The sequence below is a fragment of the Stenotrophomonas maltophilia group sp. Smal13 genome, from assembly GCF_030236855.1.
Lineage (GTDB): Bacteria > Pseudomonadota > Gammaproteobacteria > Xanthomonadales > Xanthomonadaceae > Stenotrophomonas > Stenotrophomonas maltophilia_A.
On the sequence record NZ_JASJSQ010000001.1, the window covers coordinates 155,454 to 259,979 of the forward strand.

96 protein-coding genes, 1 tRNA gene and 2 pseudogenes are annotated in these 104,526 nt (G+C 66.8%); 66 read left to right on the forward strand and 33 right to left on the reverse strand.

Annotation, left to right across the window (positions count from 1 at the left end; genetic code table 11):
• A partial coding sequence (locus tag QRO95_RS00710; RefSeq protein WP_285301485.1) for a RidA family protein occupies nt 1-384 on the reverse strand: 384 nt, incomplete at its 3' end.
• Nucleotides 385-492: 108 nt separating this feature from the next.
• Between QRO95_RS00710 and QRO95_RS00715 the strand changes: the two genes are divergently transcribed.
• The 9 genes from QRO95_RS00715 (at nt 493) to QRO95_RS00755 (ending at nt 9,165) form a co-directional block, all read left to right on the forward strand.
• On the forward strand, nt 493-1,386 hold the full coding sequence (locus QRO95_RS00715) for a LysR family transcriptional regulator (RefSeq protein ID WP_285301486.1): 894 nt from the start codon (nt 493-495) through the stop codon (nt 1,384-1,386).
• A 55-nt stretch (nt 1,387-1,441) separates the two neighbouring features.
• A complete protein-coding gene (dnaQ, locus tag QRO95_RS00720) occupies nt 1,442-1,951 on the forward strand; it encodes a DNA polymerase III subunit epsilon (protein WP_032130518.1) in 510 nt (169 codons plus the stop codon).
• A gap of 247 nt (nt 1,952-2,198) precedes the next feature.
• A complete protein-coding gene (rpmB, locus tag QRO95_RS00725) occupies nt 2,199-2,435 on the forward strand; it encodes a 50S ribosomal protein L28 (protein ID WP_005411638.1) in 237 nt (78 codons plus the stop codon).
• A 10-nt stretch (nt 2,436-2,445) separates the two neighbouring features.
• Nucleotides 2,446-2,613, forward strand: a complete 168-nt coding sequence (gene rpmG / locus QRO95_RS00730) for a 50S ribosomal protein L33 (protein WP_170272460.1) — start codon at nt 2,446-2,448, stop codon at nt 2,611-2,613.
• A gap of 299 nt (nt 2,614-2,912) precedes the next feature.
• Nucleotides 2,913-4,331: a cardiolipin synthase gene (gene cls, locus QRO95_RS00735; RefSeq protein WP_121504115.1), complete on the forward strand. Its 1,419-nt coding sequence runs from the start codon at nt 2,913-2,915 to the stop codon at nt 4,329-4,331.
• Nucleotides 4,332-4,376: 45 nt separating this feature from the next.
• The gene (locus QRO95_RS00740) at nt 4,377-5,798 is read left to right on the forward strand and encodes an FAD/NAD(P)-binding protein (protein ID WP_285301487.1); all 1,422 of its coding nucleotides are present in this window, start codon (nt 4,377-4,379) and stop codon (nt 5,796-5,798) included.
• Nucleotides 5,799-5,807: 9 nt separating this feature from the next.
• Complete coding sequence (gene uvrD / locus QRO95_RS00745; RefSeq protein WP_285301488.1) at nt 5,808-8,000, forward strand: DNA helicase II; 2,193 nt, start codon at nt 5,808-5,810, stop codon at nt 7,998-8,000.
• Nucleotides 8,001-8,177: 177 nt separating this feature from the next.
• Entirely contained in the window at nt 8,178-8,504 is a 327-nt protein-coding gene (locus QRO95_RS00750) for a low molecular weight protein tyrosine phosphatase family protein (protein ID WP_285301489.1), read from the forward strand.
• A gap of 106 nt (nt 8,505-8,610) precedes the next feature.
• A complete protein-coding gene (locus tag QRO95_RS00755; RefSeq protein WP_285301490.1) occupies nt 8,611-9,165 on the forward strand; it encodes a hypothetical protein in 555 nt (184 codons plus the stop codon).
• An 84-nt stretch (nt 9,166-9,249) separates the two neighbouring features.
• Here QRO95_RS00755 and QRO95_RS00760 read toward each other — a convergent pair whose 3' ends face one another.
• On the reverse strand, nt 9,250-9,396 hold the full coding sequence (locus tag QRO95_RS00760) for a hypothetical protein (RefSeq protein WP_183080205.1): 147 nt from the start codon (nt 9,394-9,396) through the stop codon (nt 9,250-9,252).
• Between the two features lie 183 nt (nt 9,397-9,579).
• On the opposite strand from QRO95_RS00760, the gene QRO95_RS00765 reads away from it, so the two are divergent.
• Entirely contained in the window at nt 9,580-10,026 is a 447-nt protein-coding gene (locus QRO95_RS00765; RefSeq protein WP_005411629.1) for a universal stress protein, read from the forward strand.
• Between the two features lie 134 nt (nt 10,027-10,160).
• On the opposite strand, the gene QRO95_RS00770 is transcribed toward QRO95_RS00765, so the two are convergent.
• The gene (locus tag QRO95_RS00770; protein ID WP_182266932.1) at nt 10,161-10,445 is read right to left on the reverse strand and encodes a DUF2782 domain-containing protein; all 285 of its coding nucleotides are present in this window, start codon (nt 10,443-10,445) and stop codon (nt 10,161-10,163) included.
• Between the two features lie 98 nt (nt 10,446-10,543).
• Here QRO95_RS00770 and polA point away from each other — a divergent pair, with 98 nt between their 5' ends.
• Together polA and QRO95_RS00780 are read left to right on the forward strand one after the other, a co-directional pair.
• The gene (polA, locus tag QRO95_RS00775) at nt 10,544-13,318 is read left to right on the forward strand and encodes a DNA polymerase I (protein ID WP_285301491.1); all 2,775 of its coding nucleotides are present in this window, start codon (nt 10,544-10,546) and stop codon (nt 13,316-13,318) included.
• Between the two features lie 328 nt (nt 13,319-13,646).
• A complete protein-coding gene (locus QRO95_RS00780; protein ID WP_032129193.1) occupies nt 13,647-14,126 on the forward strand; it encodes a DUF421 domain-containing protein in 480 nt (159 codons plus the stop codon).
• Nucleotides 14,127-14,175: 49 nt separating this feature from the next.
• Here QRO95_RS00780 and QRO95_RS00785 read toward each other — a convergent pair whose 3' ends face one another.
• The 7 genes from QRO95_RS00785 to QRO95_RS00815 all read right to left on the reverse strand — a co-directional run bounded on the left by QRO95_RS00785 (nt 14,176) and on the right by QRO95_RS00815 (nt 22,928).
• On the reverse strand, nt 14,176-15,696 hold the full coding sequence (locus QRO95_RS00785; RefSeq protein ID WP_285301492.1) for a hypothetical protein: 1,521 nt from the start codon (nt 15,694-15,696) through the stop codon (nt 14,176-14,178).
• 96 nt (nt 15,697-15,792) lie between these two features.
• Nucleotides 15,793-16,689: an oxygen-dependent coproporphyrinogen oxidase gene (gene hemF, locus QRO95_RS00790; RefSeq protein WP_134952110.1), complete on the reverse strand. Its 897-nt coding sequence runs from the start codon at nt 16,687-16,689 to the stop codon at nt 15,793-15,795.
• Between the two features lie 54 nt (nt 16,690-16,743).
• Nucleotides 16,744-18,360 (reverse strand): hypothetical protein, encoded by a 1,617-nt coding sequence (locus QRO95_RS00795; protein ID WP_285301493.1) that lies wholly within the window; start codon nt 18,358-18,360, stop codon nt 16,744-16,746.
• Between the two features lie 37 nt (nt 18,361-18,397).
• The gene (locus tag QRO95_RS00800) at nt 18,398-19,516 is read right to left on the reverse strand and encodes a hypothetical protein (RefSeq protein WP_285301494.1); all 1,119 of its coding nucleotides are present in this window, start codon (nt 19,514-19,516) and stop codon (nt 18,398-18,400) included.
• Between the two features lie 35 nt (nt 19,517-19,551).
• Nucleotides 19,552-20,112, reverse strand: a complete 561-nt coding sequence (locus QRO95_RS00805; protein WP_049398641.1) for a hypothetical protein — start codon at nt 20,110-20,112, stop codon at nt 19,552-19,554.
• Nucleotides 20,113-20,142: 30 nt separating this feature from the next.
• Nucleotides 20,143-20,562, reverse strand: a complete 420-nt coding sequence (locus tag QRO95_RS00810; protein WP_182266927.1) for an NUDIX domain-containing protein — start codon at nt 20,560-20,562, stop codon at nt 20,143-20,145.
• Nucleotides 20,559-22,928, reverse strand: a complete 2,370-nt coding sequence (locus QRO95_RS00815; RefSeq protein ID WP_285301495.1) for a S9 family peptidase — start codon at nt 22,926-22,928, stop codon at nt 20,559-20,561. The genes QRO95_RS00810 and QRO95_RS00815 overlap by 4 nt, the downstream gene beginning before the upstream one ends.
• A gap of 167 nt (nt 22,929-23,095) precedes the next feature.
• Here QRO95_RS00815 and QRO95_RS00820 point away from each other — a divergent pair, with 167 nt between their 5' ends.
• The 31 genes from QRO95_RS00820 to QRO95_RS00970 all read left to right on the forward strand — a co-directional run bounded on the left by QRO95_RS00820 (nt 23,096) and on the right by QRO95_RS00970 (nt 52,929).
• On the forward strand, nt 23,096-23,425 hold the full coding sequence (locus QRO95_RS00820; RefSeq protein ID WP_005414880.1) for a hypothetical protein: 330 nt from the start codon (nt 23,096-23,098) through the stop codon (nt 23,423-23,425).
• Between the two features lie 37 nt (nt 23,426-23,462).
• On the forward strand, nt 23,463-24,116 hold the full coding sequence (locus QRO95_RS00825) for an RNA polymerase sigma factor (protein WP_100435462.1): 654 nt from the start codon (nt 23,463-23,465) through the stop codon (nt 24,114-24,116).
• The gene (locus QRO95_RS00830) at nt 24,113-24,328 is read left to right on the forward strand and encodes a hypothetical protein (protein ID WP_125893349.1); all 216 of its coding nucleotides are present in this window, start codon (nt 24,113-24,115) and stop codon (nt 24,326-24,328) included. The genes QRO95_RS00825 and QRO95_RS00830 overlap by 4 nt, the downstream gene beginning before the upstream one ends.
• A 278-nt stretch (nt 24,329-24,606) precedes the next feature.
• Nucleotides 24,607-24,918: a hypothetical protein gene (locus QRO95_RS00835; protein ID WP_180889480.1), complete on the forward strand. Its 312-nt coding sequence runs from the start codon at nt 24,607-24,609 to the stop codon at nt 24,916-24,918.
• A 51-nt stretch (nt 24,919-24,969) separates the two neighbouring features.
• The gene (locus tag QRO95_RS00840; RefSeq protein ID WP_285301496.1) at nt 24,970-26,181 is read left to right on the forward strand and encodes a hypothetical protein; all 1,212 of its coding nucleotides are present in this window, start codon (nt 24,970-24,972) and stop codon (nt 26,179-26,181) included.
• Nucleotides 26,178-26,996: a hypothetical protein gene (locus QRO95_RS00845; protein ID WP_285301497.1), complete on the forward strand. Its 819-nt coding sequence runs from the start codon at nt 26,178-26,180 to the stop codon at nt 26,994-26,996. Before QRO95_RS00840 ends, QRO95_RS00845 begins: the two co-directional genes overlap by 4 nt.
• A gap of 33 nt (nt 26,997-27,029) precedes the next feature.
• Nucleotides 27,030-28,328, forward strand: a complete 1,299-nt coding sequence (locus tag QRO95_RS00850) for an ABC transporter permease (RefSeq protein ID WP_285301498.1) — start codon at nt 27,030-27,032, stop codon at nt 28,326-28,328.
• A 1-nt stretch (nt 28,329) separates the two neighbouring features.
• Nucleotides 28,330-29,529 carry an ABC transporter permease gene (locus QRO95_RS00855; RefSeq protein ID WP_049462286.1) on the forward strand — a complete coding sequence of 400 codons (1,200 nt, stop codon included), beginning with the start codon at nt 28,330-28,332 and terminating at the stop codon, nt 29,527-29,529.
• Nucleotides 29,530-29,657: 128 nt separating this feature from the next.
• Nucleotides 29,658-31,055 carry a cytochrome ubiquinol oxidase subunit I gene (locus tag QRO95_RS00860; protein WP_032129181.1) on the forward strand — a complete coding sequence of 466 codons (1,398 nt, stop codon included), beginning with the start codon at nt 29,658-29,660 and terminating at the stop codon, nt 31,053-31,055.
• A gap of 1 nt (nt 31,056) precedes the next feature.
• Nucleotides 31,057-32,070 (forward strand): cytochrome d ubiquinol oxidase subunit II, encoded by a 1,014-nt coding sequence (gene cydB / locus QRO95_RS00865; RefSeq protein WP_005414876.1) that lies wholly within the window; start codon nt 31,057-31,059, stop codon nt 32,068-32,070.
• A 217-nt stretch (nt 32,071-32,287) separates the two neighbouring features.
• A complete protein-coding gene (locus tag QRO95_RS00870) occupies nt 32,288-33,031 on the forward strand; it encodes a beta-ketoacyl synthase chain length factor (RefSeq protein ID WP_032129180.1) in 744 nt (247 codons plus the stop codon).
• Nucleotides 33,024-33,821 (forward strand): 1-acyl-sn-glycerol-3-phosphate acyltransferase, encoded by a 798-nt coding sequence (locus tag QRO95_RS00875; protein WP_032129179.1) that lies wholly within the window; start codon nt 33,024-33,026, stop codon nt 33,819-33,821. Before QRO95_RS00870 ends, QRO95_RS00875 begins: the two co-directional genes overlap by 8 nt.
• Nucleotides 33,808-34,065, forward strand: a complete 258-nt coding sequence (locus tag QRO95_RS00880) for a phosphopantetheine-binding protein (RefSeq protein ID WP_005411610.1) — start codon at nt 33,808-33,810, stop codon at nt 34,063-34,065. The genes QRO95_RS00875 and QRO95_RS00880 overlap by 14 nt, the downstream gene beginning before the upstream one ends.
• 17 nt (nt 34,066-34,082) lie before the next feature.
• Nucleotides 34,083-34,340: an acyl carrier protein gene (locus tag QRO95_RS00885; RefSeq protein WP_006402206.1), complete on the forward strand. Its 258-nt coding sequence runs from the start codon at nt 34,083-34,085 to the stop codon at nt 34,338-34,340.
• A 22-nt stretch (nt 34,341-34,362) separates the two neighbouring features.
• Nucleotides 34,363-34,914, forward strand: a complete 552-nt coding sequence (locus tag QRO95_RS00890; RefSeq protein WP_012512473.1) for a membrane protein — start codon at nt 34,363-34,365, stop codon at nt 34,912-34,914.
• Nucleotides 34,907-36,592 carry an AMP-binding protein gene (locus QRO95_RS00895; protein ID WP_164080046.1) on the forward strand — a complete coding sequence of 562 codons (1,686 nt, stop codon included), beginning with the start codon at nt 34,907-34,909 and terminating at the stop codon, nt 36,590-36,592. The genes QRO95_RS00890 and QRO95_RS00895 overlap by 8 nt, the downstream gene beginning before the upstream one ends.
• Nucleotides 36,582-37,352, forward strand: coding sequence for a glycosyltransferase family 2 protein (locus QRO95_RS00900; RefSeq protein WP_180844880.1), 771 nt, complete (start codon nt 36,582-36,584; stop codon nt 37,350-37,352). The genes QRO95_RS00895 and QRO95_RS00900 overlap by 11 nt, the downstream gene beginning before the upstream one ends.
• A gap of 1 nt (nt 37,353) precedes the next feature.
• Complete coding sequence (locus QRO95_RS00905; protein ID WP_285301499.1) at nt 37,354-38,295, forward strand: acyltransferase; 942 nt, start codon at nt 37,354-37,356, stop codon at nt 38,293-38,295.
• Nucleotides 38,285-39,835, forward strand: a complete 1,551-nt coding sequence (gene hutH / locus QRO95_RS00910) for a histidine ammonia-lyase (RefSeq protein WP_164162177.1) — start codon at nt 38,285-38,287, stop codon at nt 39,833-39,835. The genes QRO95_RS00905 and hutH overlap by 11 nt, the downstream gene beginning before the upstream one ends.
• Nucleotides 39,822-40,253: a thioesterase family protein gene (locus QRO95_RS00915; RefSeq protein WP_071228589.1), complete on the forward strand. Its 432-nt coding sequence runs from the start codon at nt 39,822-39,824 to the stop codon at nt 40,251-40,253. The genes hutH and QRO95_RS00915 overlap by 14 nt, the downstream gene beginning before the upstream one ends.
• Nucleotides 40,250-40,879 carry an outer membrane lipoprotein carrier protein LolA gene (locus tag QRO95_RS00920; protein WP_285301500.1) on the forward strand — a complete coding sequence of 210 codons (630 nt, stop codon included), beginning with the start codon at nt 40,250-40,252 and terminating at the stop codon, nt 40,877-40,879. Before QRO95_RS00915 ends, QRO95_RS00920 begins: the two co-directional genes overlap by 4 nt.
• The gene (locus tag QRO95_RS00925; RefSeq protein WP_285301501.1) at nt 40,851-43,226 is read left to right on the forward strand and encodes an MMPL family transporter; all 2,376 of its coding nucleotides are present in this window, start codon (nt 40,851-40,853) and stop codon (nt 43,224-43,226) included. The genes QRO95_RS00920 and QRO95_RS00925 overlap by 29 nt, the downstream gene beginning before the upstream one ends.
• 53 nt (nt 43,227-43,279) lie before the next feature.
• Nucleotides 43,280-44,530, forward strand: coding sequence for an NAD(P)/FAD-dependent oxidoreductase (locus QRO95_RS00930; protein ID WP_032129172.1), 1,251 nt, complete (start codon nt 43,280-43,282; stop codon nt 44,528-44,530).
• A complete protein-coding gene (locus tag QRO95_RS00935) occupies nt 44,518-45,075 on the forward strand; it encodes a DUF3261 domain-containing protein (protein WP_107433485.1) in 558 nt (185 codons plus the stop codon). Before QRO95_RS00930 ends, QRO95_RS00935 begins: the two co-directional genes overlap by 13 nt.
• Nucleotides 45,072-46,256, forward strand: coding sequence for a beta-ketoacyl-ACP synthase (locus tag QRO95_RS00940; protein ID WP_012512463.1), 1,185 nt, complete (start codon nt 45,072-45,074; stop codon nt 46,254-46,256). The genes QRO95_RS00935 and QRO95_RS00940 overlap by 4 nt, the downstream gene beginning before the upstream one ends.
• Nucleotides 46,253-46,708, forward strand: coding sequence for a dehydratase (locus tag QRO95_RS00945; RefSeq protein WP_032129169.1), 456 nt, complete (start codon nt 46,253-46,255; stop codon nt 46,706-46,708). The genes QRO95_RS00940 and QRO95_RS00945 overlap by 4 nt, the downstream gene beginning before the upstream one ends.
• The gene (locus QRO95_RS00950; protein WP_285301502.1) at nt 46,705-47,436 is read left to right on the forward strand and encodes a 3-ketoacyl-ACP reductase FabG2; all 732 of its coding nucleotides are present in this window, start codon (nt 46,705-46,707) and stop codon (nt 47,434-47,436) included. Before QRO95_RS00945 ends, QRO95_RS00950 begins: the two co-directional genes overlap by 4 nt.
• The gene (locus tag QRO95_RS00955; RefSeq protein WP_032129167.1) at nt 47,436-48,674 is read left to right on the forward strand and encodes a beta-ketoacyl-ACP synthase; all 1,239 of its coding nucleotides are present in this window, start codon (nt 47,436-47,438) and stop codon (nt 48,672-48,674) included. Before QRO95_RS00950 ends, QRO95_RS00955 begins: the two co-directional genes overlap by 1 nt.
• A gap of 62 nt (nt 48,675-48,736) precedes the next feature.
• On the forward strand, nt 48,737-49,177 hold the full coding sequence (locus QRO95_RS00960) for a hypothetical protein (RefSeq protein ID WP_049398675.1): 441 nt from the start codon (nt 48,737-48,739) through the stop codon (nt 49,175-49,177).
• 160 nt (nt 49,178-49,337) lie between these two features.
• Nucleotides 49,338-49,598: a YcgL domain-containing protein gene (locus QRO95_RS00965; protein WP_010482302.1), complete on the forward strand. Its 261-nt coding sequence runs from the start codon at nt 49,338-49,340 to the stop codon at nt 49,596-49,598.
• The gene (locus tag QRO95_RS00970) at nt 49,591-52,929 is read left to right on the forward strand and encodes an ankyrin repeat domain-containing protein (protein WP_197615842.1); all 3,339 of its coding nucleotides are present in this window, start codon (nt 49,591-49,593) and stop codon (nt 52,927-52,929) included. The genes QRO95_RS00965 and QRO95_RS00970 overlap by 8 nt, the downstream gene beginning before the upstream one ends.
• A gap of 209 nt (nt 52,930-53,138) precedes the next feature.
• On the opposite strand, the gene QRO95_RS00975 is transcribed toward QRO95_RS00970, so the two are convergent.
• Nucleotides 53,139-54,917: a monovalent cation:proton antiporter-2 (CPA2) family protein gene (locus QRO95_RS00975; RefSeq protein ID WP_285301503.1), complete on the reverse strand. Its 1,779-nt coding sequence runs from the start codon at nt 54,915-54,917 to the stop codon at nt 53,139-53,141.
• 341 nt (nt 54,918-55,258) lie between these two features.
• Between QRO95_RS00975 and mgtE the strand changes: the two genes are divergently transcribed.
• Together mgtE and QRO95_RS00985 are read left to right on the forward strand one after the other, a co-directional pair.
• The gene (gene mgtE, locus QRO95_RS00980; protein ID WP_125893373.1) at nt 55,259-56,629 is read left to right on the forward strand and encodes a magnesium transporter; all 1,371 of its coding nucleotides are present in this window, start codon (nt 55,259-55,261) and stop codon (nt 56,627-56,629) included.
• Between the two features lie 143 nt (nt 56,630-56,772).
• A complete protein-coding gene (locus QRO95_RS00985; RefSeq protein ID WP_154264788.1) occupies nt 56,773-59,493 on the forward strand; it encodes a bifunctional acetate--CoA ligase family protein/GNAT family N-acetyltransferase in 2,721 nt (906 codons plus the stop codon).
• Nucleotides 59,494-59,556: 63 nt separating this feature from the next.
• Here the strand turns inward: QRO95_RS00985 and QRO95_RS00990 are convergent.
• Nucleotides 59,557-59,664 (reverse strand): annotated as a pseudogene (locus QRO95_RS00990) (YbjQ family protein); the annotation flags it as partial.
• A 972-nt stretch (nt 59,665-60,636) separates the two neighbouring features.
• Between QRO95_RS00990 and QRO95_RS01000 the strand changes: the two are divergent.
• From QRO95_RS01000 to QRO95_RS01015, 3 genes and pseudogenes are all read left to right on the forward strand, one after another.
• Nucleotides 60,637-61,014: a hypothetical protein gene (locus tag QRO95_RS01000; RefSeq protein ID WP_285301504.1), complete on the forward strand. Its 378-nt coding sequence runs from the start codon at nt 60,637-60,639 to the stop codon at nt 61,012-61,014.
• Between the two features lie 362 nt (nt 61,015-61,376).
• Nucleotides 61,377-61,667, forward strand: a pseudogene (locus tag QRO95_RS01010) (ATP-binding cassette domain-containing protein); the annotation flags it as partial.
• 40 nt (nt 61,668-61,707) lie between these two features.
• Nucleotides 61,708-62,415, forward strand: a complete 708-nt coding sequence (locus QRO95_RS01015) for an alpha/beta fold hydrolase (protein WP_285301505.1) — start codon at nt 61,708-61,710, stop codon at nt 62,413-62,415.
• Nucleotides 62,416-62,528: 113 nt separating this feature from the next.
• On the opposite strand, the gene dkgB is transcribed toward QRO95_RS01015, so the two are convergent.
• Nucleotides 62,529-63,338 carry a 2,5-didehydrogluconate reductase DkgB gene (gene dkgB / locus QRO95_RS01020; protein ID WP_180845439.1) on the reverse strand — a complete coding sequence of 270 codons (810 nt, stop codon included), beginning with the start codon at nt 63,336-63,338 and terminating at the stop codon, nt 62,529-62,531.
• 88 nt (nt 63,339-63,426) lie between these two features.
• Nucleotides 63,427-64,641: an MFS transporter gene (locus tag QRO95_RS01025; protein ID WP_285301506.1), complete on the reverse strand. Its 1,215-nt coding sequence runs from the start codon at nt 64,639-64,641 to the stop codon at nt 63,427-63,429.
• A 107-nt stretch (nt 64,642-64,748) separates the two neighbouring features.
• Between QRO95_RS01025 and QRO95_RS01030 the strand changes: the two genes are divergently transcribed.
• Nucleotides 64,749-65,651 carry a LysR family transcriptional regulator gene (locus QRO95_RS01030; RefSeq protein ID WP_006401534.1) on the forward strand — a complete coding sequence of 301 codons (903 nt, stop codon included), beginning with the start codon at nt 64,749-64,751 and terminating at the stop codon, nt 65,649-65,651.
• A gap of 197 nt (nt 65,652-65,848) precedes the next feature.
• On the opposite strand, the gene QRO95_RS01035 is transcribed toward QRO95_RS01030, so the two are convergent.
• Entirely contained in the window at nt 65,849-67,969 is a 2,121-nt protein-coding gene (locus QRO95_RS01035; protein WP_285301507.1) for a methyl-accepting chemotaxis protein, read from the reverse strand.
• A 183-nt stretch (nt 67,970-68,152) separates the two neighbouring features.
• Between QRO95_RS01035 and QRO95_RS01040 the strand changes: the two genes are divergently transcribed.
• Nucleotides 68,153-68,608 carry an Rrf2 family transcriptional regulator gene (locus tag QRO95_RS01040; protein WP_253143681.1) on the forward strand — a complete coding sequence of 152 codons (456 nt, stop codon included), beginning with the start codon at nt 68,153-68,155 and terminating at the stop codon, nt 68,606-68,608.
• Complete coding sequence (locus QRO95_RS01045) at nt 68,598-69,503, forward strand: NAD(P)/FAD-dependent oxidoreductase (RefSeq protein WP_049398662.1); 906 nt, start codon at nt 68,598-68,600, stop codon at nt 69,501-69,503. Before QRO95_RS01040 ends, QRO95_RS01045 begins: the two co-directional genes overlap by 11 nt.
• A gap of 164 nt (nt 69,504-69,667) precedes the next feature.
• Here QRO95_RS01045 and QRO95_RS01050 read toward each other — a convergent pair whose 3' ends face one another.
• The 4 genes from QRO95_RS01050 to QRO95_RS01065 all read right to left on the reverse strand — a co-directional run bounded on the left by QRO95_RS01050 (nt 69,668) and on the right by QRO95_RS01065 (nt 74,101).
• On the reverse strand, nt 69,668-70,888 hold the full coding sequence (locus QRO95_RS01050) for an RtcB family protein (RefSeq protein WP_285301508.1): 1,221 nt from the start codon (nt 70,886-70,888) through the stop codon (nt 69,668-69,670).
• Between the two features lie 55 nt (nt 70,889-70,943).
• Nucleotides 70,944-72,068 (reverse strand): slipin family protein, encoded by a 1,125-nt coding sequence (locus QRO95_RS01055; RefSeq protein WP_285301509.1) that lies wholly within the window; start codon nt 72,066-72,068, stop codon nt 70,944-70,946.
• 355 nt (nt 72,069-72,423) lie between these two features.
• A tRNA-Thr gene (locus tag QRO95_RS01060) sits at nt 72,424-72,497 on the reverse strand.
• A gap of 647 nt (nt 72,498-73,144) precedes the next feature.
• Nucleotides 73,145-74,101 carry an aldo/keto reductase gene (locus QRO95_RS01065; protein ID WP_049424161.1) on the reverse strand — a complete coding sequence of 319 codons (957 nt, stop codon included), beginning with the start codon at nt 74,099-74,101 and terminating at the stop codon, nt 73,145-73,147.
• A 169-nt stretch (nt 74,102-74,270) separates the two neighbouring features.
• On the opposite strand from QRO95_RS01065, the gene QRO95_RS01070 reads away from it, so the two are divergent.
• The 4 genes from QRO95_RS01070 to QRO95_RS01085 all read left to right on the forward strand — a co-directional run bounded on the left by QRO95_RS01070 (nt 74,271) and on the right by QRO95_RS01085 (nt 76,581).
• Nucleotides 74,271-75,128 (forward strand): class I SAM-dependent methyltransferase, encoded by an 858-nt coding sequence (locus tag QRO95_RS01070; RefSeq protein ID WP_285301510.1) that lies wholly within the window; start codon nt 74,271-74,273, stop codon nt 75,126-75,128.
• A gap of 76 nt (nt 75,129-75,204) precedes the next feature.
• The gene (locus QRO95_RS01075; RefSeq protein ID WP_236494396.1) at nt 75,205-75,525 is read left to right on the forward strand and encodes a hypothetical protein; all 321 of its coding nucleotides are present in this window, start codon (nt 75,205-75,207) and stop codon (nt 75,523-75,525) included.
• A gap of 135 nt (nt 75,526-75,660) precedes the next feature.
• Nucleotides 75,661-75,912 carry a hypothetical protein gene (locus QRO95_RS01080; RefSeq protein WP_223224685.1) on the forward strand — a complete coding sequence of 84 codons (252 nt, stop codon included), beginning with the start codon at nt 75,661-75,663 and terminating at the stop codon, nt 75,910-75,912.
• Between the two features lie 129 nt (nt 75,913-76,041).
• A complete protein-coding gene (locus QRO95_RS01085; RefSeq protein WP_049398657.1) occupies nt 76,042-76,581 on the forward strand; it encodes a pseudouridine synthase in 540 nt (179 codons plus the stop codon).
• Nucleotides 76,582-76,676: 95 nt separating this feature from the next.
• Here QRO95_RS01085 and QRO95_RS01090 read toward each other — a convergent pair whose 3' ends face one another.
• Together QRO95_RS01090 and hrpB are read right to left on the reverse strand one after the other, a co-directional pair.
• A complete protein-coding gene (locus QRO95_RS01090) occupies nt 76,677-77,051 on the reverse strand; it encodes a hypothetical protein (RefSeq protein ID WP_019336760.1) in 375 nt (124 codons plus the stop codon).
• Between the two features lie 135 nt (nt 77,052-77,186).
• Nucleotides 77,187-79,691, reverse strand: a complete 2,505-nt coding sequence (gene hrpB, locus QRO95_RS01095) for an ATP-dependent helicase HrpB (RefSeq protein ID WP_285301511.1) — start codon at nt 79,689-79,691, stop codon at nt 77,187-77,189.
• Between the two features lie 67 nt (nt 79,692-79,758).
• On the opposite strand from hrpB, the gene QRO95_RS01100 reads away from it, so the two are divergent.
• The gene (locus tag QRO95_RS01100; protein WP_049480116.1) at nt 79,759-80,556 is read left to right on the forward strand and encodes a TatD family hydrolase; all 798 of its coding nucleotides are present in this window, start codon (nt 79,759-79,761) and stop codon (nt 80,554-80,556) included.
• 100 nt (nt 80,557-80,656) lie between these two features.
• Here the strand turns inward: QRO95_RS01100 and QRO95_RS01105 are convergent, their stop codons facing one another.
• The 5 genes from QRO95_RS01105 to QRO95_RS01125 all read right to left on the reverse strand — a co-directional run bounded on the left by QRO95_RS01105 (nt 80,657) and on the right by QRO95_RS01125 (nt 85,669).
• Nucleotides 80,657-81,547, reverse strand: a complete 891-nt coding sequence (locus QRO95_RS01105; RefSeq protein ID WP_343237318.1) for an NAD-dependent epimerase/dehydratase family protein — start codon at nt 81,545-81,547, stop codon at nt 80,657-80,659.
• Nucleotides 81,544-82,482 (reverse strand): 2-dehydropantoate 2-reductase, encoded by a 939-nt coding sequence (panE, locus tag QRO95_RS01110; RefSeq protein WP_285301512.1) that lies wholly within the window; start codon nt 82,480-82,482, stop codon nt 81,544-81,546. The genes QRO95_RS01105 and panE overlap by 4 nt, the downstream gene beginning before the upstream one ends.
• 303 nt (nt 82,483-82,785) lie before the next feature.
• Nucleotides 82,786-83,553, reverse strand: a complete 768-nt coding sequence (locus QRO95_RS01115) for a hypothetical protein (protein WP_285301513.1) — start codon at nt 83,551-83,553, stop codon at nt 82,786-82,788.
• A gap of 359 nt (nt 83,554-83,912) precedes the next feature.
• Nucleotides 83,913-84,704 carry an ABC transporter permease gene (locus tag QRO95_RS01120; RefSeq protein ID WP_010482250.1) on the reverse strand — a complete coding sequence of 264 codons (792 nt, stop codon included), beginning with the start codon at nt 84,702-84,704 and terminating at the stop codon, nt 83,913-83,915.
• Nucleotides 84,701-85,669 carry an ABC transporter ATP-binding protein gene (locus QRO95_RS01125; protein WP_049400895.1) on the reverse strand — a complete coding sequence of 323 codons (969 nt, stop codon included), beginning with the start codon at nt 85,667-85,669 and terminating at the stop codon, nt 84,701-84,703. Before QRO95_RS01125 ends, QRO95_RS01120 begins: the two co-directional genes overlap by 4 nt.
• 84 nt (nt 85,670-85,753) lie before the next feature.
• Between QRO95_RS01125 and QRO95_RS01130 the strand changes: the two genes are divergently transcribed.
• Nucleotides 85,754-86,503 carry a ferredoxin--NADP reductase gene (locus QRO95_RS01130; RefSeq protein WP_285301514.1) on the forward strand — a complete coding sequence of 250 codons (750 nt, stop codon included), beginning with the start codon at nt 85,754-85,756 and terminating at the stop codon, nt 86,501-86,503.
• Nucleotides 86,504-86,616: 113 nt separating this feature from the next.
• Here QRO95_RS01130 and QRO95_RS01135 read toward each other — a convergent pair whose 3' ends face one another.
• The 3 genes from QRO95_RS01135 to QRO95_RS01145 all read right to left on the reverse strand — a co-directional run bounded on the left by QRO95_RS01135 (nt 86,617) and on the right by QRO95_RS01145 (nt 89,862).
• Complete coding sequence (locus tag QRO95_RS01135) at nt 86,617-87,792, reverse strand: lytic polysaccharide monooxygenase (RefSeq protein WP_049400888.1); 1,176 nt, start codon at nt 87,790-87,792, stop codon at nt 86,617-86,619.
• 178 nt (nt 87,793-87,970) lie between these two features.
• A complete protein-coding gene (locus QRO95_RS01140) occupies nt 87,971-89,143 on the reverse strand; it encodes a lytic polysaccharide monooxygenase (protein WP_285301515.1) in 1,173 nt (390 codons plus the stop codon).
• A 191-nt stretch (nt 89,144-89,334) separates the two neighbouring features.
• Complete coding sequence (locus QRO95_RS01145; protein ID WP_049400886.1) at nt 89,335-89,862, reverse strand: DUF1203 domain-containing protein; 528 nt, start codon at nt 89,860-89,862, stop codon at nt 89,335-89,337.
• A 154-nt stretch (nt 89,863-90,016) separates the two neighbouring features.
• Here QRO95_RS01145 and QRO95_RS01150 point away from each other — a divergent pair, with 154 nt between their 5' ends.
• From QRO95_RS01150 to QRO95_RS01165, 4 genes are all read left to right on the forward strand, one after another.
• Nucleotides 90,017-91,219: a GGDEF domain-containing protein gene (locus tag QRO95_RS01150; RefSeq protein ID WP_049400885.1), complete on the forward strand. Its 1,203-nt coding sequence runs from the start codon at nt 90,017-90,019 to the stop codon at nt 91,217-91,219.
• 68 nt (nt 91,220-91,287) lie between these two features.
• Nucleotides 91,288-92,814, forward strand: a complete 1,527-nt coding sequence (locus QRO95_RS01155; protein ID WP_107431518.1) for an alpha/beta hydrolase — start codon at nt 91,288-91,290, stop codon at nt 92,812-92,814.
• Complete coding sequence (locus QRO95_RS01160) at nt 92,811-93,557, forward strand: ATP-binding cassette domain-containing protein (RefSeq protein WP_012512433.1); 747 nt, start codon at nt 92,811-92,813, stop codon at nt 93,555-93,557. Before QRO95_RS01155 ends, QRO95_RS01160 begins: the two co-directional genes overlap by 4 nt.
• On the forward strand, nt 93,554-94,738 hold the full coding sequence (locus tag QRO95_RS01165; protein ID WP_285301516.1) for an ABC transporter permease: 1,185 nt from the start codon (nt 93,554-93,556) through the stop codon (nt 94,736-94,738). Before QRO95_RS01160 ends, QRO95_RS01165 begins: the two co-directional genes overlap by 4 nt.
• A gap of 34 nt (nt 94,739-94,772) precedes the next feature.
• On the opposite strand, the gene QRO95_RS01170 is transcribed toward QRO95_RS01165, so the two are convergent.
• Entirely contained in the window at nt 94,773-95,471 is a 699-nt protein-coding gene (locus QRO95_RS01170; RefSeq protein ID WP_071228553.1) for a transposase, read from the reverse strand.
• A gap of 101 nt (nt 95,472-95,572) precedes the next feature.
• Nucleotides 95,573-96,370 (reverse strand): helix-turn-helix domain-containing protein, encoded by a 798-nt coding sequence (locus tag QRO95_RS01175; RefSeq protein WP_071228552.1) that lies wholly within the window; start codon nt 96,368-96,370, stop codon nt 95,573-95,575.
• A gap of 77 nt (nt 96,371-96,447) precedes the next feature.
• On the opposite strand from QRO95_RS01175, the gene QRO95_RS01180 reads away from it, so the two are divergent.
• Complete coding sequence (locus tag QRO95_RS01180) at nt 96,448-96,702, forward strand: hypothetical protein (RefSeq protein ID WP_049462828.1); 255 nt, start codon at nt 96,448-96,450, stop codon at nt 96,700-96,702.
• Between the two features lie 83 nt (nt 96,703-96,785).
• On the opposite strand, the gene QRO95_RS01185 is transcribed toward QRO95_RS01180, so the two are convergent.
• Both QRO95_RS01185 and QRO95_RS01190 read right to left on the reverse strand, forming a co-directional pair.
• Nucleotides 96,786-97,787: an energy transducer TonB gene (locus tag QRO95_RS01185; protein ID WP_285301517.1), complete on the reverse strand. Its 1,002-nt coding sequence runs from the start codon at nt 97,785-97,787 to the stop codon at nt 96,786-96,788.
• Between the two features lie 201 nt (nt 97,788-97,988).
• Nucleotides 97,989-98,618, reverse strand: coding sequence for a TIGR00645 family protein (locus QRO95_RS01190; protein WP_032129129.1), 630 nt, complete (start codon nt 98,616-98,618; stop codon nt 97,989-97,991).
• A 110-nt stretch (nt 98,619-98,728) separates the two neighbouring features.
• On the opposite strand from QRO95_RS01190, the gene QRO95_RS01195 reads away from it, so the two are divergent.
• From QRO95_RS01195 to QRO95_RS01210, 4 genes are all read left to right on the forward strand, one after another.
• Nucleotides 98,729-99,418, forward strand: coding sequence for a glutathione binding-like protein (locus QRO95_RS01195; RefSeq protein WP_285301518.1), 690 nt, complete (start codon nt 98,729-98,731; stop codon nt 99,416-99,418).
• Nucleotides 99,419-99,562: 144 nt separating this feature from the next.
• Entirely contained in the window at nt 99,563-101,788 is a 2,226-nt protein-coding gene (locus QRO95_RS01200) for a S9 family peptidase (protein ID WP_032129127.1), read from the forward strand.
• A 25-nt stretch (nt 101,789-101,813) separates the two neighbouring features.
• Entirely contained in the window at nt 101,814-102,329 is a 516-nt protein-coding gene (locus QRO95_RS01205) for a cytochrome c oxidase assembly factor Coa1 family protein (protein WP_032129126.1), read from the forward strand.
• A gap of 205 nt (nt 102,330-102,534) precedes the next feature.
• A complete protein-coding gene (locus QRO95_RS01210) occupies nt 102,535-104,334 on the forward strand; it encodes a DUF885 domain-containing protein (protein WP_285301519.1) in 1,800 nt (599 codons plus the stop codon).
• Nucleotides 104,335-104,526 lie beyond the last annotated feature (192 nt).

The following is a 104,526-nucleotide window of genomic DNA, read 5'->3' on the forward strand; positions in this document are numbered from 1 at the left end:
CAGCTTCGCGATCACCTTGATCTCGAACTGGAACCCGTACAGCCAGGTCACGCCGATACCGGTCAGGGTCGGGTGCGGCGCCTCGCCCCAGTACTCGGGCACGATCGCCCAAGCCTTCTCGAAGTTCTTCTCGGGGTCGACCAGGAACACCGTCACATCAACCACGTCTTCGAACGTGCAGCCGGCGGCAGCCAGTACCGCATTGAGATTTTCGAAGGCGCGGCGCACCTGCGCTTCGAAATCCGGTTCGGGCGAGCCGTCCTCGCGGCTGCCGACCTGGCCGGAAACGAACAGGAAGCCGTTGGATCGGATCGCCGGCGAGTAGCGGTTGCGCTCGTACAGGGCCTGGCGGCCGGCGGGGAAAACGACATCACGCTGTGACATGGGGAAGATCCCGTGGGAGAGAACGCCATCCTCCGCGCCAGCGCTGTCTGGATAAACCGCGATGATCGGCCTAGATTGATTGCCAATTCCAAACAATCATGACCCACCATGGACCGTTTCGAGGCGATGCGGGCCTTTGCCCGGGTAGTGGAAACCGGCAGCTTCACCCGCGCCGCGCAGACCCTGCAGATCAGCCGCACCACGGCCACCCAGCTGGTGCAGCAGCTGGAGGCGCACCTGCGGCTGCGCCTGCTCAACCGCACCACGCGCCGGGTCAGCGTCACCGCCGATGGCGCGGCCTATTACCCGCGCATCGCCCGCCTGCTGGCCGAGCTGGAAGAGGTGGAGGGCGGGCTGGGAGACGCGGCCACCCAACCGCGCGGACGCCTGCGCGTGGATGTGCCCGGGCCGTACGCGCGCTTGCGGCTGGTACCGGCGCTGCCGGATTTCCAGGCGCGCTACCCGGAGATCCAGCTGGACATCGGCGTGAGTGACCGCGAGGTGGACGTCATCGCCGACAACGTCGATTGCGTGATCCGTGGTGGCACTCCAGCCGACCCGGCGCTGGTGGCGCGGCCGCTTGCTGCGCTGCCGATCGGCTTCCACGCCAGCCCGGGCTATGTGCAGCGTTTCGGGTTGCCTGCCGACCCGCGCGCGCTGGAAGGGCCCGATCACCACATGGTCGGCTTCCTCAGCCCGCGCAGTGGCCGGGCCCGCGTGTTCAGCGCCCAGCGCGGCGATGAGCGCATCGAGGTGCAGGGCCGCTATGCGGTCGGCTTCGACGACGGCAACGCCTATCTGGCCGCGGCGTTGGCGGGGCTGGGCGTGGTCGCGTTGCCCAGCTACATGGCCGAACCGCACGTGGCGCGTGGCGAGCTGCTGCCGGTGCTGCAGGACTGGCAGCTGCCACCCATGCCGATGCATGTGATGTTCCCGCCCAACCGGCACATGAGCCAGCGGCTGCGGGTGTTCATTGATTGGGTGGTGGAAGCGTTGGGGTGAGTGCATCGGTCGCGTGCGAAAATCCGGCTGCACGTACTGGAGAACGCACACCCTGATGAGCCGCATCGTCGCACTGGATACCGAAACCACCGGCATCTCCCACCGCCTGGGGCACCGGGTGATCGAAATCGGTGCCGTCGAACTGATCGATGGCCAGCTCACCGGCCGCCAGTTCCACACCTACCTGCAGCCGCAGCGCAAGGTGGACTGGGGCGCGCAGCGCGTGCACGGCATCAGCGACGCGATGCTGGTGGGCAAGCCACTGTTCTCCAGCAAGGCCGCCGAGCTGCTGGAGTTCCTGCGTGGCAGCGAGATGGTCGCGCACAACGCCACCTTCGATGTGGGCTTCCTGGACAACGAGCTGCGCCTGGCTGGCATCCCCGGCACGCTGGCCCAGCATTGCCGCATCACCTGCAGCCTGAAGCTGGCGCGCGGGCGCTGGCCGGGCCAAGGCAATAAGCTGGATGATGTGCTGCAGCGCCTTCGCATTCCCGGGAACCGGGGCCTGCATGGCGCATTGAAGGATGCGCACCTGCTGGCCCAGGTGATTCCGCATCTGCGTTGAGCTGGTTCTACAGGGAGCGACCGTCGCATTCAGCCCCAGCCTGTGGGTAACTTGCGCAAGTGCTTGAACCCGTGCATAATGCGCGGCTCGCTGTGTCCGGTTTTCTACCGGGCGGCGCCTCCGGGAGCACGTCCCCGGCCGCCCAACGCCAGCGTAACCCTTTGATTCTCTTGACGTGTGGTGGGCAACCATCGAGGCCGCCGTCTCCCGGGCTACGGGCTGACACAACTTACTATCGAGGTGCGCAATGTCCCGCGTATGCCAGGTTTCCGGCAAGCGAGTGCAGACGGGTAACAACGTCTCGCACGCCAACAACAAGACCCGTCGTCGTTTCCTGCCGAATCTGCACGAGCGCCGCTTCTGGGTTGCCAGCGAAAACCGCTGGGTGAAGCTTCGTGTTTCCGCGCATGCACTGCGCACCATCGACAAGAACGGCATCGATTCCGTTCTGGCTGAGCTGCGTGCGCGCGGCGAAAAGGTCTGAGGAGTAGACGATCATGGCAGGCAAGCGCGATAAGGTCCGTATGATTTCGACCGCTGGTACCGGTCACTTCTACACGACCGACAAGAACAAGAAGAACACCCCGGGGAAGATGGAATTCTCCAAGTACGATCCGGTCGTGCGTAAGCACGTCCCGTACAAGGAAGGCAAGATCAAGTAATCCGCAAGGATTGCTGATCCCCGCGAAGAAACCCGCCCTTGTGGCGGGTTTTTTCATGCCTGGCATCCAGAGGGTGGGTGCCAACCTTGGTTGGCAACTTGTCCCGCCCCCGGTAGGTGTCGACCTTGGTCGACACGCTGTCCCTTCACCCGGTAGGTGCCAACCTTGGTTGGCACGCCGTCCCCACCCCCGGTAGGTGCCAACCTTGGTTGGCACACGGCTTCAAAGCAGTCGAGCGCGGCTCGACTCTACACACCCCGCTGGGCAGAATGACCCATCACCTCCCGACGGGCGACGCGATGCTGTTCGAGTGGTTGCTGGGTTCGTACCTGCTGCTGATCGACTGGCTGATCCGGCTGGTCGCGCTGTGCTGGATCCCCACCCGCACCACGCCGGGGGCGGCGCGCAGCTGGCTGCTGCTGGTCGGCTTCGTGCCGCTGCTGGGCCTGCCGCTGTACCTGCTGTTCGGCCATCCGTGGCTGTCACGCGAGCGTATCCGCCGACAGGCCGAGGCCTCGCAGGTCATCCGCGAGGAACAGGCGCTGCAGCATCGCCTGCGCTGGACCCCGCAGCCGGACACCGCCTGCGCCGAGATCGTGCCGCTGGTGCAGCGGCAGGGTGATTTCATGCCGGTGCACGGCAACGCGGTGGACCTGCTGACCGACTACGACGAATCGCTGCACACGCTGATCGCCGACATCGACCAGGCCGAGGACCGCGTGCACCTGCTGTACTACCTGATGTTTGACGACGCGGTGGGCGAGGCGGTGGTCGAGGCACTGCAGCGAGCAGCGGCGCGTGGCGTGCAATGCCGCGTGCTGCTCGACGCGGTGGGTGCCAAGCGCGGTCTGCGCGCCTATCGCAAGCGCCTGCAGGCGCGCGACATCGAAGTGCGCGCGATGCTGCCCGGTGGCCTGCGCTGGCGCCGCAGCGGGCGCATGGACCTGCGCAACCACCGCAAGATCGCGGTGATCGACAACGAAGTGGCCTATGTCGGTTCGCAGAACCTGGCGGGCCCGCAGTTCGTGCCCGGCCACCCGAACCGCGAACTGGTGGCGCGCGTGCGTGGCCCGGCGGTGGCGCATCTGGAAGCGGTGTTCGCCAGCGACTGGTACATGGAAACCGGCCAGCGTCTGGACGTGATCGCCGATGTGCCCGAGTGCAGCGATGACATCGCCACCCAGCTGCTGCCCAGCGGCCCGGCCTACCCGTACAGCAACGCGCGTGATGCGGTGGCCGCGCTGATCCACCTGGCGCGGCGGCGGCTGGTGATGGTCACGCCGTACTTCGTGCCCGACGAGGCCACGTTGAGCGCGCTGCGCATTGCGGCATTGTCCGGTGTGCAGGTGCAGCTGATCCTCTCCGCCAGCAACAACCAGCGGCTGACCTCGTGGGCGCAGGAGGCGTACTACGACGAGCTGCTGCGCTGTGGCGTGCGCATCGCCCTGTACGAACCGCAGTTCCTGCACGCCAAGCACATGAGCGTGGACGAGGACATCGCCGTGCTCGGCTCGATCAACATGGATATCCGCTCGTTCGCGCTGAATGCCGAGATCGGCCTGATCTGCTACGACCGCGCGCTGGTGCAGCAGTTGTGCGAGATCGAGGATGGCTATCTGCGTGAGTCGCGGCAGCTGGACCTGCAGCAGTGGCGCAGCCGCCCCACGTGGCGGCGCAGCCGCGAAGGCATCGCACGGCTGGCCGATGCGTTGATGTAAGGCAATGCCGGCCGCCCGCTTCGGCAATCCGGCCTGTCATCGCCGATGGCCTACAATCGGCACATGACTGATTCACCGCGTAATGGCGAACTGGACCTGGCAATCATCGGTGGTGGTGCGGCCGGGGTGCTGGTGGCGATCCAGGTACTGCGCCAGGCCAAGGCGCCGCTGGCGCTGGCCATTTTCGAACCCGCCTCGCAGCTGGCGCAGGGCATCGCCTATGCCACGCCGTGGCCGGAGCATCTGCTGAACGTGCCGGCGGCGAAGATGAGTGCGTTTGCCGACCAGCCCGGCGATTTCCTCGACTACCTGATGGCCGCCAACGCCTACCCGGGCGAGGCGCGCGAGGTGCTGGGCGAGCGTTACGTGTGCCGCCACTACTTCGCGGCCTACCTGCAGCAGCGCCTGCAGGACGCTGCCGCAGCCAGCCCGGCGCAGCTGCAGGTGATCGCGCAGCCGGTACTGGGCCTGCAGCCGGATGACCACGGCTACCAGCTGACGCTCGGCGATGGCCACACGCTGCACGCCGCGCAGGCGGTGCTCGCCACCGGCAACAGCATGCGCCCGCTGCCGGTGGCCGGTGCCGAGGCGCTGCCTGCCGATGATGTGATCGAGGCCTGGGACTACGACGGCGTACGCACCCTGGCCGGCGAACAGGCTGTAGCCATTGTCGGCTCCGGCCTGAGCATGGCCGACACCGTGCTGGCGCTGGTCGCCGCCGGCCACACCGGACCGCTGCACGTGATCTCGCGCCATGGCCTGCTGCCGTTGCCGCACGCGCATGGTGGCCTGCCCACGTTCGACCCGGCCACGCTGCTGCCGATGAACCTGCGCCAGCGCCTGCGCGCGTTGCGCGGGTTCGCACGCCAGTCACAGGCCGACGGCCTGCCGTGGCAGGGCGTGATGGACCGCATCCGTCCGCACGGGCAGGCGCTGTGGTGCAGCCTCGATGAGGCGGACCAGCGTCGCTTCCTGCGCCATGTGGTGCGCTATTGGGACGTGCATCGCCACCGCATCGCCGAAGAAGTGGATGCGCAGCTGCAGTCCCTGCAGGACAGCGGCCAGCTGCGTATCCACCGGTCCCGCCTGCAACGCGTCTGGCGCGACGGCGATGCGCTGCAGCTGTCCGGCCGCGATGCCTCGGGCAATGAACAGCAGTGGACGATCAGCGGGGTGATCAACGCCACCGGCGTGGAGACCCGCGCCAGCGCGCTGCGCAATCCGTTGCTGCAGCAGCTGCAGGCCGATGGGCTGGCGCGCCCCGGCCCGCACGGGCTGGGCCTGGACAGCACGGTGCCGGGCGATCGCCTGTGTGCCGCCGGTGGCCAGCCGCAGGCACGGCTGGGCGTGCTCGGCAGCCTGCGCATCGGCAGCCTGTGGGAAAGCCTGGCGGTGCCTGAACTGCGTCAGCAGGCGCAGGCACTGGCAACCCAGGTGGTCGCAGGAGCCGCGACGGCGATGCCGTAAAATGGGGGCATGGATGTCTCCCACCTGCTTGATGGCCTGAACCCGGCCCAGCGCGAAGCCGTCTCCGCTCCCCCCGGCCACCACCTGGTGCTGGCCGGTGCCGGTTCCGGCAAGACCCGCGTACTCACCCACCGCATCGCCTGGCTGCATGAAGTCGATGGCGTGCCGACCCACGGCATTTTCGCGGTGACCTTCACCAACAAGGCGGCCGGCGAAATGCGCCACCGCATCGACGCACAGCTGCCCAATGGCAGCCGTGGCATGTGGATCGGCACCTTCCACGGCCTGGCCAATCGCCTGCTGCGCCTGCACTGGCAGGACGCGAAGCTGCCCGAAGGCTTCCAGGTGATGGACTCGGACGACCAGCTGCGGCTGGTCAAGCGGGTGGTGCAGGCGCTGGAACTGGACGACGGCAAGTACCCGGCCAAGCAGATCGCGTGGTGGATCAACGCGCAGAAGGACGAAGGCCGCCGCCCGCAGCACATCCAGCCCGAGCCGCACGACGCCTGGCTGGAAACCATGCGCCAGGCCTACATCGAGTACCAGGCACGCTGCGACCGCGCCGGCCTGGTCGACTTCGCCGAGCTGCTGCTGCGCGCGCACGAACTGCTGCGCGACAACCCGGCCCTGCTATCGCACTACCGCGCGCGCTTCCGCGAGATCCTGGTAGACGAGTTCCAGGACACCAACGCCATCCAGTACGCCTTCGTGCGCGTGCTGGCGGGCGATTCCGGCCACGTGTTCGTGGTCGGCGACGATGACCAGGCCATCTACGGCTGGCGCGGTGCCAAGGTCGAGAACGTGCAGGGCTTCCTGCGCGACTTCCCCGGCGCGCAGACCATCCGCCTGGAACAGAACTACCGCTCCACCGCCAACATCCTCGGTGCCGCCAATGCGGTGATCGCGCACAACCCCGACCGCATCGGCAAGCAGCTGTGGACCGACAGCGGCGACGGCGAGCCGATCGACTTGTACGCGGCGTACAACGAGATGGACGAGGCGCGCTACATCGTCGAGCGCGCGCGCCAGTGGGTGCGAGACGGTGGCAGCTATACCGAAGTGGCCGTGCTCTACCGCAGCAACGCGCAGTCGCGCGCGCTGGAAGAGGCGCTGCTGAGCGAACAGGTGCCGTACCGCGTGTACGGCGGCATGCGCTTCTTCGAGCGTGCCGAAATCAAGGACACGCTGGCCTACCTGCGCCTGCTGTCCAACCGCAACGATGACGCGGCGTTCGAGCGCGCGGTCAACACGCCCACCCGTGGCATCGGCGACCGCACGCTGGACGAAGTGCGCCGCGAGGCGCGCGCGCAGGGTATTTCGCTGTGGGAAGCGACCATGCTGGTCACCCAGGGCAGCGCGCTGGCCGCACGTGCGCGCAATGCACTGGCCGGCTTCCTGGTGCTGGTCAACGAGCTGCAGGCGCAGACCCTGCACATGACCCTGGCCGAGCGCGTGGACCACGTGCTGGCCCGCTCGCAGCTGCGCGAGCACTGGAGCAAGGAAAGCCGCAACGCGCTGGACTCGGAATCGCGCACCGACAACCTCGACGAACTGGTCTCGGTGGCCTCTCGCTTCGTGCGCCGTGCCGATGACATCGAGGAAGTGGGCGAGGACATGGACGAGCTGGTCGCGTTCCTGGCCTATGCCGCGCTGGAGGCCGGTGAGGGCCAGGCGCAGGCGGGCGAGGACGGCGTGCAGCTGATGACCCTGCACTCGGCCAAGGGCCTGGAGTTTCCGCTGGTGTTCCTGGCCGGCCTGGAAGAAGGCCTGTTCCCCAGCGCACGTTCGCTGGAGGAAAGCGGGCGGCTGGAAGAAGAGCGCCGCCTGGCCTACGTCGGCATCACCCGCGCGCGCCAGAAACTGGTGCTGAGCTACGCCGAATCGCGCCGCATCCATGGCCAGGACAACTACAGCCTGCCGTCGCGCTTCCTGCGCGAGATTCCGCGCGAGCTGCTGCACGAAGTGCGCCCGAAGGTGCAGGTCTCGCGGCCGGCCTCGATGGGCGCCAGCCGGGTGATGGGCCATGCCTCGATCGAGGCGCCGCCGCTGAAGCTCGGCGCGCTGGTCACCCATCCCAAGTTCGGCGAAGGCATGGTGACCGACTACGAAGGCAACGGTGCCCACGCCCGCGTGCAGGTCGAATTCGCCGATGCCGGCAGCAAGTGGCTGGTGATGGCGTATGCCAACCTGACGGTGATCTGATCACTGTCGGGGGGGCGGGAATTCCTGTAGAGCCGAAGGTAGCGGCAGGAGCCGCTGCCAACGTCGCTTGAGACGGCCCGAAGGGTGCCGGTCAGGACGACCGGCATAGCCATGCTCGGCTGCTTGCAGCGGGAAAAGTCAGTCGAGCACGGCTCGACTCTACAAAAGCGAGTATCCATGACCCGCAATGTGCTCTTCCTCTGCAGCCAGAACCGCCTGCGCAGTCCCACGGCTGAGCAGGTGTTCGCCGATTGGCCGGGCATTGAGACCGCTTCGGCCGGCCTGCTGGCCGACGCCGAGGAAGTACTCAGCCCCGAGTTGCTGCAGTGGGCCGACCTGGTGTTCGTGATGGAGAAGGCGCACCGCAACCGGTTGTCCAGCCGCTACAAGGCATGGCTGGACGGCAAGCGGGTGATCTGCCTGGATATCCCGGACGACTACGAGTACATGGACCCGGTGCTGGTGGAGCTGCTCAAGCGCAAGGTGGCGCCGTTCCTGCGTTGACGGGCTGTTGTAGAGCCGAGCCCATGCTCGGCTGCTTCTGGCTGGAAGAACAGCCGAGCATGGGCTCGGCTCTACAATAGAAGCCACATCTTCCAGGAACGCCCCGATGACCGAACCCACGCTGCACGTCACCGTGAAGTTGAACGCCAAGCTGCAGCCCGAGCATCGCCACGAACTGTTCGAGGATCCGCTCGATGCGCTGCTGCAGGCGGCCCAGGTGGGCGAGCTGACCGGCGGCGGCACCGCGATGTCCGACCTCGGCGAGGTCGAATACGGCGATATCGAAGTGGCGCTGGTCGATGCGGCCGGCGTGCCGAAGCTGATCGACCTGCTGGAGCAGCTGGGCGCGCCGAAGGGTTCGCAGCTGCAGGGTGCGGGCGAGGCCGACCGCAGCTTCGGCGTGACCGAAGGCCTGGGCATCTACCTGGATGGCCTGACCCTGCCGGACGAGGTCTACGAGCAGTGCGATTCCAACCACGTGTTCGAGCAGCTGTCGGAGAACATCGACGGCCTGGGCGAGATCTGCAGCTGGTGGCAGGGCCCGACCGAGACCGCGCTGTACATGTACGGCGAATCGTTCGAAGCGATGCGTGATGCGATTGCCGAATTCGTGGCCAGTTATCCGCTGTGCCAGAACGCACGCGTGGTGCAGATCGCCTGAGGGCAGAAAATGTAGAGCCGAGCCATGCTCGGCTGCTTCTGGCGGGAAAAACAGCCGAGCATGGCTCGGCTCTACAGAAGAGCGTTATCGGCCGGCTGACTGCCGGGCGTTGTCACGCAGCGCCATGTCCTTGCCCAGATGATAGCCGCCGTAGAACAGCACGAAGGCGGCGATGAGGCTCCACAGGATGATCCTGAGGGGGCTTCGTGATGTCGGCTTGCGGTCCTGCATGCGGGTTCTCCCAAGGCGGCGCGCCGCCGCCCACCCAGCTTGCGCTGCAGTGTCCGGGTACGCAAGCTGGCGATGCGCACACGCCGCTGCGCCGCGCCGGATTGATCCTGCTCAAGGCGCGCCCTGCACATCCGGTGTGCAATGGTGTTGTTCCCATCTGGCAGACCGCCACGGAGCCCCACCATGTACAAGCGCATCCTGATTGCCACCGACGGATCCGAGCTGGCCGACAAGGGCCTGGCCAAGGGCCTGGAGCTGGCCAAGGACCTCAACGCCGAGGTCGATATCGTGACCGTTTCCGAGCCGTGGGCCGTCGGCATGTACGACGCCATGGGCTGGAGCGTGGGCTACATGAACAGCCCTGAATACAAGGCCGACCGCGAGGAAGGTGCGCAGAAGGTGCTGCAGCCGGCGCTGGCCAAGGCGGCCGAGCAGGGCATCACCGCCAATCCGGTGCACGTGCTGGACCGCTACGCGGCTGACGGCATCATCGAGACCGCCGGCGAGCGCAACAGCGACCTGATCGTGATGACCTCGCACGGCCGCCGTGGCGTGACCCGCGTGCTGCTGGGCAGCCAGACCGCCGAAGTGCTGGCACGCAGCACGCTGCCGGTGCTGGTCATCCGCTGATACAAGCGTTCCCGGGGAGGGGACCCGACGCCGGCCGCAGGATGCGCGCCGGCGTCATCTTTTGTAGGGCCGGCAGGGGCCCATCCACGCATGGCGTGGATCTACTGAATCGCAGGGATCCGACCCCGGTCACATCACCAGCTGTACAGCTTCCAGTACACCGGCGACACGCCGTCCTTGTCGTTGTCGAAACGGCCATCGCCGTTCTTGTCGTACATATAGAACGGGGCACCGCGCGACGGGGTCACCTTGACCATGCGCAGCTGGCCGGACACGCGGTATTCCTCGATGACATCGCCGTTGTCCATGGTGCGCTTGGACACATCCGCGCCCTTGACGTCCACCGGGGGAGCGCCGGCGCCGCCCAGGCTGGCGCAGCCAGCAAGCAGGAGCACGGAAGCCAGCATCAGGGTCTTCATCGGCGGGGGCCTTTGCCTGGAAAGAGCCTTGATTATGCCCCATCGCCGCGGCTGTGCCGTGTCGTCGCAGTGCAGGCACGGGCGCGTAGAATCGACCCATGAGCAGATTAGTCCTGATCGACGGGTCCAGTTACCTGTACCGCGCGTTCCACGCGCTGCCGCCCCTGTCCAATGCACAGGGCGAACCCACCGGCGCGCTGTTCGGCGTGGTCAACATGCTGCGCTCGACACTGAAGGAGCGCCCGGCCTACGTGGCGTTCGTGGTCGATGCGCCGGGCAAGACCTTCCGCGATGACCTGTATGACCAGTACAAGGCCAACCGCCCGCCGATGCCCGACGAGCTGCGCAGCCAGGTTGAACCGATGTGCCGCATCGTCGAAGCCTTGGGCATCAGCATCCTGCGCATTCCCGGCGTGGAGGCCGATGATGTGATCGGCACGCTGGCCCTGCAGGGCGTGGCACAGGACCTGAAGGTGACCATCTCCACCGGCGACAAGGACTTTGCCCAGCTGGTGCGCCCGGGCATCGAGCTGGTCAACACCATGACCGGCAGCCGCATGGATTCCGATGCCGCGGTGATGGAGAAGTTCGGCGTGCGCGCCGATCAGATCATCGACCTGCTGGCGTTGATGGGCGATACCGTCGACAACGTGCCGGGCGTGGAGAAATGCGGGCCGAAGACCGCCGCCAAGTGGCTGGCCGAGTACCAGCACCTGGACGGGGTGATGGCGGCCGCGCCGACCATGAAGGGCAAGATCGGCGAGAACCTGCGCGCCGCGCTGGAGCGCCTGCCGCTGAACCGCGAGCTGGTGACCATCCGCACCGACGTGGAGCTGGACGCCAGCCCGACCACGCTGGCCCTGCGCGAGCAGGACGTGCCGGAGCTGACCGAGCTGTATGCGCGCTACGGCTTCACCCAGGCGCTGAAGGAACTGGGTGCACCGCTGCCGGCGCCGACGGCCGCCAGCGAAGCAACGCCGAGCCTGCGTGGCACCGCCGCCGGCTTCGCCCGTGGCAGCGCCGAGGCACCGGCCGCCGGCACGCTGGATCCGGCGCTGGCCGCACCGGGTGAATACGAGACCGTGCTGACCGCCGAGCAGCTGCAGGCCTGGGTCGAGCGCCTGCAGCAGGCGGACCTGATCAGTTTCGATACCGAAACCGATGCGCTGGACGCGATGCGTGCGCGCCTGGTGGGCATCAGCCTGGCGGTCGAGCCGGGCAAGGCCGCCTATATTCCGGTCGGCCACGATTACCCGGGCGCGCCGGCGCAGCTGTCGATGCAGCAGGTGCTGGACGCACTGCGCCCGGTGCTGCAGGACCCGGCGAAGAAGAAGCTGGGCCAGCATGGCAAGTACGACCTGCATGTGCTGCGCCGCCACGGCGTGGAGGTGCAGGGCTACCACGACGACACCATGCTCGAGAGCTTCGTGCTCAATTCCACCGCCACCCGCCACGACATGGATTCGCTGGCCCTGCGTTACCTGGGCTACAACACCATCAAGTTCGAGGATGTGGCCGGCAAGGGCGCCAAGCAGATTCCGTTCTCGCAGGTGGGCATCGACGAAGCCAGCCGCTATGCGGCCGAGGACGCCGACATCACCCTGCGCCTGCACCGCGCGCTGCAGCCGCAGCTGCTGGCCGAGCCGGCGCTGGACAGCGTGTACCGCGACATCGAGATGCCACTGGTACCGGTGCTGACCACGATCGAAGCCAATGGCGTGCGGATCGACACCGATGAACTGCGCCGGCAGAGCCAGGACCTGTCCTCGCGCATGCTGGCCGCGCAGCAGAAGGCCACCGAGCTGGCCGGCCGCAGCTTCAACCTGGATTCGCCCAAGCAGCTGCAGGCGGTGCTGTTCGATGAGCTGAAGCTGCCGGCGGTGGTGAAGACCCCGAAGGGCCAGCCCAGCACCAATGAAGAGGCGCTGGAGGCGATCGCCGACCAGCACGAGCTGCCGCGGGTGATCCTGGACTACCGGGGCCTGGCCAAGCTGCGCAGCACCTACACCGACAAGCTGCCGGAGATGGTCAACCCGGACACCGGCCGCGTGCACACCAGCTACCACCAGTCCGGCGCCGCCACCGGCCGCCTGTCCTCGTCAGACCCGAACCTGCAGAACATCCCGATCCGCACCGAGGATGGCCGCCGTATCCGCCGCGCATTCATCGCGCCGGAGGGCTTCCAGCTGCTGGCGGCCGACTATTCGCAGATCGAGCTGCGGATCATGGCCCACCTGTCCGAGGACCCGGGCCTGGTGCGTGCCTTCGAGCAGGGCGCCGACGTGCACCGCGCCACTGCCGCCGAGGTGTTCGGGCGCACGCTGGAGGAAGTGACCCCGAACGAGCGCCGCGCGGCCAAGGCGATCAACTTCGGGCTGATGTACGGCATGAGCGCCTTCGGCCTGGCGCGCAACCTGGGCATCGACCGTGGCCAGGCGCAGGACTACGTGGCGCTGTACTTCAGCCGCTACCCGGGCGTGCGTGATTTCATGGAGCGGATGCGCCAGCAGGCCCGCGACCAGGGCTATGTGGAAACCCTGTTCGGCCGCCGCCTGTACCTGAACGACATTCATGCACGTAACCAGGGCCTGCGCGCCGGTGCCGAGCGCGCCGCGATCAACGCGCCGATGCAGGGCACCGCCGCCGACATCATCAAGCGTGCGATGGTGGACGTGGACCAGTGGCTGCGTGACAGCGGCGCGCCGGCACGGATGATCCTGCAGGTGCACGATGAACTGGTGTTCGAAACCGAAAGCAGTTTCGTCGAGGAGTTGCGTTTGCAGGTAGTCGAGCGCATGTCGCAAGCGGCCAAACTGCGGGTGCCGCTGGTGGTCGATACCGGCATCGGCAACAACTGGGACGAAGCACACTGAGGGTGTTTCAGGCCGAAAACGACGTGAATTCGTTCATTCGTCAGAGGTTTCTGACTCGATCATGAATGTTGCCCTGATGAAGGTTCATTAAATTGGGCCCCTTCACGAACCGTTAGTGTTCGGAGTGCTTCTATAACTCTCGACAGGCGCAACGCCTGTTGTGGATCTCTCCCATCCCCTGGAGCAGATCTCGGAACGGGGACTCCTCCCCAAGTGCCCGTTCCCCGGCCCCGTTGACCTCCCCCTGGTCAGCGGGGCTTTTTATTTGTGCCGTTGCCAGATGCCGTGGCCTGCGCCACGCTGGGCCACCGCTCCGCAGGGGAAGACAATGCCCGATCTGTTCGCACTGGCGATGCCATGGTGGGAGTTCATCCTGCGCGCGGTGGTGGTCTATGTCGTGGTGCTGGGCATGGTCCGGCTCAGTGGCAAACGTCCGCTGGGGCAGATCACCCCGTTCGACGTGCTGCTGGTGGTGCTGCTGGGCAATGCCGTGCAGAACGCACTGCTCGGCACCGATACCTCGCTGGGCGGTGGCTTGTTGCTGGCCGCGACCCTGATCCTGCTCAACTACGGGGTGGGCTGGGTGAGCACCCGCAGCCGTCGCATCGAGCGCCTGGTGGAAGGAGAACCGGTAGTGATCGCGCGTGATGGGCGCCTGTTCGACGCCGTTCTGCGCCGTGAGCAGGTCACCCGTGCCGATTTCGAGGCCGCCATGCGCCAGCAGGGCTGCCTGGGCGTGGAGGATGTCGAGCTGGCCCTGCTGGAGATCAACGGGCACATCACCATCATTCCCAGGAAGAGCACCTGACGTGTAGCGTCGAGCAAGCTCGACGCTACGGGTACCCCTTCCCGCGCCCTCAGAGCGCGGCTTCGGCCTTCAGTGCCGGCCAGTTGCGGGTGGCGTCCACATCGCAGGCTACATGTGTGCCCTCGCCATCCTTCGCGCAGATCGCTGCCATGGCCTGCGGGATCTTCGGGTCGGCGGTGTGCGAATACACCGCTGCCAATGCCAGGCACCCTTCGCGGACACCGGCGCCGCACAGCGTCTCGAAATAGGGCAGCGACGCGGCCCATTTCTCGGCCTCGAACAGCGCTTCGCCGGCAACCTTGCAGCCCAGCAGCTTGCCATCGGCGCAGCAGGCCTTGGCACCATCCTTGCGGCCCAGGGTCGGGCAATCCAGTGGCAGTGGAATTTCCACGAACGCCACCGGCGGCGTGCAGCTGGCATTGCCTGCGGCGAGCTTGCGCTCGTAGTAGGCGAAGCGGTTGCCGCCGTCGACGCTGGCGAGGTTTCCGTTCTTCAGCGGTTGCAGCACGAAGTCGCTGCCGACATCGGGACGGATGAGGATGCGGCCGTCCTGCAGGCGCGCGCGCAGGCGCTGGTCGCGGCCCTCGGCCTCAACCAGGCCGCCATCGAGGAAGCGCAGCTGCGAGAGCACACCGTACTCGGCTTCATAACTCCCACACGGCAGCGCAGTGGCCGGCACCGGAGCCAGTGAAGCGACCGGCGCAGCGGCCAGGCTGGCAAGCGCCTTGGCGCGGCCGCAGGCCACGCCGTCCGCGCGCTGCACGCACGACAGCTGCAGCGCTTCGTGGGCCTGCAACAGGCGCCCGCCACTCCACAGCACCTCGGCAACGTCGGCGCAGAAGGTCTCGCCGTGCTGCTGCCGGCACAGTGCGGCCAGCTCATCGAGCTGCGCGGACGGCAACACGGGATCAACCGAATGCTGCAGCCCGAGCAGGGACTTGCCGATCATCTCCAGCCCGACCACCTCGGCGATCGCCCTGCAGCCCTCGGCGTTGAAGGACGCGGAATCCTCCTTGCAGATCTCCGGCTTCGGCGGCTCGGCCCGTGCAGGCGCCGGGGCAGCGTCCTTGGCCTGCTGCTGGTAGGTCTCCAACAGCTGGGAGCAGGCCGCGCCCACGCCCTCGGCACACCAGGCGTGCAGCTTCACCGGTGCGGCCTCGGGCAGCGCCTCCAGGCACTCGGAGGTGTTCATCACGCAACCATCTTCGATGGGCTCGGGCATCGTCTTGCAGGCGGCGGCGTGCTCACGGGTGAACTCGCGATAGGGCGTGTTGATCGTGCGGTCGTTGTCCGAGAAGAACCAGTTTTCCAGGCGTCCCGTGGACAGGTTGCCGGTGCCGAGCACGTCTTCCTGGCGGGCGATGCGCAGCTCCTCGGTGGCCTGGTAGGGGCCGGACAGGAAGGCGTGGCCTTCGCTCTCGATGGTCAGCGTGATAGTGCCGCCGCTGTCCTTGTAGGTGCCGCAGGCCATCGACTGCGCGGCAGCCGGCAGACTGGCCGAGGCCAGCGCGAGCAACAGCAGGGAGCGCCAGCCCGCAGCGCGGGGGCGGAGGGAAACAGCAGCAGGCATGGGGTCATCCTTGAAGGAGGCAAAGCAGGACCTGTCCGGTGCAGGGCGCACCACAGGCAGGAGAAGATGCCACGCGTCAGGCGTGGCGCCGGAAGGTCAGAGCCAGTCGCGCGGCACCAGGTAATCGGCCAGGCATGCCTCGGCGCTACCCGCTTCCGGGGTGAAGCCGTACTCCCAGCGCACCCGCGGCGGCAGGCTCATCAGGATGCTTTCGCTGCGGCCACCACTCTGCAGGCCAAACAGCGTGCCGCGGTCGTAGACCAGGTTGAATTCCACATAGCGGCCGCGTCGGTACAGCTGGAACTCGCGTTCGCGCTCGCCGTAGGCGGTGTCCTTGCGCTGCTGCACGATCGGCAGGTAGGCATCCAGGAAGCCATCGCCGACCGCACGCAGATAGTCGAAATCGCGCTCGAAGTCGCCGTGCAGGTCGTCGAAGAACAGGCCGCCGACGCCGCGCGTTTCATTGCGGTGGCGCAGGAAGAAGTACTCGTCGCACCAGCGCTTGTGCGCGGCATAGCGTTCTTCGCCGAACGGGGCGCACAGGTCGCGCGCGACGCGGTGCCAGTGCTGCACGTCCTCGTCGAACGGATAGAACGGGGTCAGGTCGAAGCCACCGCCGAACCAGCTGGCCACCACTTCGCCGTCGCGCTGCGCCTGGAAGAAGCGCACGTTGGCATGCGTGGTCGGCACGTAGGGGTTGAGCGGGTGGAACACCAGCGACACGCCGGTGGCACGCCAGGAGGCGCCAGCCAGTTCCGGACGGTTGGCCGAGGCCGATGGCGGCAGGCGGCTGCCAGCCACGTCGGAGAAGCCGATGCCGGCCTGCTCGAACACCGCACCGTCGCGCAGCACGCGGGTACGCCCGCCACCGCCCTCGGCACGCTGCCACAGGTCTTCCTGGAAGCGGGCCTGGCCATCGACGGCCTCGATCGCCGCACAGATGCGGTCCTGCAGGTCGGTGAGATAGGCGCGCACGCGCTCGAATTCGTTCATGGCGCGTACTTTACCGCAGGGCCCGCCCGAAGCTGCGGGCAGGCCCTGGCCGGCTCAGCGCTTGCGGTTGGAGTTGCGCGGCGCCGGAGCGTCGTCCACGGCCGCCTCGTCAACCGCCTTCTGCAGGGCACCACCCAGCGTGATCAGCTCCCAGTTCTGGGTGCCGAGCACGTCGCAGGCCACATGCAGGCCGCTGCGGTCGGCCTTGCACAGCTGCTCCAGGGTTGCCCGTGCGTCCAGTTCCGCGCCGTTGCCCTGCGCGGTCACCAGGTTCTCGCACCCTTCGCGCACGCCGGCGCGGCAGACCGTGGTGTAGTGCCCGGCGGCCTGCAGCCAGTTCCCGGACAGCGCAAGGCGGTTGCCGAGAATGTTGCAGCCCTGCAGCTTGCCCTGCGCGCAGCAGGCTTCGGCACCGCCCTCGTTGGCCAGCGCCAGCGGGCAATCCTGCGGCAGTGGCAGCACCTTGAACTGCTTCGGTGCACTGCACCGGGTCGGGCCCTCGCCGGTGGGGACGAACACCTGGAAGCGGGTCCAGTTATCCAGGCCCAGCAACTGGCCGCCGGGCAGCGGGCGCAGCACGAAGTCGCCGTCCCGGTCGTGGTGGATGCGGATGTCGCCCGCTTCGACGCGTGCGCGAAGATGGCTGCTCCAGCCCACACCGACCAGGCCGGCATCGCCGAAATCCAGCGTGTCCATCAGGCCGCCGTCGGACCGGTAGTTGCCGCAGGGCAATGCAGTTGCGGGCTGCGGTCGCAGCGATGCGCCCACCGCCTGCAACGCCGGCAGGCGCTCACAAGTGGCGGTGTCATTGCCGGGGGTGCAGGCCGCAGCCAGGGCCTGCACCGCCTGCTGGGGATCTCCCGCGTCCCAGGACAGCTCAGCCACGCGGGTGCAGAAGCCGCCGTGCGGTACCTCGCGGCACAACCGCAACAACTGTTGCCGCCGCTCAGCTGGAATGATCACCGGCACGGTCGGTGCCGTCATCGTCACCATGGCTTCGGTCATGGCGGCCGTCATCGCGGCCTTGACCAGCTGCTCCTGCACTGCCGGGTCGGCCTCGAGTGCGGCGGCACACGCCGGGGTTCCCTGTTCGAAGCCACCGTTGTCACAGGCGGCGGGGAGTTTGATACCGGACAAGGCGGCGTCGAGCGCTGCCTTTGCCAGGGCGGGATCGGCCTCGACCGTGGGTTTGGCTTCCTCGTGCCAGCGATCGGCCAGTTGCAGGCACATGCCGGGCACGCCTTCCCGACACCCCGCTTCCAGGGCGGCCGGGGTCGCTTCGCGACGGTTGTCCAGGCACGCCGCCGCATCAGCCAGGCAGCTGCCTGCAGCCGGCGTGGCGGCTGCGGCGCACTGTGCGGGCGCCTGCAGGAGGTAGACCGTGCCATCCACCTCGACCGTGCGGCCACGATCGCGCACCTGCAGCGCGCTGGGCAGGCCGTACTCCAGGTTCACCAGCTGCAGCTTTCCGTCGATCTGCTGGAACGCGACCGGAGACGGCGCACTGCCGAAGTGCTTCTGCTCGCCGCGGTTCGGTGAGCTGATGCGCAGCGTGCCGCTGCCTTCGTCGGCCTTGAACAGGCCGCATTGTGGTGACTGTGCGGCAGCCATCGGCGCGGCCAGCAGCAGGACCCAGGCCAGCCAGCGGCGGCGCGGTGCGGGTGAATGCATATCGTCTCCTTGACGATCGAACGGGAAGCTCCTGGCGCTACGGCGAACCCTGGCCCTCGCGCGGGGGCGTGCATTGTGCCGTGCCGGGCACGAGCTGGTAACGCTGGTAGGCCGTCTGGTTGTCCATGCCGAGCAGGTCGCCGTTGCCGAGCTGGCGCAGCACAAGGGTTTCGCCGTTCTGCTGCAGCTGGACGGCGCCTTCATGCAGGCGGGCATGCGCGCCATCACCGAAGTCGAGCATGTCGATCACGCCACCGTCGGCCTGGTAACGGCCGCACGGCACCTGCTGCAGCGGAACCAGGCGCAGGTCGGTGCCGAGTTCACGCAGCGGTGCAGTACGTTCGCAGGCACTGACGCGGCCCGCATCGCAGACCACCTGCAGGGCCTGCACTGCCAACGCAGGTTCCAGCGCGTTCAATTGCTGCGCGGCCACTTCCACGCAGAAGCGGCCACTGCGGTGCTGCAGGCACCGCTGCTGCAGCTGATCGCGTGCAGCGGCCGGAAGCGGCGAACCCAGCGTGTCTTCGTCTTCCTGCTGCAGGCGTTGATTCACCCGCTGCATGGCGGCAGCCAATGCATCATTGGTCAGCGGCTCGCAGGCCTGCGGGTCATGCCCGGGCGTGTGTTCGCGGCAGGCAGGCGGGCGTTCAAAGCCCGTGGCACCGACGTCGTCGGTGGCCTTTGCTGGGCTGCCATCCCGCAGTTGTCGCAGCAGCGCCGAGCAGCCCGCGCCAACGCCTTCGTCGCACGCGCGCTGGATCTGGCCGGGCGAAGCCGCGGGCAGCTGCGCAATGCAGTGGCTGCCGGCGGCGCGGCAGCTGCCGGCAATCGCGGCGGGTTCGCTGGCGCAATCCCGGGACTGGCGCAGCGTGTAGACCACCACGTCGTCTTCGATGCGCTGCCCATCGGCGCTGATCCGGACCGGCAGTGCCACGCCATCGTCGAGCATGACCAGTCGGGCCTGCGCCGCACTGCGATCGACCCACAGCGGCTCCGGCTCGCTGCCGTCGTCGTGGCGGTAGCCGGTGCTGGGCGATGTGAATATCAGCGCCATGCCACCGTTGGTGCTGCGGTATTCGCCACAGCGCAGCGCATCGGCGGCGGCAGGCAGCGCGGCGAACAGCAGCAGCGCGGGGAGAAGGGTCAGCAAGCGCATGCGACGGTCCTTGTCGTGCGGAAAAGGGGTGTGGCTCAGTGGAAGCGCGAGCGGATGTCTGGTCGCAGCAGTCGCCAGGCCAGCCAACCCTGCAGGCCGAGGAGTACGAATGACATGGCCACCATGGTCAGCGTGATCAACCAGCGCTTCAGATGGAGTTCCTGTTGCAGGACGGCGTCGTCGGAGAGAAACGGGATGACGTCGCGCATGAACACGTCCAGCCACCCGGCGATCGCAAAGTTGGTCAATGCACTCATCAGCAGGATCGCCACAAAGCTCCACAGGCCCCAGCTGCGCTCGCGCAGCAGTCCCCAGCTGGCCAGTGTCGAGGCAAGGCACAGCAGTGCGACGATCATCGACGCGGCCACCGGATGCGCCAGAAGCCAGATCAGGCTGTGCAGGTGCTGGAGTTGTACTTCCCTCTCAACCAGGTGCCAGATCGGAAGGTTGTGCAGCGGCCACAGCAGCAGTCCCTGCATCACGAAGTAGACCGTGAGCAGCAGTGACAGCCAGAACGAGGCGTGTGCGATCGGGCGCACCCAAGCGTGATAGGTCGGTTGGACCAGCGAAGGAATCGGCGGGATCGACATTGACATCCGGTGTCCTTGCAATCGGTGCCCGCGCGCTCAGCGGGCCGTCACCCGGGTGGCGACGGCCGGCAGGATATGGTGTTCGCTCAGCGGTGCCAAGGGCAGGCCGTGCGGTGGCTGCAGCGGCACCCAGGCCAGTTCGGCGATCTCCGCGCGTGCCTGTGGCATGCCGTCCACCTGCACCCACCAGGCCTGGGCCTGCACGCGGTGGCCAGGCTCGTTCACCGCCCAGTCCTGGAACGTACCCAGCGCGATGGCGGTTTCGGCGTGCAGCTGCGCACCGAGTTCCTCGTCCAGCTCGCGGGCCAGCGCCTGCAGCGGTGCTTCGCCGGCTTCGGGTTTGCCGCCCGGCTGGATGAAACGGTCAGCGCCGTGCTTGCGCACCACCAGCGCCCGGCCGCGGTCATCCAGGATGACCGCGGCCACGATGTGGATCGTGGCCGCGGCGCTGCTCACTTCAGGTTCTGCTCGAACAGCTTGAGGATGCGCTTGTACTGGTCCAGCCAGGAATCGGCGCGGACGTAGCCGTGGCGCTCCAGCGGGTACGGTGCGATCGACCAGTTGTCCTTGTGCAGTTCGATCAGGCGCTGGGTGAGGTTCACCGAGTCCTGGAAGAACACGTTGTCATCCATCATGCCGTGGGCAATCAGCAGGTTGTCCTGCAGGTTCTGCGCGTACTCGATCGGCGAGGACACGCGGTACGCCTCCGGATCGATGTCCGGGGTGTTGAGGATGTTGCTGGTGTAGCCGTGGTTGTACTGGTGCCAGTCGACCACCGGGCGCAGCGCGGCGCCGGCCTTGAACGTGCCCGGCGAGCGGAACAGCGCCATGAAGGTCATGAAGCCGCCGTAGGAACCACCGTAGATGCCGGCATGGTCACGGTCACCCTGCTGGGTATCGACCAGCCAGTCCAGGCCGTCCTTGTAGTCTTCCAGTTCCGGGTGGCCCATGTTGCGGTAGATCGCAGTACGCCAGTCGCGGCCGTAGCCCTCGCTGCCGCGGTAATCCATGTCCAGCACGATGTAGCCCTTCTGCACCAGCAGGTTGTGGAACATCTGCTCGCGGAAGTAGGCCGGGTAGCGCTGGTGCACGTTCTGCAGGTAGCCGGCGCCGTGCACGAACATCACGATCGGGTACTTCTTCCCCGGTTCCTTGTTTTCCGGTTCGTAGTACTTGGCCCAGACCACGCCGGCGCCATGCTTGGACGGCACTGCCACCAGCTTCGGCTGGATCCACTGGCGCGCCTTGTAGTCGGCGGTGCGGGTGTCGGTCAGCACGCGGGCCTGGCCACCGGTGCTCGGCAGCACGGCCAACTGCGGCGGCAGGTAGGCACCGGAATAGCGCACCAGCAACTGCTGGCCGTCCGGCGACAGCGAGAAGTCTTCCACGCCGTTGAGGCTGGTCAGCTCGCGCACCTGGCGGCTGCCGGTATCGACCGCGCAGACTTCGTAGTCATGCGGTGCCTGCTGGTTGCACAGGAAGTAGAAGCCCTTGCCATCGGCCGACGGCACCGGCGCCGAGGTTTCCCACTTGCCGCTGGTCAGCGCCTGCGGCTTGGCGGTGCCGGCCTGGGTGTACAGGTGCGAGAAGCCCGATTCCTCCGACAGCAGCCACAGCGTGCGGCCATCGGCCATCCAGCCGAAATCATTGAAGCCCCAGTTGATCCAGCCGTTGTCGGTCAGGCGATGGCGGTTCTGCACGCGGCCATCGGCAGCGTTGACGCTGATGATCCAGCGGTCCTTGTTGTCGTTGGCACGCAGCATTACTGCGGCCTGCTGGCCATCGGCGCTCCAGCGGATGCCACCGCCCATGAAGTCGCTCATCACCTGCAGGCTGCGCTCGCCCTTCAGTGCGTCCTTGCCGGCCTTGCGGCGCAGCTCGGCCAGCGGATCGGTGCTGATGCCAGGCAGGCCGGCCAGCGAGACCTTCTCGGCTTTGCCGGTGCGCACGTCCACGTACCACAGGGTGTGCGGCTCGAAGCCGTTACGGCCGACGCGGGTGCGGGTGTCTTCGGTTTCCTCGTAGCCCGACTCGGTCACGTACAGCGGCATCTTGCCGCCACGGCCGTCGTCGAAGTCCTTCGGCTTGGTCACCACGATCAGGTGGGTCAGGTCCGGCGACAGCACGCTGTCGGCGATCTCCACGTCGGTGCCCAGGTACACCGGGCCCGGCGCGCGGGTCGGGTCGGCCTGGCGCCAACGCTGGTCCTGGTCCTTCAGTGCTTCGCGCTGGTCACGGTCGCGGCGCAGGGTTTCCAGCGTGCGCAGCTGCTGGTCACGCAGCACGTCGGCCTTCGGCGGCGTGCGCGGATCCTTCTCGGCCTTCAGGCTGGCCACCTGCTGCACACCGCTGGCGGCGGTCCAGTGGAACCAGTTCTGGCCAACGCGCCAGATCACGCCATTGTCGGCAGCAAAGTTCACGTTGCCCGCGCGCTCGTTGCTGCGGGTCAGCTGGGTCAGCGCGCCGCTGCGCAGGTCGCGCACGAACACGTCGCCATTGCGGACGAAGGCGCTGCGGCTGCGGCTGCGGTCGTAGACCGGCTCGGCCACGTCCAGGGTGCCACGCTGGTCATCGGCCACCTGTGCGGCCACGCCACCCGCCACCGGCTGGCGGAAGGTATCGCGCACCGGGCTGCCGTTGCGCTTGAGCTGGTATTCCACCTGCTGGCTGTTCCACGACCACCAGGCCTTCTCGACCGGCGGACCGATCCAGTCCGGGTCGGCCATGGCCTGTTCGATGGTGATCGGCGTCGGCGCGGCATGCGCAGCCGGTGCGGCCAGCACGGCCGACAGCAGGAGGGACAGGGGCAGCACTCGGGACATGGGCGGACGGCACCAGAAGAGGAAACCGGCCAAGCGTAGCAGCCGCAAGGGCCCGGGGCAGGGGCCACAGGTCATGGCAGCGGGATTGGCAAAGTGGTGCAACCGGTAACCGGCCTCGCGCATCCATTCTCCTGAACCCGCATCATCCACCGAACAGGAGCCCGACCATGCAGGAACTGATCCCGATCACTCTCTTCATCTGCATCGCCTACGCGATCCACGCCATTGCCGATGCCCGCGCCCGCAGCAAGCTGGTGGCCCCGCACGTGCCGGAGGAAGTGATCCGCTCGCTGGCCGTGCTGGAAGAAGAACGCCGCCGCCAGGGGGCGCTGCGCTGGGGCATCAGCCTGGTCTGCCTGGCGTTGGCCATGGCCCTGCTGGAAGCCATCGGTGCCCGTGACCTGACCTTCGGTGCCGCCGCCGCGCTGGTCGGCAGTGCTGGCCTGGGCCAGCTGCTGGCCTGGCACTTCACCCGCCCCGCCGCGCGCAAGGGCTGAGCCGGCCCATGTCACGGGCACAGGGGGCGCCCCGCAGATGAGCCTGCTCGGCGAAGCATTGTCGGCACTGCGGGGCCGTCGCCGCCACGATGCAGCGGAGACGGCGGCACCCGCCGCACCGCTGGATGCGGACCAGGCCCTGGTGCGGGCCATCATCGATGGCTCGCAGGCGGCGTTTTCGCAACTGGTCGAGACACATCAGCGCACCTGCGCACATGTGATCGGGCGCATGGTGGGCGATCGCGATCAGGTGGCCGACCTGCTGCAGGAGACCTTCCTGGCCGTGTTCCGCCAGCTGCACCGCTTTCGTTTTGAATCCTCGCTGCGCACCTGGGTTTCCCGGGTGGCCTACACCACCGCGCTGCAGCACCTGCGCCGGCGACGGCTGGAGGCGCAATGGATGGTGGCGGTGGAGGTGCCGGAGGAACTGGGAATCGGCGATGAAGGACCGGGGCCGGCTGAACTGAGCGAGGCGCTGCAGGCGGGGCGCCATCTTGGCGTGGCGCTGGAGCGGCTGAGTGCACCGCAGCGCCTGATCGTCGGCCTGCACTACCTGGAGGACTTCGACCTGGTCGAGATCGAGCAGGTGACCGGGCTGGCACGCGGTACCATCAAGAGCCACCTGCACCGCGCGCGCCAGGTCCTGAAGCAGGAACTGACGCGGCATGCCGCCGCCGGAGAACTGCTGTGAGCCCATCGACCGACCCTCGCGATGCGGAAGAACGCGCGCTGGCGCAGGCGTTGCGTGAGCAGACGCAGCAGGAAGAAACGCCGGATGTGAGCGAGGCGCTGCAGAAGCGCATTGCCGCTGAATCGCGCGATAGTGGCGTGGGCTATGTGGTGGTGCAGGTGGTGTTGTTGGGGGCGTTGGTGGCGGCGGCTGTCTGGTATTTCTGGCATTAAGCGATTTATAGACCGACACCAGTCGCATACGGCGTGAACCTTCCTATGCCATTCCCGAGGTCGCTGACTCGGACAATCCCCCACACCCGACGGATTGCGTCAGCTCCAGACGCTACGTGACGGTCCTCGCACTGAGGATAGTTGCAAAGAAATCTGCTGCTATTGATGTCGATGACCCTGCTGGAAAAATCTAAATCGTCAGCAACCGCTGACGTTGGCCAGGAGCCGCGCAAGCTCACGGTCATATCCAGCAGTATCAACTTCAAAGGAGCGGAACAATGTCGAAGATCTGCAAATCCGTGCTTCTCCCACCGGCACTCATTGCAATGCTTGGTCTATCCGGAATCGCATCTGCTGCGCAGGAAAGTGCGACCAATGATCTCACGCAGATCCAGAACGTCTCTGTGCTGGACATCAACCTCGTCAGCGGGGCGGAGCTGCAAGAAGGAATCAGCGATAGCGAGATCGCGGGTGTGCAATGTACCAACTACTCAAGCGGTGGAACCCACTGCGGTCACTACTCGTCGGGTGACGCAGAAGAGCTCCAGTTCGCGCATGTCGTTCCTGAAGTACAGAAGTTCAACGTCTAAGAACGCGGACGGCCGCCCTTGGGGCGGCCGTCCGCCACCAAGGAGAGGTTGATGAGAACTTCCATAGAGGAAATCAGGAGAGCGATTGAGGATCCGCGTAGAACGGTTGACGTTTGCTCGGTACTTCTGGATGCATGGTTTGAAGCTGCTCCGCGTCGTTTGGGCGAAGCTCTTTCGAAATTCAGAGCGAAGAAACTCGAGAACCACGAATGTGTGGAGAAATTTGAAAGAACGTTCAAGAACCTGGATCCTGCGGCAAGAAGAAGATTGCTTGGATCCCCGTGGGTTTCTGGATTCATGGATGATCCAGATGGAGTCTCTCATGAAGATCCAGATGGAAGGCCCGTCTCGACCATCGAAGCACTTCATCTCGCCGCAAGGGCGGAATGTCAAATTTCTCCAAACCATGAAGAAGCGGGAGGGTTGCACCATGGGAAGGAAGTCGAAAGCCCACTAGGGGAGTGGGTGGTAAGGCAGCGTGATTTCGGATTTGAAAAGGTTGAGCGCGCAAAAGTGGGGGGCGTGATCGCTCTGGACGTGGATAGTGGACTGGCACGCCGGAACGAACCTGAGAGCGGAACGTTCTGCAATCCATTCATGAGTATTTCACCAGAAGAGCTTGGGGTAATCCAGGAGAAGCTGGAAGCCGCCATAGAACTCGTGGATAAAGCCACTCCACATCTGGGTCTGCTGATTCGAATATTCACAAGGCGTGTGTTTGTGAGGAAGTCGATCCAGTTGGGTGATCAGGTTTCACCACTCAATCTTGGATCCGAGTATCGGCCGATTCATGTTGGTTGCATCCGAATTCTCAATGTTCACAGGCCAGAAATGACCGTGGATCTTTGCGCAGAGGCAATTCTGCATGAGTCCGTACACTCGTATCTCTCCGCCTATGAAGAGGTGCACGGGAAGTTCATGTCAGGTGCAATCAGGGTGCGCCCGGTTTCACCATGGTCAGGAAATTTCATTCCCAACCATTCGCTGGCACACGCGGTTTTTGTTTACTACGCCATCCATCAGCTTCTCGGGAGATTGGTTGGTGTCGGCGGCGAGATTGGAGAAGAAGCCGGGAGGAGAATGAAGCGACGACTGATGCACGTAGCGGGCGGATTCTTCATCGAACGGAAGATCTCGACGCTATTCGTACTGGAGTCACCCGCCTCATTGCAGCTGATGGCGGTCGTGGATGAAATTCAGGAGGAGATCAGGGCCCAGTACGGCCGAAAAGTGCAAAGGGAGATGCTGGAGAGCGTGGCATGAAGATTCCAACCATTGTCATCCACTCCGACCCGGAAGACGTTGTCGCAACCGTGCTGAGAGATGTCGAGGGTGTGAGTGTGATCCATCTGGACGAGCTGACTCAAAGTTGGTGCGTTCAGGAGGCTGAGATCATTGAACCCATAGTGGAAACGTCGATTCCTAACATGTGGTCCGCCTACATCATCAACAGAGTCTTCGATCTCTCTTGCACCGAGATTGGCAAGCGTCTTCGTGCATTCGGATTGCATGAGAACTGGGCACACACAGCTTTGGGTTCGGTTCTATCGCGAGCGCACACACTGACGTATGGAATTGGTCCTCGCGGAGTGAGTAGATCGCTTCTCCCCTTGAATGTGCAGTGGAAGCTTCTTTCCGAGCGTATTCCAGGCATTAGAACGCCACGTTTTGCTTTTGGGTTCGGTCATCGAATGGCTGATATGTCGCATCTGGACAAATTCGTACAGAAGTCAGTCTGGTCCTACTTCCGTTGGGACGGTGATTCTGATGTCGCAGAAGGGGAGCGGCAGTGGCATCCATTCTTCGTCGAACAGCCGCAAGGCATCCCAATCATATGTAGCTACCACGGAGAGGCGTTTGCACTGAGTTTCCCTAGGGGGCGACCCAAGGCGGATCTCGGGGCCTTTCCCGCTCTCATATGCGCATGCCGGGAACTTTTCGACAGCAGGATGGGCGAGATTCTGGTGTACCAAGAGAACGAAATTCTGACCTTCTGCGCCTGCAGCCCATACATGGCTGGAATAGGTGAGCTGGGAGAAAGGGAGCAACTTCTTCTACAGGGAGTTCCTTCGAGTTGAAGTTGAGGGCTCTGCAAAGGCCAAGGAGGGTACGTGCACGGTTACTACATCAAGATGTCGTTGATTCGATTCAAGCAGAGAGTCGGCACTCATCTGTCAATCGCTCTCATGCTGGGTGCGGGGGTAGGGATCACCACCGTGATGCTTTCCATTGTTCTCCAGGCATCGTCGGATCCCGCTCCAGGCCGGAGCTCGGCATTGTTCCGCCCCTACCTTGACGCGCGTCCAGATGCACTGCGCAGTGGCTCTCCGGATCCTGGTCAGTCACTGACCTGGCCAGACGCGAAGGTGCTTCTGAACCAAGGCCGGACGTGGAAGCAGGCAGCAATGGCAGGGGGCGCGGTGACGCTCTCCCGGCCGGGAGAGCCCAGCGCAAGATTGCGCGCCAGGTTCGCCACGTCCGAAGTCTTCAGTGTCCTCGGCATTGCCGTTGTTCAAGGGCGCGCATGGACCGCCGAGGAGGGGCATGCTGCGAGTCGAATCGTGGTTCTGTCGCGTGTGCTCGCAGAGCGCGAGTGTGCACAGGGCTGTGTTGGTCATCAGTTGGACCTGGGCAGACGCACCTATACCGTAGTGGGTGTCGCGGAGGATTGGCATCCGGTGCCTATGTTTCAGGGAGACCTCACGCGCAGGCCGTTTGTGGAGCCTGACGAGATCTACCTGCCGCTTGAAACCGCAATCGCAGACAAGCTGACTGTTTTGGACGGGACTGCGATCTGGGGTGGTGACCAGGACACGGATCCTGCAGGGGCCAACGTTTCCTGGCTTCAATTGTGGGCGTGGCTGCCCACCGCAGACGATGTCGCCGCTTACCGCGCGAGTCTGAACGCCTATGCGCATGAAAAGGGGCTTCGGATCGAGCCAGGCGCCCAGCAGGTGGCACTCTGGCCGTTGATGGATTGGCTGGACAGGCTGGGATTGGTTCCGGAGCAGGCGAGGATGCAGCTTCGGTTGTCGCTGATCCTGCTCGGCGTTTGCATCGTCAACGCGGCGGCGCTGCTGAGCTTCAGTCTGGGGCGCCGTCGGCGGGAGTTCGCGATACGACGTGCACTGGGAGCACGACGCCGAGACGTGTTCATCCAGCTCATGTGGGAATCCATCGCGGCGGGCGTCGCAAGCGGTGCGCTCGCTGTCGTCACCTATACGCTGGGAATCCGGGTGGTTGCTGCGGGAGACGTTCTGCCCAGCGCGATAACAGCGATGCATGCCGGGGCAATGCTGATGGCGGCTGGTCTGGGAGTCGTCACGACGTTGCTCTGTTCATTGGTCACATCGTTTGAAATCTGCAGGGTCAGCTCACTGTCGAGTGCCTTCGCGAAGGGGGCTGCCTGAAATGTTCGAATCAATGAGGGAGACTCGACGACATCTGGGAAGCGCCGCACTGCTTGCAGTGCAGGCTGCGCTTGCAAGCCTGGCATGTGCGTTCGCACTGCAATCTGTGCTGGACAGCTTCGCCAGATTGAACACCCGCAGCATCCGGGACGCAGTATCGATTGGTGTGGTCAGGGTCTCGGATGTCGAAGAAGGCGCTGATGCTGCAGTGCTGCGGGCAGACCTGTCCGCGATCCGGCTGCCCGGTGTTCAGGACACGGTTGTGAGCGACGCTGTTCCGTTCGGGGGAAGAGCCCATCGATACGGCGTGTGCACCAGCGAGTCGGCCATGGCGTACTCGATGAACGCGGGTACGACAGACGTTGCTGGATGTGATCGCATTCCCGTGGCAACTGCCAGTTCTGGCTTGCTGGCGATGCTGGGCGCGGGAATCGTCCTGGGACGGGATGCCACAGAGGACGACATGGCTGAAGGTGCTCCGGTAGTGCTGATCAGTGAAGCGCTGGCTGCCCGTCTGTTCGGAACGGAGAGTGCTGTTGGCCGCCACCTGTATTTCGGCCCCGGCAGCAGCCGGGTCATCGTGGGCGTATTTGCGTCTGTTGCTGGACCGGCACCAGGAGGCAATGAGCGGGACTCGCAATGGGCGCTGCTTCCGGGCCTTCCCACGGGCGCCAGTCGCTATTATCTGGCGAAGTGGAAGTCGGAGGTTGATCGTTCATCGCTTGATCGCACTGTCGATGCGCTACAGCGGCCCTATCGGATCGTGAATTCGACCGGTGTCGAGACGCTGGCGGGATATCGCGACGCCTACGTCAAAGCTGATCGCTTCGCTACGACCGTGCTCGCGGTCATGACGGCCATCGTTCTCGGTGTGCTGATGGCCGGGGTTTCCGGAGTCGTAGGCGCCTGGCTTGATCGGCGCCGGCACTCCATTGGGGTTCGACGGACACTCGGTGCTCGCGGCTCAGTGATCTTTGCCGAAATCATGTTCGAAGTTTCACTGTTCACCACACTGGGCGCCCTGCTCGGCGCGTTGTCGTTGCAGTGGATAGGGCCGCCACAGGATGGCATCACAGGTTCACTGTGGTTATCGATATCGAGCGCTGTCGTGCTGGTGATGGCGGCCTGCTTGACTGCACTGGTACCCCGGGCCCTGCGAATCGCCAAGGAGCCGCCCTTGACCCTGCTGAAGCCCCTGTAGCCCGTTCATCCTGTCATCCAGCTTCCCTGCGACAAAGTGAAGCAGCGCGTCACCCGGTCGCATCCCACCTTAACGAAATCCTCCTAAAGTGGTCCGGTATCCCACCGGTCACAGGCAGGAGGCGTCCCTTGGACGCGTTGTTGTTGTCCCGGATCCAGTTCGGATTCGTCATCAGTTTCCACGTGCTGTTCCCCGCCTTCACCATCGGTACGGCCAGCTGGCTGGCCTTCATCGAATGGCGGTGGCTGCGCACGAAGTTGCCCGTGTGGCGCGAGCTGTATTTCTTCTGGCAGAAGATCTTCGCCGTGTCGTTCGGCATGGGCGTGGTCAGCGGCATCGTCATGGCCTTCCAGTTCGGCACCAACTGGCCACGGCTGAGCGAGGTGGCCGGCACGGTCATCGGACCGCTGCTGACCTACGAGGTGCTGACCGCGTTCTTCCTGGAAGCCAGCTTCCTCGGCGTGATGATGTTCGGCTGGGGCCGGGTCTCGCCGCGCCTGCATTTCTTCTCCACCTGCATGGTGGCGCTGGGCACGCTGTTCTCCACGTTCTGGATCCTGTCGTCCAACAGCTGGCTGCATACACCGGCCGGCTACGAGATGGTCAACGGCATCGTGCATCCGGTGGACTGGTGGCAGGTGGTGTTCAACCCCTCGTTCCCCTATCGCCTGGCCCACATGGCGCTGGGCTCGTTCATCACCACCTGTTTCGTGATCGGTGGCGTCGGCGCGTGGTACCTGCGCAAGGGCACACATGTCGAGGCCGGACGGCGCATGCTGATCGCGGCGGTGGCGTTCGCGGCGCTGACGGTGCCGGTACAGATCTTCGTCGGCGACATGCATGGCCTGAACACGCTCAAGCATCAGCCGATGAAGATCGCGGCGATGGAAGCGCACTGGCATGAAACCCAGGAAGGCGAGGGCGTGCCGCTGGTGGTGTTCGCGCTGCCGAACGAGAAGGAAGAGCGCAACGACTTCGAAATCGCCATCCCGAAGCTGGGCAGCGTGATCCTCACCCACAGCCTGGACGGCACCTTCGATCCGCTCACCTCGGTGCCGGCCAGCGAGCGGCCGCCGGTGACGCCGGTGTTCTTCGCCTTCCGCATCATGGTTGGGCTGGGCACGCTGATGCTGCTGCTGGCCTGGGTGTCGGCTTTCCAGCTGTGGCGCAGGAGGCTGCTGGATTCGCCGTGGCTGCTGCGCGGCTGGAACTGGATGCTGCCCAGCGGTTTCATCGCACTGCTGTCGGGTTGGTTCGTCACCGAGATGGGGCGCCAGCCGTGGGTGGTGTATGGCGTGCTGCGCACCGCTGATGCGGTCGGCCCGCAGAGTGCGTGGATGACCGCGTTGTCGCTGGGTGTCTATGTGGTTGGCTATGCCTTCGTGTTCGGCTGGGGCATCTGGTACCTGGTGAAGATCCTGCGCCACGGGCCGCAGCCGTATGCCGAGGGGCCGTCGCTGGACCATGGCAGCCATACCCCGGCACGTCCGTTGTCGGCCGCCGATGAACCGCTGGAGGAGCGCTGACATGGACCTGATGACCTGGCTGCCGGTGGCGTGGTTCGCGGTGATCGGCTTCGGCGTGCTGATGTACGTGGTGCTGGACGGCTTCGTGCTCGGCATCGGCATCCTTGCCCCGTTCGCCGAGGACGAGGAACAACTGGACCTGATGATGAACACCGCCGCGCCGATCTGGGACGGCAACGAGACCTGGCTGGTGCTCGGTGGCGCTGGCCTGCTGGCGGCCTTCCCCAAGGCCTATGCGGTGCTGCTGTCGGCGCTGTATCTGCCGGTGCTGCTGCTGGTGGTGGCGCTGGTGTTCCGCGGCGTGGCCTTCGAGTTCCGCTTCAAGGCGCATCGATCGCGCCGGTTGTGGAGCGTGGCGTTCGGCCTCGGTTCGCTGCTGGCCACGTTTGCCCAGGGCGTGATCCTCGGCACCCTGGTGCAGGGCATCCCGCTGGTGGACGGTGTCTATCAGGGCGGGCCGTTTGCCTGGTTCAGCCCGTTCGCGATGCTGACCGGTGCCGCACTGGTGGCCGGCTATGCGCTGCTGGGCAGCACCTGGCTGATCCTGAAGACCGAAGGTCGCGTGCAGGCGCTGGCGCGGCAGATGACCCGGCCACTGGTGGTGGCGGTGATCGCGGCGATGGGCCTGGTCAGCAGTTGGCTGCCGTTCCTCGATTCGCGCCTGATGGCGCGCTGGTTCAGCGACGGCAACTTCTGGTGGCTGTCGCCGGTGCCGCTGCTGACCCTGGCGGTAGCCGCCGCGCTGTGGCGCAGTGCCACCCACCCGCGCCGCGACCTGCCGCCGTTCCTGCTCAGCCTGGCCCTGTTCGTGCTCGGCTTCCTCGGCCTGGTGCTGGGCATGTGGCCTTATCTGTTGCCACCGTCGATGACCCTGTGGCAGGCCGCCGCGCCGGCGTCGTCGCTGGGCTTCACGCTGGTCGGGCTGGTCATATTGCTGCCGGTCATCCTCGGCTATACGGCGTGGTCCTACCGGGTATTCCGCGGCAAGGTGCACGCCGACACCGGTTACCACTGATCGATTGAACACGGGGCCTGCCGGTGCCGGGCCCCGTGTTGGGAAATGTGAAACCTGCACACCCTGCGCGGGACGTGCTAGCGTGCGCTCCTTTCCGGCGGCCAGGGGGGCAGCCGGCGACGTCCTGGACGGACGCACGGCTGCAGGAACGGGGGGCCGCCGCGCGTCGCCGTAATGGCTCGTGCCTATCGTTCTCCCGTTGAAGCACCATCGCTAAATGATCGAATTCTCCATCGTCGACTGGGCTGCCTGGGCGCCCGGCCTGAGTGAGCGTAGCCAGTGGCTGGGCTGGGCCGATGCGCCGTACCTGCCGCACGGCGCGGACACGCCGGCGCTGGCCGAGGTGCCGGCGATGCAGCGCCGCCGCATCGAGCGGCTGGGCCGGATGGCGATCCAGGCCGCGTGCTGGTGCGAGGACGGGCAGGGCGCCGACAGTGACGTGCCGCTGGTGTTCGCCAGCCGCCACGGCGACGTGGCCCGTTCGATGGACCTGCTGGGCGCGCTGGTCGGCGACCAGCCGTTGTCGCCGACCGGATTCGGCCTGTCCGTGCACAACGCGATTGCCGCGCTGTATTCCATCGCCCGCGGCCACCGCGGCAACTACCTGGCGCTGGCGGCGGGCCAGGCCACGGTGGAGACGGCTTGCCTGGAGGCCGTCGGCCTGCTGGCCGACGGTGCCCGCGAGGTGCGGGTGGTGGTCTATGAGTCGCCACTTCCGGAAATTTACGCGACGTTCGCCGACGAACCCGACCCGTTCTTTGCCTGGTGCTGGCGCCTGACCGCCCCGACAGAGGGCCGACCGACGCTGTCGCTGCAGTGGCAGCCGGCCGACGCCCAGGCCAGCACTGCGCCCGGCCTGCTGCCGCATGCGCTGGACCTGCACCGGTTCCTGTTGTCCGGCGCGCCGGCGCTGGAACACGTGGCCCACGGCCAGCGCTGGCGCTGGAGCCGCCGTGGCTGAGCTGCTGCGCCGCCTCGACCATGCCTGGCGGGTGTTTGGCACCGGCCTGAGCTTTGTCGCATTTGGCCTGGGCGGCCTGTTGCTCGGCGTGCTGGTGATGCCGGTACTGCTGCTGATGCGTGACCCGGTGGCACGCCGCCGCCGCGCCCGGCGCGTGGTCCAGGTCGCGTTCGCCAGCCACCTGCGGCTGATGCGCGGGCTGGGGGTGATGACGTACGAGATCGAGGGCGGTGAACGCCTGCAGCGCGACGGCCTGCTGGTACTGGCCAATCACCCGACCCTGATCGACGTGGTCTGCCTGATCTCGCTGCTGCCCAACGCCGACTGCGTGGTCAAGCGGGCCGTGGCCTGCAACCCGTTCATGCGCGGTCCGGTACGGGCCGCCGGCTACATCTCCAATGACGATGGCGCCGGCCTGGTCGATGACTGCGTGGCCGCGGTGCATGCCGGCGGCACCCTGGTGATCTTCCCGGAGGGCACCCGCAGCGTGCCCGGGCAGCCGCCGCGGCTGCAGCGTGGGGCCGCCAACATCGCCGTCCGCGGCCGGCTGGACATCACCCCGGTGCGGATCACCTGCAGCCCGCCAACGCTGACCAAGGGGCAGAAGTGGTATCGTGTCCCCTCACGTCGCTTTCACGTTCGGCTGCAGATCGGCGAAGATATCCCGATCGCGCCATTTCTGGCCGAAGACGACTCGCCAAGGGGGGATGCCTTGGCAGCCCGTCGCGTCACCGAGCACCTTTCTCGTTATTTCGACCTGTCTGGAGATCCGAACCGTGCAAGCACTTGAGCACGAGATCAAGGAATTGATCATTTCCTCCCTTTCGCTGGAGGACATCACGCCGGAGGACATCGATCCGACCGCCCCACTGTTCGTCGAGGGCCTTGGCCTGGATTCGATCGACGCGCTGGAGCTGGGCCTGGCGCTGCAGAAGAAGTACGGTGTGAGCCTCTCGGCCGATTCGGAAGAAACCCGTCGCCATTTCTCCAGCGTGCGCGCGCTCGGCGAGTTCGTCGCCGCCCGCCAGTCGTAACGGTGCCAGGACCTGCCATGACCAAGAATGAACTGTTCGAACGCATCGTCAGCATCCTGACCGACAGCTTCGAGATCGAAACCGCCCGGATCACCCCCGAGGCCCGCCTGTACGACGACCTGGACATCGACAGCATCGACGCGGTCGACCTGATCGTTCAGCTGAAGCCGTTGCTCGGCCGCAACCTGCAGCCGGAAGCGTTCAAGGCCGTGCGCACCGTGCAGGACATCGTCGATGTGGTGCACAGGCTGCTGCCGGACCAGGCAGCCGCCTGACCGCAGCGCCGGCGGCTCCACCATGGCACGCGCACGCACGGTCGTGGTGGCTGCGATCTCGCTGGCCTACCCGGTGCTGGTGTACCTGGCGATGGGCCGCTTCGAGCCACGCTGGTTGTCGCTGCTGCTGTTCACCCTGGCCCTGCTGCGCGCGCTGAGTACGCGCCAGCCGCTGTGGTGGGCTGCGGCCGCCGGCACCGGCCTGCTGGCGGTGCTGGCCACTGTGCTCAACCAGGCCCTGCCGCTGAAGCTGTACCCGGCGCTGGTCAACGCAGTGATGCTGGCGGTATTCGGCACCAGCCTGCGTTTCGGCCCGCCGCTGGTGGAACGCCTGGCACGGCTGCAGGAACCGGACCTGCCCCCGTTCGCGGTGGCCTATACCCGCCGCGTCACCCAGGTGTGGTGCGGCTTCTTCGTTCTCAACGGCAGCCTGGCCCTGCTGACCGCGCTGTACGCGTCGGACCGGGTCTGGATGCTCTACAACGGATTGTTGGCGTACGTGATGATGGGCGTGTTGTTCGCAGGTGAGTGGCTGGTGCGGCGGCGGGTGAAGGCGGCGCACGCGCATGGCTGAGTGGATTGCCCTGGACCGGCTGCTGCTGGAGGCGCGGCCGCATCGAAGCGTTGGCGTCTGCGATGGCGAGGTGATCGACCACGCCCGCTTCCGCCAGCGCGTACTGGCCTGGCGCGCCGCGTTTGCGGCGGCCGAAGGCCGTGACTGGGCCCTGTATTTCGATGATGCGGTGGCCTTTGCCGCTGCGTTGTTCGGTGCCTGGCATGCCGGCAAGCGGGTGTTCCTGGCTGCCGACAATCTGCCGGCCACGCTGCAGGCGCTGCAGCCGCAGGTGAGTGGTTTCGCAGGCGATGTGTCCGCCGATTATCGTCCGCTGGCGGCGCTGGACGCCGCACCGGACGAGGGTCTTCAGGCGCTGGACGAGCGCGCCTGCGAGCTGTGCGTGTTCACCTCCGGCAGCACCGGACAACCCAGTGCGATCAACAAGCGCATGGACCAGCTGACGCGCGAGGTGGACGCACTGCAGGCTGCGTTCGGCACGCAGCTGGAAGGCGTGCAGGTGCATGGCACGGTGTCGCACCAGCACATCTATGGCCTGCTGTTCCGCGTGCTGTGGCCGCTGGCTGCCGGCCGCCTGATCCATCCACGCCGGTTCTTCCACGAAGATCTGGTGGGTGCGCTGGCCGGTACCGATACGGTGCTGGTCGCGACCCCGGCCCACCTCAAGCGCCTGCCCGAGCAGCTCGACTGGGCCAGCCTGCATGGCCGCCTGCGCGCGGTATTCTCCTCTGGCGGCCCGCTGCCGGAAGAAGCCGCACGCCAGGTGCGGCAGTGGCTCGGCGTGGCACCGACCGAGGTCTATGGCAGCAGCGAGACCGGCGGCATCGCCTGGCGCCGCTGGGACACCGACCTGCCGCCGTGGCAGCCGCTGCCCGGCGTGCAGTGGCGCATCGAGGAGGGCTGCCTGGCGGTGGCCTCCGCACATCTGGAAACCCCGGATTGGTGGCGTACCCAGGACCGCGTTGAAGCGTTGGCCGATGGCCGCTTCCGCCTGCTGGGCCGCGCCGACCGCATCGTCAAGATTGAAGAGCGCCGCGTTTCGCTGGATGCACTGGAACGTGCGTTGCGCGAAGACGCCGAAGTGGATGACGTGCGCGTGCTGGTGCTGCCCGGGCAGCGCGAGCAGCTGGCCGCGGTGGTGGTACCGGCCGACCCGACGCTGCTGGAGGGCGGTGAGGCCGCGCGCCGCGCGCTGGGCCAGCGCCTTGGCACACGCCTGGCACAGGCTCATGACGCGGTCACCCGGCCGCGCCGCTGGCGGCTGGTGCCGGCGCTGCCGATCAACGCACAGGGCAAGGTCACCCAGGCGGCACTGGCAGCGCTGTTCCAGCCGCTGATGCCGGTGCCGGTCTGGGATCACCGCGATGCGGCCAGCGCCACGCTGCGGATGACCCTGGACCCGGCGCTGCGACCGTTCCAGGGCCACTTCCCGCAGGCGGCGATCCTGCCCGGCGTGGCGCAGCTGGACTGGGCGGTGCGGTTTGGCCGCCAGGTGTTCGCCATGCCGGCAGTGTTCCTGCGCATGGATGCGGTGAAGTTCCAGCACGTGGCCCGCCCGGGCGATGAGCTGACCCTGCAGCTGGACTGGGATGCCGCACGCAACGTGCTGGCCTTCCGTTACACCTCCAGCCACGGCGTGCATGCCAGCGGCAAAGTGGTCTTCGCCGATGCGGACTGATCCGGCCGTTGCCGGTGCCGCGTTCGCGCCACTGGTGGTGATTCCCGTCTACGACCACGAGCACGCCATCGCGGCGGTGGTCGACGGCGTGCAGGCCGCCGGCCTGCCGTGCCTGCTGGTCGACGATGGCTCGCATGAGGCGTGCGCGGCAGCATTGCGTTCGCTGGCACAGCGCCAGGGCGTCGACCTGCTGCGCCTGGACGTCAACCAGGGCAAGGGCGGGGCGATGCTGGCCGGTTTCGCCGAAGCCGGCGCGCGAGGCTACAGCCACGTGCTGCAGATCGATGCCGACGGCCAGCACGATACCCGCGATCTGCCACGCTTCATCGAAGCGGCGCGCGCCCATCCCGAGGCGGTGATCTGTGGCATTCCGGCCTACGACGCCAGCGTTCCCAAGGCGCGCCTGTATGGCCGCTACGCGACCCACATCTGGGTCTGGATCAACACGCTGTCGCTGCATCTGCGCGACACCATGTGCGGCTTCCGCGTGTATCCGCTGCCGCCGGTGCTGCGCCTGATCGGTGAAGAAACCATCGGCCGGCGCATGGATTTCGATACCGAAGTGATGGTGCGCCTGTACTGGCGGCACCTGCCGGTCGAGCACCTGGCCACGCGCGTGACCTATCCATCCGATGGCGTCTCGCACTTCGATGTGTGGCGCGACAACGTGCGCATCAGCCGCATGCACACCCGCTTGTTCTTCGGCATGCTCTGGCGCGCACCGCGCCTGCTGTGGCGCCGCCTGCGGGGGCAGCGCTGAGATGGCGGCCGCGCAGGGGGCCCCGCACTGGGCCGACATCGGCGAATCCACCTCGGTGGCCGGCGTGCTGTTCCTGTGCTGGGTGCACCGCTGGTTCGGGCGCTGGCCGTTCCGCCTGTGCGTGTGGCCGGTGGTGGCCTGCCATTGGCTGGGCAACCGCGTCGGCCGCCAGGCCTCGATGCAGTACCTGCAGCGGCTGCAGGCATACAGCGGCGTGCTCGGCCGCACGCCGACCCGGCGTGACAGCCTGCGCCATTTCTTCGCCTTCGCCGATACGATGCTGGACAAGATCCTCGGCCTGGGCGGGCGCTATCCGGCCGAACGCATCCACCTGCATCGCGACCTGGTGCTGGAGAAGATCGCGCGCCGCGAGGGCGGGCTGATCCTGACCGCGCACATCGGCTGCCTGGAACTGTGCCAGGTGCTGGCCGAACAGGTGCCTGGGTTCCGCATCACCGTGCTGGTGCACACCGCGCATGCGCAGCGCTTCAACCGCCTGCTGCAGCGGTTGGACCCGCTGGCGGCGGTGGAACTGGTGCAGGTAACTGAAATGGGCCCGGTCACGGCGGTGATGCTGGCCGAGCGCGTGGCGGCGGGTGGCTTCGTTGCCATCGTCGGCGACCGCACGCCGGTGCAGGGCGGCCGCAGCGTCACTGCCGATTTCCTTGGCCACCGCGCGCCGTTCCCGATCGGTGCCTACGTGCTCGCCGCCGCGCTGGGCTGCCCGGTCTACACGATGGCCTGCCTGCACCAGGGCGAGGGTTATCGCGTTGCGTTTGAACAGTTCGCCGAACGCATCGTGCTGCCGCGTGGCTCGCGCGATGCCGCACTGGCCGAACAGGCACAGCGCTTCGCGCGCTGGCTGGAACTCCAGGTCATCCAGTCCCCGTTGGACTGGTTCAATTTCTTCCCCTTCTGGGATCAGGCTCCGCATGACGACTGACGCCGTACCCGTGTGCCGCTTTGGCGATGCACCGTTGACCATCGAAGACGTGGTTGCCCTGGCCCAGCGCCAGTGCGAGGCCGCATTGAGTGACGCGCCGGCGTTCCGTGCGCACATCCAGCGCGGTGCCGACTTCCTCGACCGCCTGCTGCGCGAGGACGGCGTGATCTACGGTGTGACCACCGGCTACGGCGACTCGTGCACGGTGAACATCCCGCCGGCGCTGGTGGCGGAACTGCCGCACCACCTGTACACCTACCACGGCTGCGGCCTGGGCCGTTACCTGGACCCGGTCGAGACCCGCGCGGTGCTGGCCGCGCGCCTGGCCTCGCTGGTGCGCGGCATGTCCGGTGTCAGCGTGCCGCTGCTGGAAGGCCTGGCCACGCTGCTGCAGCACGACGTGCTGCCGATGATTCCGGCCGAAGGCTCGGTGGGTGCCAGTGGTGACCTGACGCCGCTGTCGTACGTGGCCGCGGTGCTGTGTGGCGAGCGCGAGGTGCTGCACGACGGCCGCGTTCAGCCTGCGGCCGAGGTGCTGGCGAAGATCGGCATGACCCCGCTGAAGCTGCGGCCGAAGGAAGGCCTGGCGATCATGAACGGTACCGCGGTGATGACCGGCCTGGCCTGCCTGGCCTGGCAGCGCGCCGACTACCTGGCGCGCATGGCCACGCGCCTGACCGCGTTCAACGTGCTGTCCAGCGACGGCAATGCGCACCACTTCGACGAAACCTTGTTCGCGGCCAAGCCGCACCCGGGCCAGGGCCGCATCGCCGCGCGCCTGCGCAGCGACCTGCACAGCGAGCGTCCGCCGCGCAATGAACAGCGCCTGCAGGACCGCTATTCGCTGCGCTGCGCACCGCACGTGATCGGCGTGCTGGAAGACAGCCTGCCGTTCCTGCGCCAGCTGATCGAAACCGAGCTGAACAGCGCCAACGACAACCCGCTGATCGATGCCGACGGCGAGCGTATCCTGCACGGCGGCCACTTCTACGGCGGCCACATCGCGCTGGCGATGGACACCCTGAAGAACACCGTGGCCAACGTCGCCGATCTGCTCGACCGGCAGCTGGCGCTGGTGGTCGACGCCCGCTACAACCACGGCCTGCCGGCCAACCTGTCGGCGGCTACCGGCCCGCGCGCAGCCATCAACCATGGCCTGAAGGCGCTGCAGATCAGCGTTTCGGCCTGGACCGCCGAAGCGCTGAAGCAGACCATGCCGGCCAGCGTGTTCTCGCGCTCCACCGAATGCCACAACCAGGACAAGGTCAGCATGGGCACCATTGCCGCGCGCGATTGCCTGCGCGTGATCGAGCTGACTGAACAGGTAGTGGCCGCGATGCTGATCGCTGCCCGCCAGGGCCTGGCGCTGCGCGAACGGGTTGGCCTGAACGCGCAGCTGCATGGCAGTCTGGCCGACATGTACGCCGACCTGGGGCAGCGCATCGCCCTGGTTGAAGAAGACCGCGCGCTGGATCGCGAACTGCGGGAACTGCTGGTGGAGATCCGCGCGCAACGTTGGGAGCTGTATGCCGGTGAATGAAGCAATCGAACGGGCCGGCGAGATTTCGCTGACCCCGGCCTTCCATGACTGCGATCCGATGAACGTGGTCTGGCATGGCAACTACTTCAAGTACTTCGAGATCGCGCGCTGCGCGCTGCTCGGGCGCTACGACTACGACTACCCGCAGATGCTCGAATCGGGCTACCTGTGGCCGGTGGTCGATGCGCGGGTGAAATATGTGCGCCCGCTGCTGTTCAACCAGGCCTTGCGCGTGATCGCGCGCATCGTGGAATGGGAGAACCGGCTGAAGATCGAGTACGAGATTCTCGATGCGCAGAGCGGCCAGGTGCTGACCCGCGCGATGACCATCCAGGTCGCGGTGGACGCTGCCAGCAAGGAAATGCTGTACCAGTGCCCGCCGGTGCTGTGGGAACGCCTGGGAGTGCCTGCACCATGAACCGAGCGAACCGTTTCGCCCGTGCGCTGCTGTGCGCGCTGCTGCTGGTGGCCGCACCGCTGGTGCAGGCGGCCGACCCCGCCATCGATGCGATCACCCAGGCGGTGGCCCGGCCGGATGTGCTGCGTGGCCAGTTCAGCCAGGAAAAGCAGGTCAGCGGCTTCAAGAACCCGCTGCGTTCTCAGGGCCGGTTCGTGGTCGCGCGCCAGCACGGCGTGATCTGGTCCACGCTCAAGCCGTTCCCCTCCGAGGTGGTGGTCACCGCCGACCGCATCCTCAGCCGCCAGCGCGATGGCAGCACCCGCGTCGAACTCGATGCACGGCAGCAACCGGCGATGCGTTCGGTGAACGCGATCATGTTCGCGCTGATGAGTGGCGACGTGCAGGCGCTGTCCAGCCAGTTCAACGTGGCGGCCAGCCGTGAAGGACAAGGCTGGCGGCTGCGCCTGACGCCGAAGTCGGCGATGCTGGCCAAGGCTTTCGAATCGCTGACCCTGCAGGGCGACCGCTACGTGCGCCAGGTCGAGATCGTGGAGGCCAACAAGGACCGCACGCAGATCCAGTTCAGCGCGTTGAGCGAGACGCCGGCCACGCTCAATGCCGACGAGGCCCGCCGCTTTGAGTGAGGCCGCGGCATCGAACGCACCGGACCGGTTGCGGCGCTGGTGGCACTGGCTGGGCATCGCCTGGCTGCTGGTGCTGGTGGTACTGGGCGCGCAGCAGTGGCACCTGTGGAGCCAGCAATCGCGGATCGACACCGACATCCTCGCCCTGCTGCCGCAGGATGCACACGACCGTCTGTTGAGCGATGTCACCCGGCGCATTGCCGATGGCAGTTCGCGGCAGGTGGTGGTGCTGCTGGGCAGCAAGGACGGCGCTGCCGCCAAGCGTGCGCAGGCCGCGTTTGCTGCAGCCATGGCCAAGGACGCCGATCACGCCCTGCTGGTACCCAGCGGCTCGATCGAAGGCTGGTTCGATGAGGCGCGCGCGTTCTACGCGCCGTACCGTGACCGCCTGCTGACCCCGGCCCAGCGCGAGCAGCTGCAGGACAGCGAGCCGGGCGCGCTGGCCGAACAGGCGTTGGCCGCGCTGTACGGCCCGATGGGCGCGCCGCGCCTGACCGACTGGCGGCAGGACCCGTTGTCGCTGTGGCCGCAATGGTGGCAGCAGCAGGCGCAGGGGTCGGGACTGCGGCTGGGCGATGACGGCCTGCTTGAAGCCGAGGACAAGCATTGGGCCGCGCTGCAGTTCGACACGCCGGGTTCGGCGTTCCAGCTCGACGGCGAACGCCATCTCGATGGCCTGCTGGAACGTGCCGGGCAGGCAGCAAAAGCGGCCGCTCCGGATCTGGAGATCCTGCATGCCGGCGTGCCACTGCACGCCGAAGCGGCCGCGGTGCAGGCCAACCAGGAAATCAACACCATCGGTTGGGGGTCGCTGGCGGCGGTGCTGCTGCTGGTGTGGCTGGCATTCCGCTCGCTGCGGCCGATCCTGCTGGTCGCCGCCTCGCTGCTGATCGGCTGTGGTGTGGCGCTGGCGGTGACCGTGCTGGTGTTTGGCAAGGTGCACGTGCTGACCCTGGTGTTCGGTGCGTCGCTGGTGGGCGTGGCCGAGGACTACGGCATTCACTGGTTCGCCTCGCGCCAGGCCGAGCCGGCCGATCGTCGCTGGAAACTGCTGCGGCATCTGCTGCCTGGCCTGTGGCTGGCCCTGCTGACCAGTGCGCTGGCCTACCTGGCATTGGGCCTGGCCCCGTTCCCGGGCCTGCGCCAGATGGCGCTGTTCTCAGTGGTCGGTCTGGCTGCCGCCTTCCTCACGGTGATCTTCTGGTTCCCGTGGCTGGATGGTGGCGAGATCCGCCAGACCCGCTTCTCGCAGTGGCTGGGCAACACGCTGGAGCGTTTCCCGCGCCTGCATGGCCGCCGCGCGGTGACGATGTTCGTGGTGATCACGCTGGCACTGTCTGCCATCGGCATCGCGCGCCTGCAGAGCAACGACGACCTGCGCAGCCTGCAGTCGTCGCCGCCGGCATTGATGGCGCAGCAGATCCGCCTGAGCCAGTTGCTGGGCATGCCCAGCCCGGCGCAGTTCTACCTGGTGCAGGGCGCCGATGCCGCGCAGCTGCTGCAGCGCGAAGAAGCGCTGACCGAACGCCTGCGTGTATTGGCCAACGACAAGCGCATTGGTGGCTATCGCGCGATCAGCGATTGGCTGCCGTCGCCGTCGCGCCAGCAGGCCGATGCCGCGCTGACCGCGAGGGTGGAACCCGGCGTGCTGTCGGCCGTGTCCGAGGCCGTGGGCGAGCCGCTGCAGCGGCCGCAGTTCGCGGCAGCGCCGCTCAGCGCCGAAGCCTTCCTGGCCTCGCCGGCCTCGCAGCCGTTCCGTCACCTGTGGGTGGGTGAGGTCGGTGGGCAGATGATCAGCGTGGTGATGGTCGATGACCTGTCGCGCGCCGATGCGCTGGCCACCCTGCAGGGTGCGGCCGAAGGCCTGCCGGGCGTGCGCTGGGTGGACCGTACTGCCGACTTCTCCACGCTGCTGGGCCACTACCGCAAGCTGATGGGTGGGCTGCTGCTGGTCGGCATCGCGCTGGTGTTCGGCGCGCTGTGGCTGCGCTACCGCCGCCAGGCCTGGCGCGTGTTCGCGCCGACCCTGATTGCCGGTGCCTTGACCCTGGGCCTGCTGGGCCTGTTCGGCCAGCCGCTGCAGCTGTTCAACGTGCTGGCTTTGATGCTGCTGCTGGGCATGGGCATCGACTACGGCATCTTCCTGATCGAGCACCGTGGCGATGCCAGTGCCTGGCTGGCGGTGTGCGTGGGCGCGGCCAGCACCTGGCTGTCGTTCGGCCTGCTGGGCCTGTCGCAGACCCCGGCGCTGCGCGCGTTCGGCCTGACGCTGCTGTTCGGCATCGGCCTGGTCTGGTTGATCTCGCCGCTGTTCCGGCCGCCGCCACATGACCTGCCGCCAGCTTGAAGCTGTCTTCCGACTTCCTTCTTCCCACCTGATCGAGCAACAAGGACGCACCGATGAATACTGCTGTGGATGCTGTCGAACGTACTGAAATCCTGATCATCGGTGCCGGTCCGGCCGGCTCGGTGGCCGCGGCGATGCTGCGCCAGCAGGGCCGCCAGGTGCTGATGCTGGAGCGCCAGCAGTTCCCGCGCTTCTCCATTGGTGAAAGCCTGCTGCCGCAGAGCATGGAGTACATCGAAGCGGCTGGCCTGCTGCAGGACGTGGTCGAAGCGGGCTTCCAGCACAAGAACGGCGCCGCGTTCGTGCATGGCGAGGCGCGCACCGCGTTCGACTTCAGGAAGAAGTTCTCGCCAGGCTGGGGCACCACCTACCAGGTGCAGCGCGCCGACTTCGACAACGTGCTGGCGCGCGGTGCCGAGCGCATGGGCACCACGCTGCGCTTCGGCGATGAAGTACTTGCGGTCGAGCCGGGCGAGCAGCCGGCGGTGACCGTGCGTCGTCCGGACGGCAGCGAGTACCGCATCGAGGCCGATTTCATCCTCGATGCATCCGGCTTCGCGCGCCTGCTGCCACGCCTGCTGCAGCTGGAATCGCCGTCCAACTTCCCGGTGCGCGGCGCGATCTTCTGCCACGTGCGCGACAACATTCCGGCCGAAGCGGACTTCGATCGCAACAAGATCCTGATCACCACCCATCCCGAGCACATCGACGTCTGGTACTGGACGATCCCGTTCTCCAACGGCTGCTGCTCGCTGGGCGTGGTCGCCGAGCCGTCGTTCTTCGAACGCTACGAAGGCGACGACCTGCAGAAGCTGCAGGCCATCGTCGGCGAGGACCCCAACCTGACCCGGCTGCTGGCCAACGCCGAATGGGCGGTGCTGCCGGTGCGTCGCATCACCGGTTACTCGGCCAATGTCAGCTCGTTGTGGGGCCCGGGCTACGCCCTGCTGGGCAATGCCGGCGAGTTCCTTGACCCGGTGTTCTCCTCCGGCGTCACCATCGCCTTCAAGTCCGCGCAGCTGGCCAGCGAATGCCTGGCGCGCCGCTATGCCGGCGAAACCGTCGACTGGGAAGCTGAATTCTCGATCCCGCTGCGTGCCGGCGTGAAGACCTTCCGCCGCTTCGTGGAAAGCTGGTACGAGGGCGGCTTCCAGAAGATCATCTACCACCCGCAGCAGCAGCCCGAAGTACGCGACATGATCAGTTCCATCCTGGCCGGCTACGCCTGGGACACCAACAACCCGTATGTGGCCGACGAAAGCGGCCGCCGCATGCGCGTGCTGGAGCAGCTGTGCAGCGCCTGATCGCCCGTACCGCGGCCGTGCTGCTGTGCCTGCTGCTGGCCGCCTGTGCCGGCCGCATGCCCAAGCCATTGGTGGAACTGCCGCCGCTGCGCCTGTCGCCGGCCAGCCTGCCGGCGCCGCTGGCATTGCAGCAGCAGCTGCATTTCCGTTTCGGTACGCATGAGCGCGACCTGGATGCTCTGCTGGAAGCCGATGCGCAGCAGGTGCAGCTGGCGGTGCAGGCGATGGGCCAGACCGGCGTGCGCCTGCAGTGGGACGGCCAGCAGCTGACCCAGCAGCGCGCACCGTGGCTGCCGCCGCAGGTGCGTGCCGAGCGCGTGCTGGATGACCTGCAGTTCGCGCTGTGGCCGACCGCGGCCATTGCCGCCGCGTTGCCGGCAGGTTGGCAGGTCAGCGATGACGGCCGGCAGCGCAGCCTGTCGCGCGACGGCACGGTGTGGCTGCAGCTGCAGCGCCTGGACGATGGCAGCGTGCAGTTGGACAACCGCGCCGAAGGCTACGCGCTGCGCATCGAATCGATCGACATGGCCGGGCAGGACCGATGAGTGCACCGATCTACCTGAACGACCTGGGCGTAGTCTGCGCGCTCGGCGATGGCCGCGCCGCGGTCGCGTCGGCGATGTTCGCCGATGTGCCGGGCGGGCTCAGCGACAACGACAGCCTGCTGCCGGGGCGCACCCTGGCGCTGGGAGAGGTGCGCACGCCGCTGCCGGCGCTGGAGGACCTGCCGGTGGCCCTGCGCGGGCGCAACAACGCCCTGCTGGACGTGGCACTGGCGCAGATCGCACCAGCGGTGGCCGCCGCGATCGCCCGCCATGGTGCCGAGCGTGTGGCGGTTGTGCTGGGCACCAGCACCTCGGGCATTGGTGAATCCGAGCAGGCCCTGCGCACCCACGCCGAACAAGGCCAGTGGCCGCAGGGCTTCGATTACGCCCAGCAGGAAATGGGCACCGCCGCGCAGTTCGTGCGCCAGCGCAGTGGTGCACAGGGGCCGGCATGGACCCTGTCCACCGCCTGCTCGTCCAGCGCCAAGGCGCTGATGTCGGCCGCGCGCATGCTGCGCGCCGGCATCGTCGATGCGGTGATTGCCGGCGGTGCCGATTCGCTGTGCCGCTTCACCGTGGCCGGCTTCAGCGCGTTGGAATCGGTGTCGGCCCTGCGCTGCAATCCGTTCTCGCAGCACCGCGCCGGCATCAACATCGGCGAGGGCGCCGCGCTGTTCCTGCTTACCCGCGAGCCGGGTCCGGTGTGCCTGGCCGGGTGGGGCGAATCGGCCGATGCCCATCACATGTCCGCCCCCGATCCGCAGGGGATGGGGGCCATCGACGCCCTGCAGCAGGCGCTGCTGCGCGCCGGCTGGGGCGCCGACGAAGTGGATTACGTGAACCTGCATGGCACCGCCACCGGGCACAACGATGCGATGGAAAGCCTGGCGGTCTCGCAGGTGCTGGGCAATGGCGTGCCGGCCAGTTCGACCAAGCCGCTGACCGGCCATACGCTGGGTGCTTCGGGCGCGATCGAGGCGGCGCTGTGCTGGATCCTGCTGGCCGAGAACCCACAGCAGCAGCTGCCGCCGCACTGGTGGGACGGCGTGCCCGACCCCGCACTGCCGGTGCTGCCGCTGGTCGCGCCGGGCTCCTGCCTGGCGCAGGCGCCGCGGCGGGTGCTGAGCAATTCGTTCGCCTTCGGCGGCAGCAATGCCGTGCTGGCACTGGAGCGTCGATGAACACGCTGTACGCGATCGAGGACGTGGTGCCGCACCGCCAGGACATGTGCCTGCTGGAGCGCATTACGCAGTGGGACCAGGACACCCTCGAGGCTGAACTGGTAGTGCCCGAATCCGGCCTGTTCGTGGAGAACGGCGAAGTGCCGGCGTGGGTCGGCATCGAATACATGGCGCAGGCCATCGCGGCCTGGGCCGGCTGCCGTGCGCGTGCGGCCGGCAAGCCGCCGCAGCTGGGCTTCCTGCTCGGCAGCCGCCGCTACAGCAGCGCGCGCAGCAGCTTCCCCAGCGGTTCGCGGCTGCGCGTACAGGCGCGCTGCGAGCTGTTGGGTGACAATGGATTGGGGATGTTCGCCTGCCGCATCCTGGCGGGCGAGGACGAATGGGCGACAGCCAACGTGTCGGTGTTCGAACCGGCCGACGCGATGGCCTATCTGGAGAGTGGACAGGCATGACAGGGAATCGAAGCGTGCTGGTGACCGGCGCCAGCCGGGGCATCGGCCGGGCCATCGCGCTGCGCATCGCGCGCGATGGCTTCGACGTGGCGGTGCATTGCCGCAGCCGCCTGGAAGAGGCACAGGCCGTGATGGCCGAGATCCAGGCCTTGGGTCAGCAGGCCCGCGTGCTGGCGTTCGACGTAGCCGACCGCGAGGCCGCACGCGCCGCGCTGGAGGCCGATGTCGAAGCGCACGGCGCGTACTACGGCGTGGTCTGCAATGCCGGTATTGCCCGTGATGGCGCCTTCCCGGCGCTGTCGGCGGAGGATTGGGACCAGGTCATCCACGCCAACCTGGATGGCTTCTACAACGTGCTGCATCCGCTGATCATGCCGATGGTGCGGCGGCGCAAGCCGGGCCGCATCGTCACCCTGTCGTCGGTGTCCGGGCTGGCCGGCAACCGCGGCCAGGTCAATTACAGTGCCGCCAAGGCCGGCATCATCGGTGCCACCAAGGCGCTGGCGCTGGAACTGGCCAGCCGCCAGATCACCGTCAACTGCGTGGCCCCGGGCCTGATCGAGACCGAAATGCTCAACGATGAAGTGATCGAACACGCGCTCAAGCTGATTCCCGCCGGCCGCGTCGGTCGTCCCGACGAAGTGGCGGCCACGGTGGCGTTCCTGCTGTCCGAACCGGCTGGCTACATCACCCGCCAGGTGATCTCGGTGAACGGAGGCATGCTCTGATGGCTGCCGATCGTCGCGTGGTGGTCACCGGTGCGGCCGCCATCAGTCCGCTCGGCCACGACTGGCCGACCATCGAAGCGCACCTGCGCAGCTGCCGCAATGCCGTGCGCACGATGCCCGAATGGGATGTCTATGCCGGCCTGAACACCAAGCTGGCCGCGCCGGCGCAGGACTTCGAGCTGCCGCCGAACTACAACCGCAAGACCACCCGCTCGATGGGCAAGGTCGCGATCATGTCGGTGCGCGCCACCGAGGTGGCACTGCGCGAGGCTGGCCTGCACGAGCACCCGGTGCTGCGCAGTGGCCGTACCGGCGTGGCCTACGGTTCGTCCTCGGGCAGCCACGAGGCCACCGGTGAATTCGGCCGCATGCTCAACGAGTTCACCACCGACGGCATCAGTGCCACCACCTACCTGAAGATGATGAGCCACACCGCGCCGGTCAACATCGGTGTGTTCTTTGGTTTGTCCGGGCGCGTCTACACCACCTCCAGTGCCTGCACCTCGGGCAGCCAGGGCGTGGGCGCGGCCTACGAAGCGATCCGCAGCGGCAAGCAGACGGTGATGGTGGCTGGCGGTGCCGAGCAGCTCGATGCCACTGCCGCGGCAGTGTTCGACACCCTGTTCGCCACCAGCGTGCGCAATGATGCGCCGCAGACCACGCCGCGCCCGTTCGATGCCGGCCGCGATGGCCTGGTGCTGGGCGAGGGTGCCTGTACGCTGATCCTGGAAGACCTGGAGCACGCGCAGGCACGTGGTGCCACCATCCTTGCCGAGGTGGTCGGCTACGGCACCAACAGCGATGGCCAGCACGTCACCCAGCCCAGTGCCGACACCATGGCCCAGGCCATGCGCCTGGCGCTGGAGGATGCCGGGCTGGACGCGGCGCAGATCGACTACGTCAACGCCCACGGCACCGCCACCGACCACGGTGACATCGCCGAGACCCAGGCCACCGCGCAGGTGTTCGGCAGCCGCATGCCGATCAGCTCGCTGAAGAGCTACGTCGGCCACATGCTAGGCGCCTGTGGTGCGTTCGAGGCCTGGATGAGCATCGAGATGATGCGCGCCGGCTGGTTCGCGCCCACCCTGAACCTGGCCGAGGTCGATCCACGCTGCGGCCAGCTCGACTTCATCACCGGGCAGGGCCGTGAACTGCAGGCCGAGTACGTGATGAGCAACAACTTCGCCTTCGGTGGCATCAACACCTCGCTGGTGTTCCGCCGCTGGCGCGAGTGATCCACCGCCCCACCGCCGCTGTTCCCGCAACCTACCCGCACCCTCGACAAGGAGATGTTCCGATGCGCCGCACCCTGATGATCGCCACGGCCACCGCACTGCTGGCCCTGGCCTCCACCGCTTCTGCCCGCGATACCCGCGTGGAGCAGTCCCTGCAGGAACTGATCAGCTCGCAGGCTGCCAAGGACGCCGGCATCGACGGCAGCGTCCGCTTCTACCTGGCCGGCCAGCCGGTCAGCGTGCAGCAGCGCCTGGGCGAAGACGTGACCAACAAGAAGACCAACGCCGCCAACAAGAGCGATGCCGAGGCCTGCCGCTGGGTCGCGCTGTCGGCGCTGCGCGCGCTGCAGGACGGTGCCAAGTCGCGTGGCGCCAACGCCGTGGTCGACATCGTCAGCTACTACAAGAAGAACGAGTTCAAGAGCAGCACCAACTACGAATGCTATGCCGGTGCGATCCTCGCCGGTGTCGCGCTGAAGGGCACCTACGCCAAGGTCAAGTAAGCGCCCGTGTGGCGGCGGCGTTGGCTGAACGCCGCCGCCACATTGCTGAATCCCGCCGGGGAAACGCCGCCGATCACGCCGCCATCGTCGGCTGACGGCTTTCCCCGGTGTCGGCTTTCCGACACAATCATGGCTCTTCCCGGGTTATCGTCCCGCGGACATGCACGCCTACGTCTATAAAAGCCAACTCAAGCCGGACACCTACGTCTACGTTCCCCGTCGCGATGATTTCAGCGCGCTGCCTGCGCCGCTGCTTACCTCGCTGGGGACGCTCGCCTTCGTCCTGGACGTGGCCCTGGATGCCCAGCGCCGCCTGGCCCAGGCCGATCCGGAAAAGGTCCGCAGCGAAATGAGCGAGCGCGGGTTCTACCTGCAGGTGCCGCCATCGGTGGCCAGCCTGATGCCGCGCCACTATGACTGACACGTCCCGTCCGCGCGCCCTGTCGATCGCCTTCGCCGGAGGCGCCGTGCTGGCGCTTGGCGCCGCTGTGGGCGGCGTTCCAGGCGCCATCCTTGCGGCACTGGCGCAGCCGGCGTTCGCGCTGGGTGTGTCGTGGTGGCGTCGCAGCCGCGCGCTGCTGCCGCTGAAGATCGTCGCGCGCCAGGACCTGCCGGCGCTGCTGGCGTTGTGGACGGCAGCGCCGCTGTTGCTGGCGCTGCTGCTGGCCTGGCCGCTGGCGGCGCTGCGTGACAGCGGCAGCCTGGCCGCGGTGCTGGGCCTGAGCGTGCTGGTCAGTGCCGGCCTGCTGGCGGCCTGGCGCACCTGGCCGCTGTGGAACGATGTCGAACGCCTGGATGGCAATCTCGCCCAGCATTGGCAGGCGCTGGCCGGACGCGACCTGACCGCCTGGCGCGGTCTCGGTGTCGCCGCGCTGGTGATCGCGCTGGCCGCGCTGGTGGTGCTGCCGGCCTGGCCGGGCCTGTTGCCGGAAGGCGCGCGCTGGCCCGCCGCGCTGGCGGTGGTGCTGCTGTCTCCCGTGCTGCACCTGCTGCTGCAGCGGGTGGCGCCGGCACCCTTGGTGTCGCTGCGCGCGAGCCCGTTGGCCAGCGCCGGTAACGAGCACGAACCGATGTTCGCCGCTGCGGCCGAAACCGCGCCGCTGGAGGCGATGGCGCCGCAGGAGCTGACCCCGGCCCTGTATGAAGCCGCCCGCCATGGCCGCATCGACCGGGGCCTGCAGCTGCTGCAGGCCGGTGCCGATCCGTATGCGCTGCCGGACCCGAACTGGCGCGACCAGCGCAGCCTGGCGGTGCTGGCGGCGGTGCTGCCCGACCTGCGCCTGCTGCGCGAACTGATCGCCCGCGGCGTCGATGTGAATGCGCCGCACCGGGGCATGACCCCGCTGCTGGCCGCCACCCGCGACAGCTGGCACGGCCGTCCCGAAGCGGTGATGACCCTGCTCGCCAACGGTGCCGATTCGCGTGCCATCGACAGCGATGGCAACACCCCGCTGCACCATGCCGCGCGCAGTTCCGACCCGGGCGTGGCCGCGCTGCTGCGCGATGCCGCCGCCGAAGTCGACGCGCTGAACAACGAGGGCTGGTCGCCGCTGGCCGTGGCCTGCCAGGTCGGCAACTGGCGCCTGGCCCGCTTCCTGCTCGAACGCGGTGCGCGCAGCGAACCGGCCGAAGGCACCCCGGTGTTGCTGGCCGCGGCCGCCACCGAAGACGACGATCCGGCCGGCGTGCAGCTGCTGCTCAAGCACAAGGCGCGGGCTGACGCGCGTGATCGCCAGCGCCGCAGCGCGCTGCATGAGGCCGCACTGGCTGGCCACGTCGAGATCATTGGCGTGCTGCTGGGTGCCGGTGCCAATCTGGAAGCGCGCGATGCGCTGGGCCGTACGCCGTGGCTGGAAGCGGCCCGTGCCGGTCGCGCTGCCGTGGTCGAGCATCTGCTGCCGCACAAGCCGGATCTGGTTGCGGTGGACGGCGAAGGCCGCAATGCGGTGCAGCTGGCGGCGATGGCCGAGGATGTCTCGCCATTGCTGATCAAGCGCCTGGTCGAGCTGGGCATCGCCGCCGATGCCACCGATCCGGTTGGCCGCCGTGCGGTGGACTACGCCGCCGAAGCCGGTCGCTGGGCGATTGTGGCGCTGCTGGACCCGTCCTATCCGTTGCCGGCCGCCGTCAGTGATGGCCTGGCCGAGCGCGGCGAAGCCGCCAGCGCCAGTGGCCTGCTGCCGGACCGTCCGCCGTTGACCCTGCTGCGCGAGGCACTGGGCTTCGGCAACACCGATGGCATGGCGGCGCTGGCCAAGCTGTGCCAGCCGGAAGAACTGGGCGGCCTGCTGCTCGATCCGGAGCTGGCGCTGGAACCGCGTGCGGTCGACTGGCTGCTCGGCCACGGCGCCGACCCCTATGTGCGTGACGCCTGCGCCGACACGCCGATGTTCGCGCTGCTGTCGCGCGGCATCGACGCGGTGCCTGCGCTGCAGGTGATGCTGCAGAGGGGCCTGTCACCGGCCGGTCGCGGTGGCCTGGCGCGCTTCCTTGCCGCCTGCGCACAGCACGACCAGGCCGCCCGTGGCCTGGAGCAGCTGGCGCTGGAACTGCTGGAACGTGGTGCCGATCCGTTCGCGGCCTCGCCGGCGGGTGATCCGCCGCTGTCGCTGGCGGTGCGTCTGGGCTGGCTGCGCCTGCAGCAGGCCCTGCTCAAGGCCGGTGTCGATCGCGAAGCACGCGACAGCCACGGCATGACCGCATTGCATCTGGCCACCGCATTGGCCCGCGAAGGCGCGCTGAAGCTGCTGGTGCAGCACGGTGCCTCGCCGGAAGCACGTGCCGCCGATGGGCAGACGCCGCTGGGCGTGGCGCTGTCGATCGGTCGCCGTGACCTGGCCGACTGGCTCGACTGGCGGGTGTGGCCGTTGCCGCGCCGCACCCTGCGCGAGGCCGATCTGCCGGCCGCTGCGATGGCTGGTGACGTCGATGCGGTGCGCCGCCTGATCGATCTGGGATTTGCCGTCGACGCAGTCGACGCACAGGGCTGCACCGCGCTGCTGCGTGCGGCCGGTGGTGGCCATCTGGCAGTAACCGACCTGCTGCTGGCACGCGGCGCCGATCCGCAGCACGCCGCTGCCAGTGGTGCGACGCCGCTGTCGGCGGCGGTCAGCATGCGCCAGGTGGACATCGTTTCGGCCCTGCTCGACGCCGGTGCCAAGCTGGAACACCGCCTGCCGGGCGGCGTGACCGTGCTGATGCTGGCCTCGGCGCTGGGCCTGCCGGACATCGTCGCGCGCCTGCTCACCGCCGGTGCCGACGTGCATGCCGGTGACGCGCAGCAGCTGGGCCCGCTGCACTGTGCCGCGCTGTACGGTTTCAGTGCCCGCGACCGCTCGCGCCTGCTGGCCCTGCTCGACACCCTGCTGCTGGCCGGTGCCGAACCGGACCAGGCCGCTGCCGGTTCGGTCACGCCGCTGCTGCTGCTGCTGGGTGCGCGTGCCGAGCCGGGTACCGCCTGCGACGAGCAGGTGGTGATGGCGGCGGTAGAGCGCCTGCTGGACGAGGACGTGAGCCTGGAGGTGCGTGATCCGCGCGGTTTCGGCCCGCTGCATCTGGCCGCCCTGCACGGCCTGCCACTGCTGGTGCAGCGCCTGCTGCGCGCCGGTGCCGACCCGGAAGTGCGCGACAGCCTCAACCGCAGCCCGCGCGAGATCGCGGTGATGCGTGGCTTCATCGACGTGGCCGGCGAGTTCGAACCGCGCGTGCCGGGCGTTTCGTCGATGGCGCGGTTCCTGCGCGACAACGGCTGATCGGGACCCAGTAGATCCACGCCATGCGTGGATGATCGTGTCCGGAATCCAAAGCATCCACGCATGGCGTGGATCTACTGCCGGAATCCGCAGTGGGTAGTGCCGGCCGCTGGCCGGCAACCTCATGAAACCACCGGAATCCCGAGGCTGCCGGCCAGCGGCCGGCACTACCGCAATCTGTGGTGGGTGCCGACCGTTGGTCGGCACGCCTACTTGCCGTCGCTTTCCGCGTCGGCCTCGAACAGGTGCATCAGGTCGTTGCGTGCATCGCGCGAGGTCTGGATCACCGCCGCCTCGTCGTCGTACACCAGGTACTGGTCGCGCAGCAGCTGCTCGTCATGCTCACGGAAGCGCTGCACGTGGCGTTCGGCCACTTCAGGTGCAACACCCAATGCAGTCAGCACGCGCCCGCTCATTTCCAGGCTGGTGCCGAACACTTCGCGGAACGGCTCGGCCGACATGTCCATCAGGCGCCACGCATGCTGGCGGTTGCGTGCGCGCGCCAGCACCTTCGCGTCCGGGTACAACCGGCGCACCATGCGCACCGCGCGCAGGTTGGTCTCCGGGTCGTCCACGGTGATCACGAACACATCGATGTGCTCGCCGCCGGCCGCGCGCAGCATCTCCGGCCGGGTCGGGTCGCCGTAGTACAGCTGGTTGCCGAAGCGGCGCAGGTCGGCCACGGTATCGGGGTTCGCTTCCAGTGCCACGAACGGCACCTTCTGCGCGGTCAGCAGGCGCGCGATGACCTGGCCGAAGCGGCCCATGCCGGCAATCAGCACCTTCGGCCGGTTGTCCGGCGCCACCTTGTCGGCCTCGGCTGCCTCGCGCGGCGTTGCCTTCTCCTGGCCGAGCAGCTTGAGCAGCGCGATCATCAGCAGTGGCGTGATCGCCATCGACAGGCCGACGATCGCCACCAGACGGTCATGGTTGGCGTTGCCCAGCAGGTGCGCGCGCTGCGCTTCGTTGAACACCACGAAGGCGAACTCGCCGCCCAGCCACAGCACGCTGCCCAGCAGCAGCGAGTGCCGTGAACTGAGCTTTGCGATGCGCCCGATCACGTACAGCAGGCTGAATTTGACCACCAGCAGGATCGCCACGCCGGCGGCGATCAGCCACGGCTCGGCAACGATGCGGTCGAGGTCGATGCCCATGCCCACCGCAATGAAGAACAGGCCCAGCAGCAGGCCCTTGAACGGCTCGATCTGCGCTTCCAGCTCGTGCCGGAACTCCGAATCGGACAGCAGCACGCCGGCCAGGAACGCACCCAAGCTGGGGCTGAGGCCGGCCTCCTGCATGAACCAGGCGGTGCCCAGTACCACCAGCAGCGCGGTGGCGGTGAACACTTCCGGGCTGCGGGTGCGCGCGATGATGCCGAACACCTTGCGCAGCACCGGTCGTCCGCACAGGATCACCACGGCCAGCGCGCCGAGGGCCACGGCGGCGTCTTCCCAGCGCAGGGTCTCGTTCTTTACCCCGCCCAGCAGCGGGATGGCCGCCAGCAGCGGAATCGCGATCAGGTCCTGGAACAGCAGGATGGCGAACCCGAGCCGGCCATGGTCGCTGTTGATCGACTTGTGTTCTGACAGCAGCTGCAGGCCGACCGCGGTGGATGACAGCGCCAGCGCCACGCCCACCACCAGCGCGCTTTTCCACTGGAAATGGTCGAGCAGCAGCAGGCCGCCCAGCACCAGCCCGGACAGCGCCACCTGTGCCGCACCGGCACCAAACACCGAGCGCCGCATCACCTTCAGGCGGGCCGGCGACAGTTCCAGACCGATCACGAACAGCAGCATCACCACGCCGATCTCGGCGGCGCCGAGGATGCGGTCGGCGTCCTGCACGAAGCCCAGCCCGTCCGGGCCCAGCACCACACCGGCCGCCAGGTAGCCCAGCACCGCGCCGAAGCCGAACTTCTTGAACACCGGCACGGCGATGACCGCCGCCAGCAGCAGCACCAGGGCCAGTTCCAGACCACCGCTATGCATGGGAATACCTGGTCATCGGGGAAGCCCGCAGTGCGTCCGTTCGGGTGGGGGAAGGGGAGGCGAGTGCCACCGCGTCATTATGCGCGCCGGCCTGTGTATGCACGAGAACAACTCGCCGGCCGTCGGCGCGGGGTGGCCGGGTTGACCTGCATGGCCCACGGGTCCAGACTGCCCGCCGCTGGCGGCGCGTCCGCCGGCACACGCATCCCGGAGTCCCCAACCCATGTCCAGCGACAGTAGAAGTCGACCTCGTTCGACGCCAGCGATGGCCACCGCCTGACATCGGGACGGTTTGCCTGCGTTGGCGTTGCGCGAGGTCGCACCCCCACAAGGCAAAACCGATGAACCAGAAGCAATTGCTGCGCCCGGTGGCCGATGCCGCCGCACTGGCTGCACCGCTGGCGAACTACAACACCGCCGACGCGGTGGAATTCCTCAATACGCTGGAACTGACCCGCGCCGCGGAAACGCTGGCGGCGCTGCCGTTGCCGCGTGCAGTGAAGATGCTGGAAGCGCCGGAGCTGCACCGCAGTGGCGAACTGGTGGCCGCGCTGCCGCCGGCGCGGGCTGCGGCGCTGCTGGGCCTGATGGCCGATGACCGCGCCACCGACATCGTCCACGAGCTGGATGAGGAAGAACGCGCGCGGCTGATCCCGCTGCTGGGCACCGACGCCCGCCAGGCCATCCAGAAGCTGCTCAGCTACCCACCGAACACTGCCGGTGCGCTGATGACCACCGAGTACGTGGCGGTACCCGCAAGCTGGACCGTTGCGCAGACCCTGCAGCACATCCGCCAGGTCGAGCGCACCCGCGAGACGGTGTACGCGATCTACGTGCTGGACCCAGCCAGCCAGCAGCTGCAGCAGGTAGTGACCATGCGCCGGCTGATCACCGGCCTGCCCGAGGAATCGATCCTGGATGTGGCCCAGGTCAATCCGCCGGTGACCGTGGATGCGCTGATGGACCAGGAGGAAGTGGCGCGGCTGATCCGCCGCCACGACCTGCTGGCGATCCCGGTGGTCGACGCGCAGCAGCAGATGCTTGGCATCGTCACCGTCGACGACGTGCTCGATGCGCTGATCGAGGAATCCACCGAGGACGCGCACAAGTTCGGCGGCATGGAGGCACTGGACAAGCCCTATATGCAGATCGGCTTCTTCGAGATGCTGCGCAAGCGCGCCGGCTGGTTGAGCGTGCTGTTCCTGGGTGAGATGCTGACCGCGAGCGCGATGCAGCACTACGAGGATGAACTGGCGCGCGCCGTAGTGCTGACCCTGTTCATTCCGCTGATCATGAGTTCGGGCGGCAACTCCGGCTCGCAGGCCACCTCGCTGCTGATCCGCAGCCTGGCACTGCGCGAACTGCGCCTGCGTGACTGGTGGAAGGTGGCCCTGCGCGAAGTGCCCACCGGCATGGTGCTGGGCGCGATCCTTGGCTGCCTGGCCATCGTGCGCATCGTGATCTGGCAGCTGGGCGGCCTGCACGACTACGGCGAGCACTGGATCCTGCTGGCGATCACCATCGGCGCCGCGCTGGTCGGCATCGTCACCTTCGGCTCGCTGTCCGGCTCGATGCTGCCCTTCATCCTGAAACGGCTCGGCTTCGACCCGGCCAGCGCTTCGGCGCCGTTCGTGGCCACTCTGGTGGACGTGACCGGCCTGGTGATCTACTTCAGCATCGCCGCGATGATCCTGCACGGCACGCTGCTGTAAGCCGGAACCATCGTGCTCTGGTAGCTGCCGACCTTGGTCGGCATGCAGAACAAAAAGGGGACGGAGGGGATTAAGTCGTTTAAGGCACATGAGGCACAAACGACTTAATCCCCTCCGTCCCCTTTTTTGGGTACCGTAGGCGCATGAGTACCTACCACCTGCAGTCCGTGTTTCGTCCGCAGTCGGTCGCGGTGATCGGCGGCAGTCCACGTGAGCGTTCGGCCGGGCGCGCGGTGATGCGCAACCTGCGTGGCACCGGCTTCCCCGGCAAGGTGGCCTGGATCAACCCGCGGCATGCCGAGATCGATGGCATCCGCACGATCAAGCGGTTGAAGGATCTGGACTGGGTACCGGACCTGGTCGTCATCACCGCACCGGCGGCGATCGTGCCGCAGGTGGTGCGCACCGCCGCCGAACGCGGCGTGCAGGCCGCGATCATCCTCACCGCGCACCTGGGCGAAGGCCCGGGCTCGTTGTCGGAACAGGTGGAAACGGTGGCGCGCAAGCATGGCCTGCGCATCCTGGGCCCGCACTGCCTGGGTGTGATCGCACCACATGCACGGCTCAATGCCAGCATCGCCGCGCACTTCCCGCAGGCCGGTGACCTCGCGCTGATCTCCGAATCCTCGGCCATTGCCGCTGCGCTGGTGGAATGGGGTGTGGCGCGCTCGGTCGGCTTCTCCGCCGTGGTCTCGCTGGGCGACACGATGGACGTCGACTTCGGCGACCTGCTCGATTACTTCGCCACCGACTACCGTACCCGCGCCATCCTGCTCTACGTCGAGCAGATCAAGGATGCGCGCAAGTTCATGTCGGCCGCGCGTGCCGCCGCGCGTGCCAAGCCGGTGGTGGTGGTGAAGTCCGGCCGTGCCGAGCGCGTGCAGCCGGGCAGCCGCGATACCCATGTGCAGGCCCTGGCCCGCGCCGATGATGTGTACGGTGCTGCCTTCAACCGCGCCGGCCTGCTGCGCGTGGGGGCGCTGGACGAGCTGTTCACTGCCGCCGAATCGCTGGGTCGGTTGGGGACGTTCCCCGGTCGCCGCCTGGCCATCCTCAGCAACGGTGGTGGCGTGGGTCGCCTTGCGGTGGACCAGCTGATCGCATTGCGTGGCACGCTGGCCAACCTGTCCGACAGCACCATCGAGAAACTCGACGCGGTGCTGCCGCAGGGCTGGTCGCGCAGCAATCCGGTGGACATCGTGGTCGATGCCGATGGTGACCGCTATGCCGCGGCCATCGAAGCGCTGCTGGCCGACAACGAGAATGATGCGGTGATGGTCGTCAACGTACCGACCGCATTCACGTCATCGGCGGACGCGGCGCAGGCGCTCACCCGCACACTCGGCCTGCGCCCGCGCCATCACCGCGACAAGCCGGTATTCGCGGTGTGGCTGGGCAACGACGATCAGGCCACCGCCACGCTCAACGCGGCACGCGTCCCGACCTACCCGACCGAGGCCGAAGCCGTACGTGGCTTCCAGCACCTGGTGCGCTACCGCGAAGCGCAGAACGCGTTGATGGAAACGCCGCCCAGCCTGCCGCAGGATTTCAGTGTCGACACGGCCGCCGCGCGCGCACTGGTCGATGCCGCGCTGGCCAACGGCCAGCAGTGGCTGGACCCGCTGGCCACCCATGAACTGCTCAAGGCCTATGGCATTCCGTCCGCGCCGGTGATGCATGCGCGCGATGCGCACGAAGCGATGGACCTGGCGCAGCCGCTGCTGGAACGCGGTGCCACGGTCGCACTGAAGATCCTGTCGCCGGACATTCCGCACAAGTCGGAAGTGGATGGCGTGCGCCTGAACCTGTCCACGCTGCCGGCGGTGCAGAGCGCGGCCAACGCGATCCTGTCGCGCGCACGCCAGCTGCGGCCGGATGCACGCATCGATGGCCTGCTGGTACAGCCGACCATCGTCCGCCCGAAGGCGCGCGAACTGATCGTCGGCATCGCCGATGACGCGACGTTCGGTCCGGTGATCGTGGTCGGTCGCGGCGGCACTGCCGTCGAAGTGATCAATGACAAGGCGCTGGCGCTGCCGCCGCTGGACCTGCGCCTGGCCCATGAGCTGATCGGCCAGACCCGCGCCTCGCGCATCCTCAAGGCTTACGGTGACGTGCCGGCGGCTGACGAGCGCGCACTGGCGCTGGCGCTGGTGAAGCTTGCACAACTGGCTGCCGATATCCCCGAGGTGCGCACGCTGGACATCAACCCGCTGCTGGTCGACGGCAAGGGCATCCTCGCCCTCGATGCCCGCGTAGCGGTGGCGCCGTCGCGCATCCTGCACAAGGGCCGCGGCCATCCACGTTTCTCGGTGTTCCCGTACCCGAAGGAGTGGGAGCGCACCATCGAGCTGTCCGATGGCGGCCGTGCCTTCGTGCGCCCGGTGCGGCCGGAGGACGACGCACTGTTCCGTGCGTTCTTCGCCCGCGTCAGTGACGAGGATCTGCGCCTGCGTTTCTTCCAGTCGGTGAAGCACTTCAGCCACGAGTTCATCGCGCGCCTGACCCAGCTCGATTACGCACGCTCGATCGCGCTGGTGGCGATCGAACCGCGCAGCGGCGAAATGCTGGGTGCGGTGCGCCTGCACGCCGATGCCGATTACCACCGTGGCGAGTACGGCATCCTGATCCGTTCGGACCTGAAGGGCCACGGCATCGGCTGGCGGTTGATGGCGATCATGATCGAGTACGCCAAGTGGCTGGGCCTGGACGTGGTCGAAGGCCAGGTGCTGCGCGAGAACAGCACCATGCTGGCGATGTGCCAGAGCCTGGGCTTCAAGACCAGGCTGGATCCAGACGATCCGACGGTGATGATGGTGACCCTGCCGGTGCAGCAGGTCGAGGTGCCGGCACCGGACTTGTAGAGTCGAGCTTGCTCGAATGTCGTCATCGGGAAGCAGTCGAGCAAGCTCGACTCTACGGCCAGGTTAGCGGAGGGGCTCCACCACCACCGCCGTGCCATAGCACAGCACCTCGGTCAGCCCGGTCATCACGTCGGTGGCGTCGTAAAGCAAGCTCATGCTGATGATTGCGCTGCTGTCAGTCGTTCTGACGATTGAATACAGACTACAACGATGGCTTGTACCCTGCGCCAGTGACGTCCGAATGGTCCACGCATGTCGGCGTACCGGGTGCCTGCTGTGTCTCTTGCGTAGGAGTGACTGAATCACCAGAAGGAAAGAAGCGGCTACTGACGCATTTCGCTCTTCAACTCAGCGAAGAAGCAACGCTACCATTGCGCCACTGCGTGGCAGCGACCCTTCGTGACCTTACTGAAAGAAGATGTTTCCCGATGTTGCAGGCATGAGGAAATTTGTGAGGATCCAAGGTATCAGCGAAAAGACCTTCGCCAGCTGCGTGTGCTGCCTAGCTATGGTGGCCGCAACTGCAGGCGGTCGGATCTTGCCGTTCTTGTTCATAGGAGCGGTTGTCATTGTGATAGCCAGGCGTGCCGACGTCAGGCGCGAGCGGATTCGGGAAGAGCACGCGTCGAAATGATCACTTTGCAAGGATGCCGCTTGAGCTGCTCCTGCGGCTGATTCCCGCAAGGGCGCCAAGTCCGTACTGGTTTCAATGCGGCAGCTGATGGACCAGAGCAATCGTCATGACTCTTCTCGACGCTTGGCATGGAGTCCGCGCGAGTCATGCAGGGTATCTTGACCTGAGAACGACTGATGAGCCGGTCGAACAGCCGCATCGAATCAATCTCGTGCAGCGCTTACTACATGCCCGGATCGCTCAATGCACATCACTGCTGCAGCAGGCGGGTCCATCTCGTAAAGGAGAATCTCGCGCCGGGTCTGCTTGGGCTTGCCCAGGCCCTGCGCATCCCCAAATGTCAGTCGTATGATGTATTCCACTATGCGACTTAATAGTGTCCCCCAACGCCGAAATCCGTGGCGGGCACTGCTGCACAGTTCGCAGGGAGCCGTTCAGAACATCCCTAGCTCTGGTAAATCATTAGCTGGATCGCGGCGCTTTCGCCCTGCGATCCTTTGAGGGTCGATATGAAGATTACTGATGGATTTGATGAGCGGCATGGCAGGTTCTATTTCATTTCCCTGGTAGCAATGGCGTTTGCCTCAGCGCTGATGCTGGTGGCGGCGCTTCGGGGTGCTGAGCCTTTGCAGGTTCCTCAGGAGGTCGGAGTTTTTGTTACCGCATTTTCGCTGTTGTGTTCGACGGCAAGTTACCTGTTAATAGGGAAAATTAAGTGCTCGTTCCTGCTGCTTGGAATTTCGGCTGCCGTATTTTCTGCCGCTCTATGGTCGTTCGGTGCGCCTTTGTCGTTCGTGCTGCTTTTGGCACTTCCAGCTCTGCTCTTGTCTTTCATTTCAGTTATTTTTCGGGATAAGGTAGATGTGCAGATCGAGAGGGATGACTAGCGCTCTGTATCTATAGATTGGTTTGTTTCTAGTCCATCGATGACTGATAGCTGTGCGAGATTTGTCGTCCTCATGGCCTGCATCTACGGACGTTCTGAACAACTATTTCGGTAGTACCGTCCGCTGGCCGGCAGCCTGAGAGACAATAGAGGCACACGTTGAGAAGCCATCCATGCAGCTGACATTTGGCGATACGCAGGGTCTGGGCAAGTGCAAGCAGACCCGGCGCGAGATTTTCCTTTACGAGATGGACCCGCCTGCTGCAGCAGTGATGCGCATTGAGCGATTCGCGCATGTAGTTGGCGCTGCACGAGATTGATTCGATGCGGCTTTTCGCCCGGGTCAGCGAGCTTGATGCGATCCCGGATGACCAGTTGTTTGCCGGAAGCATTGCCGACAACATCAGCGGCTTCGATAGCGGCTTCGATAGCGGCTTCGATGAACAGCGCATCGAGGAAACTGCTCGGATGGCAGCCGTGCACGACGATATCGCGGGGCTGCCGATGGCTTATCACGGTCTTATCGGAGACATGGGCAATTCGCTTTCAGGCGGTCAGAAGCAGCGCGTGGTTCTGGCCCGTGCCCTCTACCGCCGGCCTCGGATTCTGTTTCTGCATGAGGCCGCCAGCCATCTTGATGTCATGCGCGGTCGCTGGCATGGCGCCGCCACCGCACCGGCGCGACAATACCCCCATGACCGACCGTATCCCCCTGTTGCTGCTGCCCGGCCTGCTCAACGATGCCGAGCTGTGGCGCGCACAGTTGGCTGACCTGGCCGACATCGCCGATTGCACGGTGGGTGACCAGACCCGCGGCGAAACCCTGCAGGGCGTAGCCGAGGACGTGCTGGCGCAGGCGCCGGAGCGCTTTGCGCTGGCCGGTTTCTCGCTGGGCGGTTTCGTCGCCCAGCAGATCCTGCGCATCGCGCCCGAGCGCGTGCTGAAGCTGGCGTTGATCGATACCTCGATCCATGCCGATTCGCCGGAACGTGCCGAGCAGCGCCGCAGCCAACGTGCCAGCGTGCGCTTGCCGGGAAAATTCCACGGCTTCGGTGACGTGCTGATGCGCAGCTACATCGATGCTTCTCGGCTGGATGACTACGTGCTGGTGCAGCGTGTGCGCGACATGACCGCGCGGTTGGGCGCCGAAGTGTTCCTGCGCCAGAGCGCGCTGGAGCGCCGCGATGGCCACGATGTGCTGGCCGGGTACCGCGATCCGCTGCTGATCGTCTGCGGCGCAAACGACCGCATCACGCCGCTGGCGGTGAGCGAGGAGATGCACGCCCTGGTGCCGCACTCGCAGCTGGTGGTGGTGCCCGATTGCGGGCACCTGGCACCGATGGAAAAGCCGGACGAGGTCAGTGCGGCCATGCGTGGGTGGTTGCTGCAAGGCGAGGGATAGCTCTGCCTTTGGTAGGTGCCGACCTTGGTCGGCACGATGTGTCATCGACTGACCAGAGGCCAGTGCCGACCAAGGTCGGCACCTACGATTCCGATACGTAACCCCAGTTGGGATCAATCCCAGGCCGGGGCAATCCCTTCCGGATTCGCGAGGCGATGGCCGCGATCCAGCTTGGCGATCTGCGCCATGTCTTCGTCGGTCAGGCGTACGGCCGCTGCTTCCAGGTTGGCTGCCAGGTTTTCGCGCTTGGTCGACGACGGAATGACCGAGAAGCCCTGCTGCAGCGCCCACGCCAGCGCAACCTGCGCCGGCGTAGCCTGGTGACGGCCGGCAATGGCCTGGATCACCGGGTCCTTCAGCACTTCGCCATAAGCCAGACTCATGTAGGCGGTGATGTGGATGCCGTTGTCCTGCAGGAACTTCACCAGCAGGCGGTTCTGCAGGTACGGGTGGATCTCGATCTGGTTGGTGGCGATGGCCTCGGCGCCGAGGATCTCGATCGCCTTGCGGGTCTGCGCGATGGTGAAGTTGGAGATGCCGATCGCCTTGGTCAGCCCTTGCGCCTTGGCCTCGGCCAGTGCCGGCAGGTATTCCTCCATCGGCACATCGACCTTGTCATTCGGTGACGGCCAGTGGATCAGCGCCAGGTCGACGCGGTCGGTGCGCAGCTTCTCCAGACTGGCACGCAGGCTGGCCAGCAGCGCATCGCGCTTGAACTCGGTGATCCACACCTTGGTGGTCAAGTACAGATCATCACGCGGCACGCCCGACTCGGCGATGGCCTGGCCGACTTCGGCTTCGTTGCCGTAGATCTGCGCGGTATCGATGGCGCGGTAGCCGACCTCCAGTGCATTGCGCACCGAGTCGATCACGGTCTGGTCTTTGAGGCGGAAGGTGCCGAGACCGAAAGCGGGGACAGTCATGGGAAGCTCCAACGGGGGGAAGGGAGTAGCAGAAGGAAGAGGGTAGGACAGGCACCGTATGCATGCCGGCAACGGTGCATTGCATGGATCAATGCGCGGTGGCGGCAATGCCGTCGGCGCGGTGGTCGACGCCATCACGGCGGTCGAGGCGGCCACTGAGCACGGTCAGCGCGTAGGCCAGTACGACCACCAGCGCGCCCAGCCAGGGCGTATGCATCAGGCCGATGTGCTCCACCACCAGACCGCCCAGCGAGGCGCCCAGGGCGATGCCGACGTTGAACGCGGCAATGTTCAGGCCCGATGCCACGTCGGTGGCCTGCGGTGCATAGCGCTGCGCCTGCTTGACCACGTAGACCTGCAGGCCGGGCACGTTGCCGAATGCCACCGCACCCAGCGCCAGCACCGTCAGCAGCATCAACCAGGTGTTGTAGGCAGTGAACGTGAGGACGAACAGCACCAATGCCAGCAGTCCGAAGATGCGCTTCAGCGCGGGCACCGGACCCATGCGGTCGGCCATGCGCCCGCCCCACAGGTTGCCGATCGCCACCGATACGCCGTACACCAGCAGCACCAGGCTCACGGCGTTGGCCGGAAGGCCGGTGACGTCCTGCAGGATCGGCGCCAGATAGGTGAAGGCCAGGAAGGTGCCACCGTAGCCCAGCGCGGTCATCGCATAGACCAGCAGCAGGCGTGGCTGGCCGAGCACGGCAAGCTGCTGGCGGAGGCTCGCCGGCGCACTCTGCGGCAGGTTGCGCGGTACGAACAGCAGCGCGCCGATCAGGGCGACCACGCCGAGGCCGGCCACCGCCAGGAAGGTCGCGCGCCAGCCCAGATGCTGGCCGATGAAGGTACCCAGCGGCACGCCGGTCACCAGCGCCACGGTCAGGCCGGTGAACATGATGGCGATCGCGCTGGCCGTCTTCTCCTTCGGCACCACGGCGGTGGCGATGATCGCGCCGATCGAGAAGAACACGCCGTGCGCCAGGCCGGTGAGGATGCGGGCGATGATCAGCGAGGTATACCCGGGTGCCATCCAGGCGACGACATTGCCGAGCGTGAACAACACCATCAGCGCCACCAGCAGTTGCTTGCGCGGTACGCGTCCGGTCAGCGCAGTCAGCACCGGCGCACCGATGGCCACACCCAGCGCGTACAGCGAGACCAGCAGGCCGGCCGAGGGCAGGCTGACCTGCAGGTCGCCGGCGATGGTCGGGATCAGGCCGACGATGACGAATTCGGTGGTGCCGATGGCAAAGGCACCGAGGGTCAACGCCAGCAGGGCGAGGGGAATGCCACGGATCATGACAGGGTCCAGCAGGAGGGAGAGGCTGCGCAGTCTGCGCCGCCGACCTTTGCCGAAAAACCGGTCTTCACGCCAATCACTATTGCCGTGCAGTCAATAATAGGGGCATGAAGACCACTCTCGATGAAATGCAGGCGTTCCTTTCGGTGATCGACAGCGGTTCGATCAGTGCTGCCGCCGAGCAGCTGGGGCAGACGCCCTCGGGTGTGAGCCGCGCGCTGGGGCGGCTGGAGGACAAGCTGGGGATCACCCTGCTGACCCGCACCACCCGCCGCCTGCACCTGACTGCCGAGGGCGAGGCGTTCCTGCGCCATGCGCGCGCGATCATCGATGCGGTGGAATCGGCCGAGGAACAGATGGCGGCGCGCCGCGAACGCCCGGCGGGGCGCCTGCGCGTGGATGCGGCGATGCCGTTCGTGCTGCACGTGATCGCGCCGCTGGTGGCCGGCTATCGCGCGCGTTACCCGGAAGTGCAGCTGGAACTGAACAGCTCCGACCGCTACATCGACCTGCTCGAACGGCGCACCGATCTGGCGATCCGGATCGGCCCGCTGGCCGACTCCACCCTGCATGCGCGGCTGCTGGGCCGCTGCCAGCTGCGGCTGGTGGCCAGCCCGGCCTACCTGGCCAGGCACGGCGAACCGGCCAGCGTCGCCGCACTGGGCCAGCACACGCTGCTCAGCTTCAACGAGCCGGAATCACTCAACCGTTGGCCGCTGCCCGGAGAGTCGGATGGGCTGCTGCTGGTGCGGCCGGATATCGCCGTGTCCAGTGGCGAGACGTTGCGCCGGCTGGCGGTGGAAGGTGTGGGCATCACCTGCCTGTCTGACTTCGTCACCGATCGCGACCGCAGCGCCGGCACCCTGGTGCAGGTGCTGGCGGCGCAGACGCTGGATGTGTACCAGCCGATCCATGCGGTGTACTACCGCAACACCGCCGTATCGTCGCGGATCAGCTCGTTCGTGGATTACCTGGCCGACGCGATGGCGCAGAGCGACTACGTGCGCTGAGGTTGCCGGCCAGCGGCCGGCACTACCGCACGCGCCGGTGGGCGCGGCCGCTCTGGTGGGTGCGGACCGTTGGTCCGCACTGATCCTGCCGTCGCCCGACCAACGGTCGGGCGCTACCCATGTGGCGGCGGACGCTGCCGGCCAGCGGCCGGCACATCGCACGGGTGGTACCGCCCGCTGGCCGGCAACCGGATCACTCAGGCCGCACGCGCCAACGCGTCCTTCGCTGCCGCCGTGGTCGACAGATCGAACACATCCACCGCATCGATCAACCGGTTCGCCTGTTGTTCCAGGCTGCGTGCGGCGGCACTGGCTTCCTCCACCAGCGCGGCGTTCTGCTGGGTGGTGCCATCCATCTGGATCACGGTCTGGCTGACCTGCTCGATACCCGCGCTCTGCTCCTGCGAGGCCGCCGAAATCTCGGCCATGATGTCGGTCACGCGCTGCACCGATGCCACGATCTCGGCCATGGTGTCACCGGCCTCGCGCACGCGCTGCGCGCCGTGGCCGACCTGCTCAACCGAGGCTTCGATCAACGCCTTGATCTCCTTCGCGGCCGCCGCCGAGCGCTGCGCCAGCGTGCGCACTTCACTGGCGACCACCGCGAAGCCGCGGCCCTGTTCGCCGGCCCGCGCGGCTTCCACTGCCGCGTTCAGCGCCAGGATGTTGGTCTGGAATGCGATGCCATCGATCACGCTGATGATCTCGGCGATCTGCCGTGACGAGGTCTCGATCGCACCCATCGTCGCCACCACCTGGCCGACCACGCTGCCGCCCTGCGAGGCGACCGTGTGCGCGCCGATCGCCAGCTGGTTGGCCTGGCGTGCATGCTCGGCGTTCTGGCGCACGGTGGAGGTCAGTTCTTCCATCGACGCGGCGGTTTCTTCCAGATTGGCCGCCTGCTGCTCGGTACGGCGCGACAGATCATTGTTGCCGGCGGCGATCTCTGCAGCCGCAGTGTGGATGTTGCCGGAGGCGTGCTTGATGTCGGTGACGATGGTCGCCAGCTGCGCGGCGGTGGTGTTGGCATCGCCGGCGATGCGCGCGAAAACGCCCTGGAAATCGCCATGCATGCGCGCGCCGAGGCGGCCATCGGCAATCGCGCGCAGCATGCTGGAGACCTCGCCGAGGTTCAGTTCGGTCGTCTGCATCAATCGGTTCAAGCCGTCGACCATCGCGCGGAAGTCATGCTCGAAGCGCGCGCTGTCGCCACGCTGGCCGAAGTCACCCCTGGCGGCGGCTTCGGCCAGGCGGCGGATCTCGCCATTGATCATGCCGAGATTGACCTTGGCGGTATCCAGTGCGTCGGTGATCACGGCCTTCTCGCCGGGCAGGCGTTCCATGTCCTGGCTGAGGTCACCGATGGCGTAACGGCCCATGATCGCAATCGCGCGCAGCTTCACCTGGATGTGCGCATCGACCAGCGCGTTGCTGTCGGCCACCATCGTGCCGAATGCGCCGGGGAAGGCACTGGCATCCATGCGGTGGCTGATGGTGCCGGCTTCATGCGCCTGTGCCATCGTGGCCTGCGCATCGAGCACGCCGCGCAGTGTGGACTGCACCGCCTGCATGGCCTGCGCGAGCCGACCGATCTCATCGCGGCTGCGCACCTGCACAACATGCTGCAGATCACCGGCGGCCACTGCACGCGCAGCGGCTTCCACCGCCAGCACCGGCTGCACCACCGCACGCCGCAGCCACCAGCCCAGGCCCATCAGCAGCAGCACGGCGGCCAGCACGGTCAGCGCCGCGCACAGCAGCAGCGTCTGCCGCGCCTGCTGCGAACGGGCCGCTACCGCCGCTTCGGCCACCTGCGTGGCGTGCGTACTCAACGCATCCAGCGCGGTTGCCACCGGGCGGTCCTTGCCCCGCACGAGGTTGTCGCCGGCGGCGGGATCGTAGCTGGCCTCGGCGAACGCCTGCAGCGCAGCGTGATAGTCCTGCTGCAGCTGCGCATGCAGGCCGATGAAGGCCTGCGCCAGTTCGCGCGTGCGTGCATCCGGGCTGCTGACCAGGCCCTTGGCCAGCTGCTCGACCAGACGACCCTCGCTGTCGAAGGCGTCCAGGTGGCGTTGGCGCAACGCGTCGTCGTGGCCGCGCAGCAGCACGTTCTTCCATTCCTGCACCTGGCTGCGGAACTCGCGCTGCAGGCGTTCGGCATCGCGGCTGTGCGCGACTTCGGGTGGAACCTCGGTGGACAACTTCAACCAGGCGGAGGCGAGGCCGGCCAGAGCACACAGCAGGACCACGGCCAGACCAACGGAAACCGCGCCGAGCAGCTTGGACTGCAGGCGCGGAGCACGGACAGACGCATTCATGTGGAAGGACTCTCGGGAAGGGGCACTGCGGTATCGACCCGATGCGCACACCCTGAAGTGAAATGCGCATCACATTCGCGTTTCGTTTAGTGATGTGAAGGAGATGTTTCATAGGACAGATGTGTCCATATGGAACGAAAGCAGACCCTCGACAGAGGAATTAAATGTAACTAATGTTGTTACATGAAATCCGCGAACCCACTCTCCGACGCCCTGCACGTGATGGCGCACCTGGTCGGCCATACCGCCCCGCGCACGTCCGAACAGCTGGCGTCCTGCCTGCCGACCCATCCGGTGGTGATCCGTCGTCTGCTGGCACAGCTGCACAAGGCCGGCCTGGTGCGCAGCACCCGTGGTCACGGCGGCGGCAGTCAGCTGGCACGCGATGCCGCGGCGATCACCCTGCATGACATCTATCTGGCGGTGGGAGCACCGCCGCTGGTCCAGGTCGGCGCTCGCGATTCCGGCGGTGGCTGCCCGATCCAGCAGCTGGTCAACAGCGCCCTGCTCGAAGGCGCACGCGAGGCGCAGCGGCTGCTTGAGCAGCGCCTGCAGGCGACCACGCTGGACCAGCTCGGCGCCGACTTCGCCCGCCATCTTGCCCATCACCGTTCCCTGGAAGGTCACCATGAATCCTGATGTGCTCATCGTCGGCGGCAGCTACGCCGGCATTGCCGCCGGCCTGATCCTGGCCCGTGCCCGTCGCCCGGTCACCGTCATCGATGCCGGTTCACCGCGCAATCGTTTTGCCAGTCATTCGCACGGGGTGCTGGGGCTGGATGGCATCAGTGGCGCCGAGCTGCTGAAGACCGCGCGTCAGCAGCTGCTGGACTACCCCACGGTGCGTTGGGTGCATGCCGAAGTGGAGCACGCCCGCACCACCGCCGAAGGCGTGGAAGTGCGTACCGCCGATGGCCAGGTGCTGGCCGCGCGCAAGCTGCTGCTGGCCAGCGGCATCGCCGACCAGCTGCCGGAACTGCCCGGACTGGCCGAGCGCTGGGGCAGCACCGTGCTGCACTGCCCCTACTGCCACGGCTATGAAGTCGGTGGTGGTGCCATCGGCCTGCTCGGCGGCCATCCGATGTCCGCCAGCAAGGCGCCGCTGTTCGCCGATTGGGGCAATGTCACGTTCTTCAGCATGGGTCTGGAGATCACCGATGAGGAACGCGCCGCCATGCAGCAGCGCGGCGTGCACATCGAGACGTCACCCGTGCTGGGTGTGCAGGGCGATCAGCCGACCTGGCTGGAAGTGGAGCTGGCCGACGGTCGCCGCATCGCACAGCGTGCGCTGTTCGTGCCGGCCACCCAGGCGATGGCCACGCCGCTGGTGCAGCAGCTGGGGTGCACATTGGTCGAGAGCCCGCTGGGGGTGCTGATCGAGGTCGACATGATGAAGCAGACCTCGGTGCCGAACGTGTACGCCGCAGGCGATGCGACCACGGTCGGCAACATCACCCTGGCCACCGCCGAGGGCGTGCGTGCGGGGATCGGCGTGCATCATGCGCTGGTGGCCGAGGACAGCGTGCCGCGCTGACCCCCGACGCGACGTGCTGCTCTGGTAGATGCCGACCTTGGTCGGCGCCGTTTCATCCACGCATGGCGTGGAAGAGCAGTCGAGCAAGCTCGACTCTACGGATCCCGGGCATCCATTCGCCCGTGCCCGTCGAGCAGGTGCCGGCCTTGGCCGGCACCGTTCCATCATCCCTTCACGCACAGCACCTGGCGCAGCGTGTGCACCACGTCGACCAGGTCGAGCTGCGCCGCCATCACGTCGTCGATCGACTTGTACGCGGCCGGCGATTCATCCAGCACGCCGCTGTCCTTGCGGCATTCCACATGCGCGGTGGCCTCGCGGTGCTGGGCCAGCGTGATCTGCTGCCGCGCAGTGCCACGGCTCATCACCCGGCCGGCACCGTGGCTACAGCTGTGGAAGCTGTCCGCGTTGCCCTTGCCACGCACGATGTAGCTGCGCGTGCCCATGCTGCCGGGAATGATGCCCAGCTCGCCCTCGCGCGCACTGACCGCACCCTTGCGCGTCACCAGCAGCTCCTGGTCGTGGTGCGTCTCCTTCTGCACGTAGTTGTGATGGCAGTTCACCGCCATCGTTGCCAGTTGGAACTTCGGCAGGCGATGGCGCATCTCGGCCAGCACCCGCGACATCATTGCCTCGCGGTTGTGCCGGGCGTAGTCCTGCGCCCACGACACTGCTTCGACGTAGTCATCGAACAGCGGCTCGCCTTCCATGAAGAACGCCAGGTCCTTGTCTGGCAGGTGGAAGCCGAGCACACGGCGCGCAAGCTCTTCGCGCGCCTTCTCGATGAAGTAGGTGCCGATCAGGTTGCCGGTGCCGCGAGAACCGCTGTGCAGCATCACCCACACCGTGTCCGTCTCGTCCAGGCACAGTTCGATGAAGTGGTTGCCGCCGCCCAGCGTACCCAGCTGGCGGTCGAGCTTGTCGGTGCGGATCCTGCGGTGCTTGTCCTTGATGTTCTCCAGGCCGGCGGCCAGCCCGGACTGCACCAGCCGCGTATGGATGCTGTCGGGCATGCGGTGGTGCTCGCCGCCACGGCCGTTGCCGACCGGGATGCTGCGCTCGATGCTGTTGCGCAGCTGCCGCAGGTCATCGGGCAGGTCGTTGGCACGCAGCGTGGTACGCACCGCGGCCATGCCGCAGCCGATGTCGACGCCGACCGCGGCCGGGATGATCGCACCGCGGGTCGGGATCACCGAGCCCACGGTCGCGCCCTTGCCCAGGTGCACGTCCGGCATCACGGCCACCCACGGCCCGACGAACGGGATCGCGGCGATGTTGCGCAGCTGCTCATGCGCCTGCGCTTCCAGCGGCACACCGTTGACCCAGCCCTTGATCGGCGTGGTGCCCTCGGCGTGCAGCCATTGATAGTTGTGTTGAGTGTCCATGTCTTCGTGTTTGTCCTTGATGGGCCGGCGGCGCGTCCCTGCGCCGCCGCGACCCCTACCTGATCGTCACCAGCTGCTTCAGCACGCCATCCAGGCCGCCGAACACGGTGAGCTTGTCGATCTTCTCGGTGACCTTCTCCAGTGCCTCCAGCTCCTTCAAGCGCATCAGCACCGGGTTGTCCTCGATCAGCTTTGCGGTGTTGAGCTGAGAACGCGTGGCGTTGGCCTCCTCGCGACGGCGGATCACGCTGGCCTGGGCCTGCTTCTCGGCCAGCACCACACCGTTGAGGATCTCCTTCATCTCACCCGGCAGGATCACGTCCTTGATGCCCACGCCGAGCAGCCGCACGCCGTGGCCCTCGATCGCCGCCTGCACATGGGCGGCAATCTCGCCGTCCAGTGCCGCCTTGTCACCCAGCAGCTCGTCCAGGCTGCGCGCGGCAATCGCCTGGCGCAGGCCGAACTGCAGCTGCCGGTAGACGAACTCGTCGGCATTGCTGAGCGTGCGGTGTGCACGCACCGGGTCGACCACCTGCACGGTCGCGGCCAGGTTCACCCGCAAGGTCACCTTGTCGCGGCTGAGCAGTTCCTGGCCGGACACGTCCAGCGAACGCGCACGCAGCTCCACACGCTCCACCGACACGTTGCCGTTGAAGTTCCAGAACGCGTGCAGGCCGGCGTCCAGCGTCTGTCGCAGCGTGCCATCGATGAACAGCAGGCCGACCGACTCGCTTGGCACGGTGCTGATCACCGCCACACGCGGCAGCACGCCCAACTGGCCCAGGCGCTGCTGCACGTCCGCCGGAATGCGCGGCTCGTCACCCAGCGCCATCACGCGCACCTGGGTGTCGACCGAACCCCGCCAGTACAGACGGCGGCTGCCCGGCGGCAGCACTTCATCGATGCGGCCGTTGCGCACCAACAGGCCGACCTCGCTGGCGCCGACATTGGCCAGCACGAAGTGCGTGTCCAGTCGTGCGCCCAGCGCCTCGATCAGGCTGTCCTGGTCGCTGCCGGTATAGGCCGCGCCCTTCGATGCGGTGTGGATGTCCACGTGCGGGCGGCCGCCGAACGGCGACAGGCGGTGCACGCCCGGCAGCAGGATCTGCTGGAAACGACGGTTGCGATACACCAGGCCGCGCTCGCCGTCGCCGATCACGACCTTGATGGTCCAGAACATGGGAGTCTCTCCTTGTATGGCTCTGGTGGTTCGACCCGATGGAATGAATGCCATGACCCGGGCCGATCAGGTCGTGGCAGGGCTGGCTGCACACCTTGTGCAGCTGGCGGAAGAGGGCGGCCATCGGGGAACGGTCCACGCGCGGAGCCTTCGGTGCACCGGCACTGCTGCCATCGTCGTTCCCGGCAGGCAGCACCGGTGCGGAACGTGGCTGGCAGTGGCGGCGGGCCGGGGCCCGGCGTGCGGTCCGTTGCCTTCCACGTTCCTGCCCGAAGGCGTTGTCCGTGGACGGCGGCGATGGCCGCTGGGGCTTGCGCCCCGGGTGTTGCTTCAAGTCATGACGTGACAGGTCATGTGGTTTGGAGTGGGAATCGAACCCACGACAGACGGATTACGGATCCGTTGCTCTGACCAAGCTGAGCTATCCAGTTGGGGACCGCGCGGAATCGAACCGCGTACCGGCGAACCGATGCCTGCTTCCAGCAGGCGATCCAGGCGATGGCATGTCCGCGACCTCCGGCATACGCCACGGCAACGCCGCGCGCACCAGCCCGTGGTGGAAACGGGACCGTTGGAGAATCGAGGGTGCAGGCCATCGACATTATCGCGAGCGATAATGTTTTGATGCGATGCAGATAATGTCCAGGCGTCGCCACTCGCGCGAAGTAAATCCTTCGGCGGGGCGGAAAAAACCTGTGTCAGTGAGCGGCGGGTTGCCGCGCGGGGTGCAGTTCTGGCATCGCGGGTCCTTGTGCCGACGCAAACGAAAACGCCCCCGGGACTTGCGTTCCGAGGGCGTCGTCAAGCCTCGGAGATCGGGGTGGCCGATCTCCGCAGGGCGGGTATCAGGCCGTTGTCAGCTGGACTTCCTTGCCGAACACGCGCGCCAGCACGTCCATGCGCAGGCATGGCAGCAGTTTGGCGATGGCGACGGAATGCGCGTTCAAGGGAAGTTTCCAGTGGTTGTTGAAACGAGGTGCGCACGATAAACCACGATTTACTCGCGCGCAACCATTTTGTTCAATTATTTTCTTCTTTACCGCGCAATGCCGGCCAGCGGCCGGCACTACCGGGTCTCAGGCTTCCGTGCTGGCGGCATCCAGCTGCGCGACATCCTGCACGCTCAGCGACACGTTGGCTGCGGCCAGCAGATCGTGCAGCTGCTCGACGCTGGTGGCGCTGACGATCGGCGCGGTGATTGACGGCCGTGCGATCTGCCATGCCAGTGCGATCTGCGCGGCACTGGCGTTGTGCTTGCTGGCCACGTCATCCAGTGCCTGCAGGATGCGCAGGCCACGCGGATTCAGATAGCGCTTCACCACGTTCTCGCCACGCGCCGGGCTCTTGGCCGCATCGGCCGGCGTGCGGTATTTGCCGCTGAGGAAGCCGCTGGCCAGGGCGTAGTAGCCGATCACGCCGATCTGTTCGCGCTGCACCAGCGGTTCCAGCTCCTTCTCGTAGCCGGCGCGGTCGTACAGGTTGTACTCGGGCTGCAGGGTTTCGTAACGCGGCAGCTTGTAGTCGGTGGATACCTTCAGCGCATCGGCCAGGCGCGTGGCGCTGTAGTTGGACGCACCGATCGCACGCACCTTGCCGGCTTCGATCAGGCGCCCGAACGCGGCCAGGGTCGCTTCCAGCGGCGTGGATTCATCGTCTTCATGGGCCTGGTACAGATCGATCACGTCGGTCTGCAGGCGGCGCAGCGAATCTTCCACCGCGGCGTTGATGTTGTCCGGGGTCAGGCCGGGGCGCTCGGCCCACTTGGCCACCTTGGTCGCCAGCACCACCTTGTCGCGCTTGCCGCTGCGGGCGAACCACTTGCCGATCAGCGTTTCCGATTCGCCGCCGGCATTGCCCGGCACCCAGGCCGAATACACATCGGCGGTGTCGACCAGGTTGAAGCCGGCATCAACGAAGGCATCGAGCAGGGCGAAGCTGGCCTTCTCATCGGCGCTCCAGCCGAACACGTTGCCACCGAAGGCGAGCGGACGTACATGCAGGCCGGAACGGCCCAGTTCGCGGGTTGCCGTCATGGGCACGGACTCCTTGGGGGAAGTGCTCCAGAATAAAACGCGTTGTGTGACCGTGCTGCGGCGGTGACCACAAAACAGTGTTCCGCGATACGCACGCAGCTAACGTTTTGTGAACACCTGGGACGCCGCGGCTGCTAGTCTCGCCGCATCTTCCGCTGGAGTCGCTCCGATGATGCCTGCTTCGTCCCTGCGTGGTTGCCGCCTGCTGCTTGCTTCGGCCCTGCTTGCCGCTGTTCCCGCGTTCGCCGCACCGGCCACGGTGGCACCGGCGAAGATCCAGGTGTCACCGGCCATCGATGCGGCGGTGAAGGCGTCGACCCGTGATGCCAACAACGTCAAGCGCGATGGCTTCCGTCATCCGGCGCAGACGCTGTCGTTCTTCAAGGTGACGCCGGAAAAGACCGTCATCGAGATCACCCCCGGCAACGGCTGGTACTCGGAGATCCTGGCGCCGCTGCTGCACGACAGGGGCCACTACGTTGCTGCGGTGGTCGATCCGATGGCGGTGCCTGAAGGCCGCGGCCGTGACTACCAGCAGCGCAGCCGCGACAGCCTGGAAAAGAAGTACGCCGGTGCACCGGCACAGTTCGGCAAGACCGCCGTGGTCGCCTACGATCCGGCCAAGCCGGTGTTCGGCCCAGCCAGTTCAGCCGACGTGGTGCTGACCTTCCGCAACGTGCACAACTGGCGCAAGGCCGGCCAGGCGCAGGGCATGTTCCAGGGCTTCTTCAACGTGCTCAAGCCGGGCGGTGTGCTGGGTGTGGTTGAGCACCGCGCCAAGGCCGACGTGGCCGATAACGATGACACCGGCTATGTCGGCCAGCAGCAGGTGATTGCGATGGCCGAAGCCGCCGGCTTCAAGCTGGATGCGCGCAGCGAGGTCAACGCCAACCCGCGCGATACCAAGGACCACCCGAACGGTGTGTGGACGCTGCCGCCGACCAACCAGCACGACAAGGCCGATGATGCGAAGTACCAGGCGATCGGCGAAAGCGACCGCATGACCCTGCGCTTCATCAAGCCGTAAGGGGTGGTGCCGGGCTGGCGCATGTTGACTCTGTAGAGCCGAGCCCATGCTCGGCTCATCGCGCGTAGCGCGGCGCATGGCTGGTCCCAAGACCGGCCATGCGCCGGAATTCGATCGTATGCAAGGACATGAATTGTTGAAGAAGGTCTTTTACATTGCTGTCGCGGTGCTGGTGCTGGGGCGGTTGATCGATTTTGTGTTCTACGGTGGTCATGCCCACGATCTGATGGCGACGGTAGGGTTTGCCGTGCTGTTCGCGGGTGCCCTTCTGGAGGAACGTTCGCGCAAGGCCGACCCGCCGGCCGCAGGCCTGCGGCGGCGGGCCAATGTCATCGCCGCGTGCGGCATCGCACTGGTGCTGGGCTCGTTCCTGCTGGAATGGAAGGTTTTCGGCTGAGCCGGCCGAGATTGGGGCGGCAGGAAAGCGCAGCCGCAACCACGCTCACCGCGCGCAGCGCAACGTATGGCTGGCCCCAGGTCCGGCCATGCGCCGGAGTCCAATCGAATTCAAGGACATGGACCGTTGAAGAAGGTGCTGTATATCGTCATCGCGGTGCTGGTGCTGCCGAGGCTGTATGACTTTGTGTACCACGGTGGGCATGCTTACGACCTGCTGGGAGCGACGGGTTTTGCGGTGCTGTTCTTTGGCGGGGTGCTGGACGAACGCGCCCGCATGACCTGTCCGCCACCCGCGGCCCTGCGTCGCCGGGCCAATGTCGTCACGGCATGCGGTTTCGTGTTGGTGCTGGGGTCGTTCCTGCTGCAGTGGAAGGTATTCGGCTGAGCCCTTCGTGTTCGTGGTCGCAGGAAAGCGCAGCCGGGCATGGGCTATGCCGGCCGACTTGACCGGCACCTTTCGAGCCGCCGCACGCGGCATGGGACAATGCCCCACCCGCCGCCTGCCGTGCCCGCAATGCTGATCGCCTTCAACAAGCCCTTCAACGTGCTCTGCCAGTTCACCGACCGCAGCGTGCCGCCGCGGCCGACCCTGGCCGGGTTCGGCCTGCCGCCGCGCGTGTATGCCGCCGGTCGCCTGGACCATGACAGCGAAGGCCTGCTGCTGCTGACCGACAACGGCACGCTGGCGCACAAGCTGACCGACCCGAAGCACAAGGCTGACAAGACCTATTGGGTGCAGGTGGAAGGCATGCCCAGCGACGAACAGCTGCAACAGCTGCGCGACGGCGTGGTGCTCAATGACGGGCCGACCCTGCCGGCGAAGATCGAGCGCCTCGATCCGGCGCCGTCGCTGTGGACACGCGATCCGCCGGTGCGCTTCCGCAAGACCGTGCCTGACAGCTGGTTGGCGATCACGATCCGGGAAGGCCGCAACCGGCAGGTGCGGCGGATGACCGCGGCGGTGAACCTGCCGACGCTGCGGCTGGTCCGCGTGTCGATGGGGCCTTACCGGCTGGACGACCTGCAGCCGGGACAGTGGCTGCAGATCGGTTGATGCAGAAAGGGCCGGATACCTTCCGGTGTCCGGCCCTCATGTAGTGCCTTGGGGGTCAGCGCCCTTCCTGTGGAAAGGATCCGACCCCGGCAGGCTCAGGCGTCGCTGCCGATATCGCTGTGCTCGTCCACCACGGTGTCGTTGCGGCGGTCACGTGCGTTGATGCGCTGCGCCTGCCCATTCACCACGTGGCCATTGGCGGCCTTCTTCTTCTGCTGCTTGCGGTACAGCGCGTAGCCGAGCAGGCCTACACCGACCGCAGCGGCGGCCACGGCCACTGCCGGATTGCGGCGCACGAACTTGGTTGCGGCCTTGCCGCCGGTCTTCACTGCGCCGATGGCGGCGCCGGTCTTGATCCAGTCCGCATTGCGCAGGCTGCCACCGGCGCTCTTCAGGCCATCGCCGGCGGTGTGGGCCAGCTCCAGGGCGCGCTCCAGAGCGCGGTCGGTGATTACGGTCAGCTTGCTCATGCGGGGGTCCTTTGCCTCGGGTCGAAGTCCAGTGTCGCGTGTTGCCCGTAAACGGTATGTCAGTCGAGGTCACACGTGGCGTGACTTTACCGCAGCCATTCAGGATCAGGCAGGGTCCACAGCCGGCCCCACTGGTCAGGTCCCGCGCGGCTTGGCCCGATGGGTGGCCGTCGCCGTCCACGGGTCATCCGGCCACGGATGGCGCGGGTAGCGGCCCTTCATTTCCTTTTTCACTTCCGCGTAGGTGTTTTCCCAGAAATTGCGCAGGTCCTGGGTGACCTGCAGTGGGCGGCCACCGGGCGAGAGCAGGTGCAGGGTCAGCGGCACGCGGCCGTCGGCGATGCGCGGGGTGTCAGCCAGGCCGAACAGTTCCTGCAGCTTCACCGCCAGCACCGGCGGCAGCGGTTCGCCGCTCTCGCTGTCCAGCGCATAGGTGATCGGCCGCTCCAGCCCGGACGGCACCGTGATGCGGGTCGGCGCATGACGCTCGACCAGCTGACGCTGTGACCACTCCAGAGGCGACTTCAGCGCTTCGCCGAAGCTGGACTCGTCCAGCGCATCCAGGCGGCTCTTGCCGGCGAACGCGGGCTGCAGCCATTGCGCACGCGTGGCCAGCAGGGCGTCGTCGCTGCAGTCGGGCAGGCCGAGTTCGGGCATCCAGCGCCGCAGCGACTCCACGCGTGCCTGCCATTGGCGCAGGCCTTCGGTCCACGGCAGCGCCTGCAGGCCGAGTTCGGCCACCGCGTCGGTCAGCGCCTGTGCGGCGTGCTGCGGATCAACCCGCCCGGCCGAGCGGCTGTCCAGCACGATGCGGTCGAAACGGGTCTCGCGCAGTGCCACCAGGGCGCGACGCTCGCTGTCCCAGCGCACCACATCCTCGGTCACGAAGCGCTCCGGCCACGCCTTGCGCAGCTGGCCCTCGTCCACCGGTGCGGCACGCAGCAGCAGCGCGTCGCGTGCCTCGAAGCGCAGTTCACTGGCTACCAGCCACGGCTCGCCGCGCAGGTCGCTCAGATCGTGCAGGCGTGCGCTGCGACCGTTGGCCAACAGGTAGCGCAGCGGATCGCTGGGATGCTGGACACCGATGCGGTCGGGGAAGGCATGTGCGAGCAGGTCACCGAGTTCATGGGCTTCGATGCTGGCCGGCGGTGCGGCATCGCAGCGCAGGCGGCGACGCCATTGTTTGGCGGCGGCATCGATCGCGGCCAGGCCGCTGCGGTTGGCGTCGCCCGGTGCGCGGCCATTGCGGAACGCCGCCAGCGCACGCCAACGCGCGGCCAGCGCATCACCGCCCTGGCGCAACGGATCGCGCGCCTCCAGCAGGGCGGCCAGATCGGCGGCCAGCGCCTGTGCGCGGGCATCGGGCGCGGCCAGCAGCATCGCCGCCATCCGCGGATGCGTGCCCAGCGCCAGCACACGGCGGCCAAGTGCGGTGATCGCACCGCTGCTGGACAGCGCGCCGAGCCGCTGCAGCAGTTCGCGGGCGGCACCCATCGGGCCGGCTGGTGGCGGATCGAGGAAGCGCAGGTCGCTGCTGCCCCAGGCGGCCAGTTCCAGCGCCAGTCCGGCCAGCTCGACCTGATCGATTTCGGCGCGGCGCTGCGGCTCCAGCCGCTGCGACTGCGGCCACAGCCGCCACGCCACGCCCTCGGCGACACGGCCGGCGCGGCCCGCGCGCTGGTCGGCCGATGCCTGCGCGATGGCCACCACGTCCAGCCGGGTGAAGCCGCTGTTGGGGTCGTAGCGCGGCTCGCGTGCCTGGCCGCTGTCGATCACCACGCGCACGCCCGGCAGCGTCACCGAGGACTCGGCCACGTTGGTGGCCAGCACCACGCGGCGGCGGCCATCACTGGACGCCTGCAATACCCGCGCCTGCTGTTCCACTGGCAGCTCACCGTGCAGAGCCAGCACTTCCACGCCGGCATCCAGCGATTCCTGCAGCCCGGCCTGCACCCGCGCGATCTCGCGTTGGCCGGGCAGGAACACCAGCAGGTCACCGGGATATTCAGCCAGGGCCTGCTGCACCGCGCGGCGCACCTGCAGTTCCAGCGCCTCATCGCGGCGCGCCGGGAAATGGCTGATCGCCACCGGGTAGCTGCGGCCTTCGCTGCTCAGGCGCGGTGCATCGAGGAAGCGGGCCAGGCGCTCACCATCCAGCGTCGCCGACATCACCACCAGGCGCAGGTCATCGCGCAGCTGTGCCTGCACGTCCAACGCCAGCGCCAGGCCCAGATCGCCACTGAGGTGGCGTTCGTGGAATTCGTCGAACAGGATCGCGCCGACCTCTTCCAGCATCGGGTCGTCCTGCAGCATGCGGGTCAGGATGCCTTCGGTAACCACCTCGATGCGGGTGCGCGCCGAGACCTTGTTCTCGAAGCGGATGCGGTAGCCGACCGTGCCGCCGACCTCCTCACCCAGCTGCCGTGCCATGAACAGCGCCGCGCTGCGCGCGGCGACGCGGCGCGGTTCCAGCAGGATGATCTTCCGCCCCTGCAGCCACGGTGCATCGAGCAGCGTCAGCGGCACCTGGGTGGTCTTGCCGGCGCCGGGCGGGGCCTCCAGCACCAGCCTCGGCTGCGTGGCCAGGTGCTGCTGGATCTGCGGCAACAGCGGGGAAATCGGGAAGAGCGGGGCGTTCATGTGCAAAGGATAAAGGGCCACGGCAGCCGCAGGTACAATGCGCGGGCACTTTTCCCCCGCGATGACCATGCACCTGATCGATATCGGCGCCAACCTGACCCACGACTCCTTCGACCGTGACCGCGATGCCGTGCTGGACCGCGCACGGCAGGCCGGCGTGGTGCAGATGGTCATCACCGGTGCCAGCCGCGAGCACTCGCCACTGGCCCTGCAGCTGGCGCAGCAGCACCCGGGCTTCCTGTATGCCACCGCCGGCGTGCACCCGCATCATGCGGTGGAGTACACCGAGGAATGCGACGCCGAGATGCGCGCGCTGCATGCCCACCCGGAAGTGGTGGCAGTGGGCGAGTGCGGGCTGGACTACTTCCGTGACTTCTCGCCGCGCCCGGCCCAGCACCGCGCGTTCGAGCGCCAGCTGCAGCTGGCCGCAGACAACGGCAAGCCGCTGTTCCTGCACCAGCGCGACGCACATGCCGATTTCATGGCACAGATGAAGAACTTCGAGGGTCGCATCGGCCCGGCAGTGGTGCATTGCTTCACTGGTGAGCGTGACGAGCTGTTCGATTACCTGGACCAGGACTGGTACATCGGCATCACCGGCTGGCTGTGCGACGAACGCCGTGGCGCGCACCTGCGCGAGCTGGTGAAGAACATTCCGGCCAACCGCCTGATGATCGAGACCGACGCACCGTACCTGCTGCCGCGCACGCTGAAGCCGATGCCGAAGGACCGCCGCAACGAACCGATGTTCCTCTCGCACATCGTGGAAGAGCTGGCGCGCGACCGTGGTGAAGACGTGGCGGTGACCGCCGCGAATGCAACTGCCGCGACGCGTACGTTCTTCCGCCTGCCGGACGCGGGTTGATTCCCTTCGTCGCGTCGAACGCGGCGACCGTGTGTCGTAGAGTCGAGCTTGCTCGACTGCCGTGCAGAAGCAGTCGAGCAAGCTCGACTCTACAAGCGGGTCAGAGTGCTTCCAGCAGCCCGCGCAGCCCTTCCCGATACGTCGGGAAGCGCGGCTCCCAGCCCAGCGCCTCGCGCGTACCGGTGCTGTCGATGCGCTTGCTGCTCTCGTAGAAGCGCCGCAGTGTCGGGCTCAGCGCGGGATCGTCCCAGGGCATGGCAGGTGGCATCGAAAACCCGCCCAGCTGCGCGGCGAAGGCCAGTACCTGCTGCGGCGGTGCCGGCTCGTCGTCGGCCGGCAGATACAGCCCATCCACACACGGCCGCTGCATCGATGCGGTAACGACCGTTGCCAGGTCATCCACGTGCAGTCGGTTGAATACCAGCCCAGGACGCACTACGTGGCGCGCACGTCCCTGCGCCAGCTGCAGCAGCGCATTGCGCCCCGGCCCGTACAGGCCGGGCAGGCGGAATACCGCCGAGGCGATACCGCGCTGCTCCGCCAGCGCACGCCACTGGTCCTCGGCGCGTCTGCGTTGCATGCCGGTCGTTTCAGTAGCATCGGCCACGCTGGTTTCGTTGATCCAGCCGCCGGCCCGATCGGCATAGACCGACGTGGATGACAGATAGCCCACCCTGCGAAGTGCCGGACTTTCCTGCAGTGCCGGCAGCAGCAGACGCAGTGCCGGGTCACCCTCGGCGTCGGGCGGCACGCTGCACAGCACGGCCTCGGCCTGCGCGATCTCATCGAGCAGGGCGGGCGACGGTGGTATGTCAGCTCGCAGCTGATGGCGCGGCAGGCCATCGTGCGGTGCCGACGCCGGGTCGCGCACCGTGCCGGCCACGTGTACGCCCAACGCCCGCAGATGCGTAGCCAGCACGCACCCGCTCCAGCCCATGCCGAGGATCAGCACCCGCGCCGGCAGCGCGTTGGTCTGCAACGCGGCGCTCACGCGCTGCGCAGCGCCTGGTAGGCCTGCAGGCTGCTGTAGGCGACCTGCAGCAGCAAAGCTTCCTGGTCGGCCTTGCGCGCGCGCGCAAGCATGTCGCCGACGATCTGTTCTGCCTCCACCTGCTGGCCGGCTTCCAGGTCTCGCAGCATCGAAGCCTTCAACGCAGAGCCGGCCTGGGTCAGGGTGCCGCGTGCGGTGTCCTGCGCAGCATCGGGAATCGGCTCACCGGCAGCTTCGGCCACGGCCAGGCATTCGTCGTACAGGCCACGCACGATCGCCTCGCCATCATCGGTGGCGACGATGCTGCCGATATCCGCGCGCAGCAGGCAGGTCGAGGCGGCCAGCGCGGTCAGGAAGGTGTATTTGATCCACTGTTCCTGGCCGATGTGCTCGCTGGCCAGATGATCGAGGTTGGCCTGCACGCAGGCGGCGGCGAAGGCACGCACGCGTTCGGAGATGGCACCGCTGTCGCGCTCGCCGAAGGTGAGCTTGGCCGGCTTGCCCAGGTGCAGCACGGCGCCGTCGGGGGCCTTGGTGGCACTGATGAAGCACAGGCCGCCGAGCACGGCGTCGCGGCCGAAGCGCAGGTCCAGCGCGTTGTAGTGATGCAGGCCGTTGAGGATCGGCAGCACGGTGGTGTTCGCACCGACTGCCGGCGCGATGGCATCGATCGAGCTGTCCAGGTCGTAGGCCTTGCAGCTGAGGATGACCAGGTCGAACGGCTTCTGCGCGGCCAATGCCGGGAGCGCATCGGCGGTGACGTGCTGCACCGGGAAGCTGGCGTCGCCGAGCGGGCTGCGGATGACCAGGCCATCGCGGTCCAGCTGGGCGGCGCGTGCGGGGCGCACCAGGAAGGTCACGTCCACGCCGGCCTGGGCCAGGCGACCGCCGAAGTAACCGCCGGTACCGCCGGCGCCGAGGATCAGGATGCGCATTGCACGTTCACCGTTTTCTGGGGAATCAGGAGTGCGATTGTGCCGGAGATTGCGGCCAACGGCGGAGCCCCTCGTGGTGGTTCGCGCAGTTGGTTTCATGAGCTGGGCCGTGTGCGCTGGGTTCGCGGGGGACGCCGTGAACCCGTCCATGGGGGCTTAGCCGCGCCATCCATGGCGCGGATACCCCCGCGAATCCAGCGCACACGACCCCTGACAGTTTCCGGGCGCGGCCACCACGGAAAGCAGATCAGAAGCGAAGGCGGAAGCGGGTCGCTCGCTGCGCGAGCTCGTGTAGAGCGGTGCTCAGGGTAGTTGTTCGCTGAAGTCTTCGGTGTAGCCCAATAGCAGTGTGGTGCGGTTGGCCAGCGTTGCAGCCAGTTGTGACCACGTGTCGTGCGTTCCGGCCGCGTAGACGCGCTGCAGGTCCGCGACCAACGCGCCCGCCTCTGCAGACGACGGTGCGCGGTCGCGCTGGAAACCGAGCCACGATGCGCCGAGTCCGAACAGGCGGTAGTCGTAGCGCTCCTGCAGATGCCGGATCAGGGCGTGGTTCTGGAAGAGGTCCCAGTCCGCGCTGAAGTAGCCGTTGGGCAGGGCGGCAATCAGCAGGTCGTCACTGGCTACGGGTACCTGCTGCACGCAGACCACGTCATCGATGATGAGATCCGGCTTCGCATTGGCAGCGACCAGCGCCTCGATGTCCTCGTCGCTGCACATCAACGTACCCGCCAGCGCTGTCCACTGCAGCCGATGCGTGGATTGCTCAAGCTGCGCGACGACGTGCGCCAGCAACCGCTCGCGTGCCGCCAACGCATCTTCCAGCGTCGCCGGGTCTTCGTCCTCGTACAGCGCGATGCGCTCGTCGTCGGACGCGTGCATGCTGGTGTAGCGGCACTGGTCGACTTCGTCGAGCGTGCACAGATAACGATGAAGGGGATCAGCCACGTGCAGCGAGGCCAGGCAATCCAGCACCTCGTCCAGCATGGGCGAATCGCTCAGCAGGACATGGCTGAACGCATCGATCGGACCATCCGACACGGCCTTGTCCAACGCAATGGAAGTGATCTTCATCGCTACAGCCTAGCCGTAATCCGAAACGAAAAGAGCCAAGCATCGGCTTGGCTCTACAGGAACGCTTCATCCACGTATGGCGTGGATCCATCGTGTCGACCAAGGTCGACACCTACCAACAGCGACCGGAAACTGTCAGGGGTGGGGCGGTGTGGGGGTGCAGGACCGTTGGCGCCATGGATGGCGCCATCGAGCCCCCACGGACGGGTTTACGGCGTGTCCTGCACCCTCACACCGCCCCGCCCAACTCGTGATGCTTCCGCCTTGGCTGTTGCTGTTGCCGGCCAGCGACCGGCACTACCACTGCAGGTGCAGGTGCAGGTGCAGGGCCGCAGGCCCGCAGGCCCTGCAGGCACCCCTCAGCTTCGCATGCCCACGCCACGGCGCAGCAACCACAGCGCCAGCGCCGTCAGCACCACCACGAATCCGATCATCAGCCCGTAGGCCACCGGCAGCGGCACATCGCTGCTGCCCAGCAGGCCATAGCGGAATGCATTGACCATGTAGAAGATCGGATTCGCGTGCGTGGCGGCCTCGGCCCAGCCCGGCAGCAGCTTCACCGAATAGAACACGCCACCCAGGTAGGTCAGCGGGGTCAGGATGAAGGTCGGCACGATCGCCACGTCATCGAATTTCTTCGCATACACCGCATTGATGAAACCGGCCAGCGAGAAGATCGTCGCACCCAGGATCACCGTGGTCAGCATCACCAACGGGTGCGGGATGCGCACCGGGGTGAAGAACATCGCGATGATCAGCACGATCACGCCCACCATCAGCCCGCGCAGCACCGCGCCGGCCACGTAGCCCCACAGGATCACCCAGTTCGGCATCGGGCTGACCAGCAGCTCTTCCACGTGGCGGCCGAACTTGGCGCCGAAGAACGAGGAGCTGATGTTGCCGTAGCTGTTCTGGATCACGCTCATCATCACCAGGCCCGGCACGATGAACTGCATGTAGGTGTAGCCGCCCATGTCCCCCACGCGCGACCCGATCAGGTTGCCGAAGATCAGGAAGTACAGGGTCATGGTGATCGCCGGCGGCACCAGGGTCTGGCCCCAGATGCGCATGATGCGGGCGACTTCGCGGCGCACGATGGTCATCAGTGCGACGCGGTTGCGCTGGCCGTCGGTCAGCTCGGTGGTGCTCATGCAGGCTTCTCCAGGTTGCCGGTGAGGCGCACGAACAGCTCCTCCAGGCGGTTGCTCTTGGTACGCATCGAACGCACGCGGATACCGGACTCGTTGAGCGTGGCAAACACGCGGTTGAGGTCCATTGCGCGCGGCATGTCGATGTCCAGCGTGTGCGGGTCCGGCGCGGTCAGCGTCGCGCCCTCGATCACCGGCAGCTGCGCCGGCAGGTCACCGTCGATGTCCAGCAGGAAGCCTTCCACGTCCAGCTTGGCCAGCAGGGTGCGCATCGGCCCCTGCTCGACGATCTGGCCATGGTTGATGATCGCCAGGTGGCGGCACAGGTACTCGGCTTCTTCCAGGTAGTGCGTGGTGAGGATGATCGTGGTGCCGGCGGCGTTGATCTCCTTCAGCACGCGCCACATGTCGCGGCGGATCTCGATGTCCACGCCGGCGGTCGGCTCGTCCAGGATCAGCAGGCGCGGGCGGGTCATCATCGCGCGGGCGATCATCAGCCGGCGCTTCATGCCACCGGACAGCGTACGGCTCATCACCTGTGCCTTTTCCCACAGGTGGGCGCGCTTGAGTTCCTCTTCGGCACGCTGCTCGGCTTCCTCGCGCGGCACGCCATAGAAACCGGCGTAGTTCACCAGGATGTCGAAGGGCTTTTCGAACAGGTTGAAGTTGATTTCCTGCGGCACCAGCCCGATCAGGCGCATGGTGGCGCTGCGGTTGCGCACCAGGTCGCTGCCGAACACTTCCACCTGGCCCTCGCTGAGGTTGACCAGGGAGCTGATGATGCCGATCAGGGTGGACTTGCCGGCACCGTTGGGGCCGAGCAGGGCGAAGAAGTCGCCCGGGGCCACTTCCAGGGAAACCCCCTTCAGGGCCTGGGTGCCGTTGTCATAGGTCTTGCGCAGGTCGCGCACGCGCAGGGCGGGCGCCGTATCGTTCTGGGATGCCAAGCTCGAAGCCTTCGCGCCCATGGGCTGGCGCTGGAGAGGGGCGGGGAGGGGCTATTATAGAAGACCCCGAGGGCTTGCCCCGGCTACACACTGTCCCGAAAAGTCGTGCCTGTTCAATTCCCCCTCAAGCTGGTCGGCTGCCGCATGCTGGCCCCGACCGTCGGCCACTACCAGTTCGTGCGTGACGATGGACAGCCGCTGGATTTCCAGCCCGGCCAGTTCATCCAGGTCCATTTCAGCTACGCAGACGGCACCGAAACCAAGCGCAGCTACTCGCTGGCGACCATCCACGACCACGCGCTGGGCCCGGGCGAGGCGGTGGATATCGCGGTCAGTTTCGTACCCGGCGGCGCCGCCACGGCCCTGTTCGAGGCGCTGGAGCAGGGCGGCCAGATCAGTGCGTCCGGCCCCTATGGCCGGTTCTGCCTGAATCCCGGTGATCACAACGCCCGCTACCTGCTGATCGCCACCGGTACTGGCGTTACCCCGTACCGCTCGATGCTGCCGCTGCTGGAAACGGCCATGGCCAAGCGCGGCGTGCAGATCGTGCTGCTGCAGGGCGCGCGCAGCCCGGGCGAGCTGCTGTACAGCGAAGATTTCTACAGCTTCGCCGAAAAACACCCGAACTTCCGCTATGTTCCATGCCTGTCGCGCGAACTGCCGGCTGATCCGCACCCGGACGTGCAGCACGGCTACGTCCAGCAGGCGCTGGCCGGCTTCACCCCGGACCCGGCCACCGACATCGCCTACCTGTGCGGCAACCCGGACATGGTCGATGCCTGTGCCGAACTGCTGAAGGCCGCTGGCCTGGGCAACCCGCAGATCCGCCGCGAGAAGTACGTCAGCAGCAAGTAAGCCTGCGTAGTGCCGGCCGTTGGCCGGCAACCGCGTGGACCCTGGTAGTGCCGGCCGCTGGCCGGCAACCCCATGAAACGGAGGCGGCATCACGCCGCCCCCGGTGTCCTGCCTCAGTACGCGATCCAGGCGTCGCGCCACGCATAGCCGGTGCCCGGACGATAGGCATCGGCATTGATGTTGCACCAGGCGCCTTCCGGGAACGGGCGGCAGGCATACAGCTTGCCATCAGTGCCCTTCACCACGGTCTCGCCCGGCTTGTAGCTGCCGAGGCCGGCCGGATACACGAAGTCGAAGTCGCCGCCCGGCGGATCGACCGGATCGATCGGGCCCGGCCCCGGCACCTGGGTTTCCAGCTGGAAGCGGTTGCCCGGCTTCAGGTACACGCGGTTGTCGGTGGCCGAGGCGACCGGCGTGATCACGCCGTTCTTCATCACGCCCACGCGCGCATGCTGTGCACTGGCATTGACCTTGCGGGCCAGGGCCAGCGGCCACTGCGTCGGGCTGGTCTGGCCAGCGGCCAGCTTGGTTTCCACGCGCTCCAGGTCGTTGCCGTTGGCATTGAACACACGCAGGGTCACGGTGCTGTCCACGTCCAGTGCGCCATTGGCGGTCACCGCGCCGGCATCCTGCCACTGCGGCGGCGGAACCACGCCACCGCCACCTTCGAAGCGCACGTCCATGCAGGTGTAGAAGGCTTCCTGCGAATCCGAGCGCTGCCAGGTGTTGTAGATGATGTGCTGGCCAGTGCGCTTGGGCAGCGGGCAGTCCAGCTTGTAGACACCGCCTTCGGACAGCGGCACGTTGCCCAGGGTGCAGAATTCCTGCAGGTCGGCCCAGCGCAGCGGGCTGCCCGGCTGCCAACCGTCACGGGTGACGTAGAACTTCCACTCGCGGGTGGCGTGCGGCGCCGGCGCCAGGAATTCGAAGGTGTAGCGGCCACGCGAATCGGCGCGCACCGGCGTGGTCGGCCAGTCGCTGCGATTCAGATCGAGGCCGCGGTACTTGGGGATGCTGGCGCTGCACAGCTCGCCATCGCGCACCAGGTCGCGGTGGTTGCCATTGGCGTTGCCGTGGGCGATCGCGCTCCAGTCATAGAACGGCTGCGCGCCGCCGATGGCCTTGGCCGCGGCACAGGCCGGGTTGGTCGGGTTTTCCGGATTGCCTTCGTGGCACTGCTTCACGCGGCTGAGCGGCTTGGACATGGTGCCGTGGGCGAGGGCGCTGCCGGACAGGGCCAGGCCGGCAACGACGGACAGAGCGAGGACTGCCCGGTGGGACAGGTGCATGCAGGAACTCCTTTGCGAAGTGTGGGAAACCTCGCGCAGTCTTCACATGCAGGGCCGTCGGCAACATCGGACAAGTTTGAAATCGATGGCGGCTGTGTTCGATCTGCAACAGGGTGCTCACTGTACCGCCATCCGGGCGAAAGGCGGTGCACTGTGCACCGCCTCCCGCATCACTGCCTCAGTACGCGATCCACGCATCGCGCCATGCTGAACCCACGCCCGGCCGGTAGGCTTCGGCGTTGACGTTGCACCATGCACCTTCCGGGAACGGGCGGCAGGCATAAAGCTTGCCGTCGCCGCCCTTCACCACGGTCTGGCCCGGCACGTAGCTGCCGATACCGGCGGGATACACGTGGTCAAAATCACCGCCCGGTGATGGCGTGCCGGGGTCGGGCACCTGGGTATCGAGCTGGAAGCGGTTGCCATCCTTCAGGTACACGCGGTTGGCTGTGGCCGAGGCCGTCGGTGTGATCACGCCATTGCTGAGCACGCCCACGCGTGCGTGCTGGGCGCTGGTATTGACCTTGCGGGCCAGCGCCAACGGCCACTGCGCGGCCGCAGTCTGGCCACTGGCCAGGGTCGCTTCCACGCGTTCGACATCATTGCCGTTGGCGTTGAACACGCGCAACGCCAGGGTGGTGCCGACCGGCAGCTCGCCGCGTGCGGTGACCGGGCCGGCATCCTGCCATTGCGGTACCGGCGGGGTGCTGCCACCGCCTCCTTCAAAGCGCACGTCCATGCAGGTGTAGAACGCTTCGGTCGAATCCGAGCGCTGCCAGGTGTTGTAGATCACATGCTGGCCGCTGCGCTGTGGCAGCGTGCACTGCAGCTTGTAGGTGCCATCGGCCGACAGCGGCGTGTTGCCCAGCGTGCAGAACTCCTGCAGGTCGGCCCAGCGCAGCGGGCTGCCCGGCTGCCAGCCGTCGCGGGTGACGAAGAAGCGCCAGTCACGCGTGGCGTGCGGCGCGGTTGCCTTGAACACGAAGGTGAACTTGCCGTTGGCATCTGGCTGGATCGGCGTGGTCTGCCAGTCGCTGCGGTTCACATCCAGCCCGCGGAAGGTCGGGTTGTTGCCGCTGCACAGCTTGCCATCGGGCACCACGGCCTGGTGGTTGCCGTTGGCGTTGGCCTGGTTGATGCCGTTCCAGTCGTAGAACGCCTGCGAACCGCCCACCGCTTTCGCGGCGGCGCAGGCCGGGTTGGTCGGGTTCTCCGGATTGCCCTGGAAACAGGCATAGACGCGGCTGACCGGCGTGGTCATGGTGCCGTGGGCGAATGCGTTGCCGGCCAGGCACAGGCCCGCAGCGGCGAACGAGGTGGCCAGCAACAGCGGTGTGGATCGGAATGACATGGCGCTTCCTTGTGGTCGTCGAAAGAGAACGGTGACCGCAGGAGCTGCGCTGCACGGCGGACTTTCGGCGGCACCACAGCGAGTATCGAGTCGCGATGCAGACTGAGGAACCACGGAAGCGCCGATCCGTGACTGGGGGTGTGAAGCCCTTCCCGCAGGCTTCACGCGGGACTGAACGGATGCGTTGGCGATCACGTCTTCGGCGTGGCATCGATCACGTCGTGGAGATCGTGCTGGGCAATCTCGCAGTCGATCCGATCGGCCTGGCACGAGAAGCAGCCGTGGGCCGCGTTGTGCAGTTGCACGAAGGCCACGGCAGGGTCGGCAAACAGCGCGTCCAGCCGGGCGGCAACATCAGTGCCCGCGCTGATCTCTGCGGCCAGCATCAATGCAGCCTGGTCATACGCGCGCAACGAGATTGTACGGCGCTGTACATAGGCGGGTACCTCACCCGGCGGCAGCACGCAGCGCGTTACGCCACGCTGCACGAAGATCGGGCCCGAGGCGTGATAGGGCGAGTGCAGCGGCAGGTGCACATGGGACAACAGCAGCAGCTCGCTGCCGCTGGGCGGATCGCTCAGGCCGATCCGGCAGGGGTGTCCTCCTGTTTCGCCGGCCCAGCGACGCTGGATGCCCAGCGCAGCCAGCGCGGTGTCACTCTTCTCGAACAGGTGCTGGAAGGGGCGGTGGTCGAGGCCACCGAGGTACCACGCATGCATGGGCGTCTCCTTGGTTTTCCCCGGATTCTGCGCATGCACCGGCCGTCATGCTCGCCGTTTTCCGACCCCGCATCACCCCCGGACCGGACAGCGCCATGGGGACTGCACCGCAAGGCGCTAAGATGCGCGCGCCGCCCCGGCCGATGAGCGCCGCATGTCCCTGGATTTCCCCACCATCACCGTGCTTGGCTTCCTGCTCTGCATCGGCATCGCCGTGGGGTTCTCATTGCTGCTGGTGGTGCTGCGCGGGCAACCGGTGCTGCGCCTGTGGACCGCCAGCCTGTGGCTGCTGACCCTGGGCGTGACCCTGCTGGCGCTGCGCCCCTACCTACCGTTGGCGCCGGCCATACTGGCCGGGAATGCGGCGATGGCCGGTTGCGCGGTGCTGATGCTGCGCGGCGTGGCGCTGCATCTGGAACAGCCGCTGCCGCTGTGGCGGCCGTTGTTGATGGCAGCCGCGTTCATGGCCTGCATCTTCGCCTTCCTGGTGCTCTGGCCGGACCTGGGCGTGCGCCTGCAGGTGTTCAGTGTGTTCACGCTGCTGGTCGATGGCTGGATCGCATGGCTGCTGCTGCGGCATGCCCCCGTGCAGCAGCGCACCAGCTGCCGTCTGGCGGCGGCGGTGTTCCTGGCCGAGGCGGCACTGTACATGGTGCGCCTGTTCCTGCCGGTGGCGCCCGATGCCGGTGAGGACATCATGCGCACCGGCACGCCGATGTTCGTCACCTACATTGCCGGGGTGATGCTGGAGCTGGCGCGATGTTTCGCGATGGTACTGCTGCTGGTCGAGCGCATGCTGGTCGATCTGCGGCGTGCGGCACGCACCGATGGCCTGACCGGGCTGCTCAACCGCAGCGCGGTGCTGGCCGATGGCCAGGCGCAGTTGCAGCGGCTGCGTCGGCAGGGCCGGCCGCTGGCCCTGCTGCTGGTCGACGTCGATCACTTCAAGCAGATCAACGACCGCTGGGGCCACCTGGCCGGTGACCAGGTACTGCGTCACTTCGCTGCGCTGCTGCAGCATGGTTTGCAGGGCCACGACACGCTGCTGGGCCGCTACGGTGGCGAGGAGTTCGTGCTGGTGCTGGCCGGCAGCACACAGGGCGAAGCGATGGCGTGGGCCGCCGCGATCCGTACCGCTCTGCAGCAGAAGCCGGCGCGGCTGGGCACCGGGCCGGTGACGGTCACCGCCAGCATCGGCCTGGCCATGGACGACGGCCATGGCGACCTGTCCACGCTGCTGGCAGCGGCGGATGCGGCGCTGTACCGGGCCAAGGCCGCAGGCCGCGACCGCCTGGCCTGCGCCACGCCCGCGGAGATTTCGCGTCTGCCCATCGCCGACGACGCCGTGCCCGTGTAAGTTGAGTCACATCTTCCGCGGCAGCCCGTCGTGGTTGCCAGGAACGTCCTCCAGGGGAAACGAGCACGATGCAAAGACACCACCTCGCGTTGGCCGCGGCGTTGGCCAGCCTGATGCTTGCCGGTTGCAGCCAGTCACCATCACCCGGCGCCGAAAGCGCCAGCGATGCACCCAGCCGCCGTTTCGGCACGATCGACTTCCAGCCATGCACGTTGTCCACCGAAGGCGCCAGCGCCAACGTGGAAGCGCAGTGCGCCACCCTGCAGGTGCCGGAAGACCGGGCCCAGCCCGATGGCCGACGCATTGGCCTGCGCATCGCCTGGCTGGAATCGGGCAGCAGCGGCTCCAGCCAGCCCGACCCGGTGTTCTTCCTGGCCGGTGGTCCCGGCCAGGCGGCCAGCGAAGTGGCGGTCATCGTCGATACCGCGCTGCGCCAGGTGCGCAAGCAGCGCGACATCTTCCTTGTCGACCAGCGGGGTACCGGTGGCTCCAACCCGCTCAGCTGCCTTGGCGCGGACGGCAAGGAACTGGCCATGGACGAGGATGCCGCACCCACTGAAGCGTCGCTGCGCGACTACGCGCAGCGCTGCGCGGCCTCGCTGCAGGGGCGTGCCGATGCCCGCTTCTACACGACCACCGAAGCCATCGCCGACCTGGATGCGGTACGCCAGGCCTTGGGCGTGGACCGCATCAACCTGGTCGGCGGCTCCTACGGTACCCGCGTGGCCCAGCGCTATGCCGGTGCCTATCCGCAGCACACCCGCAGCATCGTCATCGATGGCGTAGTGCCCAATGAACTGGTGGTGGGCGGCGACTTCGCCACGACGTTCGAGGATGCGATCGCCCTGCAGTCGGCGCAGTGCCGCAAGGATGCCGCCTGCAGCAAACGCTTCCCGACCGACACCCGCGCGCAGCTGCGCAGCGTGGTCGAGACCCTGCGCCGTGCGCCGGTCTCGGTGGAGTATCGCGACCCCGGCACCAACCAGACCCGGCAGGATGTGCTGAGTCCGGACAGCGTGATCGGCCTGGCGTTCGCCTTCTCCTATGTGCCGCAGTATTCCTCGCTGCTGCCGCTGGTGCTCGATGAAGCCGCGCACGGCCGCTATGCACCGCTGGCGTCGCTGGCACGCGGTGCGAACCGCAGCATGGATTTCCAGATCAACCGAGGCATGCAGTGGTCGGTGATCTGCAGCGAGGATGCGCCGCGCTACAAGGCGCCTGCCGAGGACCCGGAGCGACTGTTCGGCAACGACGTGGCCAGTGCCTTCTTCGCGGCCTGCCCGGTATGGCCGCACCAGCCGGCGCCAGCCGCCAACGCCGTGCCGCTGCGCAGTGACGTACCGGCGCTGCTGCTGTCCGGTGAACTCGACCCGGTGACACCCCCGCGCTATGCCGAGCAGGTCCTCAAGGGCCTGCCGAATGGCCGCGCGCTGGTCGCCCGCGGCCAGGGCCACGGCACGCTGAGTGCCGGCTGCATGCCGCGCCTGCTCGGCCAGTTCATCGACAAGACCGATGCCAAGGCGCTGGATGCCGGCTGCCTGGACACGCTGAGCTACGTGCCGGCGTTCACCTCGTTCAACGGATGGGAACCATGATCGTCGCCGACAACCTGCACAAGGCTTTCGACACCCGCACCGGCCGCATCCAGGCGGTCTCCAATGTCGGCTTCCGCGCCGAGGACGGCCGCATCACCGGCCTGCTGGGCCCCAATGGTGCCGGCAAGACCACCACCATGCGCATGCTGTACACGCTGATGACCCCGGACCAGGGCAGCATCAGCGTCGATGGTGTCGATGCCGCACGCAATCCGGTGGAAGTACGCCGCCACCTTGGCGTGTTGCCCGATGCGCGTGGCGTCTACAAGCGCCTGACCGCGCGCGAGAACATCGCCTACTTCGGCGAGCTGCATGGCCTGTCGGCCGAGCGCATCCGCGAACGCATCGAAGTGCTGTCGCATGCCCTGGACATGGGTGACATCCTCGACCGCCAGACCGATGGCTTCTCGCAGGGCCAGCGCACCAAGACCGCGATTGCCCGCGCGCTGGTGCACGACCCGCGCAACGTCATTCTTGATGAACCCACCAACGGCCTGGACGTGATGACCACGCGCGCGCTGCGGCGATTCCTGCTGGGCCTGCGCGAAGAGGGGCGCTGCGTGATCCTGTCCAGCCACATCATGCAGGAGGTCGCCGCGCTGTGCGATCACATCGTGATCATCGCCAAGGGCACGGTGATGGCGGCCGGCAGCGCCGATGAACTGCGTGCGCAAGCCGGCGAATCCAACCTGGAAGACGCGTTCGTGAAACTGATCGGCAGCGAAGAGGGCCTGCACGCATGAGCATGATGTCGACCCTGATGACGGTGATGCGCAAGGAACTGCGCGACCTTTCCCGTGATCGCCGCACACTGCTGCTGACCCTGCTGTTCGGGCCGCTGCTGTACCCGGTGCTGCTGCTGGGCATGGGCAAGCTGGCCGAGAGCCGGGTGCGCACCCAGATCGAACAGCCGCTGCAGATTCCAACCATCGGTGCGGACAACGCCCCCAACCTGGTGCGCTTCCTCGCCGCGCAGGGGCTCAATACCGCACTGGCGCCGAAGGACCTGGCCGAGGCCATCCGCAGCCAGGAGATCGACGTGGCGCTGCGCATCAGCGATGACTTCGGCAAGGACTGGGCCGATGGCAAGCCGGCGCTGGTGGAGGTGATCAAGGACAGTACCCGCCGTGCCGCTGAAGTGCCCAGTGCGCGTCTGGAGGCGGCGCTGGCGACCTACAACGGTCAGGTCGGCGCGCTGCGATTGATGGCGCGTGGCATCGACGCGCAGGTGGCGCGGCCGCTGGACGTGGCACGCCAGGACCTGGCCAGTGCCGAAGCCAAGCGCGGCATGATCCTGTCGATGCTGCTGCCGGTGCTGCTCACGCTGACCTCGTTCATCGGTGGCGCCTATCTGGTGATGGATGCCACCGCCGGCGAGCGCGAGCGGCAGTCACTGGAACCGCTGCTGGCCACGCCCGGCTCGCGCAGCGCGATCGTCAGCGGCAAGATCGCCGCCGCCTGCGTGGTCGGATTCGTATCGCTGCTGCTGACCCTGGTGGCGTTCAAGGTGAGCGCACAGATCGCGCCCGGCAATATCGGCCGCCAGTTCAACATGAACGTCGGTTCGATGCTGCAGATGCTGCTGGTGATGTTGCCGATGCTGATGATCGGCACCTCGCTGCTGACCTTCCTGTCGGCCGCGGCCAAGAGCATGAAGGAAGCGCAGAGCCACATGACCTGGCTGATGCTGCTGCCGATGATGCCCGGCTACGCGCTGGTGGCCTATCCGCTGAAGAGCGAGCTGTGGCAGTACGCCGTGCCGTTCCTGTCGCAGAACCAGATGCTGTTGAAGGTGATCCGCCACGAGACCATCACGCCGTCGGTCTGGGCCATCTATCTCGGTGCCAGCCTCGGCCTGGCCGCACTGCTGTGGTTTGCCGCCGTGCGCCGTTACCACAACGAGCGTCTGGCGATCTCGGGCTGACTGCAAAAAGGGGACGGAGGGGATTAAGTCGTTTTTAACCCTCCGCCCCCTTCTTCTGAGGGCGCCCCCGCTTGCGCAGCACCACGGGGCGGCCCAGTGTCTGTTCCACCATCCGCAGGTAAGCTGCATTTCCCAACGGATGCTGCCCGGCACTGTGCGCGCGTATTGCCGGCAGGTCGGCGGACGCGTTCACGTCCCGCAGGAACTGCGCATAGAGCGTCGTTCGCTGTCGCTTGGTCGAGGCCAGTGCCTGAAAGGCGGGGTGTTCTGTCAGCATCGGATCATCGCGGCGCTGCAGGTTTCCATGCACGCTCGACCATGGGTGATCTTCCGGGGCGCCTGTCATGCCTGCACGAACTGGATTGAGTTCGATGTAGCGATAAACGCTGAGCAGATAGGCGTCGCTGTCCACCATCGAAGAATGGAAGCGGCCCTGCCAGAGTGGTCCGCTGCGCTCATGCCGCTGATTGAACGCCTGGACATAGTTGTTGCCCTGCATCCGCATCGCGTTGGCCAAGCCGGCCTGAGTGGAGGGTGTGGCCAATAGATGGACGTGATTGCCCATCAATACGTAGGCATGCAGCGCGACCTGATGTTTCAGGAAGGCACTGTGCAAAAGGTGCAGAAACAGCTGGCGGTCGATATCGTCAACGAAGATCGCCCCCTTGTTCACACCGCGCTGGGTTACGTGATACGGCTGTTCGGCCAACATCAGGCGTGCTTGTCGAGGCATGGCAGTTCAGGGGGTTCAAGGAATCATCAGCCTGCCGCCTCCGTGACCGCGAAGGGCATCAGGCGATGCCGCGAGTTGATGTGGGGGAGGGCAGAAGCGACTTAATCCCCTCCGTCCCCTTTTCCATACCGCGCAGGCGTCACCCCCATCTCGCGCTTGAACACGGCGATGAAGGCACTGGGTGTGTCGTAGCCCATCGACAGCGCGACGCTGATCACCGGCTCGCCGGACAGCAGGCGTGGCAGTGCCAGCAGCACCCGCAGGCGTTGCCGCCACTGGCTTGGCGACAGGCCGGTCTCGGCCAGCCAATGGCGGGCGAGGCTGCGGCTGGACAGACCGCTGCTGGCGGCCCAGTCCTCGATGCTGCGGTTGTCGTGCGGTGCGCGCGCCAGTGCGGCGGCAAGTTTCTGCAGTCGCCGGTCACGCGGTTGTGGCAGGGCAAGCGGCAGAGGCTTGCTGGCGGCAATCTCATCGGCGATCACACCGGCCAGTCGTGCCTGTGTGGCATCCAGTGGAACATGCGGCCACTGCAGCGCCCGAATCACCGCGGCCTGCAGCAGCGGCCCCGGCTGGAAGATGCGAGGGGCTGCAGGCAGGTCGGTGCAGGCCTGCGCGCTGAAGTACAGGCTCCAGCCGTCGAACGCACTGGTACTGGCCAGTGCGTGGGGCAGCGAAGGTGGTATCCAGGCGACATGACCCGCCGGCAGCAGCCAGTGCAGGTCGCCCACCTCGATCCGCAGCAGGCCCTGATGTGCACCCAGCAGCTGCCCGCGGGCGTGCTGGTGGCGTGCCGTGCGGCGCGGACCCGGCAGGCGCAGCTGCGCCCCCAGCAACGCAGGCCCGTCGGCGGCATTGGCCAGTGCCGGGTCAATCAATGCGGTGGTTGTCTGATCTGCCATATCGATTGGCAGTTATACGGCAGAAACGTCGCGTCCGGGCCCCGACACTGGAGCCCACTTCAACGGAGGGCTTCCCCATGCAGCCACAGGACATTCTTCCCGACCATCAGAACGAGGTGCAGGTGAACGGCCTCACCGTGCGCAAGGGCAGCGTGGGTGCTTTCCTGGCCAGCGTCCGTGCCTGGCAGGATCCCACCAGCGATGATGCCACCCGCGCCACTGCCGAAGCCGACCTGCGTGCGTTGCTGCCCGGCCTGCATGCGCTGGGCCTGTTCCAGGTGCTGGCTGCGCGCGATCCGGCGTTGCAGCGCCTGATTGATGGCGCTGCCTGAAACGGACAAGGCCCGGACATGCCGGGCCTTGGCGTCATCAAGGGGCGGAAACGACTTAATCCCCTCCGTCCCCTTTTTTGCGGTCAGCCGCCCGGTGCGAACACCAGGGTGCGGCGGGTGGTGACCGGCGCGTTGACCGGCTCGAAGCGCCAGCGCTTGACCGCGTTCAGGGCTTCGCGGTCGAAGGTCCGTCCCGACGTCGCGCGCAGCACGCGGGCGCTGACCACTGAGCCGTCGGTACCGACGGTGATCTCCACCAGCACTTCGCCCGACGTTCCCGAACGCAGTGCCTCGGCCGGATAGCGCGGCGCCGGCGTGCTGACCGGGCGGAGGGTGGGAGCTGCCGCGGCGGCTGCCTGGCGTGCGGCGCTGGCCTGTTGGGCGGCGGCCTGCTGCTGTTTCTGTTCGGCATCGCGACGGGCCGCGGCCTGGCGCTCCGCCTCCTGGCGCTCGTTGTCGCGGCGTGCGGCATCCTGCTGCGCGGCAATCTGCTTGGCCGCATCGGCTTCCTTGGCGCGCTGCTCGGTCAGGCGCTGCTGTTCGGCCTGCTGCTTGGTCCGGTCTTCGGCGTCCTTCTTGGCCTTCTCGGCTTCGGTCTCGGTGCGCTTGGCCGCATTTTCCACGCCCTTGGCCAGGCCTTCCTTCAGGCGCGGCAGGGCGGGAGCGGAGGCGTCCACCTTCTCGATCAGTGCCACCAGGCGCTGCGCCTCGGTGTAGTCCTCGCGGCCCAGGTGCTGCTCGGCGGCGATCAGGGTGTAGGGCAGCAGGTCGGTCAGCGCGCTCTTCACCGACGCGTCGTCCGGTGTCTTGTCGCGCAGGGCGAGGTAGTACTCGATGGCGTTGTCGCCGGCCGGCGCGTACATGCGGTTCTCGCGCAGTGCCTGGCTGGCCGATTCACGCAGCTGTTCGGTGCCCATGGACTGCACCTTGGCGGCGACCACCGGTGCGGCTGGTGCAGCGGCGGCGGGTGCGGCGGCCGGGGCCGGTGCTGCAGATTCTTCCTTTCCCGAGCAGGCGGCCAGCGCCAGTGCCAAAGCAACCGGCAGCCACCGGCGCGCGGCGGTGATCGTTGAGACGTGCGACATCCTGCTCCCCTCTAGAAGACGACGTGACGTAAATCATTGATACGCATGGCCGGGACCTGTGGTCCGGGCGCGGAACGATGACGTTTCCCGACGCCACCGCCGGCAACGGCGAGGGTGCAATCTAGCATCCCGGCCACCGCCGCGTACAAGGGGCAGGGGCCAGGATGGGGCAGCGGCGAAGGACCGCTGCCGGTTGCCGCATCAGTGGTCGTGCGACTTGCTGTGGCTGTTGGACATCAGCTTGTCGGTCCAGGCAATACCGATCGCCGACAGGATGAACACGCAGTGGATGATGGTCTGCCACAGCACACCTTCCTGGGTCATGGTCGTGCAGGTATCGACACCAGCGTTGTAGAAGCTGGTCGAAGCCGACGACACTGCTGCTGCCCATTGTTCCGGCTTGCACAGCGGCAGTCCCTTCAGCGCGCTGGTGGCGATGAAGGTCTTCAGCAGGTGGATCGAGGAGATGCCGATGATCGCCATTGCCAGCTTCACCTTCAGCACGCTGGCGTTGACGTGGCTCAGCCATTCCGGCTGGTCCGGGTGGCCTTCCAGGCGCAGGCGCGAGACGAAGGTCTCGTAGCCACCGACGATCACCATCACCAGCAGGTTGGAGATCATCACCACGTCGATCAGGCCCAGCACGATCAGCATGATCTGCTGTTCGCCCATCGAGACCGAGTGGGACAGCAGGTGCCACAGTTCCTTGCCGAACAGGAACACGTAGACGCACTGGGCAAGGATCAGGCCCAGATACAGCGGCAGCTGCAGCCAGCGCGAGGCGAAGATCAGCGAGGACAACGGGGACAGGGGGCGAGGACTGTGGCTCATGCAGGACAGTGCGTTTCGGGGGAGCCGCGAGGTTACCGGCCCGTCGTGACGGTGCCAACCCAACTCTCGCACTAGACTTCAGGTTCCTTTCCGCACCCCGAGCCGCCGCCATGATCGACCTGTATTACTGGCCCACCCCGAACGGCCACAAAGTGACCCTGTTGCTGGAAGAAGCCGGCCTGGAGTACCGCATCCATCCGGTCAACATCGGCTCGGGCGACCAGTTCAAGCCGGAATTCCTTGCGATCTCGCCCAACAACAAGATGCCTGCGATTGTCGACCACGCCCCGGCCGATGGCGGCGCCCCGCAGAGCGTGTTCGAGTCCGGTGCGATCCTGCTGTACCTGGCCGAGAAGACCGGCCAGTTCCTGCCCAGCGACCCGCGCGGCCGCGTCACCACTCTGGAGTGGCTGTTCTGGCAGATGGCCGGCCTGGGCCCGATGAGCGGCCAGATGGGCCACTTCAACGTGTATGCGCCGGAAAAGATCCCCTACGCGATCGAGCGCTACGACAACGAAGTGCGCCGCCTGCACGGGGTGATGGACAAGCGCCTGGCCCAGCACGCCTTCCTGGCTGGCGACGCGTACACCATTGCCGACATGGCCAGCTACCCGTGGATCGGTGCCTACGACAAGCTGCCGGTGGATTTCGCCGCGTTCCCGAACCTCACGCGCTGGCACGAAGCGATTGCTGCACGCCCGGCCACCCAGCGCGCCTATGCCCTGCGCCAGCAGGTGAACCCCAACGCCGGCAAGCCGCTCAGCGACGAAGAGCGCAAGCACCTGTTCGGCCAGCGTTGACCCGGAACGGTGGGTGCCGACCGTTGGTCGGCACGCCTCATGGGCAGAAGGTCATGCTGCCTTCCCGCACCGGCTTGGTTAGGATGGAGGCTGACCGCCCCGCGTCCATCGCGGTGGCGGACCTGCCGTTTGCCGGGATCCTCCATGCGCCACCTGTTCGCTTCGCTCGCCCTCATGCTCGCCACCAGTACCGCCGCCCACGCTGAAAAGCTGACCCTGGAAGCCATCACCGGCCCGCTGCCGCTTTCCGGCCCGACCCTGATGAAGCCGAAGGTCGCCCCCGATGGTTCGCAGGTCAGCTTCCTGCGCGGCAAGGACAGCGACCGCAACCAGCTGGACCTGTGGACCTATGACATCGGCAGCGGCCAGACCCGCCTGCTGGTGGATTCGAAGGTGGTGCTGCCCGGCACCGAGACCCTCAGCGATGAGGAAAAGGCCCGCCGCGAGCGCCAGCGCATCGCCGCGATGACCGGTATCGTCGATTACCAGTGGTCGCCGGACGCGCAGCGCCTGCTGTTCCCGTTGGGCGGCGAGCTGTACCTGTACGACCTCAAGCAGCAGGGCCAGGCCGCAGTGCGCCAGCTGACCCACGGCGAGGGCTTCGCTACCGACGCCAAGCTGTCGCCCAAGGGCGGTTTCGTCAGCTTCATCCGTGGCCGCAACCTGTGGGTGATCGACCTGGCCAGCGGCAAGCAGCTGCAGCTCACCCGCGACGGCAGCACCACCATCGGCAACGGCGTGGCCGAGTTCGTCGCCGACGAGGAAATGGACCGCCACACCGGCTACTGGTGGGCGCCGGATGATTCGGCCATCGCCTTCGCGCGCATCGATGAAGCACCGGTGCCGGTGCAGAAGCGCTACGAGGTCTACGCCGACCGCACCGACGTGATCGAGCAGCGTTACCCGGCCGCCGGCGACGCCAACGTGCGCGTGCAGCTGGGCGTGATCGCACCGGCCGCCGATGCGCAGCCGCGCTGGGTCGACCTCGGCAAGGAACAGGACATCTATCTGGCTCGTGTCGATTGGCGCGATGCGCAGCACCTGAGCTTCCAGCGCCAGTCGCGTGACCAGAAGCAGCTGGACCTGGTGGAAGTGGCACTCGATTCCAACCGCCAGCGCGTGCTCGCGCACGAAACCAGCCCGACCTGGGTGCCGCTGCACAACAGCCTGCGTTTCCTCGACGACGGCAGCGTGCTGTGGTCGTCCGAGCGCACCGGTTTCCAGCATCTGTACCGCATCGACAGCAAGGGCAAGGCCACCGCGTTGACCCACGGCAACTGGCCGGTGGACGAACTGCTGGCGGTCGATGAGAAGGCTGGCAAGGCCTACTTCCGCGCCGGCATCGAGACCTCGCGCGAAAGCCAGATCTACGCGGTGTCGCTGCAGGGCGGTGAGCCGCAGCGCCTGTCCAAGGCACCGGGCATGCACAGCGCCAGCTTCGCCCGCAATGCCAGCGTCTATGTCGACAGCTGGTCCAACAGCACCACGCCGCCGCAGATCGAACTGTTCCGCGCCAATGGCGAGAAGATCGCCACCCTGCTCGAGAACGATCTGGCGGACCCGAAGCATCCGTATGCGCGTTACCGCGATGCACAGCGCCCGATCGAGTTCGGCACGCTGACCGCGGCCGACGGCAAGACCCCGCTCAACTACAGCCTGATCAAGCCGGCCGGCTTCGATCCGTCCAAGCGCTACCCGGTGGCGGTGTACGTGTATGGCGGCCCGGCCAGCCAGACCGTCACCGACAGCTGGCCCGGCCGCGGTGATCACCTGTTCAACCAGTACCTGGCCCAGCAGGGCTATGTGGTGTTCTCGCTGGACAACCGCGGTACCCCGCGCCGTGGCCGTGACTTCGGTGGCGCGCTGTATGGCAAGCAGGGCACGGTGGAAGTGACCGACCAGCTGCGCGGCGTGACCTGGCTGAAGCAGCAATCGTGGGTGGACCCGGCGCGCATCGGCGTGCAGGGCTGGTCCAACGGTGGCTACATGACCCTGATGCTGCTGGCCAAGGCCTCGAACCAGTACGCCTGTGGCGTGGCCGGTGCGCCGGTGACCGATTGGGGCCTGTACGACAGCCACTACACCGAACGCTACATGGACCTGCCGGCGCGCAACGAAGCGGGGTACCGCGAAGCGCGCGTGCTGACCCATATCGACGGCCTGCGTTCGCCGCTGCTGCTGATCCACGGCATGGCCGACGACAACGTCTTGTTCACCAATTCGACCAGCCTGATGAGCGCGTTGCAGAAGCGTGCACAGCCGTTCGAGCTGATGACCTACCCGGGTGCCAAGCATGGCCTGTCCGGCGCCGATGCCCTGCATCGCTACCGCGTGGCCGAAGCCTTCCTGGGACGCTGCCTGAAACCCTGATCCACAGCCGGGAAGGAGCCCGCCGATGACCCTGCCACCACCGATTCCCGCCCATCGACAGACGTCCGCCGGTTGGTGGTGCCGTCATTGGCGCTGGGCGATGCCGTTGACGGTGGTGCTGGTGCTGGGCGGCGCCGGTGGCGTGGTGACCTGGAGCGTGCTGCGCTGGAGCGAGGCGGCACGCGAGAGCCCGCCGATGCGCGAAGCGTTGCGCCGCGCGGGCTGCAGCATCGAACTGGTGGAAGCCTTTGGCGAGCCGCTGCATATCGAATCGATGCCGCTGGGCAGCATGCAGACCGCGATGAACGGCCAGCGCGACGTCGGCCTGACCGTTGCGCTGGAAGGACCGCATGCGCACGGCCGGCTGTTCGTGCAGGGCAGCCGTCGCGATGAAGTCTGGGATTACCCGGTGATGTATGTACTGGCCGAAGACAAGCAGACCTTCGACCTGACTGCACTGGATGACGACGAGGCTGCGGGGGAGTGCGAGCTGCAGGCCTGCCGTGAGCGTGGCGAATGCCCGCTGACCGCCGCGCTGTGACCGCAGGTCGCGCGGCCGGGTAAGGGCGGCCATGTAGAGTCGACTGTTAGTCGACTGCTCTCCACAAGACGCCTGAAAACCCCGCGCTGCGCGCGATAGTCGACTGACAGTCGACTCTACCCATCAGCCGCGCCGTGACCTCCAGCCGATTGTCGCCATCGCCGTGAGCGCGTAAGTTGCGGGCAACCCTTTGCTGGAGTGTCCCATGAAGCCGATTGCGCTCGCTGTTGCCCTGGCCCTGACTGCCGCCCCGTTGCTGTCCGCACCGCCGGCCCTGGCCGCGCCGGCTGCCAAGGCCGCGACTCCCGCCAGCCCTGCCTGGGTCGCCCGCAGCAATGCACTGGCGCAGATCCTGCTTGATGCACAGGGTCCGTTCCAGCCGGAGGAAACCGGCTTCTTCGGCGTTCCAGGCTACGACGACAAGGTGGCCGACCTCGGCCCGGACAACGGCAAGCGCTACCGCGCCGCGATGGCCAAGGCCCGCGACGAACTGAAGGCGAAGCTGGCCACCGAGAAGGATCCCAATGTCCGCCAGGACCTGGAGATCATGATCCACGCCGCCAGCCAGAACATCGAAGGCAGCGAGCTCAACGAGAAGTACCTGTTGCCGTGGAGCGATGCGCCGCAGACGGTGTTCAGCGGCCTCAACCTGCTGCTGTCCGACCAGGTGCCGGCCGAGCGCCGGGCCAAGGCGCTCGACCGCCTCAAGGCCTACGCCGGCCTGCAGCCGGGCGGCACCGCGTTCACAACGCTGGCGCGCCAGCGCTATGAAGAGCGCTTGAAGGACAGCAGCCTGCTGCAGCCGACAAAGATCGAAGTGCAGCAGTCGCTGGACAACGTCGAGACCTACATCACCGGTATCGAGTCGCTGCTGAAGAAGTACCAGATCGCCGGTGCCGATGAAGCAATGAAGGCGCTGGCCGGGCAGATGAAGGACTACGCCGCCTGGACGCGCACGACCGTGCTGCCGAAGGCACGTGCCGACGCACGCCTGCCGGCGCCGCTGTACGCCTACCAGCTCAAGCAGGTCGGCATCGACATCGACCCGAAGCTGTTGATGCAGCGCGCGCAGCTGGAGTTCATGGAAACCCGCTCGGCGATGCAGCAGCTGGCGCCGCTGGTGGCGAAGGACAAGGGCCTGAAGGTGGCCGACCCGAGCGATCCGGTGGCGGTGATCCGCGCGCTGAAGGCCGACAAGATTGCCGACGATCAACTGGAAGGCCACTACCGCAAGGTGATCGACGCGATTGATCCGCTGATCCGCGAGCACGCCATCGTCGACGTGCCCAAGCGTGCCATGCAGATGCGACTGGGTTCGGCCGCCGAGAGCGCCGCAAGCCCGGCGCCGCACTTCCTGCCGGCGCCGCTGGTCAACAACACCGGGCAGCAGGGCACCTTCGTGCTGCCGCTGGGCAACCCGGCGGCGGGCCCGGGCGCGCAGTACGACGACTTCAATTTCGGTGCGGCGGCGTGGACGCTGAGCGCGCATGAAGGCCGCCCCGGCCACGAGCTGCAGTTCACCGCGATGGTCGAGCGTGGTGTCTCGCTGGCACGCACGATGTTCGCGTTCAATTCGGTGAACGTGGAAGGCTGGGCGCTGTATGCGGAAGCCGAGATGGTGCCGTACGAGCCGCTGGACGGGCAGATGATCGCCCTGCAGTTCCGCCTGCTGCGCGCCGCACGCGCGATGCTCGACCCGATGCTCAACCTCGGCCTGACCGACCGCGCCAACGGCGAGCGAGTGCTGATGGAGCAGGTCGGCCTGTCCAAGGCGATGGCCACCCAGGAACTGGATCGCTACATGGTGCGTATGCCGGGCCAGGCCGGCAGCTATTTCTACGGCTACACCCGCATCCTCGAACTGCGCATGCAGACCGAGCTGGCACTGGGCGCGAAGTTCGACCGCCTGGCGTTCAACAACTTCCTGCTCGACCAGGGCCTGCTGCCGCCGGACCAGCTGGCCGATGCGGTGAACAAGGTGTTCGTGCCGAAGTACAAGCGCTGAGCATCACCGGTAGTGCCGGCCACTGGCCGGCGCCGCGGGTTTCGTGCCAACCAAGGTTGGCACCTACCAGAGCGATGCGTCGGTTGTTGCAGGGGTAGTGCCGGCCGCTGGCCGGCAATCGCCGTTGGTAGATGCCGACCTTGGTCGGCGCTGTGGGTTTCGTGCCAACCAAGGTTGGCACCTACCAGAGCG

What these genes read in the sequence shown, in the direction of transcription:
- QRO95_RS00715 (WP_285301486.1), top strand. Translation starts at nt 493, where the DNA reads ATGGACCGTTTCGAGGCGATGCGGGCCTTTGCCCGGGTAGTGGAAACC.
- dnaQ (WP_032130518.1), top strand. Translation starts at nt 1,442, where the DNA reads ATGAGCCGCATCGTCGCACTGGATACCGAAACCACCGGCATCTCCCAC.
- rpmB (WP_005411638.1), top strand. Translation starts at nt 2,199, where the DNA reads ATGTCCCGCGTATGCCAGGTTTCCGGCAAGCGAGTGCAGACGGGTAAC.
- cls (WP_121504115.1), top strand. Translation starts at nt 2,913, where the DNA reads ATGCTGTTCGAGTGGTTGCTGGGTTCGTACCTGCTGCTGATCGACTGG.
- QRO95_RS00740 (WP_285301487.1), top strand. Translation starts at nt 4,377, where the DNA reads ATGGCCTACAATCGGCACATGACTGATTCACCGCGTAATGGCGAACTG.
- uvrD (WP_285301488.1), top strand. Translation starts at nt 5,808, where the DNA reads ATGGATGTCTCCCACCTGCTTGATGGCCTGAACCCGGCCCAGCGCGAA.
- QRO95_RS00750 (WP_285301489.1), top strand. Translation starts at nt 8,178, where the DNA reads ATGACCCGCAATGTGCTCTTCCTCTGCAGCCAGAACCGCCTGCGCAGT.
- QRO95_RS00755 (WP_285301490.1), top strand. Translation starts at nt 8,611, where the DNA reads ATGACCGAACCCACGCTGCACGTCACCGTGAAGTTGAACGCCAAGCTG.
- QRO95_RS00760 (WP_183080205.1), bottom strand. Translation starts at nt 9,396, where the DNA reads ATGCAGGACCGCAAGCCGACATCACGAAGCCCCCTCAGGATCATCCTG.
- QRO95_RS00765 (WP_005411629.1), top strand. Translation starts at nt 9,580, where the DNA reads ATGTACAAGCGCATCCTGATTGCCACCGACGGATCCGAGCTGGCCGAC.
- QRO95_RS00770 (WP_182266932.1), bottom strand. Translation starts at nt 10,445, where the DNA reads ATGAAGACCCTGATGCTGGCTTCCGTGCTCCTGCTTGCTGGCTGCGCC.
- polA (WP_285301491.1), top strand. Translation starts at nt 10,544, where the DNA reads ATGAGCAGATTAGTCCTGATCGACGGGTCCAGTTACCTGTACCGCGCG.
- QRO95_RS00780 (WP_032129193.1), top strand. Translation starts at nt 13,647, where the DNA reads ATGCCCGATCTGTTCGCACTGGCGATGCCATGGTGGGAGTTCATCCTG.
- QRO95_RS00785 (WP_285301492.1), bottom strand. Translation starts at nt 15,696, where the DNA reads ATGCCTGCTGCTGTTTCCCTCCGCCCCCGCGCTGCGGGCTGGCGCTCC.
- hemF (WP_134952110.1), bottom strand. Translation starts at nt 16,689, where the DNA reads ATGAACGAATTCGAGCGCGTGCGCGCCTATCTCACCGACCTGCAGGAC.
- QRO95_RS00795 (WP_285301493.1), bottom strand. Translation starts at nt 18,360, where the DNA reads ATGCATTCACCCGCACCGCGCCGCCGCTGGCTGGCCTGGGTCCTGCTG.
- QRO95_RS00800 (WP_285301494.1), bottom strand. Translation starts at nt 19,516, where the DNA reads ATGCGCTTGCTGACCCTTCTCCCCGCGCTGCTGCTGTTCGCCGCGCTG.
- QRO95_RS00805 (WP_049398641.1), bottom strand. Translation starts at nt 20,112, where the DNA reads ATGTCAATGTCGATCCCGCCGATTCCTTCGCTGGTCCAACCGACCTAT.
- QRO95_RS00815 (WP_285301495.1), bottom strand. Translation starts at nt 22,928, where the DNA reads ATGTCCCGAGTGCTGCCCCTGTCCCTCCTGCTGTCGGCCGTGCTGGCC.
- QRO95_RS00820 (WP_005414880.1), top strand. Translation starts at nt 23,096, where the DNA reads ATGCAGGAACTGATCCCGATCACTCTCTTCATCTGCATCGCCTACGCG.
- QRO95_RS00825 (WP_100435462.1), top strand. Translation starts at nt 23,463, where the DNA reads ATGAGCCTGCTCGGCGAAGCATTGTCGGCACTGCGGGGCCGTCGCCGC.
- QRO95_RS00835 (WP_180889480.1), top strand. Translation starts at nt 24,607, where the DNA reads ATGTCGAAGATCTGCAAATCCGTGCTTCTCCCACCGGCACTCATTGCA.
- QRO95_RS00840 (WP_285301496.1), top strand. Translation starts at nt 24,970, where the DNA reads ATGAGAACTTCCATAGAGGAAATCAGGAGAGCGATTGAGGATCCGCGT.
- QRO95_RS00845 (WP_285301497.1), top strand. Translation starts at nt 26,178, where the DNA reads ATGAAGATTCCAACCATTGTCATCCACTCCGACCCGGAAGACGTTGTC.
- QRO95_RS00855 (WP_049462286.1), top strand. Translation starts at nt 28,330, where the DNA reads ATGTTCGAATCAATGAGGGAGACTCGACGACATCTGGGAAGCGCCGCA.
- cydB (WP_005414876.1), top strand. Translation starts at nt 31,057, where the DNA reads ATGGACCTGATGACCTGGCTGCCGGTGGCGTGGTTCGCGGTGATCGGC.
- QRO95_RS00870 (WP_032129180.1), top strand. Translation starts at nt 32,288, where the DNA reads ATGATCGAATTCTCCATCGTCGACTGGGCTGCCTGGGCGCCCGGCCTG.
- QRO95_RS00885 (WP_006402206.1), top strand. Translation starts at nt 34,083, where the DNA reads ATGACCAAGAATGAACTGTTCGAACGCATCGTCAGCATCCTGACCGAC.
- QRO95_RS00890 (WP_012512473.1), top strand. Translation starts at nt 34,363, where the DNA reads ATGGCACGCGCACGCACGGTCGTGGTGGCTGCGATCTCGCTGGCCTAC.
- QRO95_RS00895 (WP_164080046.1), top strand. Translation starts at nt 34,907, where the DNA reads ATGGCTGAGTGGATTGCCCTGGACCGGCTGCTGCTGGAGGCGCGGCCG.
- QRO95_RS00900 (WP_180844880.1), top strand. Translation starts at nt 36,582, where the DNA reads ATGCGGACTGATCCGGCCGTTGCCGGTGCCGCGTTCGCGCCACTGGTG.
- QRO95_RS00905 (WP_285301499.1), top strand. Translation starts at nt 37,354, where the DNA reads ATGGCGGCCGCGCAGGGGGCCCCGCACTGGGCCGACATCGGCGAATCC.
- hutH (WP_164162177.1), top strand. Translation starts at nt 38,285, where the DNA reads ATGACGACTGACGCCGTACCCGTGTGCCGCTTTGGCGATGCACCGTTG.
- QRO95_RS00915 (WP_071228589.1), top strand. Translation starts at nt 39,822, where the DNA reads ATGCCGGTGAATGAAGCAATCGAACGGGCCGGCGAGATTTCGCTGACC.
- QRO95_RS00920 (WP_285301500.1), top strand. Translation starts at nt 40,250, where the DNA reads ATGAACCGAGCGAACCGTTTCGCCCGTGCGCTGCTGTGCGCGCTGCTG.
- QRO95_RS00925 (WP_285301501.1), top strand. Translation starts at nt 40,851, where the DNA reads ATGCCGACGAGGCCCGCCGCTTTGAGTGAGGCCGCGGCATCGAACGCA.
- QRO95_RS00930 (WP_032129172.1), top strand. Translation starts at nt 43,280, where the DNA reads ATGAATACTGCTGTGGATGCTGTCGAACGTACTGAAATCCTGATCATC.
- QRO95_RS00940 (WP_012512463.1), top strand. Translation starts at nt 45,072, where the DNA reads ATGAGTGCACCGATCTACCTGAACGACCTGGGCGTAGTCTGCGCGCTC.
- QRO95_RS00945 (WP_032129169.1), top strand. Translation starts at nt 46,253, where the DNA reads ATGAACACGCTGTACGCGATCGAGGACGTGGTGCCGCACCGCCAGGAC.
- QRO95_RS00950 (WP_285301502.1), top strand. Translation starts at nt 46,705, where the DNA reads ATGACAGGGAATCGAAGCGTGCTGGTGACCGGCGCCAGCCGGGGCATC.
- QRO95_RS00955 (WP_032129167.1), top strand. Translation starts at nt 47,436, where the DNA reads ATGGCTGCCGATCGTCGCGTGGTGGTCACCGGTGCGGCCGCCATCAGT.
- QRO95_RS00960 (WP_049398675.1), top strand. Translation starts at nt 48,737, where the DNA reads ATGCGCCGCACCCTGATGATCGCCACGGCCACCGCACTGCTGGCCCTG.
- QRO95_RS00965 (WP_010482302.1), top strand. Translation starts at nt 49,338, where the DNA reads ATGCACGCCTACGTCTATAAAAGCCAACTCAAGCCGGACACCTACGTC.
- QRO95_RS00970 (WP_197615842.1), top strand. Translation starts at nt 49,591, where the DNA reads ATGACTGACACGTCCCGTCCGCGCGCCCTGTCGATCGCCTTCGCCGGA.
- QRO95_RS00975 (WP_285301503.1), bottom strand. Translation starts at nt 54,917, where the DNA reads ATGCATAGCGGTGGTCTGGAACTGGCCCTGGTGCTGCTGCTGGCGGCG.
- mgtE (WP_125893373.1), top strand. Translation starts at nt 55,259, where the DNA reads ATGAACCAGAAGCAATTGCTGCGCCCGGTGGCCGATGCCGCCGCACTG.
- QRO95_RS00985 (WP_154264788.1), top strand. Translation starts at nt 56,773, where the DNA reads ATGAGTACCTACCACCTGCAGTCCGTGTTTCGTCCGCAGTCGGTCGCG.
- QRO95_RS01000 (WP_285301504.1), top strand. Translation starts at nt 60,637, where the DNA reads ATGAAGATTACTGATGGATTTGATGAGCGGCATGGCAGGTTCTATTTC.
- QRO95_RS01015 (WP_285301505.1), top strand. Translation starts at nt 61,708, where the DNA reads ATGACCGACCGTATCCCCCTGTTGCTGCTGCCCGGCCTGCTCAACGAT.
- dkgB (WP_180845439.1), bottom strand. Translation starts at nt 63,338, where the DNA reads ATGACTGTCCCCGCTTTCGGTCTCGGCACCTTCCGCCTCAAAGACCAG.
- QRO95_RS01025 (WP_285301506.1), bottom strand. Translation starts at nt 64,641, where the DNA reads ATGATCCGTGGCATTCCCCTCGCCCTGCTGGCGTTGACCCTCGGTGCC.
- QRO95_RS01030 (WP_006401534.1), top strand. Translation starts at nt 64,749, where the DNA reads ATGAAGACCACTCTCGATGAAATGCAGGCGTTCCTTTCGGTGATCGAC.
- QRO95_RS01035 (WP_285301507.1), bottom strand. Translation starts at nt 67,969, where the DNA reads ATGAATGCGTCTGTCCGTGCTCCGCGCCTGCAGTCCAAGCTGCTCGGC.
- QRO95_RS01040 (WP_253143681.1), top strand. Translation starts at nt 68,153, where the DNA reads ATGAAATCCGCGAACCCACTCTCCGACGCCCTGCACGTGATGGCGCAC.
- QRO95_RS01045 (WP_049398662.1), top strand. Translation starts at nt 68,598, where the DNA reads ATGAATCCTGATGTGCTCATCGTCGGCGGCAGCTACGCCGGCATTGCC.
- QRO95_RS01050 (WP_285301508.1), bottom strand. Translation starts at nt 70,888, where the DNA reads ATGGACACTCAACACAACTATCAATGGCTGCACGCCGAGGGCACCACG.
- QRO95_RS01055 (WP_285301509.1), bottom strand. Translation starts at nt 72,068, where the DNA reads ATGTTCTGGACCATCAAGGTCGTGATCGGCGACGGCGAGCGCGGCCTG.
- QRO95_RS01065 (WP_049424161.1), bottom strand. Translation starts at nt 74,101, where the DNA reads ATGACGGCAACCCGCGAACTGGGCCGTTCCGGCCTGCATGTACGTCCG.
- QRO95_RS01070 (WP_285301510.1), top strand. Translation starts at nt 74,271, where the DNA reads ATGATGCCTGCTTCGTCCCTGCGTGGTTGCCGCCTGCTGCTTGCTTCG.
- QRO95_RS01075 (WP_236494396.1), top strand. Translation starts at nt 75,205, where the DNA reads ATGGCTGGTCCCAAGACCGGCCATGCGCCGGAATTCGATCGTATGCAA.
- QRO95_RS01085 (WP_049398657.1), top strand. Translation starts at nt 76,042, where the DNA reads ATGCTGATCGCCTTCAACAAGCCCTTCAACGTGCTCTGCCAGTTCACC.
- QRO95_RS01090 (WP_019336760.1), bottom strand. Translation starts at nt 77,051, where the DNA reads ATGAGCAAGCTGACCGTAATCACCGACCGCGCTCTGGAGCGCGCCCTG.
- hrpB (WP_285301511.1), bottom strand. Translation starts at nt 79,691, where the DNA reads ATGAACGCCCCGCTCTTCCCGATTTCCCCGCTGTTGCCGCAGATCCAG.
- QRO95_RS01100 (WP_049480116.1), top strand. Translation starts at nt 79,759, where the DNA reads ATGCACCTGATCGATATCGGCGCCAACCTGACCCACGACTCCTTCGAC.
- panE (WP_285301512.1), bottom strand. Translation starts at nt 82,482, where the DNA reads ATGCGCATCCTGATCCTCGGCGCCGGCGGTACCGGCGGTTACTTCGGC.
- QRO95_RS01115 (WP_285301513.1), bottom strand. Translation starts at nt 83,553, where the DNA reads ATGAAGATCACTTCCATTGCGTTGGACAAGGCCGTGTCGGATGGTCCG.
- QRO95_RS01120 (WP_010482250.1), bottom strand. Translation starts at nt 84,704, where the DNA reads ATGAGCACCACCGAGCTGACCGACGGCCAGCGCAACCGCGTCGCACTG.
- QRO95_RS01125 (WP_049400895.1), bottom strand. Translation starts at nt 85,669, where the DNA reads ATGGGCGCGAAGGCTTCGAGCTTGGCATCCCAGAACGATACGGCGCCC.
- QRO95_RS01135 (WP_049400888.1), bottom strand. Translation starts at nt 87,792, where the DNA reads ATGCACCTGTCCCACCGGGCAGTCCTCGCTCTGTCCGTCGTTGCCGGC.
- QRO95_RS01140 (WP_285301515.1), bottom strand. Translation starts at nt 89,143, where the DNA reads ATGTCATTCCGATCCACACCGCTGTTGCTGGCCACCTCGTTCGCCGCT.
- QRO95_RS01145 (WP_049400886.1), bottom strand. Translation starts at nt 89,862, where the DNA reads ATGCATGCGTGGTACCTCGGTGGCCTCGACCACCGCCCCTTCCAGCAC.
- QRO95_RS01150 (WP_049400885.1), top strand. Translation starts at nt 90,017, where the DNA reads ATGTCCCTGGATTTCCCCACCATCACCGTGCTTGGCTTCCTGCTCTGC.
- QRO95_RS01155 (WP_107431518.1), top strand. Translation starts at nt 91,288, where the DNA reads ATGCAAAGACACCACCTCGCGTTGGCCGCGGCGTTGGCCAGCCTGATG.
- QRO95_RS01160 (WP_012512433.1), top strand. Translation starts at nt 92,811, where the DNA reads ATGATCGTCGCCGACAACCTGCACAAGGCTTTCGACACCCGCACCGGC.
- QRO95_RS01165 (WP_285301516.1), top strand. Translation starts at nt 93,554, where the DNA reads ATGAGCATGATGTCGACCCTGATGACGGTGATGCGCAAGGAACTGCGC.
- QRO95_RS01170 (WP_071228553.1), bottom strand. Translation starts at nt 95,471, where the DNA reads ATGCCTCGACAAGCACGCCTGATGTTGGCCGAACAGCCGTATCACGTA.
- QRO95_RS01175 (WP_071228552.1), bottom strand. Translation starts at nt 96,370, where the DNA reads ATGGCAGATCAGACAACCACCGCATTGATTGACCCGGCACTGGCCAAT.
- QRO95_RS01180 (WP_049462828.1), top strand. Translation starts at nt 96,448, where the DNA reads ATGCAGCCACAGGACATTCTTCCCGACCATCAGAACGAGGTGCAGGTG.
- QRO95_RS01185 (WP_285301517.1), bottom strand. Translation starts at nt 97,787, where the DNA reads ATGTCGCACGTCTCAACGATCACCGCCGCGCGCCGGTGGCTGCCGGTT.
- QRO95_RS01190 (WP_032129129.1), bottom strand. Translation starts at nt 98,618, where the DNA reads ATGAGCCACAGTCCTCGCCCCCTGTCCCCGTTGTCCTCGCTGATCTTC.
- QRO95_RS01195 (WP_285301518.1), top strand. Translation starts at nt 98,729, where the DNA reads ATGATCGACCTGTATTACTGGCCCACCCCGAACGGCCACAAAGTGACC.
- QRO95_RS01200 (WP_032129127.1), top strand. Translation starts at nt 99,563, where the DNA reads ATGCGCCACCTGTTCGCTTCGCTCGCCCTCATGCTCGCCACCAGTACC.
- QRO95_RS01205 (WP_032129126.1), top strand. Translation starts at nt 101,814, where the DNA reads ATGACCCTGCCACCACCGATTCCCGCCCATCGACAGACGTCCGCCGGT.
- QRO95_RS01210 (WP_285301519.1), top strand. Translation starts at nt 102,535, where the DNA reads ATGAAGCCGATTGCGCTCGCTGTTGCCCTGGCCCTGACTGCCGCCCCG.